Here is a 113,928-nt window from a genome sequence, read left to right as displayed (position 1 = left end):
GGCCTTCGGCTGCGCGATCGGCACGAACAACATCCCCTTTGCCAGCGTGCGCGCTTCCGGCTTCCAGTCGCCTTCCAGGGTCAGTCGCTGGCGCGATTCGAGCGAGCCGGCGCCGAAGGTCGCTTTGTCGGCGCGGAAGGTCTCGACGTCCGCCCTGGCTTCCTTGTCCAGTGTGCGGTAGCTGATGCCGTGCTGTTTCAGTTTGGCCGCCACCATCGCCGCGTGCGCCGCCGGCACGATGTAGCCAGCCTTCGGCGCGGTCAGCGACAGGTCAGGCACGATGTCGTCGCGCAGCGGTACGGTCCAGATCTGCGGCTTGGTCTCGTCGTAGCGCGTCATCAGGATGCCCGAGACATCCGATGGGGTGCGCGTGTACGCGTAGCCGCGGAAGTCGATCATGCGAACCTTGTCGCTCGCCTTGTAGGTCATGGGGACAGTGCTGCCGCCGAGGCTCGCAGCGCGCGCGTCCGCTTCATGCGCAGCCTTTTGCCACACCTTGCCGTGCTGCGCTACCTGCGCCAGCACCGACACCACGGTGTTGCGCGTGACGCGCACGCGGGTCGGGTAATCCTTCCACGAGTGCGTTTCGACCAGCATCGCCAGGCGGTTCCGCAGCGGGAAGTAGCCGGTCGAGAAGCGCGGGTCCGACACGCCATCGACGAAGCCCGACTGCGGGTTGTCAGTCTCCACGAATGACATATAAAACGCATGCGGCATCGAGCCCTGCTTTTCGATATCGGCCAGCACGTTGTCGCGCAGCGCCAGGCCGGCCTTGCGGAACTCGACGTCAGCCGAATGCACCGGCTCGACCTGGATCGACACGTCGTGCTCGAACTTGGCGCCGTTCGTCACGTGCAGGTCAACATAGGCCAGCGGGTCCCATGCGTTCACCAGCGCCAGCATGGCCTGCATCTCCGGCGCGTCAGCCTTGACGTAGTCGCGGTTCAGGTTGAAGTTCTGCGCCGTGGTGCGCCAGCCCATCTCCACCGGGCCGCGCTGGTTGGGGCGGTTCCATTCCTTGAAGCGCTCATGGCCGTCGACGTTGAAGACCGGGACAAACAGCAGCACCTGCTTGTCGAGCGCACCCGGCGCCGCTTTGTTCTCCAACACCTCGCGCAGCGCCAGGAAGCCGGCATCCTTGCCATCGATTTCGCCCGCGTGGATACCACCTTGGACCAGCACCACCGGCAGGCCGCGCTGCTTTGCCGCCTGCGGCGTAAAGGCGCCTGTGCGCGTGACGATCAGCGCCTTCATTGGACGGCCTTCAGGCGTGGTGCCGAAGTCGACGCACTTCACCTGCTTAGGATAGGCGCGCTGGAAGTCTGCGCACAGCTTGATCACTTCGTCGTAGCGGCCGGTACGCTGGAAGCCCGAACGTTCGGAGACAGTCGTCAGGTCAGGCGCGGCGTGGGCAAAGGGAACAGCGGACAGGAGTGCAAGCAGTAACGCAGAACGAATCATCGACAAAGCTCCGGCAGGATTGTAAGCCGGAAATTATAGTCGCGTTTTCGCTGCCAGGTGTTAAGCCAGCGTGTAGTCGATCTCGTAGAAGTGCTGGTTTTCGACAATGCTCAGCGCGAGCTTGCCAGAGATGCCGATAAGTTCGCCGGTGCCGGAGCCGGGGACGATGGTGATCGTCAGGTCATTGGCGCCGTTGTGCATCGTGCCGGCGTGGGCCAGGGCGAAATCGCCTTGCTTGCCGTTGAGGGCGCCCGAGACGTGTTCGATGGCGACGTAGGAGGCTGAACCGGCGGCGGGGTTGCCGGCAGAGAGCATTTCGCCTTGGGCGGTTGCGACGAGTTCGCCGAAGTATTGTTTGTCCATTAGCATGCGGCCGACGCGGGCGCGACCGGGTTCCGGTGGCGCGGGCTTGAGCTGGACTTCGAAGGCGCCTTTGGCTTGCATGGTGGGTCTCCATTTAAATTGTTGGCTGATGCGTATTGTAGGGCGGAAAAGCGAAAGCGCCTCCGCCGAATTTCATGCGTCAACGCGGCGCATGGTAATTCGGCGGAGGCGCTTCGCTTGTCCGCCCTACGTGTAACTCTAACCTACGCTACGCGCGTTATCTCAATCGCCTTGCCGAAGTTTGCCAGCAGCGCTGCTTCCTTCTCCTTGGCCGCCTTCAGGTGACGCTCCTTCACGTGGCCGTAGCCGCGGATGTCTTCAGGGATGCTGGCAATCGCTACCGCTTGCGACAGGTTCGTCGCATTCAGCTTCGGCAGCAGGCCGCCGACCGTATTGCGGTACTCGGTGATCAGGGCGCGTTCCATCTTGCGCTCCGCCGTGTAGCCGAACACGTCGAACATACCGCCACGCAGGCCCTTCAGCTTGGCCAGCAGGCCGAACGCCTTCATCATCCACGGGCCGAACTCCTGCTTGATCAGCTGACCATTACTGTCGTGCTTTGCCAGCAGCGGCGGCGCCAGGTGGAACTTGAGCTGGTAGTCGCCTTCAAACATGCCCGCGATCTTTTCCTTGAACGCGCCGTCGGTGTACAGCCGGGCGACCTCATACTCGTCCTTGTACGCCATCAGCTTGTAGTAGTAGCGCGCAACCGCTTCGGTCAGGCGCGTGCCCTTGCCCAGCTTTTCTTCCTCAGCCCGCACCTGGTCGACGAACGACTTGTACTGCTGCGCGTACGCCACGTCCTGGTAAGCAGTCAGCAGCTCGACGCGGCGGCTGATGATGTCGTCCAGCGTCTGGGTGCGCTTGAACTCGATGACCTTGGCCGGTGTGGTCAGCTTTGTGACCGATGCCAGGTCGTGCGCGGCGCTACGGCCCCAGTTGAAGGCCGACTTGTTGAAGCCCACCGACACGCCGTTCAGTTCAATCGCTTTCAGGATCGACGCTTCCGTCAGCGGCACGCGGCCTTTTTGCCACGCGTAGCCAAGCATGAACATGTTGGTGGCGATCGAGTCTCCCATCAGCGCGGTAGCGATCTGGCCGGCGTCGACGAATTCGACATTCTGCGCGCCGCACGCCTGCAGGATGGCGCCCTTCGAGCCTTCGCCCGGGAACTGCCAGTCAGGGTTCTTCACGAACGCCGCGGTGGTGGCGCCGCTCGAATTGACGGCTGCCCAGGTGCGCCCTTCGCCCATGCGCGACAGGGCATCGCGGCTGGCGGTGACGATCTGGTCGCAGCCGATCACGAGGTCGGCGCTGCCGGTGCCGACGCGGGTCGAGTGCAGGTCGGCCTGGTTGTTCGCCAGGCGTACGTGCGACATGACCGGGCCGCCCTTCTGGGCCAGGCCGCTCTGGTCGAGGACCAGCGCGCCCTTGCCTTCGACGTGGGCCGCCATCGCCAGGATCTGGCCGACCGTCACCACGCCGGTGCCGCCGATACCAGCGACCAGGATGCCGAACGGCGTTTCGACCGAAGGGATTACTGGCGTCGGCAGTACCGGCGGCGCCGCTTCAGTCGTGGCAGCCTTCTTCGGCTTCTTCAGCGCGCCGCCTTCCACCGTCACGAACGACGGGCAGAAACCGGAAACGCACGAGAAATCCTTGTTGCACGATGACTGGTTGATCTGGCGCTTGCGGCCCAGTTCAGTTTCCAGCGGTTCCACCGACAGGCAGTTCGACTTCACCGAGCAATCGCCGCAGCCTTCGCAGACGGCTTCGTTGATGACGGCACGCTTGGCTGGGTCGGGGTATTCGCCTTTTTTCCGGCGGCGGCGCTTCTCGGATGCGCAGGTCTGATCGTAGATCATCGCCGACACGCCCGGCTTGTCGCGCAGTTCGCGCTGCACGTCCATCAGTTCGGAGCGGTGGCGTACGGTGACGCCTGGCGCCCAGTTGTAATCTGCAGGGTACTTTTCCGGTTCGTCGGTAACGACGATGATCGGGGTAACGCCTTCGGCTGCGATCTGGCGGCTGATCATGCCCGGATCGAGTTCGCCGTCATGGTTCTGGCCACCGGTCATCGCGACCGCGTCGTTAAACAGGATCTTGTAGGTGATATTGACCTTGGCCGCCACCGCTGCGCGGATCGCCAGGATCCCCGAGTGGAAGTAGGTACCGTCGCCAAGGTTGGTGAACACGTGCTTTTCGCTGGTAAACGGCGCCTGGCCGACCCAGGTGACGCCTTCGGCGCCCATGTGGGTGAAGGTCGAGGTCTCGCGGTCCATCCACAGCACCATGTAGTGGCAACCGATGCCTGCCAGCGCGCGCGAACCTTCCGGCACCTTGGTCGAGCTGTTGTGCGGGCAACCGGAGCAGAAGTACGGGATGCGGTCGGTTTCCGGGTTGGCCTTGGCCGGGATGTTCTTGAGTACCAGCTCTTTCGCTTCGAGGAAGGCGACTCGTTCCTTGACGCGCTGCTCGACCGGGTGGCCGGCGCTGTAGTGCGAAATACGGCTGGCGATGGCGCGCGCGATTTGCGCCGGGCTCAGTTCGTAGGTCGCCGGCAGCAGCCAGTCACCGTGGCCGGTGTGGTTCTTGTTGTGCCACTCGCCGGTGTCGTCGAACTTGCCCACCACGCGCGGACGTTCGCCGTCCGGCAGGTTGTACAGCTCTTCCTTCAGTGCGTACTCGAGCACCTGGCGCTTTTCTTCGACCACCAGGATCTCGTCCAGGCCGCGCGCGAATTCATGCACGCCTTCCGCTTCGAGCGGCCAGGTCATGCCGATCTTGTACAGGCGGATGCCGATGTCGGCTGCGGCCTGCTCGTCGATGCCCAGGTCGGCCAGCGCCTGGCGCGTGTCCAGGTAGGATTTGCCGGCGGTGATGATGCCGATCTTCGCCTTCGGGCTGTCCCAGATGATCTTGTTGAGTTTATTGGCGCGCGCGTAGGCCAGCGCGGCGTACCACTTGTAGTTGTTCATCCGGACTTCCTGGTCCAGGATGGCGTCCGGCCAGCGGATGTTCAGGCCACCGGCTGGCAGCTCGAAATCGGTTGGGGTGACAATCTGCACGCGGTCAGGGTCAAAGTCGACCACTGCGCCCGACTCGATGATGTCGGTCACGCACTTCATCGACACCCACAGGCCGGTGTAGCGGCTCATGGCCCACGCGTGCAGGCCATAGTCGATGTATTCCTGCACCGACGATGGATACAGAACCGGGATGCCGCATGCGTTCAGGATGTGGTCGGACTGGTGCGCGGTGGACGACGATTTGGCCGCGTGGTCGTCGCCGGCCAAAATCAGCACGCCGCCATTCTTCGAGCTGCCGGCGTTGTTACCGTGCTTGAAAACGTCGCCGCAGCGGTCCACGCCCGGGCCTTTGCCGTACCACATGGCGAACACGCCGTCGTAGTTGGCGTCCTTGTACAGGTTGGTCTGCTGCGTGCCCCACACTGCCGTCGCGGCCAGGTCTTCGTTCATCCCGGGATGGAACTTGACGTGGTGCGCGTCGAGATGCTTCTTGGCCTTCACGGCGGTCATGTCGATGCTGGTCACCGGCGAACCGCGGTAGCCCGTGATGTAGCCAGCCGTGTTCAGGCCAGCCTTCAGGTCACGCGCGCGCTGCATCATCGGCAGGCGGATCAGGGCCTGGGTGCCGGTCATGAAGGCGCGGCCGCGCTCCAGGGTCCATTTGTCGTCGAGCGAAATCTCGTGCGACGGCTGGGGTTCCAGGGCCGAACGGTCTAGTGGTGCATTCATTGCGTGTCTCCGTTATGTGGTGCTTGTGCGGCTTTGGTTTTTAAGCAGCCGTCTTGGCGGTCGAATCGACCAGTACGCCGCGCTTGATCTGATCGAGCTCGATCGACTCGAACAGGGCGCGGAAGTTGCCTTCGCCGAAGCCCTGGTCGCCCTTGCGCTGGATGATCTCGAAGAAGATCGGACCGATCACGGTCTGGGTGAAGATCTGCAGCAGCAGTTCGCGTTCGGTCTCGTTGCTGTGGCCATCGATGAGGATGCGCAGGCGGCGCAGCTCTTCGAGGTTCTCGCCGTGGTTCGGCAAGCGGCGGTTGATCAGCTCGTAGTAGGTTTCGATCGTGTCCTGGAACACGATGCCGGTGTCGCGCATGCCCTGTACCGAGCCGTAGACGTCATCGGTGCCCAGCGCGATGTGCTGGATGCCTTCGCCGTGGTACTGGTCGAGGTATTCGGCGATCTGCGACTTGTCATCCGACGACTCGTTGATCGGGATGCGGATTTTGCCGCATGGCGAAGTCATCGCCTTCGACTTCAGGCCGGTCAGCTTGCCTTCGATGTCGAAGTAGCGCACTTCGCGGAAGTTGAACAGCTGCTCGTAGAACTCGGCCCACTCCTTCATGCGGCCGCGGTGCACATTGTGGGTCAGGTGGTCGATGTAGGTCAGGCCATGGCCGACCGGATTGGCGACCGCGCCAGGGATGGCGACGAAGTCCACGTCATAGATGCTGATGTCGCCAATGGCGTTGGCGGGCACGCCTTCGGCGGCGCCCTTGCCGCGCCAGCGGTCGACGAAGTAGATCAGCGAATCGCCCACGCCCTTGATGGCGGGGATGTTCAGCTCCATCGGGCCGGTCTTGTTATCGAAACCCCAGGCGCCCAGTTCGAGCGCGCGGCGGTAGGCGAAGGCGGCGTCCTTGACGCGGATCGCGATCGCGCAGACCGATGGACCGTGCTTGCGCGCGAAGCGCTGCGCGAACGAGTCCTTCTCGGCGTTGATGATGAAGTTGATGTCCCCCTGGCGGTACAGGGTGACGTCCTTGTGGCGGTGGCGGGCGATGGCGGTAAAGCCCATCTGCTCGAACAGCGCGCCGAGTGCTTTCGGGTCCGGAGCTGCGTACTCAACGAACTCGAAACCATCGGTACCCATCGGGTTTTCCCAAGGCGTAAATTGCATGTTTGTCTCCTGGCGATTTAGGCGACAAGTATAGTCCGGCACCCCCGGCATAAAATTTCAATCACTATCCCCGCCCGGCCGTTTTGCGCAATAATATTGCGTACGAATGCGCAAAGCGGAGGATTTATGTCAAAAATTGAGCTGGATAAAACAGATCGCAAAATTCTTGCAATTTTGCAAGCCGACGGTCGCCTGTCGAACCAGGACGTCGCCGACCAGGTCAGCCTGTCGCCGTCGCCATGCCTTCGGCGCATCAAGCGGCTGGAAGAAACCGGGGTGATCCGCCAGTACGTGGCGCTGCTCGACCCGGCCAAGATCGGGCTGGGGCTGCTCGCCTACGTCAACGTGCGGCTTGAAAAGCACAGCGAGGTCGCCGCCAACGCGGCCGGGGCGCGCAGGCCGACCGGTTCGCCGCATGCCGACTTCGCCCAATCGGTGGAGCACTGGCCCGAAGTGGTGGCGTGCTATGCGATGACGGGCGAGATGGACTACCTGCTGCGGGTGCACGTCGAGGACATGGACCACTTCTCGCGATTCATGATGAAGACGCTGCTGTCACACCCGGCGGTCGCCGACGTCAAATCAAGCTTCGCGCTGCAGCGGATCAAGGACACGACCGCGCTGCCGATTGTCTGATGACAGTGGCAGGATTTAACGTCGTTCCTGCGAAAGCAGGAACCTACAGACGTATGATCCCAGGTGCTATGGGTCCGTGCCTTCGCAGGGACGACGTCGGTTCTTGTAGTTACTTCTTAGGGCTGAACCATTTCGCCGCCGCGCGGGCGTTGGCCTTCCAGGTGTAATCGATCGTCGCGAACTGCTCTTCCAGCGCTTCCTGCAGCATGCTGGCGGGGTTTGCCGGCAGCAGCCGCAGGTAGGCGTCGGCCTCGCCGTACTCGCGCTCGATCTCCATGCCGGCCTTGCGCGCAATGCGCATCATCACCTGGTTCGATGACAGGCAGTGCATGTACAGCGTGTCGACGTCCTGGTTGCGGCAGTGGATCGCGGCGCGTTCGAACAGCTTCGAGCCGATTCCCAGGCCACGCGCGGATTTCGACACCGATACGCCAAACTCGGCGACCTGTTCCTTCGTCGTCACGATCTTGCCGGGAGATTTTTCTTTCGGGGCGAACGCCAGGTGCCCCACCGCGACGAGCTTGAAGACGCGGTTGTAGACGCCGTAGACCATGTCGCGCTCGAAGTCGATCCTGGCGACGTAGGCTTCCACCAGCTCGTCCGGCAGCGCGGTGCCGAAGCGTAGCAGCCGGTCGCTGTTGTCGAGGGCGAGGAAGTGCCTGAGCATGCGCCGGCGGTCGCGCTCGCGCAGCTCCTTGACCATCACCGTGCGCTTGCGCTTTTTGTGCGCGTCGACGGTGCCAGCGCCGGCCTCGCTGGCGGCGCCGCTGTCACGGTTTAACGGATTCTTGAACAGGCTGCCCATCGCATTCCCCTGGCTCGACAATTATTGTGCACCGCACCAATTGCGCCATTGTAGCCCAAATTGGCACTGCGTTTGCAGAGCCCGTACTCTAACCCGCCGTGGCGCGGCCGTCATTAACGCGCGCGATGCTGCGCGGGTCCGGGCAGGAATCCCACTGGGCTTTGGGACTGAGCGCCCAGCGCGATTTGCCGCCTTGCTTGGCGACGTACATGGCCTGGTCCGCCTCGGCCAAGAGCGCGTCGGCCGCGCCTTCCACGCCCCAGTCGCCGCAGGTGGCGCTGATGCCGATGCTGGCTGAGATCTCGACCGGATGCCCGCCCGCTTCCTTGATGCCGCGGATGGCGTCGAGCGCCAGCTGGGCGACGCGTTCTGCCCCTTCGCGCCCGCTGACTTCCTCCAGCAGGATGACGAATTCGTCGCCGCCGAGGCGCGCCAGCACGTCCTCCTTGCGCAGCCATGCCTGGACACGTTCGGCGACCGCCTTCAGCACAAGGTCGCCGGTGGCGTGGCCGTAGGTGTCGTTGACCGCCTTGAAGCCGTCCAGGTCAATGAACATCACCACCACGATGGTGCCGCGCCGCGTGGCGCGCACCAGCGCGTGATCGAGCAAGCGGGTAAGCTGGGCGTAGTTCACCAGGCCAGTCAGGCCGTCGTGCAGCGCCAGTTGCTGCAGCTGCGCGGACTGGGCTTCCAGTTCCGCGGTGCGCTGGGCGACCCGCTGCTCCAGCGTTTCGTTTGCCGCCTGCAGGCTGCGGTTGACCACGCCGATGATGGTGTAGCTGCGCAGCAGCCGCCGTGCCACGTAAATCAGCAGCAGCAGCAGGATGCCCGAGTAGATGGCCAGGAAGGTGCGGAAACGCTGCTTCTCGATCAGCCCCTGGTCGAAAGCCTTGTCGAACAGGCGCCCGAGCCGGTCGAGCGCGGCGGGCGTGCCCAGCGCGGCGATGCGGGTTTCCAGCTGGTTTTCAAGCGCCCGGTTACGCAGGATGACGCGCGCATGGGCGACGATGGTTTCGGCCGATTCGCGCACCGCCGGCGAGAACGCATTCTTGTGCTGCATGGTCAGCGCGATGTCTTTTTCAATCCGGCGCGCCAGCGCGTCGTCGGGTGCGAGGTTGTAGCGCAGGACGTCGGTGAGCAGCCCGTTGAGCGCGGCGTCCAGCGCCAGCACAGTCGGTGCAGGCACCGTGGCGCCGCCGATGCCGGTCACGTCGCTTTTCAGCTCGGTGACGGCAGGCGGAAAATAGATCAACGATTTGCGCAGTTCGGCGTTCTGGGCCTTGAACTGCTCGACCAGCGCGGTTTTTTCGTGCAGCGCGCGCGCGACTTCGCCGTAGGCGTGTTCAGCTTCCGGGCCGCGCGCCATCGGCAGGGCGGCCGTTACCTGCGCCTGCAGCTCGCGCATGCGCGGGAGCGGCGCGGCCAGCGAGGCGTAGTCGGTGTCGAGTCCGATGTGCGAGCGCAGGATATTCACGGTCCACTCGGCGTCGAGCTTTTCGAGTTCGCGCAGGTTCAGCATCACCTGGTTTTGCGCTTCGATGTCGGCGGCCTGGGTACGGTTGTACAGGTAGCCGAGAATGGCAGTCAGCGCGGTCAACAGCGCCGCGGCCGCAAGACGGCGCCGCGAAATTCCCAGCATTGGTTCCTCCGTCCCTGTTGCGGTAACTCGAGCTCAGAGAATATCAGGATTACATGCCACGCTCCGCGCGACTTTGTAAGCATTAGTTTCCGTGCGGCAAACGCAACGCTGCCCGGACGGCCGCTACCCGGCTCGCATGCACCGCCTGCGCAATCCGCTGCTTCTGTTCGGCGTAGCGCAGCGCCACCGCGCCAGCGTCCACGGCGCGTGCAGCATCCAGCGCGCGCAGCAGGTGCGCCGCCTGCGGGAACGGCTTGTCGCGGAAGCTGGCCTCGGCATTGCCGCGCCCGCGGAAATCGCATTCGGACGCGCGCAGCATCTGTTCAAACCGCTGCGGCTTGCGGAACGCATCGCAGCGTTCGAACAAGGTCACCAGCGTATTCGGGCGCAGGATCCCGGCGCGCGACACATTGCCATGCTCGCGCGCGGTCATCAATGCCAGTTCGCGGCAGTCGTTGGGCACCTTCAGGCGCCGGCACAGCTGGTCGATCAGCTTGAGGCCCAGGCCTTCGTGGCCGTGGTGGCTGGGCCATGCTTCCGGCGGCGTGACGCCTTTGCCAAGGTCGTGCATCAGCGCGGCGAAGCGCACTTCGAGCTCGTAGCCCGCGTCGGCAGCGTAGTCGACCACCATCATCATGTGCACGCCGGTGTCGACTTCGGGATGGTGCAGCGGCGGCTGCGGCACGCCCCACAGCTTGTCCAGCTCGGGCATGATGCGCGCCAGTGCGCCGCAGTCGCGCAGCACCTCCAGCATGCGCGACGGCTTTTGCTCCATCAGGCCGCGCGACACCTCCTGCCACACGCGTTCAGGCACCAGCGCATCGACCTCGCCCTCCTCGACCATCTTGCGCATCAGCGCATTGGTTTCAGGCGCAACGCAAAACTGCGGGAAGCGGGCGGCGAAGCGCGCCACGCGCAGGATGCGCACCGGGTCTTCGCCAAACGCAGTGGACACGTGGCGAAATACCTTGTTGCGGATGTCTTCCTGGCCGCCGAACGGATCGGTCAGCGTGCCGTCGGCGGAACGCGCGATCGCATTGATGGTCAGGTCGCGCCGCACCAGGTCGTCCTCCAGCGTGACGTCCGGCGAGGTGTGGAACACGAAGCCGCGGTAACCCGGCGCGGTTTTGCGCTCGGTGCGCGCCAGCGCGTACTCTTCCTGTGTGTCGGGATGCAGGAAGACCGGGAAGTCCTTGCCGACCGGGCGGAAGCCTTTGGCCACCATCGCCTCCGGCGTGGCGCCCACGACGACCCAGTCGCGGTCCTTGACCGCAAGCCCCAGCAGCTCGTCGCGCACGGCGCCGCCGACGATATAGGTTTTCATCGCGATTACTTCGGCAGTTCCTGGTCGTGCTTGTCGGCGGTTTCAGTTTCAGCCAGCGCTTCGCTGATCCAGCGCGCTACCGCAGGATGCGCGGCGACGCGGTCGCAGTAGGCCTGGAGCGCCGGCGCGAGCGACACACCGTAGGTACGGAAACGCATCACCACCGGCGCGTAGAACGCGTCGGCAATCGAGAACTCGCCGAACAGGAACTGGTGATGGCCGAAGCGCGACAGGCACTCTTCCCAGATCTCGCAGATGCGGCCGATATCGCCCTGCGAGCCTGGTGTGCGGCCGCGGCCCGGCAGGCTGGCGCGGATGTTCATCGGCATCGCCGTGCGCAGGTCGGAGAAGCCCGAGTGCATTTCGGCGCTGACGGCGCGGGCCATTGCGCGTGCGGCCACGTCCTGCGGCCACATGTGCTTTTCCTGGAACTGCTCGGCGAGGTATTCGCAGATCGCCAGGCTGTCCCAGATCGTGATCTCGCCGGCGACCAGCACCGGCACGCGGCCAGCGGCCGAATATTCGGCAATGCGGGCGGCGGTGTCCGGCTTGTCGAGCAGGACGCGCACTTCGGTGAACGGGATGCCGAACGCCGTCATCGCCACCCACGGACGCATCGACCACGACGAGTAGTTCTTGTTACCGATGACGAGGGTGAGGCCGGCCTTGCGGGCGTCGTCAAGGGTTTGCGAAAGGGTCGGGTCGAGTTCAGTCGTTTGCATGTGCGTGGGTCTGTGGGTGGTTAAAGGAAGTTCTCAGCGTCCGGCGCGGGCGCGAAACTGGTCGTACGGCTCCGATGGCGACAGGTAGTGCGGCGCCACCGCTTCGATGGCCGTGAGCTTGATGCCGAGGTTCGCCGCTGTCAAGGACTGGATCGCCGGGTCGACCACGTTATCGACCTTCATCGAGTCGAGGTTGTCGCGGGTGATCAAAGGCGTACCGGGCAGCATTTCGAAGATCATCGCCTGCAGCCGCGCCAGTGCGTCGGGCAGGCGGATAATCGGGCGCGGGTGCTGCGAGTAGCGGCCAGCCATGCGCACCAGTTCAATCAGCGGATAGATGGTCGGGCCGCCCAGCTCATACACCAGGTGGCGCGATTTGGGGTCGGCCAGCGCGTGCACGTAGGCGCTGGCCACGTCGCCCACGTACACCGGCTGGAAGTCGGTGTCGGCGCAGGCCAGCGGGATCACCGGCAAGTGCTTCTGCAGGCGCGCGAACATGTTGAGGAAGTTGTCTCCCGGGCCGAATACCACCGACGGGCGGAAGATGGTGGCGGCTACTTCGGGCTCGGCGCGCGCGGCCATTTCGCCGGCGGCCTTGGAACGCTGGTACATCGACGGGCCATCCGAATCGGCGCCCAGAGCGCTCATGTGCAGGTAGCGCTTGACGCCCATCTCGGCGCAGGCGCCCACGATCCGGCGCGGCAGTTCGACGTGGGCGTGGGCAAACTCGGGGCCGTACGGATTGCCGCGCCGCGAGTGCAGCACGCCGACCAGGTTGATCGCGGCGTCGCGCCCGGCCAGCAGGCGGCGCAAGGTGGCGTCGTCGCCGATGTCGGCTTCGACCACTTCAACGCGCGGCAGGAAAGTGAGATGCCGCGCGCGCTCGGCGCGCCGGGTGGGGACGATGGTGCGCACGCCCTCTTCCGACAAGCGCGCCACCAGATGGCTGCCGATAAAGCCGGAGCCGCCGAACACTACTACTGCCATGTCTTCCATGTCTGCCATGAGTCCGCCCGGTTGGGGAGGCTCGGTCACCGTCATATGTGAGACCGTCGTTCCCGCGAAAGCGGGAATCCATACAACGGTCGCACAGCGATGCATGGGTTCCCGCATTCGCGGGAACGACGCTGAACGGTGGCTCGCCTCTGGTTATGCCACAGTGCTTGAACTATGGTCAAGAATACCACTTTGGCAAAATCACGGCAGGGTATCGCCCGCTTTCCCTGGTGGCATGACGTTGCCGAGGCGCGCTTTCAGCGACTGCGGCTTGTTCTCGAACAGCGCCGCGTAGTTGGTCGCGTTGGCCATCACGTTCTTGACGTAGATGCGTGTTTCGGTAAACGGGATCGATTCGGCGAAGACCGCGCCCTCCATCGGCTCCGACAAATTGGCGCGCCAGCGGCGCGGCCGGCTCGGGCCTGCGTTGTAGGCGGCGGTGGCCACCGGCTGCGATCCGCCCGCCCCCTGCAGCACCATGTTCATGTAGTTCGCGCCCAGTACGATGTTGGTGCGCAGGTCGGTCAGCTTGCCCTTGACGTATTCGCCAAGGCCGATCTTGCGCGCCACGTAGTCGCCGGTTCCCGGCATCACCTGCATCAGGCCGGACGCGCCCACGCTGGAACGCGCATCGAGGATGAAGCGCGACTCCTGGCGGATCAGGCCATACACCCAGGCCTTGTCGAGGCCAAGGTCCTGCGTGGTCGGGGCCAGGATGTCGTGGTGCGGGGCCGGGAAGCGCTGGGTATAGTCGAACATGGTGCGGGTGCGCTCGGACGTGTTGACCATGCGGTCGAGGATGTCGTGGCGGCGCGCGAAATCGGCGGCGGCAAGCAGCTCGCGCTCGCTGAACTTGCGCAGCTCCCAGTTCCACTCGCGCGCGCCTTCGGCGCGCAGGCGCAGGTTAAAGAAGCGCAGCGCGCGCTGTAGTCCCTGGTTGCCTTCGATGGCCGTGATTTCGGCGGCGGTAAGCGGCGCCGGAGCCGGCGGCACGGCGATTTTCTGGCCCAGCTCTTCGAGCGCCAGCTGGCCGTAGAAGTGGTTGCGGTCGGCGATGCGCTGGTACATCGCCAGCGCTTCCGGATTCTGCGCGCCATTGGCGGTGGCCTGCATCGCGCGCGCCAGCCAGTAGGTCCAGGTTGGGTCGCTGCGCAGGCGCTCGGGCATCGCATGGATGGTGTCGGCCACCGTTTTCCAGTCCTGCCGGCGCAGCGCGATGCGGGTCTTCCACTGGAACTGCTCGTTGGTCAACGGCGCTGCGGCGGCCTTTTGCCAATAGATATAAGCATCCGGGTCGAGCGCAAGCGACGCCGCGTGCGCGATCCCGGCCCAGCCGATTGCCAGTTCGGTACGGTCAAACCTGGGCGCGTTTTTTTCGAGCGCCACGACCGCCAGGTTCAGGGTGGTGCGGGCCAGGCGCGACACGGCGACAAGGTAAATGGCCCGATCGGCGCGGGTGTCGCCGACGCCGCGCGCCATCGCCAGCGCCGGCATGTCCACTGCCTGCGCGGCGCGCGTGTCGGATGCGCCAAGCAGCAGCGCGGTGCGGCGCGACGGCCCCGTGGCGTCCATCTCGCCGGCGAGGCGCAGCTGGAACAGCAGGTCGTCGGCGCTGAACTGGCCCGACTGCGCCAGCCCGGAAATCAGCGCGGCGCAGGCGTCGCCGTAGGCTGGCGGCTGGAGCAGCAACAGGCGCGCATCGGCGGCCACGTTCTCGCCTTTGGCCAGGCGCGAGAGCAGCGCATAGCATTTGAGCTGGAGGTCGTCGCCCGAGACTACCAGCGGCAGCTGCTGGTCAAAATTGTTCCAGTCGCGCGCGCGGCCAAGTTCAAGCAGCCAGTCGATGCGCATGCGCTCGGCGATGGCGCTGCCGTTGTGGCGCGTGAGGAAACCGAGCACTTCTGCGGGCGATGCGGTGCGCAGCTGCGGTTTCAGACGATAATATTCAACGTAGGGTGCGAACTCATGGTTCGGCAGGCGCGACGCGTAAGCGGTGGCCTTGGCGGCGTCGCCCTGGCGGGCGGCCTCGCGCAGCAGCATGAAGATGTCCTCGTCGGCGCGCGCAATTGCGGCTCCCTCAGTCGACTGGGCGACAGCTGAAGTCAGGCAGGAAGCGGCAAGCAAGGCGCCGGCGAATAATTTCGGTAGGTATGTCAATACTCAACTCTCAACGAAACTTCAGTGAACACATGACCGGCGAATCAAGAATACCACGCGATAGCAACGCCTTGCCACCCTGCACGACCGGGGAAACAACAGTCATTTCACCTGGTGACAAGGCGGCCTTGCGCAAGGCGCTGATGGCGGCGCGGCGCGCGCTCGACCCGCTGCAAAAACAGCATTGGGATGCTCAAATCTGCGCCAACGTACTGGCGTGGTGGGACACCGAAAAGCCCGGCGACATCGGGGTGTACTGGCCGCTGGCGGGCGAGCCTGACCTGCGTCCGGCGTATGTCGAACTGGCGCGCGCCGGCGTGCGGCTGGCGCTGCCGGTGGTGCATGAAAAAGACGCACCGCTTGGATTTGCCCACTGGGAGCCTGGGGAAGAGATGGCGCGCGACCGCATGGGCGTCGCGGTGCCGCAACTGCTGCGGCCCGTGGCGCGCCCGCACACCTTGATGATTCCGTGCCTGGGATTTAACCAGCACGGCTACCGCCTGGGCTACGGGGGCGGCTATTACGACCGCACGCTGGCGCCGCATCCGCGCCCCCTCACCCTGGGCATCGCCTACGCGCTGGCCGCGGCCTGTTTCGCTGACGACCCGCACGATGTCGCGCTCGACCTGATCATTACCGAGCAGGCTTAACGGCTGGCGATACGCTCCCACAGCGCGGTGGTGGCCGCCGCCTGGTTCATGCTGTAGAAGTGCAGCCCGGGCGCGCCGCCTTTGAGCAGGCGCTCGCACATCTGGCTGACCACGTCGAGGCCGAAGGCCTTGATCGAGGCGCTGTCGTCGCCGAAGCTGGCCAGCTTGAGCCGCACCCAGCGCGGGATCTCGGCGCCGCACATCTCCGAAAAGCGCATCAGCTGGGTGTAATTGGTGATCGGCATGATGCCCGCCACCACCGGTACATCGATACCCAGTTTGCGCGTCTCGTCCATGAAGGCGAAGTAAGCGTCGGCGTTGTAAAAATACTGGGTGATTGCAGCGTTCGCGCCGGCCTTGACCTTGCGCGCGAAGTTCTGCAGGTCGTCCTGCGGCGAGCGCGCTTGCGGATGCACTTCCGGATAGGCCGCCACTTCGATGTGGAACCAGTCGCCCGTTTCGGCGCGGATGAATTCGACCAGCTCATTGGCGTAGCGGAACTCGCCGGCGCCGCCGTAACCGCTTGGCAGGTCGCCGCGCAATGCCACCACGCGGTCGATGCCGTTGTCCTTGAATTGCTGGAGGATGGCGCGGATCGATTCGCGGCTGCCGCCGACACAGGACAGGTGGGGCGCGGCCACGTAGCCGGCCTGTTTGATTTCGAGCACGGTATCGAGCGTGCCCTGCTGGGTGCTGCCGCCGGCGCCGAAGGTCACCGAAAAATACTTCGGATTCAGCAGCGCGAGTTTTTCGCGCACGGCGCGCAGCTTCTCAGCGCCTTCCGCCGTTTTCGGCGGGAAGAATTCGATACTGAAATTATGCGTTTCCATTGTTTTTGAGGAGTAAGGTAGACAGCGCCCATGAGATGACGCTGTACAGGATCGCAGCCAGGAAAGCCGACCAGAACCCTTCGACATGGAAACCTTCAACGAAGTGCGCCACACCCCAGAACAACAATGCGTTAATGACGAGCAGGAACAGTCCGAGCGACAGGAAAGTCACAGGCAAGGTCAGCAGCACCAGCACCGGGCGCACCAGGGTGTTCACCAGCCCCAGCACGAGGGCGGCGACCAGCGCCGCGCCAACGTTGGTTACCGTTACGGAGCTCATCAGGAAAGGCAGCGCGAACAGGGCTGCAGCATTGATCAACCAGGTCAACAATAGGCGCATGGGAAGGTCCGGGGCAAGCCCCGCTCATCGAAAAGTTAAGGAACGTCAACTGTACAACAACCCGGCCCCGCGGTGGCGAGGCCGGGCGCCAGCGCTTAGTAGCGGTAGTGCTCAGGCTTGTACGGGCCTTCCTTGCGGACGTTGATGTACGCGGCCTGCTCTTCGGTCAGCTCGGTCAGCTGGGCGTTGAGCTTTTTGAGCTGCAGGCGCGCTACCTTCTCGTCGAGGTGCTTCGGCAGCACGTACACGCCGACCGGGTAGTTGGCGGTGTTGGCGTACAGTTCGATCTGGGCGATGGTCTGGTTCGCAAACGACGAGCTCATCACGTACGACGGGTGGCCGGTACCGCAGCCGAGGTTCACCAGGCGGCCTTCGGCCAGCAGGATGATGCGCTTGCCCGACGGGAAGATCACATGGTCGACCTGCGGTTTGATGTTTTCCCACTGATACTTCTTCAGTGCGGCGACATCAATCTCGTTGTCGAAGTGGCCGATGTTGCAGACGATGGCCTGGTCTTTCATGGCCAGCATGTGCTTCTCGGTCAGGATGTGATAGTTGCCGGTGCAGGTGACGAAGATGTCGCCATGCTCAGCTGCGTAATCCATCGTCACGACGCGGTAGCCTTCCATCGCCGCCTGAAGTGCGCAGATCGGATCGATTTCGGTGACCCATACCTGGGCCGACAGCGCGCGCATGGCTTGGGCCGAGCCCTTGCCGACGTCGCCGTAGCCGGCGATAACGGCGACTTTACCGGCGATCATCACGTCGGTGGCGCGCTTGATACCGTCGACCAGCGACTCGCGGCAGCCGTACAGGTTGTCGAACTTCGACTTGGTGACCGAGTCGTTGACGTTAATTGCAGGGAAGGCCAGCTTGCCGTCCTTGTGCATCTGGTACAGGCGGTGCACGCCGGTAGTGGTCTCTTCGGTCACGCCGAGGATGTGCGGCAGGCGCTTCGAGTACCAGTGGGCGTCGACGGCCAGGTGCTGCTTGATCGAGTTGAACAGGCAGATTTCTTCTTCCGAACCCGGGTTGTCCAGCACCGAGATGTCCGCTTCAGCGCGCGCGCCGAGGTGCAGCAGCAGGGTGGCGTCGCCGCCGTCGTCGAGGATCATGTTCGAGTAGACCGGGCCCGATGCATCGGCTGGCCATTCGAAGATGCGGTGGGTGTAATCCCAGTACTCGTCCAGGGTTTCGCCCTTGATGGCGAACACAGGGGTGCCGGCGGCAGCGATGGCGGCGGCGGCGTGGTCCTGGGTCGAGTAGATGTTGCACGATGCCCAACGGACCTTGGCGCCCAGCGCTTCCAGCGTCTGGATCAGTACGGCGGTCTGGATGGTCATGTGCAGCGAACCGGTGATGCGTGCGCCCTTGAGCGGCTGGGCGGCGGCGAATTCCTCACGGATTGCCATCAGGCCAGGCATTTCGGTTTCAGCGATCTTGATTTCCTTGTCGCCCCAGGCGGCCAGGGAGATGTCGGCGATGTGGTAGTCCTGCGAATCTTTGAGTACGGCGTTCATCACGCCCTCCTTTCAGTTAGAAAAAAGTAACGTGAGCGCAGTTTGAAGACTCCGAGCCTGGCGAAATAATTTCGTCGCAACGCTCCTCGGATGGCGAAGTTTAACAGCTTTCGGGTGGGCTTGCCCAGCGGCGGGGCCGGTCTCCCTGCGCACTTGTGGAGATGCCGCAACCACTTCAGCGTCATGCTGCGGTGAACAAGCCGGAAGCCAGGCCTTCGAAGTATGGCAATACACACAGGTAAAATAGCGTCATCGCCCCTGGCAGAATCGACAACCGCCTCCTCCAGTTCAACATGCACATCCGCCCCTGCGCCGCAGGCGAAGAGATTGCTCTTCGCGCAATCTTCAAATCATCCGTACACGGCCTGGCCCGCCGCAACTACACCGCAGCTCAAATTCAAGCGTGGGCGCCCCGCGAGGAGAGCGCCGAGCTTTGCGAACAGTGGATACGCCGCATACAGGTGAACCAGCCCTGGGTGGCTGAAGTGAACGGTCAGCTGGCGGCGTTCGCGGACGTGCAGCCGTCCGGCTATATCGACCATTTTTTCGTTGCTGCGGAGTTTGCTGGCCAGGGCGTCGGAAACGCGTTGATGCGCCATCTGCATGAGATTGCGCGTTGCGCCGGAATTGACACTTTGTTTTCTCATGTCAGTCTCACGGCGCAGCCGTTTTTCCGGCGCCACGGGTTTCACGTTGAAAAAGAACAGCGGGTAATGATCCGAGGCGTCGAGCTTGAAAATGCCGTCATGCGCAAAGCGATGACGGCAATAACCGGCGGGTCGGCAGGGGAGCTGCCTTGAACGACAGCCTGCACTCCATCGCGGTCGACTATCCAAAAAAAACGGGGCTTTCGCCCCGTTTTTATTACGCTGACCGATTTCGTCCAGATCAGAGACCCGCTTCAGCGCGCAGCAGTGCGGCCTTGTCGGTACGCTCCCAGGTGAACTCCGGCTCTTCGCGGCCGAAGTGGCCGTAGGCGGCGCTCTTCTGGTAAATCGGGCGCAGCAGGTCGAGCATCTGGACGATGCCCTTCGGGCGCAGGTCGAAGTGTTCCATCACCAGTGCGGCGATCTTCTCGTCGGAGATCACGCCGGTGCCTTCGGTGTACACGGTGATGTTGATCGGACGCGCCACGCCGATCGCGTAGCTGACCTGCACCTGGCACTGGCGCGCCAGGCCCGCTGCCACCACGTTCTTGGCGACATAGCGCGCAGCGTAGGCTGCCGAACGGTCGACCTTGGACGGGTCCTTGCCCGAGAACGCGCCACCGCCGTGCGGCGCCGCGCCGCCGTAGGTGTCGACGATGATCTTGCGGCCGGTCAGGCCGCAGTCGCCCTGCGGGCCGCCGATGACGAAGCGGCCGGTCGGGTTGACCAGGTAGCGGGTGCCGTTCAGCCATTCGGTCGGCAGCACTTTCTTGATGATTTCCTCGATCACCGCTTCTTCGATCTGCGAGTGCGACACTTCCGGGGCGTGCTGTGTCGACAGAACAACCGTGTCGACCGCGACCGGGCGGCCGTTGACGTAACGCAGCGTGACCTGGGACTTCGCATCCGGACGCAGCCATGGCAGGCGGCCGTCCTTGCGCAGTTGCGACTGGCGCTCGACCAGGCGGTGCGCGTAGTGGATTGCCGCTGGCATCAGTTCCGCGGTTTCGTCGCAGGCGTAGCCGAACATCAGGCCCTGGTCGCCCGCGCCCTGGTCGAGGTCGATACCGGCGCCTTCGTCAACGCCCTGGGCGATGTCCGGCGACTGCTTGTCGTAGGCGACCAGCACGGCGCAACCCTTGTAGTCGATGCCGTATTCGGTGTTGTCGTAGCCGATGCGCTTGATGGTCTCACGCGCAACTTGAATATAATCCACGTTTGCGTGGGTGGTGATCTCACCTGCCAGCACCACGAGACCGGTGTTGCAGAGGGTTTCGGCGGCCACGCGCGCTTTTGGATCCTGCTCGAGGATCGCGTCAAGGATGGCGTCGGAAATCTGGTCCGCGACTTTGTCGGGATGGCCTTCCGAAACGGATTCGGAGGTGAAAAGGTAGTCGTTAGACATGGAGGAAGCTCCTGATACTGTTGAACATGTCGCAGTACCAATTGTTCCTGCGACGCTTTAGCGACATTTATATTCCGCTTCGCAAGTTGTCTATTAACTCGGCGGATCCAGCTTAAAGTGGTATTTTACGCTGCTTGCGATTTTTTGGCTTGAGCAACTAGCCGTTCTTGAACTTCGATCAATATTTCATGCTTGTTTCCCTATTCCGCCTGTTGTCTGCCCTCCCCTTGCCGGTCCTGCATTTCCTTGGGGCAGCTCTGGGTTGGCTTGTTTATTTGTTATCGCCGTCGTATCGCCGCCGCTTGCGCGGCAACCTCGACGCTGCCGGTTTCGGCAGCCACCTGTACCACGCCATTGCCGAGTCCGGCAAAGCCATTGTCGAGCTGCCGTTTGTCTGGTGCGCGAAGCCGGAACGGGTGGCGGCCCACGTCACTGAAGAGAATTATGACTATGTCGCGTCGGTCCTGGACAGTGGCCGCGGCATCGTTTTCCTGACCCCGCACCTGGGCTGTTTTGAAATTACCGCCCAGCAGATCGCGCTGCGCACCAAGCTCACCGTGATGTACCGGCCGCCCAAAAAAGCGGCGCTCAAACCGCTGATCGAAGGCGCCCGCGCGCGCCACAACCTGCATCTCGCGCCGGCCAACATGTCGGGCGTGCGCATCCTGGCCAAGTGCCTGAAACGCGGCGAGCCGATCGGCATCCTGCCCGACCAGGTCCCGCAAGAAGGCGAAGGCGTCTGGGCGCCCTTCTTCGGCCGCACTGCATACACGATGACCCTGCCCGCCAAGCTGGCCAGGATGGGCACCCCGGAAGTGATCCTGACCTACGCCGAGCGTCGCCCCGGCGGCCGCGGTTATATCGTGCGCTTCGTGCCGTTTACCGGCTCGCTGGAAGGCAGCATCGCCGACCAGGCCCGCGCCATCAACCAGGCCATGGAGCAGCTGATCGCGCGCTGCCCTGCGCAGTATTTCTGGAGCTACAACCGCTACAAGCAGCCCGAAGGCATACCGGCGCCGGATGCGCAGGTGGCTGCATGAGGTTGTTGCTGGGTTTGATGTGGCTGCTGCACTGGCTGCCGCTGCCGATTCTCGGACGCATCGGCAAAGCCGTGGGCTCGCTGCTGTTCATGGTGCTGCGCAAGCGCCGCCATATCACCCTGACCAATTTGCGCCTGGCGATGCCGGAACTGTCGGAGCAGCAGCGCGTTGCCCTGGCGCGCCAGCATTTCCAGGCGTATTCGCGCAGCATCTGGGAGCGCGCCATCCTGTGGTGGGCGCCGGAGGCGCGCCTGCGCCGGCTGATCAGGGTCGAGCCGCGGGTTCCGCTCGAACAGATCCAGGCCGGTCCGACCATTTTGCTGTGCCCGCACTTCGTGTGCCTCGACGTGGCCGGCGTGGCGGTGATGCTGGAAACCAGCTTGTGCTCAATTTATGTGCAGCAGAAGAACAAGGCCTTCGACGACGTGCTGCGCGCGGGACGCTCGCGCTTCCGCCCGGTTAAGCTGTTTTCGCGCAAGGAAGGCGTCAAGCCGATCATTCGCGCCATGCGCGACCACCTGCCGTACTTTATGCTGCCGGATATGGATTTTGGCGAAAAGGATTCCGCGTTTGTCGATTTCTTCGGCACCCCGGCGGCCACCCTGACCGCGCCTGGACGCATCGCAGCGAGCACCGGCGCCGCCGTGATTCCCGTGGTGGCGACCTTCCTGCCCGGTTACCAGGGCTGGAAGGTGACCTTCTACCCGGCGTGGGAGAACTATCCCGGCGACGACATGGTGACGGCGGCGCGCCGCATGAACGCGTTTATCGAAGAGCGCGTGCGCGAAGCCCCGGCCGAGTATTTCTGGACCCACAAGCGCTACAAGACCCGGCCGGAAGGCGAAGTGTCGCCGTACGCCCCGGTCGCTTAGCCCTTTATACTGACTCCCATGAAACTCAAATTCACCAAAATGCACGGCGCGGGCAACGACTTCATCGTGATCGATGCGACCGCCGCGCCGATTGAACTCTCTCCCGCCCAGTGGCAGCGGCTGGCCGACCGCCGCTTTGGCATCGGCGCCGACCAGATCCTGGTTGTCCAGCAGCCGGCCACCGAGGGTTGCGATTTCAAATACCGCATCTTCAACAATGACGGCAGCGAAGTGGAACAGTGCGGCAATGGCGCGCGCGCCTTCGTCAAGTTCGTCACCGAAAAAGGCCTGACCAGCAAGAGCAGCATCCGGGTCGAGACCATGAAGGGCATCATTGCGCCGCGCCTGGAAGCCGACGGCAGCATCACGGTGGACATGGGCGCGCCGCGCCTTGACCCCGCCGAGGTGCCGTTCGACGCGGCCGGCCTGGCCGGCTGGGCGGAGGGCGACGATACGACCTGGCCGCTGCCGGTCAAAACCGGCGGCAGCAGCAAGACCGTGTTTATTTCCGTCGTTTCGATGGGCAATCCGCATGCGGTGCAGGTGGTCGACAATGTCGATACCGCGCCGGTCGCGGAAACCGGCCCCTTGATCGAACATCACCCGCGCTTCCCGGCGCGCGTGAATGCAGGTTTCATGCAAGTGGTCGAGCGTCACCACATCCGGCTGCGCGTCCATGAACGCGGCGCCGGCGAAACCCTGGCCTGCGGTACCGGCGCCTGCGCCGCGGTCGTCGCGGGCATCCGCCGCGGGCTGCTCGATTCACCGGTGCGGGTCAGCGCCCGCGGTGGCGAGTTGTCGATCGCATGGGCAGGCCCGGGCCAGCCTGTGTTCCTGTCAGGCCCGGCGGTGACAGTGTTCGAGGGCGAAGTCGAGGTCTAGCGGGGGCGGCGCTCATGCCGCCATCTCGAACGATTCCACGTCAGTGTCCAGGCAGGCTCCCGGCGCCGCCGTTTTCAGGCGGTACAGGCGCTGCCGGTAATTCCCTTCCGGTCCACCCGGCCCGCCATCGATTCCTTCGAATACCTTGATGATCCGGTCGAGCGCTTCGCGTTCGCGCGCCGTTTCCACCATCACCAGCCGGCGTTTGCTGCGACCGTAGCTGCTGCGGATATCGATCACCAGGCAGTGGCCGCGGTCGGCCCGTGCCACATCGAGCAGCAGGGCTTCGGCACGGCTGAGGCCAAACAGCGCAGCCAGCTCCAGCCGCGCCGCCAGCAACGGGTGGCTGCCGGACAAGGCCTGCCGCCCGGGCAGCCGGCCCGGCTCGCGCGGGGCGATCTTGTCCAGCGCTGCTCTTGCTTCGGCGCAGCCTTGCGCCGAAGCCTTTTGCAGCCAGTACACAGCGCGCACATCGTTGCTTTCGTTTTCGCGGCGCGCGCGCCATGCGTTGTTGCCGCATTCAAGCTGGGCGGCGCGGTAACCCATGCCCGCCGCCCGTTCCAGGTAACGCTGGGCCATGCCTACGTTGCGCTGGGAGAACTCGGGCTTGATGTAGATGCGCGACAGGGCGTACCAGGCCTCGGCCAGACCCTGTTCGCCCGCCAGCGCCAGCCAGCGGGTCGCCTTGCGGAAGTTGGCTGAGCCGGAACCCGGCGGCATGCGCCTGCCGTCCAGGCGCATGCGCGCCCACCACAGTCCCATCGCCAGCTGGGCGTCGCGGTCGTTCTCGGCGGCGGCAAGCTCCCAGAACAACCTGATCTCGCCTGCGCCAGCCGCGTACCCGCCGTGCTCGCCATCGAGCAGCTGCGCGCAGCGCGACAGCAGCAGCACGTCGGCTGGGGCCAGCCGCGCGCGCAGGCGGCCGGGTTCGGCGCTCGCGGCCACCAGCGCCCACGCCTGCGGCAAGGCAAGCGTGAGGTAGGCTGGCCAATCGCGCGCCTGCCAGGCGGCGTCGATCAGGGGCAGGCTGGAGGGCGGGGCGGCCACCACCACGGGCCGGCTCGCAGCGGCTGCAAGCGCTGGCTGGGCGCCGCCCCCGACCCGGGCGCGGCGCTGCTGCGACAGCAGTTCGGCGGCGTCGGCAAAGCCGGCGGCGGCCGCCGATTCGAGCGCGCGCAGCGCCTTGGCGCGCACCTCGGGCCTGGGATCGTGGTCGGCCAGCACCAGTTGCGCGAACACCATGCCGGCCCGTACCACGCCAGCGTCGTGCGCGCGCTCATACCAGGGCGCCAGCGGACGCTGGCTCTGGCTGGCCAGTTCGATCGGGATGTGCGCGCCAATCAGCTCGCAGGCCTCGCGGCATTGCTGCTGCGCGGCGCGGTCGAGCCAGTGCAGCGCCGTCGGCAAGCTTTTCGGCAGGCCGGCGCTGCCGAACAGGTAGCGCTTGCCCAACTCAAGCTGGGCCGCCGCGTTGCCGCCGCGCGCACCCCGGATGATTCCCAGTTCTTCGCGATTTGCCATCGGTGACGCTTCAAGATTTGATGGGAGAAACAGTGTCGATATTGCCACCACTGCACTGATCGCGCGGCACTCCTGCCACAGCCGGCGCGAGCAGGCAAGTCTATGTCAGCAAAGTGCCAAAAATAGACAAAACAGCATCTCCTTTGATGTTGCGCAAACCCTCGATTGCATGAAACTTACGCGGTGCTTACAGGGGAAAACCCCTATGACGGCTTGTCATAGTCGCTGCGTTTCAAAAATACAACAGAGCCGCAATTTATTGCCGACAAATTAAAACTAGACCCCATAATTAACTGGAACAACAATATTTACGAAGCAGTGCCGCCTGATCAATGACGATTTTCCGGACACCTGCCCATCTATCCAAGCGCATTACTTTTCTGAGGACAGCTACATGAAAAAATCACTTTTGGCCCTGGCCGTTTTAGGTTCGCTCGCCGGCGTGGCACAAGCTCAATCAGCGGTTCAAATCTACGGCACCGTCGATGCAGGCTTCATCAAGCGCACCGACCAGTCGATGGCAATCGGCAAGCGCGCGAACAATACGCTGGGGTTCAAGGGTACTGAAGAGCTGGGCAATGGCCTGAAAGCACTCTTCCAACTTGAAATTCGTTACGAACCAGACGTCGGCACGATCGAGCAGGGCGGCGGCGGGGTCCAGCGTCCGCTGTTCCAGGGCCAGAGCCGCGTCGGCCTGCAGGGCGGCTTCGGTATGGTCCGCATCGGCCGTGGCCTGACCGCGTTCCAGGAGACCAGCACCCAGTTCGAGCCATTCCACGGCGTTCCTAGCCCAGCCGGCTTCCAGACCGACCTGACCGTCGCCGGCTACACCTCCGACCCGCTCGGCATGGTCGGCAACTCGACCAACCGTTTCTCGAACGCGCTGTTCTACAACTCGCCTGAAGTCGGCGGTTTCCAGATCAACACCACGATCGCCACCAAAGAAGGCAACCAGAGCGCAGCGATCATCGGCCGCGGCACCGCGGCAGCACCGCAGTACGCAGCCGGCGCAGAAGCGTCGACCAACCCGTTCTCGGTGTCGGCAACCTACAAGAATGGTCCGGTGGCGATGATGCTGGCAGCCGAGCGCAACGCAATCGAATCGGAACTGTGGTCGATCGCAGGTTCGGTGATGGCGACCCCGGTCCTGAAACTGATGGCGTCGTACACCGCGCAAGACCAGGAGCACACCCGCCTGGTGAACCCGGAGACCGATTCGTGGGTCGTGGGCGCGAACTACACCATGGGCCCGGGCAAAGTGCTGATCGGTTACGGCCAGAAGACGCCGGACGGCATTGCCAAGACCAAGCAGTTCTCGATCGGCTACGAGTACAGCCTGTCGAAGCGCACTTACCTGTACTTCGATGCATCGAACAAGAAGGCCGGCATCAGCCCGACCGCTACCTCGAGCATCAAGCACTACGCAGTGGGCGTGAACCACGCATTCTGATGAACCCAGCCGGCGGGGCGCGAGCCCTGCCAGCCGGAGACGGGGGCGAAGCCAGGGGAAACCCTGCTTCGCCCTCGGCGCATTTGCGTCGCCTATCAGCCACAAATTCCACTGTGTCTTTTTCGCAACCCGTATAATCCGGCCGAGCTCGCTTTCTGTACAAGAATGTTGAACGATGGCATATTGGATCAAACGAATTTAGTACGCGCGTTCGTTTTACTAAATTATCCTCTTGGAGACGCAATGAAAACAAAATTTATCGCTGGTGTAATCGCTACCTGTTTCGCAGCACCTGTCATGGCACAGTCCAGCATTCAGATCTACGGTGTTGCCGACGCTGGCATCACGAAGACCAAGGGAGAGTCGGCACGTATCTTCAGTGGCGGTGCTGACGGTTCGCGCATCGGCTTCAAAGGTACCGAAGACATCGGCGGTGGATACAAGGCGATCTTCAACCTGGAAGCGCGTGTCGAACTCGACACCGGCACCCAGACCCCGACCCTGATCACCGACAACCCGGGCCTGTATCTGACCAAGGGCATGACCGCGCTGCCACCGGCGCTGCTGGCAGGCATCCGTAACGCCATCCAGCCAAAAGGCGGCCCTGCAGTGAACCCTGAAAAGGCGCTGTTCGACCGTACCGCGATGGTTGGCCTGATCACCCCGGTTGGCGCAGTCCTGCTGGGCCGCATGTACACCCCTGGCTACGAAGTGTTCGCGGCAGCTGACGCGTTCGAAACCGGCACCGCCGGCACCTGGGGCGGCATCACCGGCGGCGCTGCCGGCTTCACCGCGCTGGGCGCGGACATCCGCTCGCAGAAATCGGTCCAGTACCGTATCGCGACCCCGGGCGGCCTGGGCGGTTCGATCATGTACGGCGGCAAGCAGTCCGGTTACCTCGGCCGCTACAACAAGTTCCAGGGCATCGCCGTGACCTACAAGGCCAACGGCTTTGACGTCGGCGTCGGCCACAACCGCGGCTACGACTGGATGGACCGCAAGAGCCTGGTGACCACCACCGTCGGCGGCTCGTTCACCACCGGCGCGTTCAAGTTCTTCGCTGGCTGGCACGACCAGGAAAACAACAACTCGGCCCTGCTGCGCGACTACATCGGCGCATGGGACACCAGCATCGCCCCAACCCTGGCGCCACTGGGTGCACCAACCGCGGCCGCACTGCGTAACGTGTTCGTGACCAACATCACCCGCAACAGCCAGGTCGATGCAACCAGCTACCAGCTGGGCGCGCACTACAAGATGGGCGCCGGCCGCATCATGGCATCGGCAGCACGCCAGAACGACCACACCGCGTCCAACAGCGATGCCACCCTGCTGGCGCTGGGCTACGACCACAACCTGTCGAAGCGCACCGACGTGTACACCGTGGTCGCCAAGATCAAGAACCAGAACGATGGCCAGTACACGCCAGGCGTGTCCGGTTCGCCGGGCGGCTTCACCAAGGTGCCAGGCGACGACAGCCACACCTTCCAGGTTGGCATCCGTCACCGCTTCTGATTTTCAGGCGGCACCACGAAAAAGACGTCTTCGGACGTCTTTTTTTTATTGCCGAAATGTTTTCACTGTCCGGGCGCGGCAGTCGGTTAGAATTGCGTCTCCCCTCGAACACATGACATCAATGACCGCTTTACTGGACTCCGCAGCCGTCGCCGAATTCCTGGCTGACAATCCCCACTTCTTCGAAGAACATACCGGCCTGCTCGCCAAGGTAAAACTGTCGAGCCCGCTGACGGGCAAGACGGTGTCCCTGCAGGAGCGCCAGATGGAAGTGATGCGCGACAAGTACAAAACGCTGGAACTGAGCATGTCCCAGCTGGTCCGCACCGCCCAGGAAAACGCCGCCATCGCCAACCGTTTCCACGGCTGGACCGCGGACTTGCTGCGTGCGCGCAACAACGGCGACCTGCCGCGCGTGCTGGTCGATGGCCTGAAAGAACACTTCGGCGTGCCGCAAGCGACCTTGCGCCTCTGGGACCTGGCTGCCCAGCATCAGGGCAGCTGGTTTGCCGAAGGCGTGTCGGACGACGCCCGCATCTTCGCCAACAGCCTGCTGGCGCCTTACTGCGGCAGCAACCACGATTTTGAAGCGGTGCGCTGGCTGGACGACGCGGCATCGGTGCAATCGACCGTGATCCTGCCGCTGCGCAGCAGCGCGGGCGCCTTTGGCCTCCTGATCATGGGTTCGCCCGACCCGGAACGCTTCACCTCGGTGATGGCGACCGACTTCCTCACCCACATTGGCGACATCGCCAGCGCGGCGCTGGAAGCCCTGCGCGCCTGAACTCATGGACACGGCCGGCAAGCTTGAAGCGGTGGAACAGTACCTGCTCGAACTTGCCACCCAGCGCCAGCTGTCCCCGCACACCATCCTCGCCTACCGGCGCGACCTGGCCGAGCTTGCCGCGCTGACCGGCGCAGCGGGCTGGGACACGGTGGTGCATGCTGACATCCGCCGCCTGGCCTCCAAACTGCATGCGCAAGACCTGAACCCGCGCTCGATCGCGCGCCGGCTGTCGTGCTGGCGCGGTTTCTTCGGCTGGCTGGCGCGCAGCACGCAGCTGGCGGCCAACCCGGTCGACGGCGTGCGCCCGCCCAAGCGCGCGCGCTCCCTGCCCAAGGCGCTGTCGGTGGACGATGCGGTGCACCTTGTTTCGACGCCGTCCCACGCGCACAGCAATCCCGAACCTGCCGACCTGTGCAACCGCGCGATGTTCGAGCTGATGTATTCGAGCGGCCTGCGGGTGTCGGAACTGGCTGGACTGGACGTGGCTTACCGCAAGGCCGATCCCTCGGCGGGCGCTGCCGCGTCGCTCGGCTGGATCGACCTCGACGCGAAGGAAGTGGTGGTGACCGGCAAGGGCGGCAAGATGCGCAAGGTGCCGGCCGGGGGCCACGCGATCGAGGCGCTGGCGGCATGGCTGGCGGTGCGCCCTTCCCCATCGGACGGCAGCGCGGCACTGTTCGTGTCGGTGCGCGGCGCCCGCATCTCGCCGCGCGTGATCCAGACCCGCCTCAAGCAGCACGCGCTGCGCGTGGGCACCACCGTCAACGTCCATCCGCACGTGCTGCGCCACTCGTTCGCCTCGCATGTGCTGCAGTCGTCGGGCGACCTGCGCGCGGTGCAGGAAATGCTCGGCCACGCCAGCATCACGTCGACGCAGGTGTATACAGCGCTCGATTTCCAGCACCTCGCCGCGGCCTACGACAAAGCCCACCCGCGCGCAAAATCCAAGTAACTGGGCAGCCTCGGCATGATCCGCATCAAGCCAAAACGCGGTTTTTGGAAGCAAATCGGGAAATCCGGCATAATCCCTCGCTTACCTGCCGCCCTGGCGGCCGCATTATCATCACGAACGACAAAACAACATGGCATTGATTCCTAGCACCATCCTGACCGGCTTCCTGGGCGCAGGCAAAACCACCCTGCTCAACCGCATCCTGCAAGAGGACCACGGCTTGCGCATTGCCGTCATCGAGAATGAGTTCGGCCAGGAAAACATCGACAACGAGATCCTGGTGCAAGACAGCAGCGAGCAGATCGTCGAGATGAACAACGGCTGCATCTGCTGCACCGTGCGCGGCGACCTGATCGTGGCGCTGACGAAGCTGGCGCAAAAGCGCGACGCAGGCGAAATCCAGTTCGACCGCGTGGTCATTGAAACGACCGGCCTTGCCAACCCGGGCCCGGTGGCCCAGACCTTCTTTGTCGACGAGGAAGTCGGCGCCCACTACCTGCTCGATGCGGTGGTCACCGTGGTCGACGCGCGCCACGCGATGACCCAGCTCGACGAGCACGAGGAAGCCCAGCGCCAGGTGGGCTTCGCCGACAAGATCCTGATTTCCAAGACCGACCTGGTCGACGCCGCCCAGCTGGCCGAGCTGAAGACCCGGCTCAAGCGCATCAACCCGCGCGCGCCGATGAACCAGTCGGACTTCGGACGCGCCCCGCTGGCCGAGGTGCTCGACATCCGCGGCTTCAACCTGAACGACAAGCTCGAACTCGATCCGGGTTTCCTGACCGCGGACGAGGCCAGCGACCACGGCCACCACCACGCGCACGACCACGACGGCGAGCACGAGCATGTACATACGGAAGCCTGCGACCACAGCAACGACCACCACCACAGCCACCACAGCGACGACATCGCCGCCTTCGTGTTCAAGAGTACGCGCCCGTTCGACCCGGCCCGCCTCGATGAATTCCTGGGCAGCCTGGTCAACGTGTTCGGCCCGCGCATGCTGCGCTACAAGGGTGTGCTGCTGATGGAAGGCGCCGACCGCAAGGTGGTGTTCCAGGGCGTGCACCAGATCATGGGCAGCGATATCGGCGGCAAATGGGGTGAAGACGAGGAACGTGGCAGCAAAATGGTCTTTATTGGCAAAAATTTACCAAAAGACGTGTTTATCCGCGGATTGGAACAATGTTTGGTATAAACTATCCCGGTTTCCGATATGCATTGGATGGTTCCTGCGCCTGACGACTAAAGGGGTGGCATCATGAAAAGTAGCGATACGAAACCGGCCATCAAGGCCACCGAAACGGCGCTAGCCGTCCCGGCACCGGCAAGCGGAAAAGCGAAACCGGCGGCCACGGCCAAGCCGGCCTCGCGCGCCACTGCAGCGGGAAGCAAGATCAAAAGTGCAGCAACTGCGAAGGCAGGCAGTAAAGTGACGGGCGGACAGCCGGCCGTCAAGGCAAGCGACCCGGCAGCAGAAGATGCTGTTGGGTTAGCTGATAAAATGAAAACCTCTGTCGTATCGAAGGTAAGTGAAGTCATGACTAAAACAACTAAATCGACCCCAGCCGTGAACACAGAAGCCCGCGTCCTGTCCGAAGAAGAAATCCGGGCAATGGGCGAGAAGGACTACATGAACGCGGACCAGTTGGCGTTTTTCAAGGCACGCTTGCAGCAACTTGAAAAAGACCTGTTGAAGAACGCCGGCGAAACCACCGAGCACCTGCGCGAAACCGTCCTGGTGCCAGACCCGGCCGACCGCGCCACGATCGAAGAAGAACATGCGCTCGAACTGCGCACCCGCGACCGTGAGCGCAAGCTGCTCAAGAAAGTGCAGCAGTCGATTGCCTCGATCGACGCCGGCGAATACGGCTGGTGCGAAGAGACTGGCGAGCCGATCGGCATCCCGCGCCTGATCGCCCGCCCGACCGCCACCCTGTCGCTCGAAGCGCAGCAGCGCCGCGAGCTGAAGCAGAAGCTGTACGGCGACTGATCGCGCCGTTTCCCGCAAAAAAGCATGCGCCTCACGCCGCATGCTTTTTTGCTTTCAGGGCGAGGCGTGGCGATCAAGCGCGCCCGTCCGTGCTACCGTAGTTGACGCAGCGTGAAACGACGTAACAGGACATGACGTGGGTATTTTCTCCAGGTTCAAACGCAAGAACGACGACAGCGACAGCCTTGTGCCGCCGCCAGAGACACGCCTGCGCGTGGGTGAACCCTCGCGCCTGCCGCAAGAGACCGAAGCCGAGCGCGCCCGCCTGCGCGAGATTGCGCGCGCAACAGCCGCCAAGATCGATGCCATCGAGTCGGCCATGGCCAACGATATTTTCAACACGCCGGAACCGGCCTGGGGCAGCGGACCGCGCCGGCCGCTGACCAGCTTCCAGCAAGAACAAGGCCCCGGCACCCTGCCGATGCTCGAGCTGCCCACCACCGAGCTGCTGGGCGACGACGTGCTGCCCGACGCGCCGGTCGAAGCCCAGGCCGCCCCGGTAGTCGAGGAAAGCGCCATCCTGTACGCCAACGGGCAGGCCGTGGCCGCCGAACATATGCTGCGCGACAGCCTGGGGGACGCCGGCCAGCATGACCGCAGCGTGTGGTGGATGCTGTTCGACCTGTACCAGGCCGGCGACCGCCCGCTCGACTTCGACAACCTGGCGATCGACTACGCCAGCCGTTTCGAGACCTCGCCGCCGGCATGGAATCCACTGCTGCCGGCTGCCGCCGCCGCCGGCCAGCCCTACGCCGGCGTCACGCCGACGGAAGTACTGGAAGGCACGCTCGACGCCCATGTCGCGCCGAAGCTGGAGCGCCTGGCCCAGCTGGCTGCGCCCGGCAAGCTCTTGCGGCTTGAACTTGGCCGCATCACGCAACTGGCGCCGGAAGGCTGCGACCTGCTGGCGCGCACGCTCACCGGGCTGCATGCGCGCGGCAGCGAGCTGGTGGTGGCCGGTGCGGCCGAGCTGGCGGCGCTGGCGCGGCAAAGCACGATTATCGGCGAGCGCGAAAGCAGCCCGGCGCCGTGGCTGCTGCTGCTCGCCCTGCTCCAATTGCTGAACCGCGAAAAGGACTTCGAAGAAACCGCGATGGATTACTGCGTCACTTTCGAGGTCTCGCCGCCCTCGTTCGAGGCGCCCGGCAAGGTAGCGACCGCTACCAGCGGGCCGGTCAGTGGCGAACGGTTTATGTTGCCGCCAGTTATTGAAGGCGATACGGCTAACTTGTTTCAAGCGATCGACGGCTACGCGCAGGAGAGCGAGGTGGTGCTGCTCGACTGCTCAAGGCTGGCACGGGTCGAGTATGGCGCCGCCGTGGCGCTGCAGGCGCGCCTGCGGGCGCTCGCGGGCAGCGGCAAGAAGATTGAGATGCGCGATGTGAATCACCTGGTGGCGGCGCTGTTCAAACTGCTTGGCTACGCCGGGGTTGCGCGCCTGTTCCCCCACAAATACTGATCCCGTCGTTCCCGCGAATGCGGGAACCCATAGGAAGCAAGCTCAGCATGGGTTCCCGCCTTCGCGGGAACGACGTATCGAGTGCGGGCGGCAACCGGCCAACCCGTCATCGTCATATCTTGCAATTTGCCCGAGCATCCCCACTTCTTGTGGGCTAGATAACTCAGAGGCTGACATGGAACAATTTCACGGCACCACCATTTTGTGCGTACGGCGCGGCAGGCAAGTGGCCCTCGGCGGCGATGGTCAGGTGACTCTCGGCAACATCATCATGAAGGGCACTGCCCGCAAGGTGCGCAAGCTGTACCAGGGCAAGGTCCTGTGCGGCTTCGCCGGCGGCACCGCCGACGCTTTCACCCTGCTTGACCGCTTCGAAGGCAAGCTCGAAAAACACCAGGGACATTTGCTGCGCGCTTCGGTCGAACTGGCCAAGGACTGGCGCACCGACCGCATCCTGCGCCGCCTGGAGGCGATGCTGCTGGTCGCCGACGCCGAATCGACCCTGGTCATCACCGGCAACGGCGACGTGCTCGAGCCCGAGGACGGCGTGGGCGCGATCGGCTCGGGCGGCAGCTACGCCCAGTCCGCGGCCAAGGCGCTGCAGGAAAACACCGACTTGTCGCCTGCCGAGATCGTGCACAAGTCGCTGACCATCGCCGGCCAGCTGTGCATCTACACTAATTTGAACCACATTGTGGAAACCCTGGACTAAGCATCGTGCCTAACTCAATCATGAACATGACTCCCCCCGAAATCGTCTCGGAACTGGACAAGCACGTGGTCGGCCAGGGCAAGGCCAAGCGCGCGGTTGCCATCGCGCTGCGCAACCGCTGGCGCCGCCAGCAGGTCGAGGAGCCGCTGCGCCACGAGATCACGCCGAAAAACATCCTGATGATCGGCCCTACCGGCGTCGGCAAGACCGAAATCGCCCGCCGCCTGGCGCGCCTGGCCGATGCGCCCTTCATCAAGATCGAAGCGACCAAGTTCACCGAGGTGGGCTATGTCGGCCGCGACGTCGACACCATCATCCGCGACCTGATCGACATCGGCGTCAAGCAGACCCGCGCCAGCGAAATGAAAAAAGTGCGCCAGCGCGCCGAGGACGCCGCGGAAGACCGCATCCTCGACATCCTGGTGCCGCCGCCGCGCGACTTCGGTTTCAACGCCGGCACCGCCAGTACCGAGCCGAAGGAAGGCGACAACACGCGCCAGACCTTCCGCAAGCGCCTGCGCGAAGGATCGCTGAACGACCGCGAGATCGAGGTCGAGGTGGCTGAGGCCGCGCCGCAGATGGAAATCATGGCGCCGCCGGGCATGGAAGAAATGACCGAGCAGATCAAGTCGATGTTCTCGGGCATGGGTGCGGCGCGCAAGAAGCCGCGCAAGGTGAAGATCGCCGAAGCGATGAAGCTGCTGGCCGAGGAAGAAGCGGCCAAGCTGGTCAACGACGACGAAATGAAACAGAAGGCGATTGCCAACGTCGAGCAGAACGGCATCGTGTTCCTCGACGAGATCGACAAGATCGCCTCGCGTTCGGAAACGGGCGGCGCCGATGTCTCGCGCGCCGGCGTGCAGCGCGACCTGCTGCCGCTGGTCGAAGGCACCACCGTCAACACCAAGTACGGCATGATCCGCACCGACCACATCCTGTTCATCGCCTCGGGCGCCTTCCACCTTGCCAAGCCGTCGGACCTGATCCCCGAGCTGCAGGGCCGCTTCCCGATCCGGGTCGAGCTTGAGTCGCTGTCGATCGCCGATTTCGAGTGCATCCTGACCAGTACCGACGCCTGCCTCACCACGCAGTACGAAGCGCTGCTGGCCACCGAAGGCGTGAAGATCGATTTCGCGCCGGACGGCATTACCCGGCTGGCCGAGATCGCGTACTCGGTCAACGAACGCACCGAGAACATCGGCGCGCGCCGCCTGTACACGGTGATGGAGAAGCTGTTGGAGGAGATTTCCTTCACCGCCAGCGAAAGCAGCGGCCAGGTGCTGACCATCGACGCGGGCTATGTCAACGCGCGCCTGGACAAGCTGGCCGACAACGAAGACTTGTCGCGCTACGTTCTTTAATCGTTAAGGCAAGGGAGGCGGGGAATGGCGAACAAGGCACTGGCGACGCGGCAGAAGATGCGGCTGCGGATAGAGCCATCGCAAGCGTTCGGCAAGCCCCGCAACCCGCTCGCGGCGCTGGCAAAGCAGCGTTCGGCGGGCGCCCACGTCAAGAGCAAGTCCGCGCAGCGCCAGGCTGAAAAACGCGCGCTCGAAAAGGCGAAGCTGAAACCGGACGACGAGTAAGATCCCGGTCGTTGCCGCGCAAGCGGGAACCCATGCACGTCAATTTATTGCGACACCGGCGCCGGCCCCGGCATGCCGACATTGCGCGTCGCCGGCGGCATCTGCACTGGCGGCGCAGGCGGCGGAGGAACGGCGGCGCCCTCGACCGGCCGCGCCATTGGCACTGGCGGCGGCGGCTCCCCTTCCGGCCCCTGCGGCGGCTCATTCTGTTCTTGCTGTTCCTGCTGCAGTTCCTGCTGCTGTTCCGGCGTCAGCTGGGACTGCGGCAGCGGGCGTGGCTGCGGCGTTGCGGGCGCCGGCGCGGGGGTTGGCATCGGCTGCTGCTGCGGCATCGGCTGTCCCTGCTGCGGATAGGCCGGCGGCGCCGGCGCATCCATCGGCAGCGGCGCGGCCATGTCGGCCGGCGGCTTGACGTCGACCGCCAGCTCGATCCGCTTCAGCACGCCGCCTTCCGACAGCATCACGTAACGCGGATGCACTTCCTTCACCACGACGCCGGCCGACAGCTCTTTCCCGACCGGGAAGGCCTTGGCTGGCTGTCCATCCGCCACCAGGATGGCCACGCTGTTGCGGCCCGCCGCAACCACCCCGGTCAGCTGGTAGTTGGTCGCCACCGCGGCCATGGCCTGGCCGCCAAACAGCGTCGCGGCGGCGTCCACCGCCGGCGCCGGCAGGTCGGCAACCGGCGCGGCGGCCAGCGGACGCTGTTCAGGCTTGTACAGCTGCAGGACCCAGTATGCGACCGAGGCCGACAGGGCCACCAGGGCCAGCAGGGTTAAAAGTAAAGGCATGCGCTTCATCGGGTTCCTTCGTTACCGCACCAGCTGGTTGATTTCAATAATCGGCATCAGCACCGCGAGCACGATCAGCAGCACCACAATACCCATCGCGACGATCAGGAGCGGCTCCAGCAAGCCCGCGATGGTCAGCGTCCGCCGCTCGACGTCGGCCTGCTGCGACAGCGCCGCCCGGTCCAGCATGGCCGGCAGTTCGCCGGTAATCTCGCCCGCGCGGATCATGTGGATCAGCATGGGCGGAAAGTGCTTCTGCGCCGACAGCGCCCGCGCCAGGCTGACGCCCTCGCGCACGCTGGCGCTGGCCTGCTCGACCAGCTCCTTCATGGCCACGTTCGACAGCGTGTCGCGGCTGGTGTCGAGCGCATGCAGGATCGGCACGCCCGATCCGGTGGTGATGGCCAGGGTGCTGGCAAAGCGCGCGGTGTTCAGGCTGCGCTCGAACTTGCCGTAGATCGGCGCGGTCAGCAGCCAGGTATGCCAGCGCCGCTTCAGGTCGGCGTTCTGCAGCGCCCGCCGCCACATGAAGAAGGCGCCGATCATCGCCACAGCGACATAGATCCCGTAACCGCGCACAAAGTTCGATACGCCCAGCATCATCACGGTCAGCAGCGGCAGTTTTTGCTTGGTGTTGGCGAACACCGAGACGATCTGCGGCACCACATAAGTCAGCAGGAAGATGACGATCGCGAACGCCAGCACGGTAACGATGGCCGGGTACAGGAAGGCCAGCCGTACCTTCTGCACCAGCGCGTTGCGGCGCTCGATGTAGTCGGCCAGGCGCGACAGCACGCGCGCCAGGTGGCCGATCTGCTCGCCCGACGCGACCAGCGCGCGGTAGATTTCGGCGAAGTCGCGCGGGTGGCGCGACAGCGCGTCGGAGAACGGCGCGCCGCCCATCACTTCGGCGCGGATCGAGGCGATCAGGTCGCGCACATACGGACGTTCGGCCTGCTCCAGCAGGGCGGTGAAGGCCTGCTCCAGCGGCAGGCCCGCTTCCAGCAGGCTGGCCAGCTGGCGGGTGAACAGCGCCAGCTCGACCTGGGTCAGCTTTTCGCCGATGCCGCGGCTCTTGGCCACGCCGCTCGCGTCCAGCTGGGCGGCGATGGCTTCGACATTGAGCGGCGTCAGTCCCTGCAGCCGCAGGTCGGCGCGCGCCGAGCGCGGGCTGTCGGCGTTGACCACGCCCTTCCTGGTGGCGCCGGCGTCGTCGACGGCTTCGTAACGGAATGCTGGCATCGTGGTCGGCCTAGTCCTTGGTCACGCGCAGCAGTTCGGCCTGGGTCGTGGTGCCGTCGCGCAGCCAGCGTTCGCCGTCCTCGCGCATGGTCTTCATGCCCGAGCGCTGCGCGGCAGTGCGGATGTCCGCTTCCGAGGCGCGGTTGTGGATCTGCGCGCGGATTTCATCGTTCGTTTGCAGCAGCTCGTACACGCCGACCCGGCCGTGGTAGCCGGTGTGGCCGCATTTGTCGCAGCCCACCGCCTTGTAGAACTGGCCGTCCGGGACCTTGCAGTGCACGCACAGCTTGCGCACCAGGCGCTGCGCCATCACGCCCAGCAGCGACGACGACAGCAGGAACGGCTCGATGCCCATGTCCAGCAAGCGGGTGACTGCGGCGGCCGAATCGTTGGTGTGCAGGGTCGCCAGCACCAGGTGGCCGGTCAGCGATGCCTGCACCGCGATCTGCGCCGTTTCCAGGTCGCGGATCTCGCCGATCATGATCACGTCCGGGTCCTGGCGCAGGATGGCGCGCAGGGCCTTGGCGAAGCTCATGTCGATGCGGGCGTTGACCTGGGTCTGGCCGACGCCGATCAGGTCGTACTCGATCGGGTCTTCGACGGTCAGGATATTGGTGGTGCTCGCGTTCAGGCGCGACAGCGCCGCGTACAGCGTGGTGGTCTTGCCGGAACCGGTCGGGCCGGTCACCAGCACGATGCCGTGCGGCTGCTTGATCAGGGTGTCGAACTGCGGCAGCAGGGCCGGGCTCATGCCCAGGTGCGACAGGTCGAGGCGGCCGGCTTCCTTGTCCAGCAAGCGCAGCACGGCGCGTTCGCCATGGCCGGTCGGCAGGGTCGAGACCCGCACGTCGACCGGCTTGCCGCCCACGCGCAAGGTGATGCGGCCGTCCTGCGGCAGGCGTTTTTCGGCGATGTCGAGCTGCGCCATGATCTTGATACGCGAGATCAGCGAGGCGTGGATGCCCTTGCGCGGACGGACGATGTCGCGCAGCGCGCCGTCGATGCGAAAGCGCACCACCGAGGTCTGTTCGAACGGCTCGATGTGGATATCGGACGCGCCTTCGCGCAGCGACTGCGTCAGGAGCGCATTGATCATCCGGATGACAGGCGCATCGTCGGACGACTCCAGCAGGTCTTCGATGGCCGGCACGTCCTGCAGCAGCTTGGTCAGGTCGAGGTCGGCGTCGAATTCGTCGGCCACCTGCGAGGCGTCGCCGCCGGCGCTGGCGTACGCGCCGGCGATCGCCGCTTCCAGTTCGGCGCGCGGCATCGAACGCAGCGCGATGCGGCCGAAGCGGCGCGACACCTCGGCGATGGCCGCCGGCGCGGTTGCGCCGGACACCCAGACTTCGACCGGGTTGCCGTTATCGCCATCCGTACGCGCGAGCACGCCGAAGTCGCGGGCAAAAGCGTAAGGCAAAAGATTGTTCATCTCAGTTCTCTATTTCTGTACAGGGCGGTACTTGGCCGCATCCGGCTCGGCTGGCGCAGGGGTGCTGCGCGGCTGCACCGGCACCAGCGCCGCAGGCGGGCGCACCGGCACCGGCGCCATCGCGCCGCCCAGCGGCGGCTGGCCGTTGACCAGCGGCGGCAGCACCGGCGTGCCGTAGTCAGGCAGTACCACCGAGCCGGTTTCCGGCTGCGAGCGCACGCCTGCCGAACGCATGAAATCGTAGCGGTCGGTGGCGATGCTGTTGCTGTCCTCTTTGCTGCGCACGATCACCGGGCGCAGGAAGATCATCAGGTTGGTCTTGGTACGCTGGCGGCTGCGGTACTTGAACAGGTTGCCCAGCACCGGGATGTCGCCCAGGCCGCGCACCTTTTCTTCGCTGTCGCTGGTGTCGTCCTTGATCAGGCCGCCGAGCACGATGATCTGGCCGTCGTCGGCGATCACATTGTTCTCGATGACGCGGATGTTGGTCGTCACGCCGGAAGTGGCGGCAAGGCTGGTCGGGTCCACGTTCGAATTCTCGCTGTAGATCGCCATCTTGATGGTACCGCCTTCGGAAATCTGCGGGCGCACTTTGAGCGTGATGCCGACGTCGCGGCGGTCGATGGTCTGGAACGGGTTGCTGGCGGTGCCGCTGGCCGGCGTGGTGAACTGGCCGCTGATGATTGGTACGTTCTGGCCGACCTTGATGGTCGACAGTTCGTTGTCGAGCGTGAGCATGTTCGGCGTCGACAGGATGTTGGCGTTGCCGTCGGTTTCAAGCGCGTGCGCCAGTGCGCCCAGACCCAGCTGGCCATTGATCTGCTTGAACAGGCCGATGGTCAGGCCTTTGGCGCTCGGCAGCACCGGCGGGTTGGCCAGTGCGCCGGCGGCGATCGTGCCGATGTTATTGGCGCCGCTGGTGAAGCCTTGCAGGCCGCCCACGCGGTAGCTGCTGTTCTCGTTGCCCGACAGGCCCAGCCACTGGACGCCGAATTCAGCGGCCTTGGCCGAGTTGACCTCGACGATCAGCGATTCGATGTAGACCTGGGCGCGGCGCACGTCGAGCATATCGATCACGGCGCGCAGGTTGCGGTAGACCGCGTCGGGCGCGGTGATGATCAGGGTGTTGGTCGACGCGTCGGCCTGGATGAAGCCGGCGCCGCCGCCGCCGGTGGCTTCGCCCAGCTGCTGGCCCGGCGACTGCGCGCCCAGGGTGCTGACCTGGCCGCCCATCATGCCGCCTTGCTGGCCTTGCTGTCCTCCCAGCCCGCCGGCCATGCCGCCGCCGCTCGGAATGCTGCCGCCGGCCGTGCCCTGGCCCGGCTGCGCCGCCGCCGAGACGTCGCCCGACACCACCGCGCGCAGGGTCTGCGCCAGCTTGGTGGCGTCGGCATTCTTCAGGTAGACCACATGGACGTTACCGGCCTGCGAAGTGGGCGCGTCCAGCTTGGAGATCAGCGAACGGGCCAGGCGCGCCCGCGCTTCCGACGGCGCGCGCAGGATCAGCGAATTGGTGCGCGGGTCGGCCACCACCGACACGCGGCCGGAGTCGCCGCCAGGGCCGGGTTCCATCAGCTTGTTGACCATCGCCGCCATGTCGCTGGCGATGCCGTTGCGGACCGGGATCACGTCGACGCCAGCCGCCACCGGCGCGTCGAGCGCGGCGATGATCTTGGACAGGCGCCGCAGGTTGTCGGCGTAGTCGGTGATCACCAGGCTGTTGTTGCCCGGGTTGGCCATGATCGAATTGTTCGGCGAGATCAAGGGGCGCAGCACCGCGGTCAGGTTGGCCGCCGACTCGTAGTTAAGGTAGTAGATCTGGGTGGCGATCTGGTCGCCGCGGGCGCGCGAGCCGCGCACGCCGACCTGGGTCGGCGAGGCCTGCAGCTTGGCTTCCGCTTCCGGCACCACCTTGGCAAAGCCGTCGGCGGTGACGACCGCGTAGCCTTGCAGGCGCAGCGCGGAAGTCAGCAGCGCGAAGGCCTGCGACTTGGAGATCGATTTTTCCGACACCAGGGTCAGGGTGCCCTTCACGCGCGGGTCGATGACGAAGGTCATGCCGGTGTAGTGGCCCACCGCCTTGATCACCGATTCGATGTCGGCCCCGACGAAGTTGAGCGCGGCCTGGTCCTCGGTTTGCGCCCACGCGGGGCCGGCGCTGGTGAGCACCGTGCAGCACAGCAGGGCGCCGGCGGCGATGCGGCGCAGAGCCGGGAATTGGTTGGTGCTGCCTGATATTGTTTTCATCATTTGAACTCTAACGCGATTATTTTCTTGCCGCCCACCATACGTCGTTGGCCCAGCAAGTTCAGGAGGTTGCCCAGCGTGTCTTCATACCCGGGCCCGGCTTCTGCCTGGCCGGAAAACTGCAGGCGCCCGTTGTTCAGGGCCCCCGTTCCGGACAACAGCAGCGCGCCGCGCACCGTTCTCAAATTCAATTGCGCCTGCTGGCCACGCCAGTCGAACGCCAGTTCATAACTGCCCAGCGGCTTGATGGGCGACATGCGCGAACCCATATCCTGCATCGACAGCAAGGTGCGGCCATTGACGGACACGGCATTTCCAGCGCGGGCCAGCGCCAAGGTGGTCCACGACAACTGCATCACCCCGCTTGGCGCCAGCGTGTTCAGCGGCGCGCCCAGCCCGGCCAGGCCGGCGGCCGGCAGGCGGATCGCCGCAGGGCTCACCTGCCACTCCGACCAGCTGCCGGTGACCAGCACCGGCTGCGTCAGGGCCTGCGGGTTTTCCAGTTCCAGCTCGACCCGCCCGAACAGCACCATCTTGGACAGGCGCCACGAAAAACGTCCCGGCAACAGCGGGGTCACCGAGCCGCCTTCGCCCGGGGCGCCGCCGATGAATGCCGAGCCGCGCCAAAGAGTACCTTGGGCATCCCCCAGAGTCAAACGTGCACCGGTCTGCTTCTCGACGATCGGCCCCAGCCAGGTCGCCGGGAAAAACAGCAGCACGGTCAAGCCGACCGCGAGGGCGACTGCACCCAGCCATAACGCGGCCCGTTTCATCGGGCCGATGCCCCGGTACCCTGGTGCAATGTCAGGCTGGCATCGACCTGGCCCGGCGCGCCCAGCGCCGTCACCGTCATGTCCTGCACCGCGATCCGGTTTTCGCGCCGCTGGGCATCGAGCCACATGACCAGGTTGGCGAACGATACGTTACTCACCTGCAATTTTGCGAATTCGCCCGTCATCGTCAGCGACTGCGGGTTGATGCTGCGGGTGGCCAGGCTGGCGGTCAGCGCCTCGCGCGTCATCGGCGTTGGCTGCGGCACCGGGCGCGCGGCCAGCTGGCTCGCTTCCAGCGCCAGCGACTGAAGCTCGGCGGCCTGCTGGCGCAGCTCGGGCAGTTTCTGGCGCAGCTCGGCGCGGCCGGTCAGGGCGGGATCGATGAAGATCATGTACACCAGGGTGGCCAGCACGACGGCGCCGCCGACGGTCAGGTACTTGCGTTCCTTCTCGGTGCGCGCGAGCCAGTAGACGGCCAGGCGCTCCTTCAGCTGGCCGATTGATTGCGAGGCCTTCATGATTGTGCTCCAGTGCTGCGGATCTGCCAGACGCCGGCAGCCGTTTCGGTCAGGGACAGGCCGCGCGCGGCGAGCGCGCTTTTCACCTGGTTGGCCAGGGCCGGGTCATTCGCTTCCGGCTTGAGCCGGACGTTGAGCGCGCTCTCGCGGAACTCCAGCGAGCCGATCGCCGCCTCGCGCCCGGCGCCGCGCATGGCTTCGCCGAAGGCGGCGGCCAGGTAGACGAACTCGTTGGCACTGACTTCGCCCTGGGCCGCTTTGGCCGTCGCGATGTTCTTGCGCATCTGCGCGGCCGGGTCGAGGATCACGGTTTCGTTCGGGTAGGCGGCGCGGAAGGTCGTGATCATCGACTGCTGCAGCGCCTCGGCTTCGCGCTTCATGCGCAGCCATTCGACGTTCAGCCCGGCGACGTTGACCACGAAGGCCAGCAGCGCCAGCGCGATCGGCCAGCGCCAGCGCTTCCAGTCGGCGGCGCGGGCGCCTGCCGCACCGAGACCGGGAACCAGGTCAAGGCTGGTGGTGTGGGAACCGTCGACCCAGTTGGTCCAGTTGTCGGCCGCCAGCGTGACGCCGGGGCCGGCTTCGGCCGCGATGGCCTGGTATTCGCCGAGTTGCGCGGGTGGAATGTACAGGGTCAGCGGCGCGTCGCCGGCGAGCGAACGCGCCGTTTGCAGCGCCACCAGCGGCTCGGCGCCAGTCATGTCGAGGCCGAGGCCCTGGAACTGGCCCATGCGCAAGGTGATTTCGCCGCCGCGGATGGCGCCAGAGACGGTGCCAGGCTCCAGCGGCAGGCACAGCTGTGCAGGCAGGGCCGAGACGCCATGGGCGCCTTGCGCCAGCAGCATCTTGACGATGGGTTCGAGCCAGGAGCGCTGGACCACGGCCACGGTGCGGGTGCCGTCGGGGGCCGACACCGGCGCGGGCATCAGCACGAGGTCGGATGGATCGCCCAGCACCTGTTCTTCCACCAGCCCGGGCAGCGCAGCCCTGAGGCGCGCGCTCGACAGCGGTGGCACTTTTACCTGGAGCAAGGTGACGTCGGAAGCGGCCAGCATGACCACCACCTTGCGGCTGGACGCCACCACGTCGGCCATGTTGCGCAAGGCGCCCTCGCCCTGCTGCGCGATGGTGCCGCTGTCGGCGACCAGCGCATACTGGGCCAGGGCATGCTCGCCCTCTCCGCGGGCGGGATGCCGGATATATAAAGTACTCAAACCGTCTCGCTTTCGTTTTAGTTTTGGCGAATGGTTAACACTGTTGTTGAAGCCGCCTGGCGTTCGACCAACGCTTCGGAATCCAGGTTCGCGCGATCAAGACGTATCCTGCTCTGCACTAAGAAAAACTCGCTGCCGACCGTGAGCGACGCGGGATCGAGCGGAACCTTGCCATTCAACCGCGCCGTAAATCCTGCCATGTCGCGAAAATACGCCTGCCTCCGGCTTTCCACCAGCGCCTGCGCTTCCGCCAGCGTAAAGTTGCCGATTACAGCTGCCAGCACCTCGGGCGGCGCGGTGTTGACATTGAGCCCGTGCTTGTTCGCGGTTCCAGTCGTAAACGGCAGCACAATGACGAAATCGCGCAGCTTGGCAATTATCTCCGGCGTGTAGCCCGGAATGACCAGTAAATCCTCCACCCGCTTGATCGCCACCGGCAGCGACTTTGCCGGCGGCGTCGTTTGCCCCGGTATCGGCAACGGCGGCTCCGTACTGGCGAAGTAATCGGCGGTGCGCTTGGCCAGGGCCGGGTCTATCTGCAATACGCGTAACAAATTCGCATAAATACCTTGATGATCCAGGTTCGGCTTCGGCCCGTCCGCTAAATGCCTCAGATTGTAACGCGAGCTTGCATCGATGACCCGTCCGGAAAGCGTTGCATCAAAAACTTCCCCCTCCACCCGCTCACGTTCGATGTACTGGTCCAGCCGGGTTTCCGCCAGCGGCGTGTTCCAGACATCGTTCAGCGTGGTGACGCCACTCGCGCTCTGCTGGCCGGCGGTCTGCAACACCAGCCGCGCCCAGTCGAGCGCGCCGCGCAGGATCCACTTGGTTTGCAGCTGGAGCCGCTGGTTTTCCATCGAACGCACCTGCACCTGCTGTTGCCAGAACAGGCTTGCGACAATGCTAACTGCGAGCGTACACAAGAGCAAGGCGGTAATGACGGCCACGCCGCGCTGTTTGTCCAGCCTCATCACATGCCTCCCAGCAGGAAGGCTTTGGTCATCGGAATCTGCTGCCCCTGCACCTGCAACGCCACCCGCAGCCCGGATGCCGGCAGCGGCGTCCAGCCTTGCGGCCGCGGCGCGCCGGCCATGCGCCACATATTGTTTTCCCAGGTCTCCACCTGCATCGACTGCACGCCGGACTGCAGGATCACCGGCGGGGTCGTGTCCGCATTGCTGAGGGCGGCCTGCCAGAACATGTCGAGCTGGACCAGGTCGCGCGTGCCGGCGGACTCGCGCCGCATCAGCACGCCGTTAACGATGCGATAGGAAATCACTTGCAGCTGGGACGGCGCGTTTTCGCTGTGCCAGTTGCGCACCAGGGTCATGCCGCCGGCGTCCGCCGCCAGGTTCGGGCGTCCCTGCATTTCAGCCGACGGGACGATGTGTTCGCCATCGCTCTGCATCTGCGCAAAGGCCAGCTGCATGCCGCGCGTCGTCTCCATCTGGTCGGTCAGCGCGACGCGGGCGCGCACGATGCCGTCGAGGCCGCGCCAGCCGAGCACGGCGACAATGGCCAGGATGCTGATGGCGACCAGCAGTTCGATCAGGGTGAAACCGGCGGTGCGCTTCATCGTTCCCTCAACACCAGCTGCACCAGCTTGATGATGCGGCGCTCCGGATTGGCCGAGTCGAACACGCTGACCTCGACCCTGCGCAGGCGCGGATTCGGGCTGGCCAGCACTTCCTCCTGGCAGACCAGGCGCAGGTCGCCCTGCGGGCACTCGAAGGTTTCCTTGCCGATTTCGGGGAAGTTGTTCGACAGGCGCACCTGCACCAGCCGGTTCTCGGCCGACCAGGTTGCCATCATCGCCGCGCGCAGGCCTGAACTGTTCTGGGCCAGGCTGCCGACTGCGCGCAGCGACGCGCCCAGCGCGGTGCCGACGATCACCAGCGCCACCAGCACTTCAAGCAAGGTGAAGCCGCGCGGACGCTGTGGGAGGCGATGGTTGCTCATGATTACTCGACCACGAAATGGCCAACGCCATCAGCGTGCACCGCCACCCGGTCTTCGCCGCTGATGAGGGTCAGCACAAACGGCCGGTCGACCGGCTCGCGGCCAAAGGTAATGCGCAGGCCGGTATTGATGGCGCCCGCGGTCTGGACCGGCGGATCGAGGCGCAAGGTGATGGGTGCGTTCTTGAACGTGCGTTCGCGCAGCAGGTCATCGTTGATGACCTGGTCCCAGCTGGTTTCATTGCGCACCAGGAAGCGGTAGCGCTCGCTGTTGGCTTCGAAGGCGATCAGCCGGTTGCGCACGATGGCTTCATCGCGCGCCAACTGGAGCAGCAGCGCAATGCGCTGCGCCTCTTTTTGCAGGTCCTGGCGCGGGCTCGGCATCGCGTTCAGGGAAACGAGGCCGAGCGTAATACCGATGATGACCATGACGACCATCACCTCCACCAGCGTAAAGCCGCGTGCGCCCCGGGCGCGCTGCATAAGCGTCAACCTGTTTGCTTAGTTATCCCACGATCCGACGTCGGCGTCCTCACCGGTTCCGCCAGGCTGGCCATCGGCGCCATAGGAGAACAGGTCGACTTCGCCTTTGACGCCGGGCGACAGGTACTGATAAGGGTTGCCCCAAGGATCCTTCGGCAGCTTTTCAACATAGCCGCCGGCCTTCCAGCCATTGGACGACGGGCCGGTGGTCGGCTTTTCGATCAGCGACTTCAGGCCCTGCTCGGTGGTCGGGTAGCGCTGGTTGTCGAGCTTGTACAGCTTCAGCGCCTGCATCAGGGTCGCGATATCGACCTTGGCGGCGGTCACGCGCGACTCGCCGGTACGGCCCATCAGCTTAGGCACGACCAGCGCGCCGAGGATGCCGATGATAACCACAACCACCATGATTTCCACCAGGGTGAAGCCGCGCGCGAGGCCGCGGCGGCGCGGACGGTTTGGAGCTTTATGCATTTGGTTCAGGTCTCAGAGTGATTGCAACGAAAGATGAGTATAAGACGGTTTTGCCCCCGCCACCACATGGCGGGGGCATATTGTAGGCACGGCGGTCAAATGACGCCCACTCTTTTGGTCAATGGCGGTGGCGCGCCGTTCCGGCGGCCCGGTGCAAGGCCCCCTCATTGCCGCCCGCCGCGATATTAGACGAAACCGGCGGAAGTGCGCGCAACGCAGGCGCATCTTTCACGAACGGCATGATTCCCAGCTCCCTGTCGATTTCGGTCGGGTAGATCACATGGCCACGCGTGATCACGGCGGCCACCTTGCGGATGTCCTCGATGTTTTTGGTCGGGTCGCCGTCCACCAGCACCAGGTCGGCCAGCTTGCCCGGCTCGATCGAACCGCGCTCGTGGCTGGTGCGGGTAAATTTGGCGCCATTGCGGGTAGCGACCTGGATCACCTGCGCCGGGGTGAGGCCGGCCTTGACCAGCATCGCCAGTTCCGACTGCAAGGTGAAGCCGGCCATCTCGTCGGTGCCGGCGACGATCGGCACGCCCGCGCGGTACAGGATGCCGACGAAGTCGACCATCTTGGCGTAGGACTTCTCATAGCGCTTCAGGGTCGCATCGTCGGCGATCTTCATCGTACCGACATGGAAGCCGCGCTTGACATCGGGCGGCATGTGGTCGGCGATGGCCACGAAAGGCTCGTTCAGGTCGCCGTCGCGCTGCTTCATGAAGGCAAAAGTGGCGAGGGTCGGGTCGACCACGACCTGCCTGGCCTTGAGCCGGGCGACGAAATTCTTGACGGCTGGCGAGTTGAAGTCGAGGCCGGCCACCTTTTCCGATGGCAGGATGAAGCGCTCGAGGGTACGGGTTTCGGTCTGCGGCGTGGCGAGGAAGTTCAGCATCACCTGGTTGATGTGCTGGATCTCGTCGTAACCCGCGTCCAGCGCCTCATGCGCGCGCAGGCCGGCCGGGATGTGGCCGCCGACACGCATGCCGCGGCTGTGGGCGTAGGCGACCGTCTCCTTCAGGATCGCCTTCGGGAAGGAGTTGTAGATCTTCAGCTGCGGATAGCCGTGCTCGGCGTACCAGTCGATGGCGTTCTTGGCAGCGGGCAAGTCCTTGACGACAAAGCCGCCGTTGGACGAATACGGGCTCTCGCCTTCGAGGAAGCCGGCTGGCACGATCTGCGGGCCGAGCAGCATGCCGTTGGCGGTCTCGTCGATGATCTGCTGGACCTGGGCGTTGTCGTTACCCATGTCGCGCACCGAGGTGACGCCGGCGGCCAGGTTCAGGCCGCCTTCCCAGCGGCCCACGTGGCCGTGCATGTCGAACAGGCCCGGCAGCATGATGCGTCCGGCCGCGTCGATATCGTTGACCGCGCCGCGCACTGGCGAGCCGGCTGGCAGGACAGCGGTGATGCGCCCGCGCAGCACGTACACATCGGACGGCGCGCCCACGGTCGCCTTGGCGCTGTCGAACACGCGCGCGTTGCGCACCACGGTCAGCCCCTTGAGCGGGTGCTGCAGGCGTGCCGCCAGGTCGACCAGCATTTTGCTTTCAGACAGTTTCTGGCGTGCGGCGAGGGTCTTGCCGACTTCGCTCCAGCCCTGCTCCGTCATCGTCAAATAACCGGGGATCACGACCGCGAACAGGCGCGGCTTGGCGCCGGTGGTGGCCCAGAAGAACTGGGGCGACATGCCGATGCCGGTCTGGGCCAGCAGCTGCACCTTCTGCGTCTTGCCGCCCGCGCTGACCTCCACCTCATCGAGCTTGCGGTGCGACAGCGTTCCCGACGGCAGCAGCGGCATGCTGGCGCCCGGGCGGGCGGCCAGTGCGGTGATCGCCACCGACGCCACCTCGAAGGAGCTGTTCAGCGGAACGTACAGCGCTGCGCCGTTGACGGCCTTGCTGCCCTTCTCGGAAGTCGAGCGCCAACTGGCCTGGTCGCCGTTGCGTTCGAACTGCTCATCGACGACCGCGCCATAGGTCGAGTTGCCTTTGACCGAATACTGCGCGATGGTGCCATCCTGCGCGACCCGGAACTGCTCTGTCAGCTCAGGGCCGCGGCCATTGTCCTTGAAGATGTAGCGCACCCGGGTCGTGCCATCGTCGTCGCGCTCGACGACCTGTTCGCCGGCGCGCTTGCCATTCTCAACATGGATGTCATAGCGCGTGGTGGTGGTAGCCGCGTGGGCCGAGACGCCGAAAGCGGCGGCGACGGCAAGGGCGAGGATGCGATTCATGCTGTGAGTCTCCATCAGTTATGTTTATTGGTATTAATTGTGCCCTAAAACAATTGCCAAATTCGGGGTCAGACCACCGGTTTTTTGGAATATTCCAAAAAACCGGTGGTCTGACCCCGAATTTGGCAAGTTTTGGCGAGGGAAAGGGCGGCCGTTAGCCGCAGACGGCGCAGGCGGGGTTTTTGCCGACCTGGATGCTGGTCCATTCCATCGCGCGGCCGTCCAGCAGCAGCAAGCGGCCAGCCAGCGAGGTGCCGATGCCCGTCACCAGCTTGAGCGCTTCGGCCGCCTGCATCGCGCCAACTACCCCGACCAGCGGGGCGAACACGCCCATCGTGCTGCAGGCGACGTCTTCGAAATTCTGGTCCTGCGGGAACAGGCAGGAGTAGCATGGCGAACCATCGCTACGCGGGTCGTACACGCTGACCTGGCCGTCGAAGCGGATCACCGCGCCCGAGACCAGGGGCACCTTCGCGGCGAAGCAGGCGCGGTTGACGGCGTGGCGCGTCTTGAAGTTGTCGGTGCAGTCGAGCACTACCGTGGCGCCGCGCACCAGCTCGGCAAGCCGCTCGTCGCCGACGCGCTCGCAGATCGCGCTGACTTCGATATCGGGATTGATTTGCAGCAGCGCGTCGCGGCCGGACTGGGCTTTCTTCTGGCCCACCCGCGCCGTCGTGTGCATCACCTGGCGCTGCAGGTTGGTGAGGTCGACGTCGTCGTCATCGACCAGCATGATGTGGCCGACCCCGGCCGAGGCCAGGTACATCGCCGCTGGCGACCCCAGCCCGCCCGCGCCGATGACCAGGATGTTGGCCTCGAGTATGCGCTCCTGCCCTTCGATACCGATCTCGTCGAGCATGATGTGGCGCGAGTAGCGCAGCAGCTGGTCGTCGTTCATGCCGCCGTCACTTGCGCTCGCCCTTGATGTCGGCTGGCCTGGTGTCCGGCTTGGCCAGCGCCTTCGGCTCGGGTTTGTCGGGGCGCGGTTCGGCCGATGACAGCTTGACCGGCAAGCCTTTGAAACGGTTCAGCGCCTGTTGCAGCTGGAAGTCGTCCTTGCTGCCGAAATCGAGCGGCTTGCGCTTGCGTGCGGCAGCCGCCCGCGTGGCGTGTTCGGCGTCGATGGCGTCCAGGGTTTTGACGGGCGGCGCGGCTTCCTTCGCATCCTTCACGCTGCCATTGGCCAGGTGTTTGACCAGGTCGGACTCGCGCACCCGCAGGCTGTTCAGGCCGTCGCCGTCCGCCGTTTCGTCCACCATCACGTCGGGAATGATGCCCTTGGCCTGGATGGCGCGCCCGTTGGGCGTGAAGTAGCGCGCGGTGGTCAGCTTGACCGCCGTGTCGGGCGAGAGCTGGCGCAGCGTTTGCACCGAGCCCTTGCCGAAGGTCTGGGTGCCGAGAATGGTGGCGCGCTTGTAGTCCTGCAGTGCGCCGGCGACGATTTCGGACGCCGAGGCCGAGCCGCCGTTGACCAGCACGATCATCGGCACGGTCTTGAGCGCAGCGGGCAACCTGGCCAGCGGGTCGCCCGACGCGCGTGAATAAAATTCGCGCCGGCCATAGAACTCCTGGTTCGAGCCGGGCAGCTGGCCGGCGGTCGAGACGATTTTTTTGTCGCCCGGCAGGAAGGCGGCGGAGACGCCGATTGCCCCCGGCAGCAAGCCGCCGGGGTCGTTGCGCAGGTCCAGCACCAGCCCCTTGATCCTGGGGTCCTGCGCGTACAGCGCATTGACCTGCTTGACCAGGTCGGGAAGGGTGTTTTCCTGGAACTGGCTGATGCGCAGCCATGCGTAACCCGGCTCGACCATTTTGGCCTTGACGCTTTGCACGCGGATTTCCTCGCGCGTCAGCGGCAGCACCCATGGCTGGTCGTCGCCCTTGCGCGCGATCGTCAGCACCACTTTGCTTTTCGGTTCGCCGCGCATGCGCTTGATCGCGTCGTCGAGCGACATGCCCTTGACGGGCACATTGTCGATGCGGGTGATGACGTCGCCCGCCTTGATGCCGGCGCGGAAGGCCGGCGAGTCTTCCATCGGGGTAATGATCTTGACGTAGCCGTCTTCCATCGCCACTTCGATGCCGAGCCCGACGAAGCGGCCCTGCATGCTTTCCTGCATTTCGCGATACGATTTCTTGTCGAGGTAGGCCGAATGCGGGTCGAGCGAGGCGACCATGCCGGTGATCGCCTGCGACAGCAGCTTCTTGTCTTCGACCGGCTCGACGTAGTCCGTCTTGATCAGGCCGTAGACATCGGCGAGCTGGCGCAGTTCATCGAGCGGCAGCGGCTGCAGGTCGCCGCCGCGCTGCGCCAGCGCGGTGACCTGCAGCGACGCCGCAAAGCCTGCAACCACGCCAAACCCGATCAGACCGATACTCTTAGCTTTCATTGCGTTCCCCGCCTGCGCGGCTTGCGGCCGCTAGAAATTGACCCAGCCCGCAGGGTTGAATGCCTTGCCCCGGTGCCGGAGCTCAAAGTATAGCCCCGATTCTTCAATACCACCGGTGTTGCCCGCGGCGGCGATCTGGTCGCCCCCGCGCACGGCGTCGCCGACCCGTTTGAGCAGCGACTGGTTATTGCCGTAGATCGACAGGTACTGGCTGCCATGGTCGACGATGATCAGGTTGCCGAAGCCGCGCAGCCAGCTGGCGAACACGACGCGGCCGGCGGCCACGGCGCGCACGTCGCTGCCTTCGGGCGCCTTGATGAACACGCCCTTCCAGCTCGGGCCGCTGCCACGCTTGGCGCCGAAGCTGGCGGTCACCGCGCCGCTGACCGGCGCGCGCAGCTTGCCTTTCAGGCTGGCAAACGCGCCTTCCGGCGCGGCGGGAGCCAGCGCGATGTTTTCCGGCTTTTCTTCGTCAGGGTCAGGCTTGTCCTCCACCGGCGCCTGGGCGACCTTCGGTTCGTCGGGTTCGGGCTTGACTGGCGCCGGCTTGCTGCCCGGCCTGGCCGCTTCGCGCGCGAGCCGCTCGCGTTCCGCCTGCGCCTTGGCCAATGCCGCCGCGCGCGCTTCGGCCCTGGCCTTGGCGCGTGCGGCAGCGAGCGCTTCGCGGCGGCGTTTTTCAGCGGCGGCCGCTTCGGCCTGCTGCTGGATCAGCGCCGACAGGCGGTCCACCAGCCCGCTCATGCGCTGCTCGTCGCGTTCCAGGTTGCCGATCTGCTTGCGCTGGTCCGCCAGCCTGGTCGACAGGTTGCCGAGCAGGGCTTTGCGGTGCAGCTTTTCCTTTTCCAGCTTGGCCTTCTGCTGGTTTTCCTCAAGCGCGATCTCTTCCAGTTCGTCCTTGGCGTTCTGGACTTCGAGCTGGTTCTGCTCGACCGTCGCCAGGTTGCTGCGCAGCGAGGCGATCAGGCGCGCCTGCGACTTCGACACGTAAGCCATCAGCTGCAGGTCGCGGCTGATGCGGTTCGGGTTCTCGCCGGACAGCAGCAGCTTGACCCGGTCTTCGTTGCCGGCCACGTACTGCTCGCGCAGCAGCCTGGACAGCTGGTTCTTTTGTTTGGCGATGGTGGCGGCCAGGCGTTCCTGGGCGCCATCGAGCTCTTGCAGCTTGCGGTTGGTCTGCTGCTGTTCCTCGGCCAGTTCGCGCAGCGAGCGGTTGGCGTCGGAAATGGCTTCCTCGGACGCGGCCAGCTCGTCGGCGGCATGCTCGCGCTCGCTTTCGGTGCGCACGACGTCGCGCTTGAGCGTGGCCAGCTTCTTCTGGATGCCGGCGCGGGTCGCCTCAGCCGCAGCCTTTTGCTTGCTGCGGTTGGTGGGCTGCTTGGGGGCCGCCTGCAGGCTTGCCGCGACGGCCAGCAAGGCGGCCGTGGCGACCGCCCTGCGGTAAAACATCTGAGCAAATAACAAGACTTACCTGGCCTTCCCTTGATTGGCCACGGCGGCCACGGCAGCGGCGATCGCCTCCTGGTCACCCAGGTAGTAGTGGCGGATCGGCTTCAGGTCGGCGTCCAGTTCGTACACCAGCGGCTGGCCGTTCGGGATGTTCAGGCCAACGATGTCTTCGTCGCTGATGCCGTCGAGCATCTTGATCAGGGCGCGCAGGCTGTTGCCGTGGGCCGAGATCAGGATGTTCTTGCCGGCGCGGATGGCAGGCGCAATTTCTTCGTCCCAGGCCGGCATCACGCGGGCGACGGTGTCCTTCAGGCATTCGGTCAGGGGAATGCTTTCCTTCGGCACGTTGGCGTAGCGCGGGTCGTTGAACGAGTTGCGCGGGTCGGCCGATTCGAGCGCCGGCGGCGGGGTGTCGTAGCTGCGGCGCCATACCAGCACCTGGGCGTCGCCGTACTTGGCGGCGGTCTCGGCCTTGTCGAGGCCCTGCAGGGCGCCGTAGTGGCGTTCGTTCAGGCGCCAGTCGTTCTTGATTGGCAGCCACATCATGTCCATTTCGTCGAGCGTCAGCCACAGCGTGCGGATCGCGCGCTTGAGCACCGAGGTGTAGGCCAGGTCGAAGCTGAAACCGGCTTCCTTGAGCACGGCGCCGGCGCTGCGCGCTTCGCGGATGCCCTTCTCGGTCAGGTCGACGTCGGTCCAGCCGGTGAAACGGTTATCGAGGTTCCAGGTGGACTCGCCGTGGCGCATGAAGACGATTTTATACATAGATATTCTTTAAAGAGTGGGAAATGGGGGGGCATATTCAATCAGTTCCAGCTTCTATTTTATAATGCTCGGATTGACTTAAACCATTGGAACACCTGTGAAATTCATTCTTGACCATATTTTTCTCGTTTCCATCGCCGCCGCATCGGGCCTGGCACTGCTGTTGCCGGCCCTGCAGCCGCGCGGCAAGCGCGCCTCGATTCTCGAAGCGACCCAGATGATCAACCGCGCCAAGACGACCATCCTGGACGTGCGCACCCCTGATGAATTTGCCGCAGGGCATTTGCGCGACGCGAAAAACATTCCACTGGCAGACTTGGGTGCGCGAATCGGCGAACTGGACAAGCAAAAGACCAAAGCCGTCGTCGTTGTGTGCCAGCAAGGTGCGCGCGCCGACAAGGCCGTCAGGATGCTCCAGAAGGCCGGATTCGACGACGTGGTCAGCCTCGATGGCGGCCTCACCGCATGGACGGCAGCTGGCCTGCCGACCGTCAAATAAACAGCCATCTCTGAACAAGGAGGGAAACCCAATGACAGCCCGTGTCGTGCTCTACCATACCGCAATGTGCCCGTACTGCGTGCGCGCCGAGCGCCTGCTCGAAGCCAAAGGCGTCACCAACATCGAAAAGATCCGCGTCGACCTCGACCCGGACCAGCGCACCATCATGATGGAAAAGACCGGCCGCCGTTCCGTGCCGCAAATCTACGTGGGCGAAACCCACGTCGGCGGCTTCGACGACCTGTATGCGCTCGACCAGGCTGGACGCCTCGATCCGCTGCTGGCCGGCGCCTGATCCGCGCATTCCCAGTCCTGCATCAAACAGCGCGGCGGTAAAACTATTACAAGCTAATCGGTTTTGATACAATTGCCGTCGCGTTTACTTTCAGCACAACCGGAACGGCGACTGCCGTTCTTTTTTCATCTCACGAAAGCGTTCCATGTCTGACGAAAACCTGCAACCTGTATTCCAAATCCAACGCGTCTACCTGAAAGACATGTCGCTGGAACAGCCGAATTCCCCCGCCATCTTCCTCGAACAGGAAGCGCCATCGATCGAAGTATCGCTGGACGTGGCAGCCGAATCCATCGCCGACGGCATCTACGAGTCGACCGTGACGATCACCGTGACCGCCAAGGTCAAGGACAAAGTTGCGTTCCTGGTTGAAGGCAAGCAAGCCGGTATCTTCGAAGCGCGCAACATCCCGGAAGACCAGATGGATCCACTGCTGGGAATCGGTTGCCCGAACATCGTCTACCCTTACCTGCGTGGCAACATCGCCGACATCATCACCCGTGCCGGCTTCCCACCAGTTCACCTCGCGGAAATCAACTTCGAAGTGTTCTACCAGCAGCGCCGCCAGGCACTGGCTGAAGCAGCAGCAGCCGCACCAGCGGCCGGCGCAGCTAACTAAGCAAGTAAGCAGCAAGCAAGTCCGGGGAAGGCGGCCTGTGCCCGCGCGCTGCGCGGCCAAGGCGCAGGCTGCCGCCCTCTCCCAACTACCGGCGAAGGCCAGCATGACGATCTCCCGTTTCATCGCAAGCGCAGTTCTGTTGCTGTCATCGGCACAGCTGCACGCGTTCGAATTCAAGACGGTTGCACCGAATGCGGTCATCCTCTACGACGCACCGTCGACCAAGGGCGGCAAGTTGTTTGTCGCGCCGCGCGGCATGCCGGTCCAGGTCGTCCTTACCTATGGCGACTGGGTCAAGGTGCGCGACGCCAGCGGCGACATGGCCTGGCTCGAACAGCGCTCGCTCAGCGCCAAACGCAACGTGGTCGTGCGCAATCCTAACGCGCGGGTGCGTGCCGCGGCGGACGACGCCGCGCCACTCGTGATGACGGCCGATAAAGGCGTCATCCTCGAACTCGTCGACCCCCAGCCGTCGAGCTGGATCCGCGTGCGCCACCGCGACGGTATTTCCGGCTATATCAGAATGGCCGACGTCTGGGGCATCTAGCCCCACCCACCCCCATCGGCTTCATGCAAAACTCAATCACACCTGCCCGCAACATCACCATCCTTGGCGCCGGCGCCTGGGGCACCGCCGTTGCCATCGCGCTGGCTGCGCGCCACGACGTACTGCTGTGGGCACGCAACCCGGCGATGGTCGAGGCGACCCGCGCCGCCGGTGAAAACACCGGATACCTGCCTGGCTTCCCGCTGCCGGCGGGGCTCAAGGTCACCGCCGACCTGGCCGCCGCGCTCGACCATGTCAGCGGAACCGGCGCCGGCGAAGCGCCGCTGTTGATCGCCGCCTGCCCGGTGGCAGGGCTGCGCCCGCTGCTGGAGCAGCTCAAGCCCTATCCGATTCCCAACATTGTCTGGCTGTGCAAGGGCTTTGAATACGGCACCGGCTTGCTGCCCCACCAGGTGATGCAGCAAGTGCTGGGCGAGCGCGTTCCCGGCGCCGCCTTGTCGGGCCCGTCGTTTGCGCAGGAAGTGGCGCGCGGCCTGCCGTGCGCCCTGACGGTGGCGTCCGAATCAGGCGAGCTGCGCGACCGGGTGGTGTCGATCGTGCACGGCGGCAGCATCCGCGTGTATTCCTGCGATGACCTGGTGGGCGTGGAAGTCGGCGGCGCGGTCAAGAACGTGCTGGCGATCGCCACCGGGGTTGCCGACGGCCTGGGGCTGGGGCTGAACGCCCGCGCCGCGCTGATCACGCGCGGGCTGGCGGAGATTACGCGCCTTGGCGTGGCGCTCGGCGGCCGGGCGTCGACCTTCATGGGACTGACGGGGATGGGCGACCTGATCCTTACCTGCACCGGCGACCTGTCGCGCAACCGCCGGGTCGGCCTGGCGCTGGCGCAAGGCAAGGCCCTGGACACCATCGTGGCGGAACTGGGACATGTGGCGGAAGGCGTGCCTTGCGCCAAGGCAGTGCGCGAACTGGCAAAGAAGATGGGCGTGGATATGCCCATCACCAATGCGGTGGCGGGCATCTTGTTTGACGGCGGTACGCCGCTCGATACCCTGGCGCAGCTGCTGGCGCGCGATCCGCGCGGCGAGATCGCCTGAATATCGGACGGCGGATCAGGGCGCAGCGCGCATCCGCCGATTGGGCGTCAACGCGACGCCAGCACGCGGATGCGCGCGGCGCGCTCATCCGCCCTACCTGATGGCGGTGCAATTAGGGATTGAATACTTTCGATTCCGTCGACCCGTTCTTCAGCAAAATCGTCAGCAAGGCCACCGAATCGACATTCGCCTGCACCGCATGCGGCACCCCACCCAGCAAGAACACCATCTCGCCCGGCTTGAGCACGGTATTGCCTCCGTGTGCCTTGCAGACGATTTCGCCTTCCAGGCATTGCAGCGTGATTTCACCCTCGACCATGTGCTCGGGCATCGCGCGCTCTTTCGGCAGCACCAGCCTGATCAATTCCATGTTGTCGGTCTTGGCCAGCGCCACCGAGGTGAAATAGGCAATGTCGTCATCGCCCCGCTGCAGCGGAATGCGCTCGCCCGAGGCGGCGTGTTGTAAAGCCATGTTTGCTCCTGTCAGTCCGTTTCCGTTGCAAGCTCCACGCTGCGCAGCCAGTGCACGAGCGGGGAGGCATCCTTGAATCCGCGTGCCAGCTGGGGCACCAGCTTGCCAGGTGCGTTCAGCTCCAGCTTCACCTCCGTCCACAGGAAAAAGCTCTTCAGCTTCAGGTAGTCGACGTGCGGGTGCGCCGGGTCGAAGCCTTTCGGCGGGCGTTGCAGCTTGTCTTCTTCCAGCAGGTCGCGGTAGGTGGCGCGCAGTTGTTTATTCTTCAGCAATTTGGCAAAACCTGTCGCATCGTTGACCACGTTTTCGCGGATGGCGCGCAGGCGGTCCGGCGGCGGCAGGTATTCGCCCACGCCGAAGCCCAGGGTGCCGTCGCCATCGATCTGGAAGTAGTAGGTCGAGCCGCCGCCGGCGCTGGGCCGGCGCTTGTCGTTGGGCGTGATGCCGGCCGAGAAACGGGTTTTGTACGGGCTGCGGTCGTTCGAGAAGCGGATGTCGCGGTTGATCCGGAACATCGCTTTCTTCGGGTTGCAGTCGGCCACGAGCGGGTCGAACTTGCCCAGCTCGCGTATCAGCTCGGTGACGACATCGAGGAATTCCGCGCGCAAGATGTCGTAGCGCGGCTTGTTCATGATGAACCAGGGACGGTTGTTGTTTTCGCTCAGTTCGGTAAGGAATTGCGTCAGGTCGCGCAGGTGCATCGTCGGTCCGGAAAAGATAAAAGAGGGATTATTGCGCACGCGGGCGTTGGCCGACCGTCACGTTCACGGTCGCTTCGCGGTCCTTGCGCATCACCGTCATTTTAGCCTTCTGTCCGGGAGCGAGCTGGGCAATCATGTTCAACATGTCGGCCGTCGTCGCCACCGGCTTGCCTTCCACGCCCAGCAAGATGTCGCCAGGCTTGATACCGGCCCGGTCGGCGGGCCCGCCCCGTACGACGCCGGCGATGATGGCGCCGCTGTCGCGCGCGAGGCCGAAGCTGGCGGCCAGTTCGGGGGTGATGTCCTGCGATTCGATGCCGATCCAGCCGCGCACCACCTGGCCGGTCTTGATGATCGATTCCATCACGTCCTTGGCGGTGCTCACGGGAATGGCGAAGCCGATGCCGACCGATCCGCCGGTCTGCGAGTAAATCGCCGTGTTAATGCCGAGCAGGTTGCCGTTGGTGTCGACCAGCGCCCCGCCCGAGTTGCCAAAGTTGATCGCGGCGTCGGTCTGGATGAAGTTTTCGAACTGGTTGATGTTCAGGTTGTTGCGTCCCACGGCAGAGACGATGCCCATCGTCACTGTCTGCCCTACCCCGAACGGGTTGCCGATCGCCAGCACCACGTCGCCGACCTTGGCTTGCTCGGCGTGTCCGAGCACCATCACCGGCAGGTCGTCGGCCTCGATGCGGATGACCGCCAGGTCGGTTTCAGGGTCGGTGCCGACGAGGCGCGCGGCAGCCTTGCGGCCGTCGGCCAGCACCACCTGGATTTCGTCGGCCGCTTCGATGACGTGGTTATTGGTCAGGATATAGCCGTCAGGACTGACGATGACCCCTGAGCCCAGGCTGCTCGCCGGCTCATCTTCAGGCAGGCGGTCGCCGAAGAAGCGCCGGAAGAACGGGTCGCGCATTAAGGGGTGGTTCTGGCGCAGCGCCTTGGTGGTCAGGATGTTGACCACCGCCGGCATCGCCCGTTCCGCCGCCTTGCGGTAGCTGCCCGATGCCGGCATGGCCGGCGCCTGCAGCACCGACGCTGTGTCGGCAACTGTCTGCACCCGCGTGCCAATGCCGCTGCGCCCGATCCAGTCCGGACGCATGGTGGCCACCACGAAATACACGGCCAGCGCGACCGTGACAGCCTGTGCAAACAACAACCAGATTCGACGCATCGGATACCGCCTCTTTGCCGGTTAGATAGTGGTGCGGGCCGATGGTTTCAGGGAATCGCGAATCTCGCGCAGCAGCAGGACTTCTTCGACTTCTGCCGCGGTGGCAGCCGGCTCGGGAGCGCGCAGCCGGTTCATCATGCGGATCATCTGGAAGATGATGAACGCGAGAATGACGAAGTTCAGCAGCACCGTGAGGAAGTTACCGTAAGCGATGACCGCGCCGAGCTTCTTGGCTTCAGCCAGGGTCAGGTCCATGCTCTGGCCGTTCAGGGGCAGGTAGTAATTGGCAAAATCGAGGCCGCCGATCAGCCGGCCGATCGGCGGCATGATGATGTCCTGCACCAGCGAGTCGACAATTTTCGCGAATGCGCTGCCGATGATCACGCCAACTGCCAGGTCGACCACATTCCCCTTCATTGCAAACAGCTTGAACTCGCTCATCATCGACATTTTTTAGCTCCCTGGAATGTGAAAATTCACATGTCGATAATACATCGCCCGGTCCGGCTGTGAAATAGCTGCCAAGGAGGTCAGCAGGCGTTTTACGTGAAAATGCGGGATTTCTGTCTATATTTGCAGTCAAAACGGCGCTAACCGAGCCTGTCGACCCGTCGAGCGCGCTTTTTTTCTTCAATTCGCCTGCCGCTTCCCTTATAATTTAAGGTTGCTAGAAGTTCCAAGTAGCTTTTTATAAGATTCGAATTTTGACTGATTGGGGTTGGTATGAGTAACGAAAAGCAGGTCGATCCGGGCCGACGCGGCGTGCTCGTCGCTACGTGCGCGGCGGGCGGTGTTGTCGGTTTAGCCACGGCGGGAGCCTTGGTAAGCACATTCCAGCCGTCGGAACGTGCGAAAGCCGCCGGTGCGCCGGTAGAGGTAGACGTGGCCGGCATGCAGCCTGGCGAAATGCAAACCGTGGAATGGCGCGGCAAGCCGGTCTGGATCCTGAAGCGCTCGCCAGAAATGGTCGCGTCGCTGAAGAAGACCGAAGGCGAACTGGCGGACCCGAACTCGGAACGCACCCCGGACGCACTGACCCCTGAGTACGCACGCAACCAGCACCGCTCGATCCAGCCAGAAATCCTGGTTGCTGTCGGCATCTGCTCGCATCTGGGCTGCTCGCCAACCTCCAAGTTCACCGAAGGCCCACAGCCTAGCCTGCCGGACAACTGGGCGGGCGGTTTCATCTGCCCATGCCACGGTTCGACCTTCGACCTGGCCGGCCGCGTGTTCAAGAACAAGCCTGCACCGGACAACCTGGAAGTACCGCGCCACATGTTCGTCGGCGACAAGCTGATCATCGGTAAAGACGCGAAAGGCGACGCATAATCATGGCTTTTAAAGAGACGAAATTCCCTGCCGATGCACCAGCGGCTGAAAAAGCACTGGGCTGGGTGGATGACCGCTTCCCGCTGACCAAGCTGTGGAACGACCAGTGGGGCAAGTACTACGCTCCGAAAAACTTCAACTTCTGGTACATCTTCGGCTCGCTGGCCATGCTGGTGCTGGTGCTGCAGATCGTCACCGGTATCTTCCTGACGATGCACTACAAGCCTGACGCCAACCTGGCCTTCGGCTCGGTCGAGTACATCATGCGCGAAGTGCCGTGGGGCTGGCTGGTGCGCTACATGCACTCGACCGGCGCGTCGGCGTTCTTCATCATCGTCTACCTGCACATGACCCGCGGCCTGCTGTACGGTTCGTACCGCAAGCCACGTGAACTGGTCTGGCTGTTCGGCTTCGCGATCTTCCTGATGCTGATGGCGGAAGCCTTCTTCGGCTACCTGCTGCCATGGGGCCAGATGTCGTACTGGGGCGCACAAGTGATTGTCAACCTGTTCGGCGCCATCCCGCTGATCGGCCCTGACCTGTCGCTGTGGATCCGCGGCGACTACGTTGTTTCCGATGCTACCCTGAACCGCTTCTTCGCCTTCCACGTGATCGCGATCCCGCTGGTCCTGCTGGGCCTGGTTGCTGCCCACCTGATCGCGCTGCACGAAGTTGGCTCGAACAATCCTGATGGTATCGAAATCAAGGAAAACCTGGGTCCTGACGGCCATCCGGTCGACGGCATTCCATCGCACCCTTACTACACCGTGCATGACCTGTTCGGCGTGTCGGTGTTCCTGACGATCTTCAGCGCGGTCGTGTTCTTCGCGCCTGAGATGGGCGGTTACTTCCTCGAGTACAACAACTTCATCCCGGCTGACTCGCTGAAGACCCCGGCGCACATCGCACCGACCTGGTACTTCACCCCGTTCTACTCGGTACTGCGCGCAACGACCGCCGACTTCATGTACGTGCTGATGGCCGCCGTGGCTGCTTACGTCGTGTTTATCTGGCTCAAATCGCGCCTGTCGTTCAAGACCAAGGCCATCATCGCCGTGGTTGCGCTGGTCGCGATCATCGGCATGCTGCCAGCGGTGCTGGACGCGAAGTTCTGGGGTGTTGTCCTGTTCGGTTCGTCGGTGATGATCATCGCGGCACTGCCGTGGCTGGACCACTCGCCGGTCAAATCGATCCGCTACCGTCCTGACTGGCACAAGTATGTGTACATCGTGTTTGGTATCTCGTTCGTGATCCTGGGCTACCTCGGTACCCAGCTGCCGACCGATATCTTCACGCTGATCTCGCAAGTGTGCACGCTGCTGTACTTCAGCTTCTTCCTGCTGATGCCATGGTGGAGCTCGATGGGCACGTTCAAGAAAGTGCCTGCTCGTGTGACGTTCCACCCGCATTAATTGACGACATCACAGAAAGCGCAAAGGACATTACATGATTTTTTCTAAGAAACTGATCGCTATCCTGGCATTGCTGCCAGGCCTGGCACTGGCAGCCTCGGGCGGCCATCCGCTCGACAAGGCGCCGGAGCGCGCCAGCCTGACGTCGCTGCAGAATGGCGCCAAGCTGTTCGTCAACTACTGCCTGAACTGCCACTCGGCCTCGTCGATGCGCTACAACCGCCTGCGCGACCTCGGCCTGACCGAAGAGCAGATCAAGGCCAACCTGCTGTTCTCGCAGGACAAGGTCGGCGCCCTGATGACGACGGCCCTGCGCCCGGAAGATGCGAAAGCATGGTTCGGCGTGGTGCCGCCTGACCTGTCGGTGATCGCGCGTGCAAAAGCATCGCCGGCCGGCACCGGCAGCGACTACCTCTACACCTACCTGCGCACCTTCTACAAGGACGACACCCGTCCGACTGGCTGGAACAACATGGTGGTGCCGAACGTTGCCATGCCACACGTCATGTGGCAGCAGCAAGGCGTGCGCACCGTCAAGATGGTTGATGAGAAAGATCCGCATGATCCAAGCAAGACCGTGCACAAATTCGCCGGTTTTGAGCAGGTGACCCCGGGTTCGATGAGCGCGACCGAGTTCGACGCCGCGACCGCCGACCTGGTGGCTTACCTGGGCTGGATGGCCGAACCTGCACAGAACACCCGCAAGCGCCTCGGCGTCTGGGTCCTGCTGTTCATGTCGACCTTCGCCCTGCTGGCATGGCTGCTGTCCAAGTCGTACTGGAAAGAAGTTAAGTAAGTCGTTCATTGCCCGCAGTTTTGCGGGCAATCATTTTCCGGGGTGATCCGCTAGTCGTTTCACCCCTTTGTTTCTAAGGAACTATAAACATGATGGTTCTCTACTCGGGCACGACCTGCCCATTCTCGCAACGCTGCCGCCTGGTCCTGTTTGAAAAAGGCATGGATTTTGAAGTGCGCGATGTCGACCTGTTCAACAAGCCGGAAGATATTTCGACGATGAACCCGTACGGCCAGGTGCCTATCCTGGTTGAACGCGAACTGATCCTGTACGAATCGAACATCATCAACGAATACATCGACGAGCGCTTCCCGCATCCGCAGCTGATGCCGGCCGACCCGCTGATGCGCGCACGCGCACGTCTGATGCTGTTCAACTTCGAAAAAGAACTGTTCGTCCACGTGCACGTGCTGGAAAGCGAGCGCGCCAAGGCCAACGACAAGAGCCACGACAAGGCCCGCGCAGAAATCCGCGACCGCCTGACCACGCTCGCGCCGCTGTTCCTGAAGAACAAGTACATGCTGGGCGACGAGTTCTCGATGCTCGACGTGGCGATCGCACCGCTGCTGTGGCGCCTCGACCACTACGGCATCGAACTGTCGAAGACCGCAGCGCCGCTGATGAAGTATGCCGAGCGCATCTTCTCGCGCCCTGCCTACATCGAAGCGCTGACCCCGTCCGAAAAGGTCATGCGCCGTTAATTGCAGCACCCGCTACACGCCAGCTCGCGCCGCCTCGCGGCGAATCGCAGTACACTGGCGTGTAGCGTCAAGTATCCTTTCCCACACCACATGTCTGAAATCTCAACCAAGCCCTACATGCTGCGCGCCATCTACGAATGGTGCACCGATAGCGGCTTCACGCCCTACCTCGCCGTCAAGGTTGACGCCGCCACCACGGTGCCGATGGAATACGTCAAGAAGGGCGAGATCGTGCTGAACATCAGTTACGGCGCGACTTCGGGCCTGAAAATGGACAACGAGGCGATCCAGTTCCGCGCGCGTTTTGGCGGGGTATCGCGCGAGATCTATGTGCCGGTCCAGAATGTGCTGGCCATTTACGCCAACGAAAATGGCCAGGGCATGGCGTTTGAAGTGACTGCCACCGCGGCTGAAGCGCGCACGCCGGCCGCCAGCGCGCCGGCAGCCGAGCCAGCGCCCTCGCCCGCATCGGCCAGCCCAGGATTGTCGGCGGTGCCAAGCGCGGCGCCGGAAATGGCAGCGTCGGAGCTGTCGCAAAATCCAGACGACAACACCGACCCGCCCAAAAAAGGCGGCCGCCCAACCCTTACCCGGATCAAATAGGCTATAATCTGCGCCGAGTAAAAGTTTCGCCGGCTTAGCTCATTTGGTAGAGCAGTTGATTTGTAATCATCAGGTGGCCAGTTCGAAACCGGCAGCCGGCACCACTAATATCAAGCACTTAGCCCAGCCCTCACCGGCTGGGCTTTTTGTTTTCGGCACCATCTGGCGCCAAGCCTGTTCCCACAGGAGATCGCAGGCGGCCATAACGGCGCTGGCGGCACAGCAGCCTCTGCAAACAATAATTCTTGACCTGCTGAGCTGGTTGGTGGCCAGTCGATGTTGTTTGCGCGACAGTGGGGAACTTCCTACATTTGATCGGCCAGTTGTCCGATTCATTGTGCCTCACCCCACGCGCATGATTCCTGTCGTTGACGCACGGGTTGCGCCGTCATTGGGGGGCGAAACATGAATACAAAGGACAAGAAGCAAGGCGGCAAGCAGCCGCGCAGTATCGGGAAGGGAAAAACCATTCCGGTCGCCGAAGGCAGCGAGCAATCGATGACGCCAGGCGGGGGCCCTCGTCGGGGCAACGAGCAGTCTGGCAGGAACACCGGCGTTGAGACCGGCAACCCGGATTCGCAGCAAGGCGGGTTTGGCGGCTCAGAGGCCGGCGAACGCGGCGGCGCCGCGTCCCAACAGTCGGGCTGGAGTTCACGCCAACAAGGCGCGCGGATGCACGCACGTGGCGAGGAGGCGCGGCAAGGTGAGCCTCAGCAATCGGGCTACGGCGGCGCGGAGCAGGACCAGCACGCTGGCTCGCAGGAGTCGCCGACCGGGCCACCGGGATCGCGCCAGGGGGAACGGAGTCTGAGCAGTAACGACCGCCAGCGCTGATTAACAATGCCTCATCCGTGCAAACGGTTGGGGCATTTTCTTTGAATGCTTATTTCCGGGCTTTCCTTGCAGCCTTTACGCCATCGAGCCAGTCCTGCGCGCCACGCTTGAAGGCAGCGTCAATGTCTTCCTGCGGCAGGGAATAAACCGTCGCCCACGCGGCACGGCCATCGGCGGTGTTGGTGGGGAAGTCTTCACGCTTGATTGGCCAGTTGTACTTCCTGATCAAGGCCCGGATGACGGTGGCGAGAGAGGCCTTCCGATAGGCGAAGATGCTTTCGAAGCCGGTCATGTCCTCCGACGAGAGCAGGACGGCGAGCACATGGGCGCGGATGCTGGTCGGTCCTTTGGGATACTTGGGGATATTTGTCATCGGCTGGCTGTGCGCTTTCGGCTGTGGGAGGCCGCATCTTAACGCCAGAGTGTGGTGACGGGGAAATCGTCGTGCCGTCTGCGCGCCCACGCGTTCGGTCGGTGCCGGCATTCGGCGGATGACGCTTCGCTCTTCCGCCCTACTCCCGCAATGGTCCGCACATGCGTCGCGCGCAATCAGCAAAAGTGCGCATTTGCGCACTTCACTCCGTCAAAAGTGCATTTCATCGCAATCAGGTAGTTGACCGGTGGCCCCCTGTCTATAGTTCACTCAACGCAACGAACTAAACACACAGGAGCCTCAAATGAACATCGCAAAAAACATGGAAGCCATCTTCCTCACCGCCACCGCCATCGCACTTGCATCGGTCACCACCTTCGCAACGGCCTCCACCGCGGTTAAACGCATCGATCCGCCAGCCGTCACGCAGGCTGCCGCTGACACGACCATGACCGTCGTCACCATCACCGGCAAGCGCCTGACCGCGGCCGAAAAAGCAGCATTGGGCGACTGAGCCTGCATTCACAAACGCAAGGAGATAACGCATATGAACAAATTCCTCGGCATGGCGCTTACCGCTGCAGCCCTTTCCCTTCCAGCCACGTCGGCAATTGCCGATGAGATGGTCAGCGAAACCCGCGCGGTCGACGCGCGCATCGTCAAGGTCAAGCTCGATGGCGTGATCAACCTGCGTGTAAAACAAGGCGCGACGCCTTCGCTGACTTTATACGGCGAGAAGCGCCACCTGGCCAAAGTGAAGACCGATCAGCACGGCGAGACGCTGCGCATCGACAATGATGAAGGCTCTTGGAAATTCACTAATGAAAAGCACGAGGTGCGAGTCGAACTGACCTTGCCGAACCTGAACGAATTTACGTCCGAGGGCGTGGGCACCACCGAGGTGAGCGGCTTCAGCGGCGACAAGATCACCCTGGCACTGGACGGCGCCGGGTCGGTAAAAGTGAACAGCAACTACAAGAACATCAACTCACGCCTCGGCGGCGTCGGCAGCATGACCTTGAACGCAGCTTCCAGCGACCTGGTCGACCTGAACATGCGCGGCGCGGGCAGCATCACCATCAACGGCAACAGCCGCATGCTGCGCGCCAAACTGGGCGGCGTAGGCAGCCTTGATGCCAAAGGCCTGCAGTCGGACAGCGTCGACCTCGACATGACCGGCCTCGGCGGTGCAACTGTCTACGCCAAGAACGCCGCCAACCTGCGTCTGAGCGGATTGGGTTCGGCCACCGTGTACGGCAACCCGGCGAGCCGCAATGCAACGTCGCGCGGCCTGGGCAGCGTGGCGTGGAAATAATCGGGTAGCCGCAAGCGCAAAAGCCGCCTTAACGAAGGCGGCTTTTTGTTTTTTGTCACCTATCTTTTTATTGCGATGTCGTTTTTGACGGACTTGACACCCGCGATGTCGCGCACCAGCCGTTCCGCCTTTTGAACGTGTTCGGGCGCCGCGACGAAGCCGCTCAGCTGCACCGTTCCCTTGAATGTATCGACCTGGATTTCAGTGGCCTTTAGCTCCGGGTCGGCTACCAGCGCGCCCTTTACCTTGGCTGTGATCATCGCGTCATCGATATATTGACCGGTGCCTGCCCGCTTTTCGGTCGGCGCGCAGCCAACCAGGGCGACGATCATCAGGGCGGACAAGAAGGCGGTAAAGCGGCGTGCGAGTGTCATGGCTATGCTCCAGGTTTGAGGGTTTGGTCTTCCTCATTGTGGCGCGAGCCGCCCGGGCGCGTTTGATGTTCGACAAACGTGGCAGGCAGCTCTTTTGCAACGGGCTTGAGCGCAAAATCGCGGCCGGCAATATCGCGACCGATCACCAGTCGCATGTTGGCCGGCTTGACGCCGCCTGCTTCCACCACGGCTGCGTTGCCGAAGCGCTCGGCCAGCCGCTCCGCGGCCTCACGGAATGCCGGATGGTATTCGATCCTGGTCTGGCGCACGTCGAACGGACGCTGGTTGGACAGGCGCACGACGCGCAGGCTGCCAGGATCCATTTTCGTCGACAAGGCCTTCGCCATGCCGGTCACTCCATTGCCGTTACGGATCTCGAGCAGCGCTTTTTGCTGGGTCGCGATCGCCGGCAGGACCGCCAGCTGTTCCAATGGAACGGGCGCTGGCAGCGGTGCGGGAGCCTCTGCTGCGCGCGATCCCGTGGGGGCCGGAACCCGGTGCAGTTCGAACATGCCATTCGCCAGTTGGCGCACTTCGGTCGTCGCCCATGCCTCTTCCTGGCGCGCGCTTGCCTTGACCGCCTTTTCGATGGCCGGCGCGACGGCGCGCTGCGCCAGCGCGTAGTCGGCCTTGAAGTCGTGCTCGCGCAACGCCTCTGCCTGCTTGTACATCAGCTGGGCGCGTTCGGGCTGGCCCAGTTTCTCAAGGGCGCTGCCCAGGTGGTTCCAGGCGCGGTAGTTAAGCGGGTCGAGCAGGCAGGCTTTCTCCAGCGCCGACAGGGCATGGTCATATTCGCCGCTCAGGAAGTGTGCGTAGCCGAGATTACTGAACAAGAAGGCGGTCTCCGGTCCCGCCTTACCATCGGCCTCGCGCGTCAGCTGCTGCCAGATCGGGATCGCCTTGGCGAACTCGCCCTGCTCCGCATACAGCGTCGCCAGGCCGTTGCGTGCGTTGACGTGACGCGGATCGGCCTTCAGCGCGGCCATGTAAGACGCTGTCGCGGCCTCGAAGCGGCGCGCCATGTGCAGGCTGCGTCCGAGTACGTAGGCCTCGTTGGCGGCGGCCGATGCCTGCGCGGGTTGCACCGCCGGCGTTGGACGCTGACCAAGATCGGCGCACGCGGCAAACACGAACGCGCCGGCGCATACGGTGGTCAAGCGCTTCAGTTTCGTTTTCATCGCATTCTCCTTCGGGACTTTATTGACCTGCCCCGGTCATCCTCGGCAGGGTGCGGGCAATCTGGATTCCAGCAGGTCCGATCAGGACCATCAGCAAGGTGGGGAAAATAAAGAAGATCAGCGGGAACAGCAGCTTCAGGCCGATCTTGGCTGCGGTTTCTTCGGCGGCCATGCGCCGCTTGGTGCGCAGGTTGTCCGAGTGGACGCGCAGCGCGTCGCCCATGCTGGTGCCAAAGCGCTCGGACTGGATCAGCATCGCGACCAGGGTGTCGACGTCTTCCACGCCGCTGCGCAGCGCGAAATTGCGCAGCGCCTTCTCCTTCGTGAAGCCAGCCCGCATCTCCATCAGCACCAGTTGCAGCTCCTGCGCCAGGGTGACGCTCTTGATGTGGATCTCGCCCGCGACCTTGATCAGCGCGCGCTCCAGGCTCAGGCCCGCCTCGACGCAGACCGTCAGCAGGTCCAGCGCGTCCGGGATGGTTTCGAATATCTCGCGCTGGCGGCGTGACGCGATGTGGCGCAGGATCACATTCGGCAGGTAGTAGCCGACCGCGGCCACTACCAGCAGGACCATCAGCAGCCGCTGGCCGGGCATCGGCGTTCCCGAGATCGCCAGCATCAGCGCGACCGCGCCGGGAAACAAGAGCGCCAGCACCGACTTCGATGCGAAGTACAGGGTTGCCGCGGCGGGATTGCGCCAGCCCGCGTTCATGAACCGCGTGCGCAGGCTCGATTTCTCCCATCCTTCTTCGGGCAGCGACAGGCGCGAAAAGGGCTGCGCCACTTTGGCCGCCTTCTCGACCCAGCCGCCGGTCTCCAGCGCGCTCGGCTCGGTCTTGCCCATGAAATTATCAAGCCGGATGCGCAAGTACCCGGGCGAGAAGATGAACATGGCGAGCAGCGCGAGGCCGCAGACGATGCCGAAGACAATGGTCAGGAATATGATTTGCGGGCCGGTCATGTGCTTCCCCTTAAATGCGGATGTGGATCACGCGGCGCAGCCACAAGACCCCGATCAAGATCATTCCGGCGCCGTACCAGAGCAGCTTGACGCCTGTGGGGTCGGTCCACAGCAGGCTGATATATTTCGGGCTCGTTGCCGACATCAGGACGATGACGACGAACGGCAGCAGGCCCAGGATCCAGGCAGACATCCGGCCCTCGGCCGACAGCACCCTCACCTGTGCGACGAGCTTGAGCCGCTCGCGGATGATATGGCTGATGTTGTGCAGGATTTCAGCCAGGTTGCCGCCCGACTCGCGCTGGATCAGCACCGCGATGACGAGATAGCGCAGGTCGGTCAGCGGGATGCGGTCGGCCAGGTTGTGCAGCGCTTCGTTGAGAGGAACGCCGTAGTTGATCTCTTCGTGCGCAGCGCGGAACTCGCCGCACAGCGGTTCCGGAAGCTCGGAACCGACCATCTGCAGCACGTTGGTGAACGAGTGCCCGGAGCGCAGCGCACGCGCAATAAAGTCCGCGGCTTCGGGGAGCTGCTGCTCGATCTTGATCAGCCGCTGCCGGCGCGCGCGCCGCAGCATCCCGTACGGAATGGCCGTCAGCAGCGCGATGATGATCAGCTTGGCCAGCACCGGCACCGCCCATACCTGCCCAATCACCAGCCCGGACAGCATCATGGCTGCCGATGCGACGATGAACTGCGATACAGACCAGCGCACGCCAGCCTGCAGGATCAGCCGGTCGATAGCATTCGCGATACGCATCTTGTGCAGCAGCCTGTCGATGCCGTCGTTCTTGCTGTAGCGGCGCTGCTTCAGGATCGACACCTCGCCATTACCGCCTTCGGCGCCTCCCGACATCAGCCGCAGCCGGCGCGAAATGCGCTGTGCCTCGCCGCCGTGGGTGCTGTTCCACCACAGGTAGCATCCTTCCACCAGAAGGATCACTGCGGCAAACAGCAGTACCGCGAAACCGTAATAGATTGCATCCATGTCGGCTCCCGCGGGTTATTCGTAGACGCGCGATGGATCGAACGCGGCGTCGGGGACCGGCGCGCCGAACATGCGCAGGCGCTCGGCAAATCGCGGCCGCACCCCGGTTGCACAGAACTGCCCCAGCACCTTGCCATCGGGCGCGACACCGGTCTGCTCGAAGCGGAAGATCTCCTGCATTGCCAGGATGTCGCCCTCCATGCCGGTGATCTCCTGCATGCTGACCAGCTTGCGCGCGCCGTCGGTCAGGCGCGTCACTTGCAGCACCACCGTGACCGCCGAACAGATCTGCTGCCGCACCGCCCGCGGCGTCAGCGTAACGCCGGCCATGCCGACCATGTTTTCGAGCCGCGACAGCGCATCGCGCGGGGTGTTCGAGTGGATCGTGGCGAGCGATCCTTCGTGGCCGGTGTTCATCGCCTGCAGCATGTCGAGCGCCTCGGCGCCGCGGACCTCGCCGAGGATGATGCGGTCAGGGCGCATGCGCAGCGCGTTGCGCACCAGCGCCCGCTGCGTCACCTCGCCTTTGCCTTCGATGTTGGGCGGCCGCGTTTCCAGGCGCACCACGTGGGGCTGGCGCAGCTGCAGCTCGGCCGCGTCTTCAATCGTCACAATGCGCTCGTTGGCGGGAATGAAACCTGAGATCAGGTTCAGCAGCGTGGTCTTGCCGCTGCCGGTCCCGCCGGAGATCAGGATGTTGATCTTCGCCTGGCCAAGCGATTCAAGCACCTGCACCATCGGCGGCGTCAGGCTTTTGTAATCGAGCAGGTTCTGCACCGACAGCGGCGTGGTCGAAAAGCGGCGGATCGACAGGATCGGGCCGTCCACCGCAAGCGGCGGAATGATGGCGTTCACGCGCGAACCGTCAGGCAGCCGCGCATCGACCATCGGGCTCGACTCATCGACGCGCCTGCCCACGCGCGACACGATCTTCTCGATGATCTTCATGAGGTGAGCGTTGTCGTGGAAGGTCACCTCGGTCAGCTCCAGCCTGCCGCGCCGCTCGATGTACACCCTGGAATGGGTGTTCACCAGGATGTCCGAGATGGTGGGATCGTTCAGTAGCGGCTCGAGCGGGCCGAAGCCGAGCATTTCGTGCTGGATGTCTAGCACGAGGTTATGGCGCTCGTTCTGGTTCAGGACAATCCGCTCTTCCTCGATGATGCGCTGGATTAGCAGCGCCAGCTCATGCTTGAACTGCTCGGTGGTCAGCCGTTTCAGGCGCTCCAGGTCGATCCGGTCGAGGATCATCTGGTGCATTGTCTTCTTCAAATCCTGATAGGCGTGATTGGCCGGCTCGGCCGCCAGCGGCGCGGAAAGTGTCTTGGCTTCGTCGGATGATGACAGGCGTTCGCGCAGGGTCATAACAGTCTCCGTGATATCAGGCGTCGGTGTCGGCGCGGCCGAACAGGCGGTCGAACAGGCCTTTGTTGACTTCAGGGGCACGCCGCGCCGTGACCAGCTCGACCAGGTCGGCGAGGCTGCGCGCCACCGCGCTGGAACGCGACAGCTCCAGCACCGGCACGCCCTGGTTCACCGAATCGGTCGCCGCGGCGTAGTCGTTCGGGATGGTGTGCATCACATCGGCGCCAAGTGCGTTCTGCAGGTCCTGCAGGCGCAGCTTGCCGCCCTTCTCGTAGCGGTTGACGATCAGGCGGGTCTGGTCGACCGGGTAGCCGAGCGAGCGGAAGATGTCGAGCAGGCGGCGGCCATCGCGGATGTCGGGCAGCGCCAGCTGCAGCACCGGGTGGATGGCATCCGCGTTGTCGAGGGCGCGCAGTGAAATGGCGTCGATCTGGCGGCCGACGTCGAGCACGATGTAGTCGTAGTGCTGGCGCGCGACGCGCAGGATGGTGTCCATGTGTTCCGGCTTCAGGTCGACCGCGTGGGTCGGATCATCGGCCGCCGCCAGGATGCCGAAGCCAGGGGTGACGTGCACCAGGCACGAGTTCAGGAAAGGGCCGTCAATGCGGGCGATCTGGCTGCAGACGTCCGACAGCGTCATGGCCGGCTTCTGGTCGGAGACGTACAGCGTGGCGTCGCCGAACTGGCCATGCAAATCGATCAGCAGCACCTTTTTCTCTCCAAGCGTGGCCAGTGCGTAGCCGAAATTGGTCGAGATGAAGGTGGCGCCGCTGCCGCCTTTGCAGGAGATGAAGGCCAGCACCTTCCCGTCGCGCATGTCGGTGACGCCAGTGGTCGCTGCGACACGGTCCATCGCTTCGTGGAAGGCCCGGTGCACCAGCGGCAGCTGCAGCACTTCGCGCACGCCGGCGCGCATCGCGCGGATCAGGAGGTCCTGGTGATGTTCGCGCGTGAGCAGCATGAAGCAGGAGGACTGGTAATGCTTGGCCAGGCGCTCGAGCAGGTCGCCTTCCTGGATGTCGGGGTCGGTCGCGTCGATGATGACAACGGCGGGATTGTCGGGCATCAGGCGGTCGAGCGCCTCGCGCAGGCTGGCGCGGCTGGCCACCAGGCTGATGGGCGGCACGCGCGCCGTCCCCTGGGTCGCGATTTCCGCGTGCAGATCACTGTCGCGGGTGATGATCAACGCTTTCATGTCACTCCTCTGCTCAATATCGCGCGCCGGCTACGGGCATGTACTGGTGACGCTGGGCGTGCGGCCCAGCGACCCAACCGGCGAAATGGTGGTAAACCTGGGGAACGATAGCGAGCCGGGAACAAAATTCTCCAGCCCGCTCATGGTTGTATAGGGGACCTGCGAGCAGCTGCCCGGGCCGTCGAGGCACACGCGTACACGAACGAAGCGGATACAGCTCGGGCCGTTCGGGTTGGCCGTGCAGTTGACCAGGTTCTCGGTGGGGCACAGCGGCAGGGCGGTAACCGGCGTTGCGCCATCGGCCTGCAGGTAGTCGATCTCAAGCTTCTCGATGGTGACATCACCCGCCAGCGGGAGCCTGTTCGTGTCGAACATCGCGTGGCGCCGGATCGCTTGTTTCGCTGCATCGTCGAAGTCTGCCACGGCGGCGGCCCGGGCGGCCCTGCGCGTCACTTCGGTCATCGTGTTCCACAGGTAGAGCGCGCGCGCCAGCTCGAACATCGCAAACAGGTAGGTGAAAAAGAACACCGCGACCCCGGCGAATTCCACGGCCGTGGCGCCGCGCTGGGCTTTAAGCGGCAGGAAGTGGGGACGGATGGCTGGCATGGTCTGCGTCAGTTCTGAAAAGTGGCGCTGGAAGACGTGGTAATGGTCCAGCTCGCGCCCGACTCGTCCGACAGCCAGCGCCCGGTGTCCTGCCAGAACCCGTCAAAAAGTATGAACAAAGCGATGACCTGAACGTCAGTTACCGGTACCGAGGACGCGCATACCCCGCCGTTGTTACAGCGAACCTCAACCGAAAGTTCTTCAGGGGGCGTGATTCCCGCCTCGGATATCGCGGCGATCACCATGTTTTCCGCCCTGCCCTTGGCAGCCGCCATTCCCGCTGAAGTCATCAGTTCGATGCGAGGCATCGCGGCCATATGGTTGGCGGCGTCCTGCGTTGCCTGCTTGAGCACGTTGTAGTGGTAAAACACGCGTGCAAACAAAAACAGCACGGGCAGGAGGAAAGATGACAGGACCAGTATCAAGGCCAGTTCGATCAGGGCGATCCCGCCTTGCCGAGCCGGCCCGCGCCTGGAGAAGTTTGCGTTCATTTGTATAATCCCACGGTTGCGCCCAGTTGGTTATCCGCCACCAGCCCGCCGAATTCGCCGTGCACCGAAGGCGGTGTTCCAGCGTCGGCCTGCGACCCCATGAAAAAGCGCCCGATCGCCAGGACCCGGGCGGTGCTGCCCGATACCGGGCATTCCAACAAGGGAATGTTCAACACCCGCCGTTGCGCCATGCCCGTTACCGGCGGATTGGCGCGATGTGGCGCAACGTGCGCGTTGTATGGGCTTGCCAGCGCATCGTCGTAGGAGGCCTGGAGGGGTACGCCTGACCCGACCGGGTACAAGTAGGGCCAATCGGCCAGCAGGAATGGCGCGCCGACGCCGTCCGGCGCGCCAGCGTCATACTGAACCGCCTTCGAGAACGCCCATAGCGGGCCGTAGTGCGTCCTGGTGATGCCGACGATCGCTGCGGACTGATCCGCTATCGTCAGCTTGGCGCCGCCAATCTCACGCGGCTCGGCACTGCCATTGATGGTGCCGCTGGAATTCATCCACCAGCCAAAATACCAGGCGTTAAATGCCTTGATGTTGCGGTCAGGTGGTGCCGGCACCCGGTTGCAGGTGGAACCGGTGTAGTTGGAAAAGCGCGAGTTAAGCTCGGCCGTGAGAGTGGCCGGGAAAGGATTGCCCACATACAATCTGGATCCGGCACGCAGGTTGCTTGCCGCGATCGAGCCGCTGCACACGAACGGCCGAACCACCGCCAGCGACCGGTGACCCAGCTCCTCGGGCTGGTTGGGAAAATCCAGTGGATTGACCAGGTAGCTGACGGCGCTTGTCCCGTTCGGGTTCATGTTCAGCAGGTTGTAGCTGACCCCGCGGCGAAATCCATAATGCAGCAGCTCCTGCACCACGCTTCCCCCCTTGTCGACATCACGTGTCGACACCCGGGTATTCGTGATCGCGCATACCGCCAGCGGCGTGACCTGGATGCTGGTGCGCCCTGCAATCGCGCGCGCTGCCATACTCATCGTTTCCCTCGCGCCACCGAGGAATTGCGCAAATACCACGTCCACCCGGGCATGTTCGTCGCCCAGCGCGCGGGTATCGACCTTGGCGTAATACAGGTTGGCGGCGTTGGCGGCATTGACCGAGCCGGCGGGCAACCAGTCTGCGTCCGGCTTGTCGGGCGAGTCACTGAAGCGCAGCGCATCGTCGACCCACACCACGGCCCGGCCGAAGCTGTACTTCTGGCGCTGGGCAGTGGTACGGGCTTGCGTCTTGGCGGCCTCGATGCCGGCCATCGTGCCATCAAGCGCGCGCGCCGCCGCCACCGCGGCTGCATCGGCGACGCTTTGCATCTCGGTGCGGCGAGTGTAGGCAAACGACAGGTCGATCGCCAATCCGACGAAGCCAATGATCGGAATCAGCACACTGACGTATATCGTCGAGACCGACCCGCGCTGGCGGTAGCCTGGCCGACCGGTGATGCGCGCGGTTTTCATTTTGAAGCGCTGCCGATCATCATGGGCGTCGGCGGGGAAGCCGGCTCCTGCGCGCCTTCGCCGCTCTCGTACTTCTTCTGTGCCGCCATCGCGGCGCGGCCATCGACGCCGACAACGGGGTTGCTGTTGCGCACGGCGGCCGGATTGATGACCTGGGCCGCGAAGGTGCTGCGCACCGAGTTGCCGAAGGTGCTGTCCCAGCGCGGGGTGGTCTCCGCGCAGGCGGCAAGGGTGGCGGCAAGCGCCAGCAGCGACAAGCTGCGCGAAATGCTGAGTCGGGTATCCATGGCGCCTCCTATTTAAGTTCGAACCCGCGCGCGGCGTCGGCCGACGGCGCCGCTGCCTGGACCGCTGGTGTGGCGTCGGTTTCCGGCATCCGGCCCTCCATCTTCCCGCCGAGCAGGAACTCGGCGCGGCCGGCCGGCATCAGCTTGTCGGTCGGCAGGGTGAAGTCGGGCGGCAGGGGCTTGACCAGATGGGCCGTGACCACGAAGACCAGCTCGGTGCGGTCCTGCTGGTAGTCGGTGCTGCGGAACAGGGCCCCCAGCACGGGCACTTCACCGATCGCCGGCAAGCCCTTGAGGTTGTTGACCAGGTTGTTCTTGATCAGGCCGCCGATGGCGAAGCTCTGGCCGTCATACAGCTGGACGGTGGTGCTGGCGCGGCGCGTCGTGATCAGCGGCAGGATCGATCCGCCGGTGAAGCCGGCCGCGCTGATGCCGATGCCTTCACGCGAAATCTCCGATACTTCCGGCGAAACGCGCAGGTTGATGCGGCCACCCGACAAGACCGTCGGGGTGAAGCGCAGGCCGACGCCGAATTCCTTTTCTTCCAGGGTGATCCGGTTGTTCTCCTGGGCGACCGGGATGAAAATCTTGCCGCCGGCGAGAAAACTGCCTTCCTGTCCGCTGATCGCCATCACGGTCGGCTCGGCCAGGATGCGCACCAGGCCGTCCTGTTTGTGCGCTTCGAGGGTCAGCTGGTTGCCGTTGGTCTTGCGCGCGTCGAGCAAGCCGCGCGCGGTGCCGGTCAGGAAGTTCGACAGCAAGGTGGTGGCCCAGCTGCCGTGGTTGAACTTCAGGGTGGTACCCGCTTCCAGCCGTTCCAGCAGGGTCTTCGACACCTCGGCGATCTTCACTTCGAGCATCACTTGCTGGGGTGCGCTGACCGACAGCATGTTAACAATCCGTGGACCCAAGCCCGCGCTGGCGGCGGCTGAAGGCGTCGGCGCCGCATCCTTGTCGTCGCTCTTCTGCGCCAGCGGGCGCTGGGCGCGCCGCACGAAGGCCTGCGCCAGGTCGTTGGCGCGCGCCACGGCGGCGCCATCGGACACGTCGCCGGTCAGGATCAGCGAATCGGCGGCGGCTTGCACCCGGATGTTTTTTTCCTCCGGCATGACGCTGGCCAGGGTCGCCTGCAGCGCCGTCGGGTCCATCGACACCGTGATGTCGATCACGCTGCAGGAGCCGCCCTTGCCCTGGATAATCATGTTGGTGGTGCCGATATCGACCCCGACCAAGTACAAGGTATCGGGCGCCACCAGCATCGACTGCACGATGCCCGGGTTGCCGACGCTGCGGTGCATGACCGGTTCGGGCAAGCGCATCAGGTTGGATTTGCCGACCTGCAGCGCCATGCTGCCCGGACGCGCCGCTTCGCCGCTGCAGCGCGGCGCCGTCTCGGCGCGTGGCGCTTGTCCTTTTGCTGCGGCGGCAGGCTGGGCCGCCGCGGCTGCGCCGTGCGCCAGCGCCAGCATGACGGCCATTGCGCCCAGCCGCATTGCGCACGTGGTGTGCTGCCCGATGCCTTTGTCCATATCGCTCATCCCGAAAAAGTCTTGAGTAAGGAAAAAATCCGTCGTCTCAGCTTCAGAAGCATTCCTGCGCGGCTCGCCCGCCGATGATCACCGATACGCAGTCGCGCTTGACCGGCGCCGCCACTGTCAGCACGCGCGGTTTGGCCGGGGCCGGCCGCCTGGCCGGCTGGGCGGGCCTGGCCTGCGCCAGCACGGGCAAGGCGGCAAGGTCATCGAGCAGGGTGCGTTTGGTGGCGCCAGGGGTAGCCGGCGACTTGGGGTCGATCTGGTTGCGCAGGGCGAGCGACAAGGTGCCCACGCTGCGCGCCAGGTCCAGGTGTTCGGCCTCTTGCGGCGTGACTTCCAGGGTGACGGCGTTGACGACGCGCGGCTTGGTGTCGTCGCGGCTGACTTCCTGGGCGACGGCCAGCACCAAAATGCGTTCGAGGACGATTTTCGAGACATGCAACGCCGCGCTGCGGGCGTTGCGCTCGGCCTCGCTGGGGTCGCGCTCGAGATGCACGATGACATCGACATAGTTGCCTGGCAGGGCAAAGCCGGCCACGCCGATCACGTCGTTCACGCGTACCGTGATGGCGCGCTTGCCTTCGGTAATCATGGCCGACAGGCCGCCCACCGTTCCCGGCGGCGCCAGTTTGTCCTCGCTGAGCACTTCGCCGCGCATCACATTGCTTTTGAGGACGCGGTCGGCCAGTTTGGAAAAGTCGGTGAAGGCATCCTTCGGCAGGTTCTTGATGCTGATTTCTTCCAGCTTCAGCAGTTCGGGCAGCAGTTTCTGGCCGCGGCCGACATCGGCGACCGCCACCACGACCCGCTGGGAGCTGTTGGCCGACTGCTTGGCCAGCCAGAGCGAGGCCAGCACCACGGCGGCGATCCCGAACAGGACCGCAATCGCCATCATTATGATCGCGCGCTTGTTTTTCATCAGATTCTCTCGAGCAAGGGATCGGAGCCGTAGGCGTTATACGGGGCGGGTGGCAAAGAAGGTGATGCGAAGCCATTGACGCAGCCGGCAAACATGCTCACCCAGGCCTGTTCCAGGGTAGCGATGGTCAGCCGCGGCGCGATGCCGGAGAAACTGGCGAAGTCGCAGATCCTTCCCAGCAATTCGCGCGGGTAGCTGGCCAGCAAGGGCCGGCCGGTGGGACCGTGCAGGCGGGTCAGCAAGTGTTCGGCCACCGCATCGTCGTGGGTGATGCGCAGCAGGCGGCACTGGTGGCGGAACAGCGCGCGGTAATTCTGTTCGGTCAGCGCGCCAATCTGGATCTTGTAGCCGACCCGGCGCATCGACGCGTCGTCGAGCAGGCGCTGCGGTGCGTAATTGGTGACGAACACCAGGGTGGCGTCGAACGGCACCCCGATCTTGTGGCCGCCGTCCGCGGTCAGCTGGTCGATGCCGGCCTCGAGCGGCGTGGTCCAGCGGTTCAGCAGGTCCGCCGGCGCGACCCTCTGGCGGCCGAGGTCGTCGACGACCAGCATGCCGCCGTTGGCCATGAAATGCGGCGGTGCCTGGTAGACGCCGTTGGCGCTGTCGAAGCGCAGGTCCAGCATTTCCTGGCTCAGTTCGGCGCCGACCTGAACCACCGGACGCTGGCACAGCGACCAGCGCGCATCGACGCTGCGCTGGTTCTCGCCCTGGCGCGCGGCCAGCGAAGGCGCCAGGTGCACCAGCGGATCGTAAAACTGGATGATGTCCTGGTCGACCAGGAGCGCATGCGGCACCGCGACCAGGCCCTGCTGGAGCTGGCCGAGCTTGCGCGCGAGGGTGCTCTTGCCGCTGCCGGACGGGCCGTACAGCAGCAGCGAGCGGCTCGACTGCAGCGAGGCGCCGAGCTGTTCGCACACGGCGACGTCGAGGTGGTCATCGGCGAAGGCGGCGGCCATCTCGGCGGCGCCGATGCGGCGCGCATCGGCCTGGCGGGTCGACTGGCGCAAGCAAACCTCGCGGTAAGCCTGCAAGGTCACCGGCGCCGGGCCGGCATAGCGGCAGCGCGCGAAGTACTCGGCGGCGCGCTGTTTGCCGGCCGCCGTCAGGTGGTATTGCAGGTCAAGGTCGGTATCGCCGCCCCACCCCGCTTCGGCCATCTGCTCGGCCACCATGGCGTCGAGCACTTCTCGCATGACGCCGATCGACAGGCGAAGCTTGCCGGCGAGCACAGGCAGCGGGATCTTGGCACCGGGATACATGGCTTTCGCCGCCAGTTCCACCAGCATCGACAGCTCCAGCCCGGTCTCGCGCACGGTTTTCGGCTGCGGCGGAAGCGTGGCCACCGGTTCTCCGGCCGGGCCAGGCTGTCCTCGCGCGGCGTCAGCGGTTCTCGCTGCAGTCTGTTCGGCTTCGATCATCGTTCTCCCCTTCTCTGCACCAGCGCATTTCCGAAAGTCACAATTGATTCTATCGAGCACGGAAAGTGGTCGCTTGACCGAAAGCAAGGAAAGGCATGGGACGAACTCAGCCGTGGCGAATCCACAGCATCAGGCAGGTGGCGGCGGCGATCGCGACGCCATAAGGCATGCCGCCGACACTGGCGCGCGAGGGTGGTTCGGGCGCGTATGGCATACCCGCCAGGCGCATGTACAGGGGGCGCAGCAACGCCCGCATATTGTCCAGGAAATCGCGCCAGCGGCGCTGATGCAGCACCATGGCCAGCGCCATCACGCCACCGGCGCAGAAGGTAGCCAGTGCAATTTCCAGCGCCAGGGCCGGACCGGTGAAGGCGCCGACCATGGCCATCAGCTTGACGTCGCCGGCGGCCATGCCGCGCAGCAGGTAAAGGGGTAGGAAGACCAGCAGGCCGGCCGCGCAACCCGCCAGGCCGACAGAGATAAAGTGAAAGGGGGTGGCGGAAAGCAGGTGGAGTACGCCGGCGCTGAACAGTCCGCACAGGACCAGCCGGTTGGGAATCTTGCGCGCCGCCAGGTCGTGCAGGCAGGCGCTCAGTACCAGCGCAATCAGGAACCCATCAAGATACAGTGTGTTGACCATGGCAGACTCGCTGGCAGGTGGAGAACGCTTTCCGGGCCGGGCCCTGCCCGGAAAGCTGATTACCGATTAAGGACCAACGGTCATCTTGCCGGCAATGTAATCGAACGCATTCTCTAACCCGCCTGCGACAACTCCGACGCCGGCCACGAGTGCGGTGGCAATCAGCGCCGCAATCATGCCGTACTCGATGGCGGTGACGCCATCTTCGTCATTCACGAACTGTTTCAGTGCAGTGGAAAGGGTGTTCATGACAGACTCCTTGTGAGTGAATAAAAACACATGCCCTGGCGCGGCGGAGCGCGGTAACTTGCTCTCCTTTTGCTGCTGGATTTCATTTCGTGCGCCATTGAGTTCACTATACATTTTGATTCCACCCGGCAAGTTGACTGTGCGCAAGTTTTCCGCACGGCATTTTTATCCCGTGTTTTTGTTTGCGATTTTCGTGGTGTCGGGAGCGGCGGCCTTGCCAGGCCGGTGTGGCATCGATCGGATTAAATTTCTCTACGGCTATCCGCAAGCTCAGGCATGACGGTAGAATCGGCCATGGCGTTGATCCGGGGTCGCACTCGACAGTTGCCCAAAATGCAAAAAACTATTATGCTGCGCGATTGTTCTTTGGAATTGCCCCGTGCTTGGCTTCTCGGTGCGCCTTAGCAAATTCGTCGGCGGGCGTGGTTCCTGGGCTATGCGTGGTTGCTTGATTACACTTCTGAGAACGACATGGATTCCCTTCTGAGACACATGGTGGACATGACCGGCCACCGCGATCACACGATGCTCGACATCTCGGTGATCTCGGCAGTGCAGGAACTGGCCGGCGCGCTGCAGACGCGCGTGCTGACCATCACCACCGTCCGGGCCCAGAAGTTCGTGCGCGCGCGCGCCGTCATTGGCGCCGGCGCCCCGGCCCGCATGGTCGAGCCAGTCGACAACAGCAGCCCTGGCGAACCGATCGTCAACTTCCCCGAACTGGCGGCCTGCCTGGCCGGCCACGAAACGAGCACCGAAGTGGCGCGCGCCGATGGCATGCGCACCCTGTGGCTGCCGATCTGGATGGGCGACAAGGCCGACACCTGCCTCGAAATCACCCATCACGAGCCGTACAACACCGATACGATCCACGTCATCAGCGGCATCGTCAGCGTCTACCGCAATTTCCAGAACCTGCTTGACTACAGCGAACGCGATTCGCTCACCGGCCTGCTCAACCGCAAGACCTTCGACGACCAGCTTGCCAAGATGCTGCTCACTTCGTGCGAGCAGGAAGCGCTGCCGCCGCTGCCGGGCCAGCCGGAACGGCGCCAGCATTCAGACCAGGAAAAGCAGTGGCTGGCGGTGGTCGACGTCGACCATTTCAAGCTGGTCAACGACAAGTTCGGCCACCTGTACGGCGACGAAGTGCTGATCCTGATCGCCAACCTGCTGCAGTCATCGTTCCGTTCGCAGGACCGCGTGTTCCGCTTCGGCGGCGAGGAATTTGTCGTGCTGCTGCGCTCGACCACGCTGGAGAACGCCCAGAAGATCATCGACCGCTTCCGCACCAATGTTGAATCGCACGACTTCCCCCAGGTCGGCCGGGTGACGGTGAGCGTGGGGTTTGTCAGCATCAGCGCATACGAGTCGCCGGTCATCATCCTCGGGCGCGCCGACCAGGCGCTGTACTACGCCAAGAGCCATGGCCGCAACCAGGCCTGCCATTACGACCAGCTGGTATCGGGCGGCTTGCTGCACGCGGTGCCGACCAACGACACCGCCGAGTTCTTCTAAACCATCCAGGCGGCGGCTAGGCCGCCAGCGCCATGAAGCGCGCCGGGTCCACCTGCCATTTTTCCGGCGATTCGTGGCGCACGATCTTGTCGCCGCCGCCAAAACCCAGCCCGCGCGACAGGTCGACCGTCTCCGGCTTGATGTAGGAGTCGCGCTTGGTGTGGAAGAACACGTTCACCTTGGGGGCCAGCAGGTTGGTCTCATGCGCCTCGACCACCACGCCCAGCCGTCCCGACTCCAGCAGCACCATCGTGCCGACCGGATAAATGCCGACGCAACGCATGAATTCCTGCACGAACTGCGGGTTGAAGTGGAACTTGCTCCACTCGTACAGCTTGCGCAGCGCGTCGGCCGCCGCCATGCCCTTGTGGTAGCAGCGGTCGGCAGTAATCGCATCGTACACGTCGACAATCGCTGCCATCTGGGCCAGCTGGCTGATGCCCTCGCCTGCCTGCCTGCCCGGATAGCCGCTGCCATCGTAGCGTTCGTGGTGGTGCAAGGTAATGTCGAGCGGAATCGGGCCGATTCCCTGCGACTGCTTCAGGATGTCGTAGCCGTCCTGCGGGTGCTTGCGGATGATCGCAAACTCTTCCTCGGTCAGGCGGCCCGGCTTGTTCAAAATTTCGTCCGGCACCAGCGCCTTGCCGGTGTCATGCACCAGCCCGCCAAGACCGGCCTGGTAGGTGGTCGTCGCGTCGAGTCCGCGCGCGCGGCAGAACGCCACCAGCAAGGTGCACACGCTCACCGAGTGCAGGAAGGTGTAGTCGTCCTTGGTCTTGATCCGCAACAGGCCGAGCAGCGCGCCCGGGTTGCGCAGGATGGAGGCGGTAATGTCCTCAACCACCGATCCGACCCGGTCGATTTCAATCGCCTTGCCCAGCCGCGCGTCTTGCATCACCGTACGCACCAGCCCTGCGGCCTGGTGGCGGATCAGGGTCGCGCGCTTGAGTTCCTCCGCCATCGTCGTGCGCGCAGGCAGCACGGGCTTTTCAGCAAGCCCAACGATCTCCGCCTCGGTGCGGATGCGGGTTTCCTCGACGGTTGGCGCGTGGTCCACGTCGAGCCCGCGCGAGCAGTCGATCACCACATCGTGAATGCCGGCGTCGACGATCTTGCGAATCTCTTCCTCGGTCTTGAGCAGTAGCCGGTTGCGCACGAACGGATGGGTCATCCAGTCGCAGCTGAGGTTGTGGATGTACATGCCCACCTTGAGCTGGGATGCATCGATGTTTTTAAGCATAGGATGGGTTGCTGTGTTTTAATCTGCGCGGGACCGGGAACCCGGCATCAAACCAGTATAGCGTCTTCCTTCCCTCAAAGCATTTCTTTTTATCACTATTATTTGTATCAACGCAACTTTTTGATCGTTAAGCAACATGGAATTACGTCAGCTCCGCTATTTTGTCGCGATCGTCGACCATGGCTCCCTGTCGCGCGCGGCGCTGGTGCTGCACGTAGCGCAACCTGCGCTGACCCAGCAGTTGCGGCAGCTGGAAGACGAACTGGGCGCGCAGCTGCTGCACCGCTCGGCCCAGGGCGTGCTGTGCACCGACGCCGGCAAAGTCTTCTATGAACACGCCCAGGCCATCCTGAAACAGGTGGCAGACGCCCGCTCGGCCGTGGTCCAGTCGACCACCCGGCCCTCCGGCAGCGTCACGCTGGGCCTGCCGCACAGTATTTCCGGCGCCCTCGCCCTGCCGCTGCTGATGGCAACCCGCGCCAGCTACCCTGAGATCACCTTGCAGCTCACCGAAGAACTGTCGGGCAGCCTGCTCGAGCAGCTCAAGTCCGGGCGCATCAACCTTGCCGTGCTGTTCGACGACGGCCAGCTGGGCGCCTTCACCAGCACCCCGCTGATCGACGAAGACCTGATGTTCATTTGCCGCTCCGGCTCGGTATTCGACCCGGGAGGCGCCAGCGTGGCGTTCGCCGACGCCCTGACGCAGACCCTGATCCTGCCCGCCCAGCAGCAAGGGGTGCGCCCGCGCATCGAGAACGCCGCCCGCGCCGCCGGCCTCGCGCTGGCGAACGTCATCGAAATCAATTCCATCGCCATCCTCAAATCCGCCCTGCTGGCCGATATGGGCGCAACCCTGCTGCCAGCCGCGCCCCTTCAAGACCAGATCGACAGCGGCGCGCTGGTCGCGCGCCCGCTGAGCGATCCGGCGCTGTCGCGCAGCGTCACCCTGTGCGCCTCCAAAAACATCCCCCTGACCAACGCTGCCGCTGCGGTCGGCAAGCTGGTCCACCAGGTCGCGCGCGACCTCTGCGACAGCGGCGGATGGCGCGGTGCGCGGGTTCAGCCGCACAAATAATAGGCAGCGAACAGCTGCCATCATTATTTCTTATACCCCCATCCCAAAAGCCTATTTCCCCTATGGCCAGTAAGGCCATACACTCGCGCCCAGAATAGTCGCGTGCAGCGACGCCCACCCCGGCCGTGACCGGCGCCTACCCGGCGCCACCCGCTGCCGGGCGCCACCGAATTACCATTTTGGAGCTTCACATGCCTGATACGATCATGCCTGCCGGCCAGCAGGACGCGCCTTCGCGCCTGACCACGGTCACCCTCGACGACAAGTACACCGCAACCACCGGCAACATCTTCCTGTCGGGCATCCAGGCGCTGGTGCGCCTGCCGATGATGCAGCGTGTGCGCGATGCCGCCGAAGGACTGAACACGGCGGGCTTCGTCTCCGGCTACCGTGGCTCGCCGCTGGGCGGCCTGGATGAAAACCTGTGGAAGGCCAAGAAGCACCTCGAAGCCCACCACGTGCAGTTCGTCCCTGGCGTCAATGAAGACCTGGCCGCGACCGCGGTGTGGGGCTCGCAGCAGGTCGACCTGATCGGCCCGGCCAGGTACGACGGCGTGTTCGCCATGTGGTACGGCAAAGGCCCGGGCGTAGACCGCTGCGGCGACGTCTTCAAGCACATGAACCATGCGGGCACCTCGAAGCACGGCGGCGTGCTGCTGGTGGCCGGCGACGACCACGGCGCCTACTCGTCGACCCTGCCGCACCAGTCCGACCACCTGTTCTCCGCGTCGATGATCCCGGTCCTGTATCCATGCAATGTGCAGGAATACCTCGACCTGGGCATCCACGGCTGGGCGATGTCGCGCTTCTCCGGCTGCACGGTCGCCTTCAAGGCGCTGGCCGATACCGTTGAATCGTCGGCCTCGATCGACGCCGACCCGTTCCGCGTCACGGTCAAGATCCCGCAAGACTTCCAGATGCCCGAAGGCGGCCTGAATGCACGCCTGTCCAGCATCCCGCTGGGCCAGCAGGCGCGCAACCAGGAAGCGCTGATGCAGGACTATAAGATCTACGCCGCGCTGGCCTATGCGCGCGAGAACAAGCTCAATCACACCACCATCGACAGCCCGAACGCCAAGCTGGGCATCATCGCCTCCGGCAAGTCCTACCTCGACGTGCTGGAAGCGCTGGAAGACCTGGGCATCGACGAAAAGATGGCGCAGGACGTCGGCCTGCGCCTGTTCAAGGTCGCCATGCCATGGCCGCTGGAGCCGGACAGCGTGCGCGAATTCGCGCAGGGCCTGGACGAGATCCTGGTCGTTGAAGAAAAGCGCCAGATCGTCGAATACCAGCTCAAGGAACAGCTGTACAACTGGCGCGACGACGTGCGCCCGCGCGTGATCGGCAAGTTCGATGAAAAAGGCGAATGGGTTGCGCCGCGCGGCGAATGGCTGCTGACGTCGAAAGCCGACTTCTCGGTATCGCAAGTGGCGCGCGTGATCGCCTCGCGCGTGTCGCGCCTGATCAGCGACGAGAAAACCTGTGACCTGATCCGCGCCCGCCTTGCCTTCCTCGACGCCAAGGACGCGGTCCTCAAGAAGGCCAACAACACCCCGTTCCGCCCGGCGTTCTACTGCTCCGGCTGCCCGCACAACACCTCGACCAAGGTCCCGGAAGGCAGCCTGGCGCTGGCCGGCATCGGCTGCCACGTGATGGCCACCTCGATCTACCCGGAGATGAACAAGCTGACCACCCACATGGGCGGCGAAGGCGCGCCGTGGATCGGCCAGGCCGCGTTCTCGAAGATCCCGCACGTATTCCAGAACCTGGGCGACGGCACCTACTTCCACTCGGGTTACCTGGCGATCCGCGCGGCGGTTGCGGCGAACGTCAACATCACCTACAAGATCCTGTACAACGACGCGGTCGCGATGACCGGCGGCCAGCCCGTCGACGGCACCACCTCGGTGCCTTTGATCGCCCAGCAGATGGCTGCCGAAGGCATCAAGCGCATCGCGCTGGTGACCGAAGACCTGTCGCGCTACGCCGACCGCTCGAGCCTGCCGGCCATCGTCACCCTGCACGACCGCAAGGAGATGGACGCGATCCAGCGCGAACTGCGCGACGTGGCGGGGGTCTCGGTCATCATCTACGACCAGACCTGCGCCGCCGAAAAGCGCCGCCGCCGCAAGAAGGGCCAGTTCCCTGACCCTGCCAAGCGCGTCGTCATCAACGAAGCCGTCTGCGAAGGCTGCGGCGACTGCGGCGTGCAGTCGAACTGCGTGTCGATCCTGCCGAAGGAAACCGAATTTGGCCGCAAGCGCACCATCGACCAGTCTTCCTGCAACAAGGACTTCTCGTGCACCAAGGGCTTCTGCCCGAGCTTCGTCACGGTCGAAGGCGGCACCCTCAAGAAATCGAAAACCGGCGTCGCGAAGAAGAACGAAGACGACGGTTTCGGCGCACTGCCGCTGCCAACGCTGCCATCGGTCGAGCAGCCGTACAACATCCTGATCAACGGTATCGGCGGCACCGGCGTGATTACCGTCGGCGCGTTGATGGGCATGGCCGCCCACCTGGAAAGCAAGGGCGCATCGGTGCTGGACATGACCGGCATGTCGCAGAAAAACGGCTCGGTCACCTCGCACGTCAAGATCGCCAAGACCCCGGCACACCTGCGCTCGCAGCGTATCGCCACCGGCGAAGCGGACCTGATCCTCGGCTGCGACATGCTGACCGCCGGCGCGCAGGACGCGATTTCAAAGATGCGTCCGGGCCGCACCATGGCCGTCATCAACCTGCACGAACAGCCGCCTGGCACCTTCGCGCAGAACGCCGACTGGCAGTACCCGACCGACCAGGTGCGCGCGCTGATCAACGAATCGGTGGGCGCGCCGGCGAATGACGCGGCCGACTTCATCGACGCGACCAAGCTCGCTACCGCGCTGATGGGCGACTCGATCGCCGCCAACCTGTTCATGCTCGGTTACGCATGGCAGAAGGGCCGCATTCCTTTGACCGAAGCTTCGCTGCTGCGCGCGATTGAACTCAATGGCGTTGCCGCAGAATCGAACAAGCGCAGCTTCCTGTGGGGCCGCCGCGCCGCCGTCGACCTGAAGAAGGTCGAGCGCATCGCCACGCCGACGCAGTCGATCGTCGTACAGATGCCCCAGAGCCTCGAGAACGTCATCAAGAAGCGCGTCGAGTTCCTGACCGGTTACCAGGACAGCGGCTATGCAGCGCAGTACGAGCAGCTGGTCGCGAAAGTGCGCGCCGCCGAAACGGCTGCGGGCCTGGGCAACAAGCTGTCGACCGCGGTCGCCAAGTACTACTTCAAGCTGATGGCCTACAAGGACGAATACGAAGTCGCGCGCCTGTACACCGATGGCCGCTTTGTCGAGCAGCTGAAGACCCAGTTCGAAGGCGACTTCTCGCTCAAGTTCCACCTCGCTCCGCCGCTGCTGGCCAAGAAGGACGGCAAGGGCCACCTGGTGAAGGCGCAGTTCGGCTCGTGGATGTGGAGCGCGTTCAAGCTGCTGGCCAAATTCAAGGGCCTGCGCGGTGGCGCGTTCGATATCTTTGGCTACACTGAAGAACGCAAGATGGAACGCGCGCTGATTGTGGAATACCGTGAGATGATTGAAAGCCTGGTCCGGGGCCTGAACGCCGACAACCACGCTAATGCAGTTGCTCTGGCGAACCTGCCGGAGCAGATCCGCGGCTTCGGGCACGTGAAGGAAGCGAATGTTGCGACTTTCCGTACCGAGAAGGCGCGTTTGCTGGCTGGCAAGACGACCGCAAAAGCAGCGTAAAGAGTCACGTTTCACGTAGGGCGGGTAAGGGAGGCGCACCCGCCGTTTTCGCGTCAGAATTCGGCGGATGCGCTCCGCTTATCCGCCCTACGAAGCAAATTCACCATCCGTACCCGCGCCCGGCGCTTGACGTTAACGTAAACGTCATATACCGTACCAGAACGATATCGCAAGGAACATCATGAACGACCTGACCCCTGCCGCCAAACTCCACCTGCCAGAGCATCCAAAGCTGGCCAACAAAGTGCGCTTCGTGACGGCGGCTTCGCTGTTCGACGGCCACGACGCATCGATCAACATCATGCGCCGCATCCTCCAGTCGAACGGCGTCGAGGTGGTCCACCTTGGCCACAACCGCTCGGTCGACGAGGTCGTCACCGCCGCATTGGCCGAAGACGTGCAGGGCATCGCCATCTCCAGCTACCAGGGTGGCCACGTCGAATACTTCAAGTACATGATCGACCTGCTCAAGCAGCGCGGCGGCGCCCACATCAAGGTGTTCGGCGGCGGCGGCGGCGTGATCGTCCCGTCTGAAATCGCCGAGCTGCACGCCTACGGCGTCACCCGCATCTTCAGCCCGGAAGACGGCCAGCGCATGGGCCTGGTGGGCATGATCCAGTCGATGGTGCACGCTTGCGACATCGACCTGTCGACCTACTCGCCTACTTCGCTGGCGCCGCTGCAAACCGGCGAGATGGCCGAGCGCCACCGCCCGCTGGCCCAGCTGATCACCGCTCTCGAAAACGGCAAGGCCGCCGACACGCTGCGCACCGACTTGCACAAGGCGGCCGAAGGCCTGCGCGTGCCGACCCTGGGCATCACCGGCACCGGCGGCGCCGGCAAATCGTCGCTGACCGATGAACTGATCCGCCGCATCCGCATGGACCAGGGCGATTCGCTGAACATCGCCGTGATCTCGATCGACCCGTCGCGCCGCAAGTCCGGCGGCGCGCTGCTGGGCGACCGCATCCGCATGAACGCGATCAACCCGTGGAACGGCCAGGCGCGCGTGTTCATGCGCTCACTCGCGACCCGCGAAGCCGGCTCCGAAATCTCGCACGCGCTGCCCGACGTGATCGCAGCGTGCAAAGTCGCCGGCTTCGACCTGGTGATCGTCGAGACCTCCGGCATCGGCCAGGGCGACGCCGCCATCGTGCCGCACGTCGACGTGTCGATGTACGTGATGACGCCGGAATTCGGCGCCGCCTCGCAGCTCGAAAAAATCGACATGCTCGATTTCGCCGACCTTATCGCCATCAACAAATTCGACCGCAAGGGCGCGCTCGACGCGCTGCGCGACGTCGCCAAGCAGTACCAGCGCAACCGCGAAATGTGGAGCAAGAGCCCGGACGAGATGCCGGTTTACGGCACCCAGGCGTCGCGCTTCAACGACGACGGCGTCACCGCGCTGTACCAGGGCCTGCTGCCGAAGCTGGGCGAATTCGGCCTGCCGGTCAAGCCGGGCAAGCTGCCGCAGCTGTCGCTGCGCCACTCCAGCGGCAAGAACGTCATCGTGCCGCCGGCCCGCGCGCGCTACCTCGCTGAAATCTCGGACACCGTTCGCGGCTACCACAAGAACACCGCAAAGCAGGTCAGGCTGGCGCGCGAACGCCAGCAGCTGATGGAGACCAAGCGCATGCTGGCCGCCGCCGGCAAAGGCGCCGACTTCGACGACCTGATCACCGAGCGCGATCAAGCACTTGATGCGCCTGCCAAGAAGCTGCTGGCGATGTGGCCTGACATGCAGGCCGCCTATTCGGGCGACGACTACGTGGTCAAGATCCGCGACAAGGAAATCCGCACCCAACTGGTCCAGCACACGCTGTCGGGCACCGTGATCCGCAAGGTCGCACTGCCGAAGTTCGAAGACCACGGCGAAGTGCTGCGCTTCCTGATGCTGGAAAACGTGCCTGGCTCTTTCCCGTACACCGCAGGCGTGTTTGCGTTCAAGCGCGAAGGCGAAGACCCGACCCGCATGTTCGCCGGCGAAGGCGATGCATTCCGCACCAACCGCCGCTTCAAGCTGGTCTCGACCGGCATGGACGCCAAGCGCCTGTCGACCGCGTTCGACTCCGTGACCCTGTATGGGGCCGACCCTGCGATCCGCCCTGACATCTACGGCAAAGTCGGCAACTCGGGCGTGTCGATTGCGACCCTCGACGACATGAAGGTGCTGTACGACGGCTTCAACCTGTGCAGCCCGTCGACCAGCGTGTCGATGACCATCAACGGCCCTGCCCCGACCATCCTGGCGATGTTCATGAATACGGCGATCGACCAGCAGATGGACAAGTTCTTCACCGAGAACAAGCGCCACCCGACCGACGACGAAGCAGCCAAGATCCGCGAGTGGGTACTGGCCAACGTGCGCGGCACGGTGCAGGCCGACATCCTGAAGGAAGACCAGGGCCAGAACACCTGCATCTTCTCGACCGAGTTTTCGCTGAAGGTGATGGGCGACATCCAGGAGTACTTCGTACACCACCAGGTGCGCAACTTCTACTCGGTGTCGATCTCCGGTTACCACATCGCCGAAGCAGGCGCGAACCCGATTTCGCAGCTGGCGTTCACCCTGTCGAACGGCTTCACCTTTGTTGAAGCCTATCTTGCGCGCGGCATGCACATCGACGACTTCGCCCCGAACCTGTCGTTCTTCTTCAGTAACGGCATGGACCCTGAGTACACGGTGCTGGGCCGCGTGGCGCGCCGCATCTGGGCGATCACGATGCGCGACAAGTACGGCGCGAACGACCGCAGCCAGAAGCTCAAGTACCACATCCAGACTTCGGGCCGCTCGCTGCACGCGCAGGAAATCGACTTCAACGACATCCGCACCACGCTGCAGGCGCTGATCGCGATCTACGATAACTGCAACAGCCTGCACACCAATGCGTACGACGAAGCGATCACCACGCCGACCGACGAATCGGTACGCCGCGCGCTGGCGATCCAGCTGATCATCAACCGCGAATGGGGCCTGGCCAAGAACGAGAACCCGAACCAGGGCTCGTTCATCATCGACGAACTGACCGACATGGTCGAAGAAGCGGTGCTGCAGGAGTTCGAACGCATCGCCGAACGTGGCGGCGTGCTTGGCGCGATGGAAACCGGCTACCAGCGCGGCAAGATCCAGGAAGAGTCGATGCTGTACGAGCACAAGAAGCATGACGGCTCGCTGCCTATCATCGGCGTGAACACCTTCCGCAATCCGAAGCAGGCCGAAACGCCGGCCACCATTGAGCTGGCGCGTTCGACGGACGATGAAAAGCAGTCGCAGCTGACCCGCCTCGAGGAGTTCCACCAGCGCCACGCGCTTGAGGCGCCGAAGGCACTGGAGGCGCTGCAGCAGGCGGCCATCGACAACGCCAACGTGTTCGAGAAGTTGATGGATGCGGTGCGCGTTTGCTCACTGGGCCAGATCACCACCGCGCTGTTCGAAGTGGGTGGCCAGTACCGCCGTAATATGTAATACCACCACGTCGTTCCCGCGACCGCGGGAACCCATACCGAGCCTGTATATTGCTTGCGTATGGGTTACCGCGGGGCCGCCTAGGCTTTCGCGGGAACGACGGCTCGGCTGGCGCGCTCATACAGCCCGCGGAACAGCTTCTCAAACGCCCCCTTGCGGCGCTCAGTAACAAACCCCGTCAGATACGTCACCACGCCTACTGCGCACAGCATCAGCGCCACGTCTGCGACGTTCGCCGGATTGTGCGGATAGAAGCTCTTCCACGCCATCAGCACCAGGAAATGCACCAGGTACAGGGTGAACGTGTAGCCGGCCAGTGCCCGCACCGGCCGGTGCAGCGCGCGCAGCCACGCGAAGCGCAGGCTCCGGGCGCAGGCGAAATTGACCAGCACCAGCGCGCATACCACGTAATCGGCCAGGTAGCGGTCGGCGCTGACCAGGCGCAAGCCCGGGAACGGCCAGATCGCGCTGCCCAGCGCGCGCAGGTACACGTCGGCGTCGACCAGCTTGAACGCGCAGAGCGCGGCAAGCGACACCAGCCAGCCAGCGCTCGCCCATCCAGGCGATACGGAATGCGACTTCGACCACTCGTACAGCCACACTCCGCTTAGCCAGATCGGCAGCAGCATCCACAGCTTGAACCCGACCAGCAGCAGCACGCAAGCCAGCAGGATCAATCGCCTGGCTCCCGTCAGGTAGTAGGCAATCCCAAATAGGACGTAGTACCAGACCTCGTAGCCGAGTGACCAGTAGGGAAGCAGCCAGGGGGGCGACTCGGCCAGGTTCCAGAATTCACCAGCAAACAGCAGGTGGAACGGGAAATAAACATACGCCTTCGCGACCTGGTAGGCCGTCTTGACGGCGACGTCAGAGAAATTAAGCACCAGCGCGACAATCGCAAACGCCGCCACCAGCACGGGTAGTGCAGCCGAATATATCCGTGCGCAGCGGGCCACCACGTAGTCCTGCAGGCTGGCGTGCTTCTGGTCGACCGAATACTTGATGACGAAGCCGGAGAGCACGAAGAATACGATCACAGCCTCGCGCCCCAGGTCCGGCACATACGGTGCCAGCCGGTCGTCGATCAGCCGCAGCATCAGCAGGTGTGCAACGGCCACCATCGCCGCCGCGGCAAAGCGCACGGCGTCGAGGTACAGAGAGAAACCTGCCGGCAGGTCGGTGCGCTTAGTTTGCACTCACATCCCTTATCCGAACCGCACGGCGTAGATCGGCGGCAGCGTGGTGGAAACCGTGGTCCAGCTGTCGCCTGCATCGCTGGTCGCCCATAGTCCGCCGCTGGTAGAGCCCATCAGCAGGCTGGCGCCATCGTCGTCGACCGCCAGGCCGTGGCGGTAGACCAGGTCATAGCAATGCTGTTGCGGCAGGCCGTTGCGCAAGACGGTAAAGCTGTTGCCGCCGTCGGAGGTGCGCGTGACCGACATCGCAGCGGCCACCGGCACGCGGCGCTGGTCCGCCTCGGCTGGCGCGAACCATGCGGTATTGGCGTCGCGCGGGTGGGCCGCGACGGCGAAGCCAAAGTTAGACACGGGTACGTTGGTGATCTCGGTCCAGCGCTGGCCGCCGTTCTCCGAGCGCCACATGCCGTTGTGGTGCTGGCACCATAAAACGTCAGGGCTGCCGTCGGAGCGCATGATGCGGTGAGGGTCCTGCACCGCTTCGTTTTCGTTCATCTCGGGCGGCATGTAATCGGCGCGCATGCCGGTCGACGACACCGTCCAGCTCTCGCCGCCATCCAACGTGCGCCACGCGCCGCCGCACGACACGCCGACCAGCATATGCTTGCTGTTGCGCGGATCGACGCTGATGCTGTGGATACCGGGTACGTCATAGCCGCCGCCAAACCAGTTGCTGCGCTCCGGGACATCCCATAGCGAGCGCACCAGCTGCCATGAGTTGCCCCGGTCACTCGACTTGAACAGGCCGCCCGGCAAGGTGCCGGCCCACAGCACGCCCGGCTCGTCCGCCCCGCCCGCCTCCAGTGACCAGATCAGCTTGTTCTTCCACTCGACCGTGTCGGTGCTGTCTTCCGGCTTGGGCGGATAGGCCGGCGCCGCGATTTCGGTCCAGGCGTCGCTGCCGGCGTCCTTGCGGTGCAGCTTGACGCCGAAGTGGCCGAGGTTCAACGCCGCGTAGACGGCGCCGTCGCGCGGGTCGGCCAGTGCAATCGACACCGGCTCGCCCAGGAAATGGACGGGGCCGATTTCCCAGCCGGCCCCGCTGCGGTGCAGTTCGAACAGGCCCTTGCGGGTCGAGAGTAACGCGCGTTCACTCATGTCAGCCTCCGGAAAGTGCTTGCAGGACGTAGACTTTGCTGTCGGGCTGCAGCGGGTCGTCCAGGCCGATGCGGTCGGCGCTGCGGCGGCCGTCGATGAAGATCACGACGTTTTCGCGCAGGTGGCCCTGGTCGTCCAGTACATAGCCTCGCAGCAGGGGATTGTGTTCAAATGCGCCCTCAAGCGCCGCGCGCAGCCGGGTCGCGCCGGTCTCGACTTCGGGCACGTCGATAAACCGGGCTAGCTGCTGGGTAAAGACAAGTCGCGCCATGGCATCGTGAAGAGCAAGGGTCGTGCGGAAAGTCCGATTGTAGCGCCAGTTACTTGCACTGTCGCCATCTTTTACGCGGCCGCTTGTCCTAGAATGGGGACATGCCAACCAGTGGAGTGAAGCATGCCGATCAAACCTGAAGAACTTGCAGCGCTGATGCTTGAAGTCGAAAAGGAAGATCCGATCGACTTTGCCGACCTGCCCTTCGACGATGCCGAACTACGCCAGCTGGTAGCCTCGCACCTGTGTGAGATGGCCGCCGCCATGGAGAAGTTCAGCACCGAAGACAAACTGCTGACATTGCTCGCGGTATCGGCCAAGCTGGTGCTGGAAAACCTGGTGCTCAACGTGCAGCTGTTGCGGCGCCACGGGCTGCCGGTCAGCGACAGCGTCGAGGGGCTGCTCAGCCGGCTGCGCAAGCCGGACTGAGGTCCCTTTTACATGCCGCGCGCGCCGCGAGCCTTTGAAATCAGCTCGCGCGCGTGCTCAAAGATTTCCGGCTGGGCGCTGGCGCAGGCCGCACGCTCGCGCGCGATGCGCTCCCTGTTGTCAAGGGCGGTCGACCGGTCCAGCGCGAATCCGAAGTTCTCGGCAGCGCTTGCGCCTGCAACGCGCGACAGCATGATGTCGCCGAGCGCCGGCTTGAAGTGCCCTGCTTCCCAATACCACTGGGTCTTGGCCTTCTTGTCGCCTTTGGCCGGAATCGCTTCGCACTGATAGCTGGAGAATCCGCTGAAGTCCCACAAGGTGAGGCGCACGCCGGGATTCGCAGCCCGCAGCTTCTCTACCTCGCTCACCAGCAAAGCCTTCCACTCGGCGAACGTGCCCGCCAGGCCGGCCTCCTCGAACATCGCCAGGATCTGCGCATGGTAAGGGTAGATCACCAGGTGCATGTCGGCCTGGTCGCGCACCCCGTGGGCCAGGATGGCGCGCAGGTTATCGATGTTGGGGGAGCTGCCTGTCTCGCTGTTGACCAGCCCGCGCGGCACGCGGACGAAGCGCTTGGCGTTTTCGACCGCGCGCTGCTGGAAGATCGAATAGTAGCCGTCGTCGCGCGCGAACTTGTTGTACTCGCGTAGCGGGTTGAAGCCGCGGGCGGTAATCGACTGCGGGTCGGAGACGCGCTGCAGGCGCAGGGTCTTGAGCGAATCGGACAGCGAATCCATCGAGAACAAAGCGTCGGCCTGCCACGCGAAGTCGTCGAACGGGCCTTTTACCTTTGGCTCGCGCACCGGCAAAGGCTTTGACGGATCGAGCAGGAAGTCGAGGAATTCGACGCCAACGACAAGGCGCTTCGGCTTGACGCCTGCCGCCTGCAGCTGTTCGAGCTGTTCGCGCCCGGTGCCAAGGCTGGTGCCGGCAAGCGCCAGGTTGAACGCGGAGGCGCCCAGTGCGCCGTGCTCCGGGTTCAGCCCGAGTTCGGCCCGCGAATTACCAAGGATGAAGGTATCAGCCTGGTGTTTAAGCGCGCCATGCATCTTGATCTGGTTCTGGTAGCGCGTCGGCAGCGGCTTGACCTGGTTGACACCGGCCATTTCGGTCATGCCGTACAAGCGGTACGGGTCGATCACCGCGACCAGCGCCGCCGATGCGATCACGCCGGCGGCTACGATGATCCCGCCCACGGTGAGGAAGCGTTTGAAATCCCTTTCAGTCGTCATTCTTTGCCTCTAAAACTGAAAGTATAAAAATTCTGCCGGCCGGCTCAGCGACAGCAGGCTGCCGACCGTGACCAGGCCGATCGCGCAGGCCCACGCCGCGGTCGGCCGCCACGTCAGCACGCGCGCCAGCGGGCCGGCCGAAATGCGGTTGCTGACGAAGTCGAGCGCCGGATCGAAGTTGGCCATGATCTGCTGTGTATTCGGGAACACGAAGGCGATCAGCGCGCCGATGACCACCCAGCTCCAGGTCTCGACGAAGCGCGTGCCGCCCCCGAGGTAGAAGCTGACGCCAAGCTGTTCGAACAGCGCGCGCAGGCTGCCCAGCTGGCTGCCGATCGAGTCGGGCAGCGCCACGCCATACAGGCCCGCCATCGCCTGCACGATGGTATTGGCGCGGCCGACGTCGGTGGCGCGGAAGTAGACCCATGCGAAACAGACCGCGGCGAACGTGATAACGATGCTGAACAGCTTCCAGGCGCGTGCGTCGCGCGGGAAGCGCAGCCGTTCGGCCAGCGCGGCCCATGCGTGGTTGACCATCAGGTAGGCGCCATGCAGGAAGCCCCAGATGACGAAGTTCCAGCCGGCGCCGTGCCACAAGCCGCCCAGCACCATGGTCGTCATCAGGTTGGCGTAGCGGCGCACCGCCCCGTGGCGGTTGCCGCCCAGCGCGATGTACAGGTAGTCGCGCAGGAAGCGCGACAGGGTCATGTGCCAGCGGCGCCAGAAGTCGATGATGTTGGTCGCCTTGTAAGGCGAATTGAAGTTCAGCGGCAGGCGGATGCCGAAGATGCGCGACAGGCCGATGGCCATGTCGGAGTAGCCCGAAAAATCGAAGTACAGCTGGAAGGCATAGGCCAGCACCCCGCCCCACGCCACCAGCAGGGTGGGCGATTCGCCCTGGTCGAAGAAGAAGTTCGCGTGCGGCGCCAGATTGTCGGCGACGAGCACTTTCTTGGCCAGGCCGATGGCGAAGATCGCCAGGCCGACCGCGATGTTGGACGCCGACAGCCGGTAGGTCTGCGGATCGTCGAACTGCGGCATCATCTCCTTGTGATGCAGGACCGGCCCCGCGATCAGGTGCGGGAAGTAGGTCACGAACAGCAGGTAATGCACCGGGCGGTATTCCTTGACCTTGCCCTGGTAGGTGTCGACAAGGTAGGCGATCTGGGTAAAGGTAAAGAACGAGATACCGACCGGCAGGATCACATGCAGCGCCGGGAACTCGGTCTGCGCCACCGCGTTGACGCTAAGGATGAAGAAATCGGCGTACTTGAAATAGGCCAGCAGCGCCAGGTCGGCAACCACCCCGAGGATCAGCCATTTCTTGCGCACGCTGCCGGTCGAGTGGCCGATGCGCCAGCCAATCACGTAATTGAAGACGATGGACGCCAGCAGCAGCGGAATGTACGACAGGCTCCACCAGCCGTAGAAAAACAAGGACGCCAGCGCCAGCCAGCCGGCAGCCATCACATGGCTTTTCCGCGCAAGCAGGAAGAAGCCGATGGCGGTGATCGGCAGGTACAGGAGCAGGAAACTGAAGGAATTGAAAAGCATCGTTCTGTGGCAGGCTGAATCTGGAACAAGGAAAGCCGAACAGTGGCCGACCGCCCCAAGAATTAACTATTTAACATTAGTTAACTGTCGCGTACTCTATCAGACTCTTGCGGAAAAGAATATTTAATTTGCCCAACTGTGCGCACCTCTTGCACTATGGAATGAGCGCTTTTCGCAGGCGAAAAAAAACCCGGCGCGGGGCCGGGTTTTTGTTGCTGGAAGCACACGTTGCGTGCTTCCGGGTGAGGACTGCTTATCGCGGAACGATGGCGAACTGCGGGCCCTTCGAGTAGTTCGGCTTGACCGTACGGGCCATGAACTTGGACCAGGCGGTCTTGCCGTCGAGGCCAGGAACGTTGGCCGAGTAGGCCAGCGCAGGCTGCATGTTCGACGGGTAGCCAGTGGTGACGCCGGAGTAGCCAGGCATCTCGCCGATCTTCACGCCGAATGCTGCCGCCATTGCCGCCGAGTTACATTCCATCGCATTGACTTCAGCGGTGTGGGTGCCCTTGTACACTTCGGCGAACGTTTTGTAGAACGGACCGGTGGTGGTGTCGCGGACCTTCATCGAATAGGCCGCGCCATCCAGCCAGCAGCTGCCTGGGGCGGTCATGCGGTCAACCGGGAACTTTGCCTTGTAAGCCAGCAGTGGAGTCGCCTTGGTGAAGCCCATTTCCGAAGCGTAACCGATTGCCGACGTGAAGAAGTCGTCCATCCACGGGCCGATACCGAGGCCGCTCTTGTACGTCACCGCATAGCCGTTGGTGATGATGCCCAGCGAATTCGCATACACGCCAACGCCGTTCGTGTAATTTTCGTTGAACCAGTCCAGGTTGGTGCCCATGAAGTACTCGAAATGCGCCTTCAGCGGGTCGGTGTCTGGCGAGATCCAGGCCGCTTGCGCCAGGGTGCGCAGCGTCCAGGCCTGGCCACGTACCTGGTCAGGCTTCACCAGGCCCTTGCCGTGTTCACGGTAGCTTGGGTTGCTGACGAAGGTGTTGTACATCGCCCAGAACTGCAGCTCTTCCAGGTAGTAGTAGTCACCCGACACGATGTACGGCACGAAGGCGAACGACGGCTGGTGCGAGGTATCCGGGGTGTTCTTTACCGTGCACAGGGTTTTCGGGCATGACGGGAATGCTTCCAGCTGGCCGGTGGCCTTGTTCAGCGTGCCCGCGGTACCGCCCAGGATCGTCAGGTAAGGATAGTCGACCAGGCTGATCGGACGGTCGGTTGCCTTGTTACGGTAGTGGATCGGCCAGCTGCCGGCCAGGTCTGCGGTACCCATGGTGACATGCTTGGCGCGCTTGTCCTGGCTCATCAGGTAAGTCACGGTCCAGCCTGGCAAGATACCGATGTCCTGGCGGCCGCCCGCCGCGCCCATGCCGAACAGCGCCAGGCCCACGCCCATTGGCTCGGTGCGGGTGCCGGTGTAGGTCGTCATGTAGGACGTGAATACCGAGTCAGGGTACACGATGGTCTGGTCGTAGTTCGGCACTGCGCGGGTCTGCATCATGTACGCGCCGTTGTGCTTGACGTGTACCTGCGGCTCGCCGCCCCACCAGGCCAGCTTGCGCCAGCGCGCGTGGTGGTAGTGGTTCAGGTCGGTCTTGGTATAGACGGTCTGGCCGCCCACCACGAGCTGGGTGTTGTACAGGAAGTTCTGCGGCGACGGTTCGTGCGCCCAATTGTTCTCGATGGTGAAATCGACACGGGTCTTCTTCGAGCCGGTGTACGAACGGATCGCGATACGCGCGGTCAGGTGCGGGTGCGAGCTGCCGTCGGCCGCCTTCAGCGGCGACATGACATGCCACTCGTTGACAATCGGGCCGGCCAGCCAGTTGGTGAACTTGCCGTCCTTGAGCAGGGTATCGGCCGACACGCTGTATGCCTTGCCTGCCAGGGTGAGGTGGGCCGAGGCGGTAAAGCCCGACGACAGCAGCGCCGATGGGGTGGCGCCGGTGCTGGCGGCGTAAGGCGAGGCGGTCACCAGCTGCATGACTTGCGGCGTGCCGGCAACCAGCGACGGCAGCACGGCGGAAATGACGGCGTGGCGAACCGAGCCATCGGCATGCTTGGCCTTGACGTCGAGCTGCAGCGGCACCATGGTGCCATTGGCCAGCTTGCCCGACAGGGTCGAGGTCATCGGCACGGCGCCTTGTACAAAGACCTGGCCGAAGGTAACCGGGGCGCCGGTCTGGGTGCCGCTGCCGGTGCTTTCGAACCGGACGTCGGTAACGACCGTACCGGTCGTCGTGGTCGGGCTGGTCGGGGTCAGGGTGGTCGGGGTCAGCAGCATGCCGGAGCGCGAGCCTTGCTTGGCGCTTTCGGTCGATGCCGACGCGGTCACGGCGCGGTCGGCCGACGGGACCGGGGCGGCGTCGGTGGCTGGCGCCGACGTCTGGACGGCGGCGGCGGTGACGGCCGGCGCGCTTTGCGCAGGCTGGGTTGGGTCCAGGTCGGATCCACCGCCGCAAGCGCTCAATGAGGCCAGGCTAACTAGTGCAATCAGCATCCGGGAAGGTTGGTTCGTATAAGTGTTTCGCATGATCTATTCCTGCAAAAGGGGTTCAAGGCGGTGAATTCCGATACCTTGAAGATTACCTTACGGGAATAGATGCTGTACGGAAAAAATCAAAAAAATTCGAAATTTAGGACCGAATGCAACATAAAATTAACGAGAAAACCATGAATATTATTCGGCGGAAAACTGTATTTACCATCGAATTGCTATGTTAATCACGGAAATGACTTTATGGAAACAAACGGCCTTTCGCAGTCGCTTACACGTGGGACGGCTGCGTTGAAGGATACACCACTTAAGAGTCTGCTAAGGGGTTTTGGGCTGCGCAATGTAAAAAAGATTATGAACGTCTGGGCGGCGACGCCTGCGACGGGGCCGCAGCATGAAAAAAGGCACCGGCGCCCGGTGCGGGGCGGCGGTGCCTGGTGCGACTCAGGACCCGTGTTTATGGGCGGTAGCCGTATACATTACTGCCGGTGAACCGGCGGCTCAGCAAGACCACGGCATTGTGCGCCGTCGACCACTCCGCTGCCAGGTCGTACAGGGCAGGCTTATCCAGGCCGGTCAGCACGTGGCCGGTGGCCGTGACGGTCTTCGCTTCCGGATCGAGGATCATCGCTTGCATCGTACTGCCTTGTACCGGGAAAATAACGATCAGGCCATTCGGCATCATCACCGACGCCATGTTGGTCACGTTGTAACCCGCAAGCGCAGGGAACTCCGACACCAGGTGCTTAGTGCTGCCCGCGATATTGGCGAGCGGATGGCGCGAATACAGCGTGGTGTTGCCTGCGCCGCCAACCCGGTAAGCAATACTGTTGTTGACGAACATGAACGAATGTTGCTGACCGTTGCTCTTGCCCGACACGTTGGTGAGGCGGTAGGTGCCGTTATTGCTCAGGCTGGCCCAGAACGAACCGTCGCCACTAAACCAGCCGTGCACCGGATCGTGCGCGAGCGGGAAGGCGTAGTAAGGCGAACCGACCATCTTGGCTGAATCGCCAAAGGTCGATGCGCGCCAGGCGCCCGTCACCACGTTGTAATACCAGACCGGCGGTACGCGGTTGGCAGTCGTCTGCGAAGGGTTCTCGAAGACTTTCGGCGCCATCAGGGCGTGGTCGTCCGCATCGTACATCACCTCGAATTCGTCGGTGCCTGGCACCATCCGCATGCGGCGGTAGGTGTGCATTGCCCATGGGCGGATCTTTTCCGCGCTCGACCAGTAGACGCCGTTCGCATCCATGCGGTAACCCGAGACCGGGTCCGCATCGTAGTGCTTGACGAACTTGCCGTCGCTTGCGCGCCAGCCGTACACGGCGTTATCCATATTGGTGACGTGCGTCTCGGCGCCGAAAATCCACATGGTCTGGCGGGCTTCGTCCCAGGCGGTGCCGGCGTGGGCCGATTTACGATAGATCGAGTTGTCTGGGGTACCTACAACCTCTTGCGGCGCAATCGTGAGCAACTCGAATCCCTTGCCGGTCCAATTGGACATCAGCTTCCTGACGTCGCCGCCCTGGCGGAACGGGGTCTTCGCTTCTGCAACACCGCTACCCGTGCCAGGCTGGGTCGGCGTTGGTGTTGGCGTTGGTGTTGGCGTCGGCGTTGGCGTTGGCGTTGGCGTTGGCGTTGGCGTTGGCGTTGGCGTGCCCGGCGCGGGTTCAGTCGGCGCTGGCGCTGGTGCTGGTGCTGGTGCTGGTGCTGGCGTGCCCGGCGCCGGGGCTGGTGCTGGCGCTGGATCGGTAGGGGCCGGAGCCGGAGCCGGAGCTGGAGCAGGTGCAGGTGCAGGTGCAGGTGCAGGTGCCGGCGCCGGTGCAGGTGCAGGTGCAGGTGCAGGTGCAGGTGCAGGTGCAGGTGCAGGTGCCGGTGCAGGCTGTGCCGGTGCCGGCGTTGGTTGGGCGCTGGCCCCGGTGTCAGACCCGCCACCGCCGCCGCACGAGGCTAGTAGCATGACGGCGATCAGTGACAAGGCGCTTCGTTGTGTTGTTTTCATATTAGTCGCTCTAAAAGACGGTTGTGCGGCGTTACAGCCCCGCGGAAAACTCCCACCTGGGTTCCGCTCGAAAAAATAGTATCATTTCATTATCAATTTTCTGTTGCGCACGATTGCAAAACTCAAACTTTTTTGTCAGAAAGATCGGTAAGGGTTGTCGCGACAATATCGATTTCATCGGCATGGGGCCACGGCCGCCGCAGGAGAGCGCCTGCCGGGCACACACGTAAAAAAAGCACCGGCGCCCGAGGGCGGCAGTGCTTTTCATGCGCAGCTTGCGCAGGGATCAGGGGCGGTACGCGTAGACCCGGTTGAGCGCGAACCGCCGCGAAAGAAGGATGACCGCGTTGTGGGCCGATGACCATTCAGCCGCCAGTTCGTACAAGGTCGGCTTTTCCATCCCAGTAAAGAAGTGGCCGGTTTGCGTCACCGTATTAGCCACCGGATCGAGAATCATGGCGTGCGTCTCGGTGGACTTGGTCGGGAAGATGACAATCCGCCCATCCGGCATCATCGTCGATGCCATGTTCGTCACCGTATATCCGGTCAATTCAGGGTAGGCGGAAACCAGGAATTTCTTGCTTTGCGAGATATCGCCCAACGGATGACTCGAGTACAGGGTCGTGTTAGCGTTGCCGCCTACTCGATAGGCAATGGAATCTTTAACAAACATATACGAATGGTATTGGCCATTGCTTTTGCCTGATACGCTCACGGTACTGTAGGTCCCGTTCAGGCTCAGGCGCTGCCAAGTCGAACCGTCTCCGGTGAACCAGCCGTGGACAGGGTCATAGCCGACCGGATAAATATACGAGGCCTTTACCATCTTTACCGAACTGCCAATCGTGTTGTGGCGCCATTGGCCGGTCACCACGTTGTAGTACCAGATCGCCGGAGCGCGGTTTGCCGTGGTATGCGCAGAGTTTTCAAATACCGTTGGGGTAAAGCTGGCGTGCTCGTACGGGTCGTACATCACTTCGAATTCACTGGTGCCAGGCACCATCCGCATCCGCCGATAGGTGTGCATTGCCCAGGGCCTGACTTTCTCTGCGCTCGACCAGTAGATGCCAGCTGCGTCCATGCGGTAGCCAGAGCTCGGATCGGCATCGTAGTGCTTGACGAACAAGCCGTCGCTGGCGCGCCATCCATACACCGCGTTGTCCATTGCCGTGTTATGGGTCTCAGCACCGAATATCCACATGGTCTTGCGCGCTTCGTCCCATGCGCTACCGGCGTGGGAAGATTGGGTATGGACCCGCGTGTATAGCGTGCCTGGGGTCGATGGAGCGGTAGTCAGGAGTTGGAAGCCTTTGCCAGTCCAGTTGCCAATCAAGGCGTGGACTGTACCGCCAGTGCGCAGCGGCGTTTTCGCTGCGAGGACGCCGTCCGTGGTTGGCGGGGGCGGATTGGTGGTGCCGGGCGTCGTGGTGCCGGGATCGACGACCGCGCCGCCGCCGCCCGGCGCTGTCCCCGGTACGGGTGCCGGGTCGGAGGGCGCTGGCGCTGGTGCTGGTGCAGGTGCAGGTGCCGGTGCCGGTGCCGGGGCCGGGGCCGGGGCCGGGGCCGGGGCTGGTGCAGGGGACGATGGGGACGCGCCCGGGCCCGGACTGGACCCGCCCCCGCAGGCGACCAATAACAATGCCGCCACAACCGGGACTGAACGACGGAAAGTGCTTCGCATTTTTGTTTTCTCGATCTGGTAGTTTTGGAAGGACAAGGCGACTATTGGTATGTAATTGACTGTCGCTAATCAATGATAACATTCATGCATTGTTAAATAGAAATTATTTGGCCGATTAAGCGCATCCTGCCCAGGCGTAAAAAAAGCACCGGCGCCCGGAGGCGGCGGTGCTGCGAGCGCTTCAGCGCGACAATCAGGGGCGGTAAGCGTACACGCGGCTGGCGCTAAACCTGCGCGACAGCAGAATGACTGCGTTGTGCGACGGCGACCACTCGGCGGCTAGCTCATACAGTGTCGGCTTATCCATACCGGTAAAGAAGTGGCCAGTCGTCATCAGTGTGTTGGTGGCCGGATCGAGGATCATCGCATGCGTTTCGCTCCCCTTGGTCGGGAAGATGACGATGCGCCCGTCCGACATCATTGCCGACGCCATATTGTTTACCGTGTAACCGGCCAACTGTGGGAAATCCGCCACATAGAACTTCTTGCTCAGGGTGATGTTGCTCAGCGGGTGACGGGAATACAGGGTCGTGCTGGAGTTGCCGCCCACGCGGTACGCAACGCCGTCCTTGACGAACATATACGAGTGGTACTGGCCATTGCTCTTGCCCGATACGCTGACGGTGCTGTACACCCCGGTTGGGCTCAGGCGCTTCCAGGTCGAACCGTCGCCTGTGAACCACCCATGGACGGGATCAAATCCAACCGGATAGGTATAGGACGCACGCACCAGCTTGGTGGAACTGCCGAAGCTGCGGTGGCGCCAGGTGCCGGTGACCACGTTGTAATACCACATCGCGGGAGCGCGGTTTGCCGTCGTATGCGCAGGATTTTCGTACACCAGCGGCGTCATGTAGGCGTGCTCATGCGGGTCGTACACCACCTCGAACTCGTCGGTTCCCGGCACCATCCGCATGCGCCGGTAGGTATGCATCGCCCATGGACGGATCTTCGCCGCGCTCGACCAGTAGATGCCCTGCGCGTCCATGCGATAGCCGCTGCTCGGGTCGGCGTCGTAGTGCTTGACGAACAAGCCGTCGCTGGCGCGCCACCCGTACACGGCGTTGTCCATCGCGTATTTGTGCGTTTCAGCGCCGAAAATCCACATGGTCTGGCGCGCGTCGTCCCAGACGCTGCCGGCGTGCGACGACTTGCCGTGCACCGGCGCGGGCGGTGCGGTCGACAGCAGGCGGAAGCCCTTGCCGGTCCAGTTGGCAAGCAAGTTGTGGACCGTGCCGCCGGTGCGCAGCGGCGTCTTGGCCGGCGCAACCGTTTCGGCAGCCAGCGACGCGCCCCCGCCCGAAGCGGTCGTGGCCTGTTGCGGCGCCGCGCTCATGTCCGCCGCTGGTGCTGGTGCTGGTGCTGGCGCGGCGTCGGCGACCGGCGCCGGCGCGGTCGCCGCGCGCACCGCACTGGCCTGGGCCATGGTGTCCGATCCCGATTCGCCTCCGCACGATGCTAATAGAATTGCCGCCACGAGGGGTAATGCGCTTTGTGTGGTTCTGTTCATGGTGTTGGCCCTGGGAAGATGGTTAGGCGCGTGGCCCGCAAGACCCTCATCATAGTGGAGTCCGCTTGCGCGGATGATAGCATTTTTATATCAAACGCCACGCCAAAATAGAGTGAAGAAACCACCACTAAAAATTTCTTCGAGGAAAAGAAAAATGGCGCCAAAAGTGTTGCGCACGATTGCGCGTACAAAACAATTTACATTTGGAAATGCTAAAATTATATGAACTTGGCATGGCGTCCAAGGCATTTCCATCCCTTCCAGGAACGAGTTGCCGAGCCAGCCGAAGCGGCAGCCAGTAGCGCTGTTGCGCGGACCACACGACCATATTGGCGTAAAAAATAGCGCTTCAGACCGCCTGCGCCACTGTGGAAAGTGCAAATTTAATATTACTTCTGATTATGCGTTGTTTCTTTGTGACAAAATTGCTTGCTGTTTTTGTTGAGGCCGCATAGCGCTTGTGTTACAGTAGAAATTATCATAATTGCAAAACTTAATCTCGGAACGGAATTCGATCATGAAAGCAGATGACGTCATCGCAGTAGTTGGACTTGGTTATGTCGGGCTGCCACTGGCAGTTGAGTTCGGGAAGAAAAGTGCGACTGTCGGGTTCGATCTTTCGGAAAGCAAGATCGAAAGCTACCGCAAGCACATCGACCCGACCGGCGAACTGGCCACGGAAGACCTGAAAGCGGCGCGCCACCTGACGGTCAGCACCGATCCGGCCGTCCTCAAGGACGCGGACTATATTGTGGTGGCTGTCCCGACCCCGGTCGACATCGCCCACAACCCGGACTTCACCCCGCTCGCCGGCGCCAGCAAGACTGTCGGCCAGAACATGAAGAAAGGCGCCATCGTCATCTTCGAATCGACCGTGTACCCGGGCGCTACCGAAGAAGTTTGCATTCCTATCCTGGAAAAGCATTCGGGCCTGAAGTGGAAGGAAGACTTCCACGTCGGCTTCTCGCCAGAGCGCATCAACCCGGGCGACAAGGAACACACCCTGACGACGATCCTGAAAGTGGTCTCCGGCGACGACGCCGAGACGCTCGAGAGCATCGCCAAGCTGTATGAGTCGGTGATCACCGCCGGCGTCTACCGCGCCTCCAGCATCAAGGTCGCCGAAGCGGCAAAAGTCATCGAAAACACCCAGCGCGACCTGAACATCGCCCTGATGAACGAACTGGCGATCATCTTCGACAAGATCGGCATCGACACGCTGGAAGTGCTCAAGGCTGCCGGCACCAAGTGGAACTTCCTGCCGTTCCGCCCGGGCCTGGTGGGCGGCCACTGCATCGGCGTCGATCCTTACTACCTGACCCACAAGGCCGAGATGATCGGCTACCACCCGCAGGTGATCCTGGCGGGCCGCCGCATCAACGACGGCATGGCCAAGTTTGTCGCGGAAAAGACCGTCAAGTCGATGATCGCCGCCGGCTTCCACGTCAAGGGTTCGAAGGTCAACGTCATCGGCCTGACCTTCAAGGAAAACTGCCCTGACCTGCGCAACTCGAAAGTCGCCGACATCGTCTACGAACTGAAGTCCTACGGCTGCGATGTGCACGTCTACGACCCGGTGGCCGACGCCGACGAAGCGATGCACGAATATGGCATCAAGCTGGAAAAGTGGGAAGACCTGCCGCGCGCGGACGCCGTTGTCGCCGCGGTCGGCCACAAGGAACTGCTGGCCCGTCCGCTGGGCGACCTGCAGGACAAGCTGAATGAAAACGGCTGCTTCATCGATGTGAAATCGCAGTTCGACAAAAAGGCGCTGGCCGAAGCAGGCTACAGCGTCTGGCGCCTGTAATTCGCATCCCTTGTTTGTTTAACGAGACTGCCGGCCGCGAGCTGGCAGCAATCGTCTGCTCTACGCACGGTTTCATCACGAAAGAATCACATTGTGAACAGGTTTAACGACGTTCAAGCACAATTGCGCGAGACCCGCTACCACTGGCTGGTAACCGGCGCTGCCGGTTTCATCGGCTCGAACCTGGTAGAGGCCCTGCTCAAGCTGGGCCAGCGCGTCACTGGCCTCGACAATTTCGCCACCGGCCACCAGCACAACCTCGACCAGGTGCGCGAACTGGTGGGCGCAGAGGCGTGGGCAAATTTCAGCTTCATCGAAGGCGACATCCGCAAGGGCGCCGATTGCGCGCGCGCCTGTGCTGGCGTCGACTACGTGCTGCACCAGGCCGCGCTCGGCTCGGTGTCGCGCTCGATCGACGACCCGGTCGCGACCAACGAAACCAATGTCACCGGCTTCCTGAACATGCTGGTTGCCGCCCGCGACGCCAAGGTAAAGCGCTTTGTGTACGCCGCTTCCAGCTCGACTTACGGCGACCACCCGGCGCTGCCGAAAGTGGAGTCGACCATCGGCAACCCGCTGTCGCCTTACGCCGTGACCAAATATGTCAACGAGCTGTACGCGGACGTCTTCGCGCGCACCTACGGCACCGAAGCGATCGGCCTGCGCTACTTCAATGTATTCGGCCCGCGCCAGGACCCGCACGGCGCCTACGCCGCGGTGATCCCGCAATGGGTGGCGGCGCTGATCGAGGGCCGTACGCTGCGCATCAACGGCGACGGCGAAACCAGCCGCGACTTCTGCTATATCGACAATGTCATCCAGGCCAACCTGCTGGCGGCGACTTCCGGCAGCGAAGCGGCCAACCAGGTATATAACGTGGCGCTCAATGAGCGCACCAGCCTGAACCAGCTGCACGAGATGATGCGCGCCATCCTCGTCGGCCAGTTCCCGCACCTGGAAAACCACAAGCCCGAATACGTTGGATTCCGCGCCGGCGATGTGCGCCACTCGCAGGCCGACATTACCAAGGCCGCGACCATGCTGGGCTTCGCGCCGACCCACCGGATCGGCGAAGGCCTGCAGCAGGCCATGGCCTGGTACGTACGCAACCTGGCGCAAACAAAGTAAACCGTTTTTTTGGACGGCGTCCCGGCCACGCCGTCGTCCGTTACCAGTAAAAGCAAGAGAAATTCTGGAGGATAAAGTGCTAAAAATCTCAAATCACTACGTGTCGAAGATCGTCTTCTTCCTGCTGTTCGTCGAAGTGCTGGTGCTCGTCGGCGCCGCCTACGCGGGCGCGGCGGTGCGCTTCCTCGGCCTCGAGGAAGGCGGCGCTGTACCTGGCATTGACCATTTCTTCACCTCGGCGCTGGCGTTTGCCGCCGCCATCATCTTCTCGATGAGCGCGATGGGCATGTACCAGCTGAACTTCTCGGAAGGCCTGCGCAACCCGTTCTTCAACAAGCTGATGCCGTCGTTCGCGATCGGCTTCGTCATCCTGACCCTGCTGTTCTACGTCGCCCCGGAAATCCAGATCGGCCGCGGCCTGTTGCTGGTGGTGTTCCTGATCGCCGGCGTCGGCATCCTGGCCGCCCGCACCATCTTCTTCAAGACTTCCGAACTGCGCTTCCTCGAGTCGCGCATCCTGTTCCTCGGCAGCGGCGCGCTGGCCAAGGAATGCAGCGAACTGGCCATGCGCGACACCAGCTATCACAAGTACGACATCGCCGGCTTCATCCCGATGCCGCAGGAAGACGCGCTGGTCCCGGCCGACCGCCTGATGACCATCCGCGAAGGCCATTCGCTGGCCTGGGTGGCTGCCGCCAACAACGTCAAGGAAATCGTGGTCTCGGTCGAGAACCGCCGCTCCGGCTTCCCGATCCAGGAACTGCTCGACTGCAAACTGCAGGGCATCAAGGTCACCGACGCGGCCACCTTCTTCGAACGCGAAACCTGCCAGATCCGGGTCGATTCGCTGCAGCCTAGCTGGCTGGTGTTCGGCGGCGGCTTCGACCAGAGCTTTGTGCGCTCCTTCATGAAGCGCTCGTTCGACCTGATCTGCTCCGGCGCGATCCTGCTGGCGACCTTCCCGATCATGCTCATTACCGCGCTGCTGATTTATATCGAAGACCGCGCGCCGATCTTCTACCAGCAGGAACGGGTCGGCAAGGACGGCAATACCTTCAACGTCCTGAAGTTCCGCAGTATGCGCAACGACGCGGAAAAAGGCGGCAAGCCGCAATGGGCCGCCCAGAACGATCCGCGCGTCACCCGCGTCGGCAACTTCATCCGCAAGACCCGCATCGACGAACTGCCGCAGATCCTCAACGTGTTCAAGGGCGAGATGTCGTTTGTCGGCCCGCGTCCGGAACGGCCCTACTTCGTCGAACAGCTGGCCGAGGTGGTTCCCTACTACAATGTCCGCCACAGCATCAAGCCAGGCATCACCGGCTGGGCACAGGTTCGCTACGGCTACGGCTCTTCCGCTGAAGATGCGTTGCAAAAATTGCAGTACGACCTGTATTATGTGAAAAACAATAGTTTGTTCCTCGACATCCTGATCCTGATCGATACGCTCAAGGTCGTCCTGTTCCGCAGCGGCCGTTAAACAGGAACTGGCGAGGCAGTCGACCACTTTTCCAGAAAGCCAATGCTTACAATGGCTGTTGAGATGGACGGTTCACGTTGACCAGCATCGCTACCTTTAGTTACGCAGTGTGCGCCGCGGCGTTCGCGCTGCTGGCCTTCCTCCTGCTGACGCGCTGGCGCGCCCGGCCGCAGAGCCGGGTCTTGGCCGCGGCCTGCCTGCTGTCCGCGCTGTGGGGCGTCACCGTCGCCCTGCAGGCCGCCGGCTACCCCGAACTGGCGAAATGGGCCAACACCCTTGGCATCCTGCGCAGCGCAGGCTGGTCGGCGGTGCTGGTTCTGCTGATCGGCAACTACCGCAAGGAAGGCAGCCGCCTGCCCCTTGGCCTGTCACCGGCGCTGGTCATCATCAGCGCCGCCTACCTGGTGTTCGCCGCCGGCACCGCCGCCGCCATCTGGGACATCAATTCGATCATCGAAGGCGGCTTCATGCCGAGCGTCGCCGCGCGCGTCGGCATCGCCGTGCTGGGCATGCTGCTGGTCGAACAGCTGTACCGCAACAAGCCGGTGCAGGAACGCTGGGCGATCAAGTTTGCCTGCCTGGGCATCGGCGGCATCTTCGCCTACGACTTCTACCTGTACAGCGACACCATGCTGTTCCGCCAGATTAATCCCGACATCTGGGCCGCGCGTGGGATCGTCAACGCGCTGACCGTGCCGCTGCTGGCCATTTCGATCGCCCGCAGCGCCTCATGGTCGATCGACCTGGCGGTGTCGCGCCGCGTGATGTTCCATTCGGCCGCCCTGTTCGGCTCCGCCATCTACCTGCTGGCGATGGGATCGGCCGGCTACTACCTGCGCTATTTCGGCGGCAGCTGGGGCACGGTGATGCAGGTGTCCTTCCTGTTCGGCGCCCTGGTCCTGCTGGTCGGGATCCTGTTCTCGGGCACCTTCCGCGCCTGGCTGAAGGTATTCATCTCCAAGCACTTCTACAGCTACAACTACGACTACCGCGAAGAGTGGCTGCGCTTTACCCGCACCCTGTCGGAACACGGACCGGGCCTGGGCGAGCGCGCCATCCAGGCGGTGGCCGCGCTGGTCGAAAGCCCGGGCGGCGCGCTGTGGCTGCGCCGCGAAGGCGGGGCCTGCGTGCCGGCCGCCAGCTGGCACGTGCCGATGCCGCAGGACGCCGAACCGGCCGACTCCCCGTTCAGCGTCTTCCTTGAAGAGCGCGAATGGGTATTCGACCTCGATGAATACGACGACAGCCCGGACAAGTACGACAGCGTGGCCCTGCCCGCGTGGCTGCGCGGCTTCCCGCGCGGCTGGCTGGTGGTGCCGCTGATCCTGCAGGGTAAGCTGTTCGGCTTCGTGGTGCTGCAGCAGCCGCGCAGCAAGATCACCCTGAACTGGGAGGTGATCGACCTGCTCAAGATCGCCGGCAGCCAGGCCGCCAGCTACCTGGCCCAGGAAGACGCGGCCAACGCGCTGATGGTGGCGCGCCAGTTCGAGTCGTTCAACCGCATGTCGACTTTTGTCGTGCACGACCTGAAAAACCTGGTCTCGCAGCTGTCGCTGCTGACCTCCAACGCCGAGAAGCATAAGGACAACCCCGAGTTCCAGCGCGACATGCTCGAAACGCTGGACTTCTCGGTGCAGAAAATGCGCCTGCTGCTGCAAAAGCTGGGCCGCAGCGCAGCGCCGGAGCACCCGTCGCCGCTGCAGCTGGACCAGGTGCTGCGCCAGGCGGTGGCCGGCAAGGCGGCTTTCGAACCGCGCCCGCAGCTCGACATCCAGGACGCCGGCCTGCGCGTGGTGGCGGACCGCGAGCGCCTCGAGCGCGTCGTCGGCCACCTGATCCAGAACGCGATCGAAGCGACCGCCAGGGATGGCAAGGTCGCGATCCGGGTCGAGCGCCATGGCGACGCGGCGCAGGTGTCGATCAGCGACACCGGCGAAGGCATGAGCGAAGAATTCATCCGCGAGCGCCTGTTCAAGCCGTTCGAGTCGACCAAGTCGGCCGGCATGGGCATTGGCGTGTTCGAAAGCCGCGAATACATTTCCGAACTTGGCGGCAAGCTTGAAGTGACAAGCAGCCAGCCGGGCGGAACCACTTTCAAGATTTTGCTGCCGCTGTTGCGCGTACAAGCGGCAAGCATCGATATCGCCGCGTAAGGCAAGAGGATTGTTGTGACTCAGACTAAGCAAAAACTGTTAATTATCGAAGACGACCCGGGCCTGCAAAAGCAGCTGCGCTGGAGTTTCGACGCCTATGACGTCGTGGTGGCCGGCGACCGCGAAAGCGCGCTGGCGCAGATCCGCCGCCATGAACCGGCGGTAGTGACGATGGACCTGGGCCTGCCGCCCGACCCGGACGGCGCCACCGAAGGCCTGGCCACCTTGCAGCAGATCCTGGCGCTGGCGCCGGAGACGCGCGTCATCGTCCTGACCGGCAACCAGGACCACGCCAACGCCGTCAAGGCAATCGCGATGGGCGCCTACGACTTCCACCAGAAGCCGTGCGACCAGGAGGTGCTCGGCCTGGTGCTGCAGCGCGCCTTCTTCCTGCACGCGCTGCAGCAGGAAAACCGCCGCATGCAGCAATCGCAGGCCGATTCGCCCACAGCGGGCATCATCACGCGCGACGCCGGCATGATGAAAGTCTGCCGCAACCTGGAAAAAGTCGCCCCGACCTCGGCTTCGGTAATGGTGCTGGGCGAGAGCGGCACCGGCAAGGAAGTGCTGGCGCGCGCGCTGCACAACCTGTCGCCGCGCGCAAACAACCGCTTCATGGCGATCAACTGCGCCGCGATTCCCGAGAACCTGCTCGAGAGCGAACTGTTTGGCTACGAAAAAGGCGCCTTCACGGGCGCGGCCAAGCAGACCAAGGGCAAGGTCGAACTGGCGCACGGCGGTACCTTCTTCCTCGATGAGGTGGGCGACCTGCCGATGTCGCTGCAGGCCAAGCTGCTGCGCTTCCTGCAAGAGCGCGTGATCGAGCGGGTCGGCGGCCACGAAGAGATTCCAGTCGACGTGCGCATCGTCTGCGCAACCCACCAGAACCTGAAGGAACTGGCCACCACCGGCCGCTTCCGCGAAGACTTGTACTACCGCCTCTCTGAAATCGTCGTCACCATCCCGCCATTGCGCGCGCGCGTTGGCGACGCCGCCCTGCTGGCGCACCACTTCAAGAACAAGTTCAGCGCATCGGAATCGCGCAGCGGGCTGCACTTCAGCAGCGAAGCGATGGACGCGATCGAAAGCTACCAGTGGCCGGGCAATGTGCGCGAGATGGAAAACTGCATCAAGCGCGCGGTGATCATGGCCGACGGCCCGCACATCATGGCCGACGACCTGGGCCTGTCGGGTGCGGCGCTGCCGGAAGAACCGCTGAACCTGCGCCAGGTGCGCGACGAGGCCGAGCACAAGGCCATCGTCAAGGCGCTTGCCCGGGTCGATGGCAACATCGTCAAGGCCTCGGAACTGCTCGGCATCAGCCGCCCTACCATGTACGACCTGATGAGCCGCCACGGGGTCAAGACCGGTGCGTAAGCGCCGGACCCTGGCGATCCTGGCACTGGTGGCGCTGGCCGGCGCGGGCGCCGCGGCGGCAGGCACGCTGTGGTTCCTCGACAGCCGCGGCATTACGCCGCGCGCGCTGGCCCCGTATGTCGCCAAGCGCAGCTCGGGCCATAACGAGGCGATCGAACAAACCGGCCAATGGATGCAGCGCACCCTGTTGTCGCTGGACCGCGGCAGCCCGTACGCCGGCAACGGCGACCTGTTGAAGCTGCGCCCGGGTGGTGTTGTGCCAATCGCGCCGCCGGCCGCCACGCGCGCGGTATCCGTGACGACAGCTGACGGCCTGCGTGGCGCGATGGCTGGCGCGCTGCCGGGCGACGTCATCACGCTGGCGCCGGGCGAATACACCTTCATGCGCGGGGAACTGGCTGCCCGGCGCCCCGGCGCCGCAGGCAGCCCGATCGTCGTGCGCGCCGACAGCGCCGGGACCGTTACCATCGGGATGGGCATTGCCGAAGGTTTCAAGGTCACGGCGCCGCACTGGACGTTCGAGAACCTGACGATCCGCGGCGTCTGCAAACACCAGCTGTTTTGCGAACATGCCTTCCACGTCGTCGGTGACGCCGACCATTTCACGGCGCGCAACAACACCGTGATCGATTTCAACTCGCACTTCAAAATTAACGCGCGCCGCGGCCAGTTCCCCGATCACGGCGCCATTATCGGCAACACGGTTACCAACACGACGATCCGCGACACCAGCACGGCAGTCACCCTGGTCGACCTGGTCTCGGGCAGCGACTGGGTCATCCGCGGCAATGTGATCACCGACTTTATCAAAGGCGGCAGCGACCGTATCAGCTACGGCGTCTTCGCCAAGGGCGCGGGCGCGCGCAATATCCTCGAACAGAACATCGTCATCTGCGAGCATCTGCTGCGCGCACCGGGCCAGCGCGTCGGCATGTCGCTCGGTGGCGGCGGCACTGGCAAGCAGTACTGCCGCGACGGGCGCTGCATCACCGAACAGGAGGACAGCGTCCTCCGCGCCAACCTGATCGCCTCATGCTCCGACGACGGCATTTACCTCAACAGCGCGGCGCGCAGCACAGTCAGCCACAACACCGTGCTTGATACGGGCGGCATTGTGGTGCGTTTCGCGGAAAGCAGCGCGGACATCGAGGGTAACCTGGTGGACAGCGCGATCCGCAGCCGCGACGGCGGCGTGGTGCGCGCGAAGGACAACTTTGACACCAGTATCACTGCCCTGTATGCCGGCCGCCATCCGGTGCGCGCGCTGTTTAGCGGTGCGTCGGTGGCCGACCTGGCCTGGGACGGCGAGGCGCCACGGCGCAAGGAGCAGCCGGCCAGCCCTGTACCCGACCTGTGCGGGGCGCAGCGGCCTGCGCGGCCAAGCTACGGCGCGTTCGAATCGCTGGCGGCCTGCAAGCGCTAGGCCGTCACCAGGCGTCGAGCCAGTTCGCAGTGTGTTGTGCAACCTGGTCGCGCCAGCTGCGCCGTGAAAACGTATGGTCGGCGTCTGGCAGCGTTTGCCGGCTGACCTGGGGGCGCGCCAGCAGCGATTTCCAGTCGCTGGACGACTTTTCCATCTCGAGGAATTCCTGCGCGGTCAGGTCGACGCCGCTGGTAAGCAGCAGTACCTTTCCCCTGAACTGCGCGAGCCCCTCGCGCATCCGTTCGCGCAGTGGCGCCTTGCATTCACTGGTGGGGACTGGCGCGGCCGTTGCCGCACCAAGCAGGCGCGCGAACGAGGCCAGCGCCTTGCCGGGATTGAAGCGCCCTTCGATAATCTTTTTCCAGAATGCCGGCTCCAGCAGGCGGCGCCGGTAGTAGTGCTTCAGCGTGGTTTTTGCGATGCCGTCGCTGCTGCGTG

Annotated in this window: 104 protein-coding genes, 1 tRNA gene and 1 riboswitch (2 of these 106 running past the window's edge); of the genes, 41 read left to right on the top strand and 64 right to left on the bottom strand. The window is 63.8% G+C overall.

What is annotated here, in order from left to right; genetic code table 11:
* The 4 genes from LMJ30_RS07270 to hppD form a co-directional block, all read right to left on the bottom strand.
* A protein-coding gene (locus LMJ30_RS07270) for a M14 family metallopeptidase (protein WP_229431670.1) crosses the window boundary here: on the bottom strand, positions 1-1,461 show its 5' portion. It extends 297 nt beyond the left edge of the window; the window shows 1,461 of its 1,758 coding nt (coding positions 1-1,461); its start codon is at positions 1,459-1,461; the stop codon falls past the left edge of the window.
* Between the two features lie 60 nt (positions 1,462-1,521).
* The gene (locus LMJ30_RS07265; protein WP_229431669.1) at positions 1,522-1,905 is read right to left on the bottom strand and encodes a DUF3224 domain-containing protein; all 384 of its coding nucleotides are present in this window, start codon (positions 1,903-1,905) and stop codon (positions 1,522-1,524) included.
* A gap of 143 nt (positions 1,906-2,048) precedes the next feature.
* A complete protein-coding gene (locus LMJ30_RS07260) occupies positions 2,049-5,603 on the bottom strand; it encodes an indolepyruvate ferredoxin oxidoreductase family protein (protein WP_229431668.1) in 3,555 nt (1,184 codons plus the stop codon).
* 40 nt (positions 5,604-5,643) lie between these two features.
* Complete coding sequence (gene hppD, locus LMJ30_RS07255; RefSeq protein ID WP_229431667.1) at positions 5,644-6,774, bottom strand: 4-hydroxyphenylpyruvate dioxygenase; 1,131 nt, start codon at positions 6,772-6,774, stop codon at positions 5,644-5,646.
* Between the two features lie 126 nt (positions 6,775-6,900).
* On the opposite strand from hppD, the gene LMJ30_RS07250 reads away from it, so the two are divergent.
* Positions 6,901-7,410 (top strand): Lrp/AsnC family transcriptional regulator, encoded by a 510-nt coding sequence (locus tag LMJ30_RS07250; RefSeq protein WP_169463959.1) that lies wholly within the window; start codon positions 6,901-6,903, stop codon positions 7,408-7,410.
* A gap of 109 nt (positions 7,411-7,519) precedes the next feature.
* On the opposite strand, the gene LMJ30_RS07245 is transcribed toward LMJ30_RS07250, so the two are convergent.
* The 6 genes from LMJ30_RS07245 to LMJ30_RS07220 form a co-directional block, all read right to left on the bottom strand.
* Positions 7,520-8,215 carry a GNAT family N-acetyltransferase gene (locus LMJ30_RS07245; RefSeq protein WP_229431666.1) on the bottom strand — a complete coding sequence of 232 codons (696 nt, stop codon included), beginning with the start codon at positions 8,213-8,215 and terminating at the stop codon, positions 7,520-7,522.
* Between the two features lie 88 nt (positions 8,216-8,303).
* Positions 8,304-9,854: a DAHL domain-containing protein gene (locus LMJ30_RS07240; RefSeq protein WP_229431665.1), complete on the bottom strand. Its 1,551-nt coding sequence runs from the start codon at positions 9,852-9,854 to the stop codon at positions 8,304-8,306.
* Positions 9,855-9,936: 82 nt separating this feature from the next.
* The gene (locus LMJ30_RS07235; protein WP_229431664.1) at positions 9,937-11,178 is read right to left on the bottom strand and encodes a multifunctional CCA addition/repair protein; all 1,242 of its coding nucleotides are present in this window, start codon (positions 11,176-11,178) and stop codon (positions 9,937-9,939) included.
* A 5-nt stretch (positions 11,179-11,183) separates the two neighbouring features.
* Positions 11,184-11,900: a glutathione S-transferase family protein gene (locus LMJ30_RS07230; protein WP_229431663.1), complete on the bottom strand. Its 717-nt coding sequence runs from the start codon at positions 11,898-11,900 to the stop codon at positions 11,184-11,186.
* 33 nt (positions 11,901-11,933) lie between these two features.
* On the bottom strand, positions 11,934-12,896 hold the full coding sequence (locus LMJ30_RS07225; RefSeq protein WP_229431692.1) for a complex I NDUFA9 subunit family protein: 963 nt from the start codon (positions 12,894-12,896) through the stop codon (positions 11,934-11,936).
* 201 nt (positions 12,897-13,097) lie between these two features.
* Positions 13,098-15,053, bottom strand: coding sequence for a lytic transglycosylase domain-containing protein (locus tag LMJ30_RS07220; protein ID WP_229431662.1), 1,956 nt, complete (start codon positions 15,051-15,053; stop codon positions 13,098-13,100).
* A 128-nt stretch (positions 15,054-15,181) separates the two neighbouring features.
* Between LMJ30_RS07220 and LMJ30_RS07215 the strand changes: the two genes are divergently transcribed.
* Positions 15,182-15,703 carry a 5-formyltetrahydrofolate cyclo-ligase gene (locus tag LMJ30_RS07215; protein WP_229431661.1) on the top strand — a complete coding sequence of 174 codons (522 nt, stop codon included), beginning with the start codon at positions 15,182-15,184 and terminating at the stop codon, positions 15,701-15,703.
* Here the strand turns inward: LMJ30_RS07215 and metF are convergent.
* The 3 genes from metF to ahcY form a co-directional block, all read right to left on the bottom strand.
* Positions 15,700-16,533, bottom strand: a complete 834-nt coding sequence (metF, locus tag LMJ30_RS07210) for a methylenetetrahydrofolate reductase [NAD(P)H] (RefSeq protein WP_229431660.1) — start codon at positions 16,531-16,533, stop codon at positions 15,700-15,702. The genes LMJ30_RS07215 and metF overlap by 4 nt on opposite strands.
* The gene (locus LMJ30_RS07205; RefSeq protein ID WP_229431659.1) at positions 16,520-16,873 is read right to left on the bottom strand and encodes a phage holin family protein; all 354 of its coding nucleotides are present in this window, start codon (positions 16,871-16,873) and stop codon (positions 16,520-16,522) included. The genes metF and LMJ30_RS07205 overlap by 14 nt, the downstream gene beginning before the upstream one ends.
* A 95-nt stretch (positions 16,874-16,968) precedes the next feature.
* Positions 16,969-18,393 carry an adenosylhomocysteinase gene (ahcY, locus tag LMJ30_RS07200; protein ID WP_229431658.1) on the bottom strand — a complete coding sequence of 475 codons (1,425 nt, stop codon included), beginning with the start codon at positions 18,391-18,393 and terminating at the stop codon, positions 16,969-16,971.
* Between the two features lie 26 nt (positions 18,394-18,419).
* Positions 18,420-18,487: riboswitch (S-adenosyl-L-homocysteine riboswitch) on the bottom strand.
* 199 nt (positions 18,488-18,686) lie between these two features.
* Between ahcY and LMJ30_RS07195 the strand changes: the two genes are divergently transcribed.
* A complete protein-coding gene (locus LMJ30_RS07195) occupies positions 18,687-19,193 on the top strand; it encodes a GNAT family N-acetyltransferase (protein ID WP_229431657.1) in 507 nt (168 codons plus the stop codon).
* 88 nt (positions 19,194-19,281) lie between these two features.
* On the opposite strand, the gene metK is transcribed toward LMJ30_RS07195, so the two are convergent.
* Positions 19,282-20,445, bottom strand: coding sequence for a methionine adenosyltransferase (gene metK, locus LMJ30_RS07190; protein ID WP_229431656.1), 1,164 nt, complete (start codon positions 20,443-20,445; stop codon positions 19,282-19,284).
* 188 nt (positions 20,446-20,633) lie between these two features.
* Between metK and LMJ30_RS07185 the strand changes: the two genes are divergently transcribed.
* From LMJ30_RS07185 to dapF, 3 genes are read left to right on the top strand one after another with little or no spacing between them, the layout of a single operon-like run.
* On the top strand, positions 20,634-21,485 hold the full coding sequence (locus LMJ30_RS07185) for a lysophospholipid acyltransferase family protein (protein ID WP_229431655.1): 852 nt from the start codon (positions 20,634-20,636) through the stop codon (positions 21,483-21,485).
* A complete protein-coding gene (locus LMJ30_RS07180) occupies positions 21,482-22,357 on the top strand; it encodes a lysophospholipid acyltransferase family protein (protein WP_229431654.1) in 876 nt (291 codons plus the stop codon). The genes LMJ30_RS07185 and LMJ30_RS07180 overlap by 4 nt, the downstream gene beginning before the upstream one ends.
* A gap of 18 nt (positions 22,358-22,375) precedes the next feature.
* Positions 22,376-23,239, top strand: a complete 864-nt coding sequence (gene dapF, locus LMJ30_RS07175) for a diaminopimelate epimerase (protein WP_229431653.1) — start codon at positions 22,376-22,378, stop codon at positions 23,237-23,239.
* 12 nt (positions 23,240-23,251) lie between these two features.
* Here the strand turns inward: dapF and LMJ30_RS07170 are convergent, their stop codons facing one another.
* Positions 23,252-24,760, bottom strand: a complete 1,509-nt coding sequence (locus LMJ30_RS07170; protein WP_229431652.1) for a hypothetical protein — start codon at positions 24,758-24,760, stop codon at positions 23,252-23,254.
* A gap of 394 nt (positions 24,761-25,154) precedes the next feature.
* Here LMJ30_RS07170 and LMJ30_RS07165 point away from each other — a divergent pair, with 394 nt between their 5' ends.
* The 5 genes from LMJ30_RS07165 to LMJ30_RS07145 all read left to right on the top strand — a co-directional run bounded on the left by LMJ30_RS07165 (position 25,155) and on the right by LMJ30_RS07145 (position 30,662).
* On the top strand, positions 25,155-26,210 hold the full coding sequence (locus LMJ30_RS07165; RefSeq protein WP_229431651.1) for a porin: 1,056 nt from the start codon (positions 25,155-25,157) through the stop codon (positions 26,208-26,210).
* A gap of 243 nt (positions 26,211-26,453) precedes the next feature.
* Positions 26,454-27,725 carry a porin gene (locus tag LMJ30_RS07160; protein WP_267869579.1) on the top strand — a complete coding sequence of 424 codons (1,272 nt, stop codon included), beginning with the start codon at positions 26,454-26,456 and terminating at the stop codon, positions 27,723-27,725.
* A 121-nt stretch (positions 27,726-27,846) separates the two neighbouring features.
* Positions 27,847-28,509 (top strand): DUF484 family protein, encoded by a 663-nt coding sequence (locus LMJ30_RS07155; protein ID WP_229431649.1) that lies wholly within the window; start codon positions 27,847-27,849, stop codon positions 28,507-28,509.
* A gap of 4 nt (positions 28,510-28,513) precedes the next feature.
* Positions 28,514-29,464 (top strand): tyrosine recombinase XerC, encoded by a 951-nt coding sequence (locus LMJ30_RS07150; protein ID WP_229431648.1) that lies wholly within the window; start codon positions 28,514-28,516, stop codon positions 29,462-29,464.
* 130 nt (positions 29,465-29,594) lie between these two features.
* Positions 29,595-30,662 (top strand): CobW family GTP-binding protein, encoded by a 1,068-nt coding sequence (locus LMJ30_RS07145; RefSeq protein ID WP_229431647.1) that lies wholly within the window; start codon positions 29,595-29,597, stop codon positions 30,660-30,662.
* 47 nt (positions 30,663-30,709) lie between these two features.
* Here the strand turns inward: LMJ30_RS07145 and LMJ30_RS07140 are convergent, their stop codons facing one another.
* Positions 30,710-31,006, bottom strand: a complete 297-nt coding sequence (locus tag LMJ30_RS07140; protein ID WP_229431646.1) for a hypothetical protein — start codon at positions 31,004-31,006, stop codon at positions 30,710-30,712.
* Between LMJ30_RS07140 and dksA the strand changes: the two genes are divergently transcribed.
* The 5 genes from dksA to LMJ30_RS07115 all read left to right on the top strand — a co-directional run bounded on the left by dksA (position 31,005) and on the right by LMJ30_RS07115 (position 35,214).
* Positions 31,005-31,457: an RNA polymerase-binding protein DksA gene (gene dksA, locus LMJ30_RS07135; RefSeq protein WP_229431645.1), complete on the top strand. Its 453-nt coding sequence runs from the start codon at positions 31,005-31,007 to the stop codon at positions 31,455-31,457. The two genes, LMJ30_RS07140 and dksA, sit on opposite strands and share 2 nt — an antisense overlap.
* 136 nt (positions 31,458-31,593) lie before the next feature.
* On the top strand, positions 31,594-32,916 hold the full coding sequence (locus LMJ30_RS07130) for an STAS domain-containing protein (RefSeq protein WP_229431644.1): 1,323 nt from the start codon (positions 31,594-31,596) through the stop codon (positions 32,914-32,916).
* 175 nt (positions 32,917-33,091) lie between these two features.
* Positions 33,092-33,628 carry an ATP-dependent protease subunit HslV gene (hslV, locus tag LMJ30_RS07125; RefSeq protein WP_229431643.1) on the top strand — a complete coding sequence of 179 codons (537 nt, stop codon included), beginning with the start codon at positions 33,092-33,094 and terminating at the stop codon, positions 33,626-33,628.
* 20 nt (positions 33,629-33,648) lie between these two features.
* Entirely contained in the window at positions 33,649-34,989 is a 1,341-nt protein-coding gene (gene hslU, locus LMJ30_RS07120) for an ATP-dependent protease ATPase subunit HslU (protein WP_229431642.1), read from the top strand.
* Positions 34,990-35,013: 24 nt separating this feature from the next.
* Positions 35,014-35,214, top strand: a complete 201-nt coding sequence (locus LMJ30_RS07115; RefSeq protein WP_229431641.1) for a hypothetical protein — start codon at positions 35,014-35,016, stop codon at positions 35,212-35,214.
* Positions 35,215-35,258: 44 nt separating this feature from the next.
* Here LMJ30_RS07115 and LMJ30_RS07110 read toward each other — a convergent pair whose 3' ends face one another.
* From LMJ30_RS07110 to gpmA, 17 genes are all read right to left on the bottom strand, one after another.
* Positions 35,259-36,005 (bottom strand): type II secretion system protein N, encoded by a 747-nt coding sequence (locus tag LMJ30_RS07110; protein ID WP_229431640.1) that lies wholly within the window; start codon positions 36,003-36,005, stop codon positions 35,259-35,261.
* A 21-nt stretch (positions 36,006-36,026) separates the two neighbouring features.
* Positions 36,027-37,247, bottom strand: a complete 1,221-nt coding sequence (gspF, locus tag LMJ30_RS07105) for a type II secretion system inner membrane protein GspF (protein WP_229431639.1) — start codon at positions 37,245-37,247, stop codon at positions 36,027-36,029.
* Positions 37,248-37,257: 10 nt separating this feature from the next.
* Positions 37,258-38,679, bottom strand: a complete 1,422-nt coding sequence (gene gspE, locus LMJ30_RS07100; RefSeq protein ID WP_229431638.1) for a type II secretion system ATPase GspE — start codon at positions 38,677-38,679, stop codon at positions 37,258-37,260.
* Between the two features lie 9 nt (positions 38,680-38,688).
* Positions 38,689-40,926 carry a type II secretion system secretin GspD gene (gspD, locus tag LMJ30_RS07095; RefSeq protein ID WP_229431691.1) on the bottom strand — a complete coding sequence of 746 codons (2,238 nt, stop codon included), beginning with the start codon at positions 40,924-40,926 and terminating at the stop codon, positions 38,689-38,691.
* Positions 40,926-41,699: a type II secretion system protein N gene (gspN, locus tag LMJ30_RS07090; RefSeq protein ID WP_229431637.1), complete on the bottom strand. Its 774-nt coding sequence runs from the start codon at positions 41,697-41,699 to the stop codon at positions 40,926-40,928. The genes gspD and gspN overlap by 1 nt, the downstream gene beginning before the upstream one ends.
* Positions 41,696-42,217: a type II secretion system protein M gene (locus tag LMJ30_RS07085; RefSeq protein WP_229431636.1), complete on the bottom strand. Its 522-nt coding sequence runs from the start codon at positions 42,215-42,217 to the stop codon at positions 41,696-41,698. The genes gspN and LMJ30_RS07085 overlap by 4 nt, the downstream gene beginning before the upstream one ends.
* Positions 42,214-43,431, bottom strand: a complete 1,218-nt coding sequence (gene gspL, locus LMJ30_RS07080; protein ID WP_229431635.1) for a type II secretion system protein GspL — start codon at positions 43,429-43,431, stop codon at positions 42,214-42,216. Before gspL ends, LMJ30_RS07085 begins: the two co-directional genes overlap by 4 nt.
* Before the next feature lie 17 nt (positions 43,432-43,448).
* Positions 43,449-44,405: a type II secretion system minor pseudopilin GspK gene (gene gspK / locus LMJ30_RS07075; protein WP_229431634.1), complete on the bottom strand. Its 957-nt coding sequence runs from the start codon at positions 44,403-44,405 to the stop codon at positions 43,449-43,451.
* On the bottom strand, positions 44,405-45,010 hold the full coding sequence (locus tag LMJ30_RS07070) for a PulJ/GspJ family protein (protein WP_229431633.1): 606 nt from the start codon (positions 45,008-45,010) through the stop codon (positions 44,405-44,407). Before LMJ30_RS07070 ends, gspK begins: the two co-directional genes overlap by 1 nt.
* A complete protein-coding gene (gene gspI / locus LMJ30_RS07065) occupies positions 45,007-45,393 on the bottom strand; it encodes a type II secretion system minor pseudopilin GspI (protein WP_229431632.1) in 387 nt (128 codons plus the stop codon). Before gspI ends, LMJ30_RS07070 begins: the two co-directional genes overlap by 4 nt.
* Before the next feature lie 2 nt (positions 45,394-45,395).
* On the bottom strand, positions 45,396-45,875 hold the full coding sequence (locus LMJ30_RS07060) for a GspH/FimT family pseudopilin (protein ID WP_229431631.1): 480 nt from the start codon (positions 45,873-45,875) through the stop codon (positions 45,396-45,398).
* An 18-nt stretch (positions 45,876-45,893) separates the two neighbouring features.
* Positions 45,894-46,346, bottom strand: a complete 453-nt coding sequence (gene gspG / locus LMJ30_RS07055) for a type II secretion system major pseudopilin GspG (RefSeq protein WP_229431630.1) — start codon at positions 46,344-46,346, stop codon at positions 45,894-45,896.
* Positions 46,347-46,464: 118 nt separating this feature from the next.
* A complete protein-coding gene (locus LMJ30_RS07050) occupies positions 46,465-48,582 on the bottom strand; it encodes an amidohydrolase family protein (protein WP_229431629.1) in 2,118 nt (705 codons plus the stop codon).
* Between the two features lie 154 nt (positions 48,583-48,736).
* The gene (locus LMJ30_RS07045) at positions 48,737-49,480 is read right to left on the bottom strand and encodes a HesA/MoeB/ThiF family protein (RefSeq protein WP_229431628.1); all 744 of its coding nucleotides are present in this window, start codon (positions 49,478-49,480) and stop codon (positions 48,737-48,739) included.
* A gap of 7 nt (positions 49,481-49,487) precedes the next feature.
* Complete coding sequence (locus LMJ30_RS07040; RefSeq protein WP_229431627.1) at positions 49,488-50,969, bottom strand: S41 family peptidase; 1,482 nt, start codon at positions 50,967-50,969, stop codon at positions 49,488-49,490.
* 30 nt (positions 50,970-50,999) lie between these two features.
* Positions 51,000-52,415: a murein hydrolase activator EnvC family protein gene (locus LMJ30_RS07035; RefSeq protein WP_229431690.1), complete on the bottom strand. Its 1,416-nt coding sequence runs from the start codon at positions 52,413-52,415 to the stop codon at positions 51,000-51,002.
* An 18-nt stretch (positions 52,416-52,433) separates the two neighbouring features.
* On the bottom strand, positions 52,434-53,180 hold the full coding sequence (gpmA, locus tag LMJ30_RS07030; protein WP_229431626.1) for a 2,3-diphosphoglycerate-dependent phosphoglycerate mutase: 747 nt from the start codon (positions 53,178-53,180) through the stop codon (positions 52,434-52,436).
* 97 nt (positions 53,181-53,277) lie between these two features.
* Between gpmA and LMJ30_RS07025 the strand changes: the two genes are divergently transcribed.
* From LMJ30_RS07025 to LMJ30_RS07005, 5 genes are all read left to right on the top strand, one after another.
* Positions 53,278-53,679, top strand: coding sequence for a rhodanese-like domain-containing protein (locus LMJ30_RS07025; RefSeq protein ID WP_229431625.1), 402 nt, complete (start codon positions 53,278-53,280; stop codon positions 53,677-53,679).
* Positions 53,680-53,710: 31 nt separating this feature from the next.
* A complete protein-coding gene (grxC, locus tag LMJ30_RS07020; protein WP_229431624.1) occupies positions 53,711-53,974 on the top strand; it encodes a glutaredoxin 3 in 264 nt (87 codons plus the stop codon).
* 145 nt (positions 53,975-54,119) lie between these two features.
* Positions 54,120-54,593, top strand: coding sequence for a protein-export chaperone SecB (secB, locus tag LMJ30_RS07015; RefSeq protein ID WP_229431623.1), 474 nt, complete (start codon positions 54,120-54,122; stop codon positions 54,591-54,593).
* Between the two features lie 103 nt (positions 54,594-54,696).
* Complete coding sequence (locus tag LMJ30_RS07010; protein WP_229431622.1) at positions 54,697-55,140, top strand: SH3 domain-containing protein; 444 nt, start codon at positions 54,697-54,699, stop codon at positions 55,138-55,140.
* A 23-nt stretch (positions 55,141-55,163) separates the two neighbouring features.
* Positions 55,164-56,198, top strand: a complete 1,035-nt coding sequence (locus tag LMJ30_RS07005) for an NAD(P)H-dependent glycerol-3-phosphate dehydrogenase (RefSeq protein ID WP_229431621.1) — start codon at positions 55,164-55,166, stop codon at positions 56,196-56,198.
* A 112-nt stretch (positions 56,199-56,310) separates the two neighbouring features.
* Here the strand turns inward: LMJ30_RS07005 and LMJ30_RS07000 are convergent, their stop codons facing one another.
* Genes LMJ30_RS07000 through mscL form a run of 4 tightly spaced genes read right to left on the bottom strand, consistent with a single transcriptional unit; the run spans position 56,311 to position 58,995 of the window.
* On the bottom strand, positions 56,311-56,670 hold the full coding sequence (locus LMJ30_RS07000; protein ID WP_229431620.1) for a cupin domain-containing protein: 360 nt from the start codon (positions 56,668-56,670) through the stop codon (positions 56,311-56,313).
* Positions 56,671-56,681: 11 nt separating this feature from the next.
* The gene (locus LMJ30_RS06995; protein WP_229431619.1) at positions 56,682-57,371 is read right to left on the bottom strand and encodes a DUF2461 domain-containing protein; all 690 of its coding nucleotides are present in this window, start codon (positions 57,369-57,371) and stop codon (positions 56,682-56,684) included.
* 28 nt (positions 57,372-57,399) lie between these two features.
* Positions 57,400-58,545 (bottom strand): Do family serine endopeptidase, encoded by a 1,146-nt coding sequence (locus tag LMJ30_RS06990; RefSeq protein ID WP_229431618.1) that lies wholly within the window; start codon positions 58,543-58,545, stop codon positions 57,400-57,402.
* Between the two features lie 21 nt (positions 58,546-58,566).
* Positions 58,567-58,995: a large conductance mechanosensitive channel protein MscL gene (mscL, locus tag LMJ30_RS06985; protein WP_307729231.1), complete on the bottom strand. Its 429-nt coding sequence runs from the start codon at positions 58,993-58,995 to the stop codon at positions 58,567-58,569.
* A 273-nt stretch (positions 58,996-59,268) separates the two neighbouring features.
* On the opposite strand from mscL, the gene petA reads away from it, so the two are divergent.
* The 7 genes from petA (at position 59,269) to LMJ30_RS06950 (ending at position 64,220) form a co-directional block, all read left to right on the top strand.
* Positions 59,269-59,874: a ubiquinol-cytochrome c reductase iron-sulfur subunit gene (gene petA / locus LMJ30_RS06980; protein ID WP_229431617.1), complete on the top strand. Its 606-nt coding sequence runs from the start codon at positions 59,269-59,271 to the stop codon at positions 59,872-59,874.
* Positions 59,874-61,286, top strand: a complete 1,413-nt coding sequence (locus tag LMJ30_RS06975) for a cytochrome b (protein WP_229431688.1) — start codon at positions 59,874-59,876, stop codon at positions 61,284-61,286. Before petA ends, LMJ30_RS06975 begins: the two co-directional genes overlap by 1 nt.
* Positions 61,287-61,320: 34 nt before the next feature.
* Positions 61,321-62,082: a cytochrome c1 gene (locus LMJ30_RS06970; protein ID WP_229431616.1), complete on the top strand. Its 762-nt coding sequence runs from the start codon at positions 61,321-61,323 to the stop codon at positions 62,080-62,082.
* A gap of 89 nt (positions 62,083-62,171) precedes the next feature.
* Positions 62,172-62,783: a glutathione S-transferase N-terminal domain-containing protein gene (locus LMJ30_RS06965; RefSeq protein WP_131424820.1), complete on the top strand. Its 612-nt coding sequence runs from the start codon at positions 62,172-62,174 to the stop codon at positions 62,781-62,783.
* Between the two features lie 90 nt (positions 62,784-62,873).
* The gene (locus tag LMJ30_RS06960) at positions 62,874-63,386 is read left to right on the top strand and encodes a ClpXP protease specificity-enhancing factor (RefSeq protein WP_229431615.1); all 513 of its coding nucleotides are present in this window, start codon (positions 62,874-62,876) and stop codon (positions 63,384-63,386) included.
* 28 nt (positions 63,387-63,414) lie between these two features.
* Positions 63,415-63,490: transfer RNA gene (locus LMJ30_RS06955), tRNA-Thr, on the top strand.
* Positions 63,491-63,791: 301 nt separating this feature from the next.
* Complete coding sequence (locus LMJ30_RS06950; protein WP_229431614.1) at positions 63,792-64,220, top strand: hypothetical protein; 429 nt, start codon at positions 63,792-63,794, stop codon at positions 64,218-64,220.
* A 49-nt stretch (positions 64,221-64,269) separates the two neighbouring features.
* On the opposite strand, the gene LMJ30_RS06945 is transcribed toward LMJ30_RS06950, so the two are convergent.
* A complete protein-coding gene (locus LMJ30_RS06945; RefSeq protein WP_229431613.1) occupies positions 64,270-64,593 on the bottom strand; it encodes a hypothetical protein in 324 nt (107 codons plus the stop codon).
* A gap of 304 nt (positions 64,594-64,897) precedes the next feature.
* On the opposite strand from LMJ30_RS06945, the gene LMJ30_RS06940 reads away from it, so the two are divergent.
* Together LMJ30_RS06940 and LMJ30_RS06935 are read left to right on the top strand one after the other, a co-directional pair.
* Complete coding sequence (locus tag LMJ30_RS06940; RefSeq protein ID WP_229431612.1) at positions 64,898-65,107, top strand: hypothetical protein; 210 nt, start codon at positions 64,898-64,900, stop codon at positions 65,105-65,107.
* Between the two features lie 33 nt (positions 65,108-65,140).
* Positions 65,141-65,908, top strand: coding sequence for a GIN domain-containing protein (locus LMJ30_RS06935; RefSeq protein ID WP_229431611.1), 768 nt, complete (start codon positions 65,141-65,143; stop codon positions 65,906-65,908).
* Between the two features lie 59 nt (positions 65,909-65,967).
* Here LMJ30_RS06935 and LMJ30_RS06930 read toward each other — a convergent pair whose 3' ends face one another.
* The 15 genes from LMJ30_RS06930 to LMJ30_RS21755 form a co-directional block, all read right to left on the bottom strand.
* On the bottom strand, positions 65,968-66,282 hold the full coding sequence (locus LMJ30_RS06930; protein ID WP_229431610.1) for a BON domain-containing protein: 315 nt from the start codon (positions 66,280-66,282) through the stop codon (positions 65,968-65,970).
* Between the two features lie 2 nt (positions 66,283-66,284).
* A complete protein-coding gene (locus LMJ30_RS06925) occupies positions 66,285-67,460 on the bottom strand; it encodes a LytR C-terminal domain-containing protein (protein WP_229431609.1) in 1,176 nt (391 codons plus the stop codon).
* A gap of 19 nt (positions 67,461-67,479) precedes the next feature.
* A complete protein-coding gene (locus LMJ30_RS06920) occupies positions 67,480-68,421 on the bottom strand; it encodes a type II secretion system F family protein (RefSeq protein WP_229431608.1) in 942 nt (313 codons plus the stop codon).
* A gap of 10 nt (positions 68,422-68,431) precedes the next feature.
* Entirely contained in the window at positions 68,432-69,409 is a 978-nt protein-coding gene (locus LMJ30_RS06915) for a type II secretion system F family protein (protein WP_229431607.1), read from the bottom strand.
* Positions 69,410-69,424: 15 nt separating this feature from the next.
* Positions 69,425-70,774, bottom strand: coding sequence for a TadA family conjugal transfer-associated ATPase (locus LMJ30_RS06910; protein WP_229431606.1), 1,350 nt, complete (start codon positions 70,772-70,774; stop codon positions 69,425-69,427).
* A gap of 16 nt (positions 70,775-70,790) precedes the next feature.
* Entirely contained in the window at positions 70,791-71,969 is a 1,179-nt protein-coding gene (locus tag LMJ30_RS06905) for a CpaE/TadZ family protein (protein WP_229431605.1), read from the bottom strand.
* Positions 71,970-71,999: 30 nt separating this feature from the next.
* Positions 72,000-72,575: a TadE family protein gene (locus tag LMJ30_RS06900; RefSeq protein WP_229431604.1), complete on the bottom strand. Its 576-nt coding sequence runs from the start codon at positions 72,573-72,575 to the stop codon at positions 72,000-72,002.
* 8 nt (positions 72,576-72,583) lie between these two features.
* On the bottom strand, positions 72,584-73,066 hold the full coding sequence (locus LMJ30_RS06895; RefSeq protein WP_229431603.1) for a TadE family protein: 483 nt from the start codon (positions 73,064-73,066) through the stop codon (positions 72,584-72,586).
* Positions 73,063-74,529 carry a pilus assembly protein TadG-related protein gene (locus tag LMJ30_RS06890; protein ID WP_229431602.1) on the bottom strand — a complete coding sequence of 489 codons (1,467 nt, stop codon included), beginning with the start codon at positions 74,527-74,529 and terminating at the stop codon, positions 73,063-73,065. Before LMJ30_RS06890 ends, LMJ30_RS06895 begins: the two co-directional genes overlap by 4 nt.
* Complete coding sequence (locus LMJ30_RS06885) at positions 74,526-74,816, bottom strand: hypothetical protein (protein WP_229431601.1); 291 nt, start codon at positions 74,814-74,816, stop codon at positions 74,526-74,528. Before LMJ30_RS06885 ends, LMJ30_RS06890 begins: the two co-directional genes overlap by 4 nt.
* Before the next feature lie 8 nt (positions 74,817-74,824).
* Positions 74,825-76,345: a type II and III secretion system protein family protein gene (locus tag LMJ30_RS06880; protein WP_229431687.1), complete on the bottom strand. Its 1,521-nt coding sequence runs from the start codon at positions 76,343-76,345 to the stop codon at positions 74,825-74,827.
* Positions 76,346-76,397: 52 nt separating this feature from the next.
* Positions 76,398-77,270, bottom strand: coding sequence for a Flp pilus assembly protein CpaB (cpaB, locus tag LMJ30_RS06875; protein WP_229431600.1), 873 nt, complete (start codon positions 77,268-77,270; stop codon positions 76,398-76,400).
* Complete coding sequence (locus LMJ30_RS06870) at positions 77,270-78,616, bottom strand: DUF8689 domain-containing protein (RefSeq protein ID WP_229431599.1); 1,347 nt, start codon at positions 78,614-78,616, stop codon at positions 77,270-77,272. The genes cpaB and LMJ30_RS06870 overlap by 1 nt, the downstream gene beginning before the upstream one ends.
* A 181-nt stretch (positions 78,617-78,797) precedes the next feature.
* Positions 78,798-79,331 carry an A24 family peptidase gene (locus LMJ30_RS06865; RefSeq protein WP_229431598.1) on the bottom strand — a complete coding sequence of 178 codons (534 nt, stop codon included), beginning with the start codon at positions 79,329-79,331 and terminating at the stop codon, positions 78,798-78,800.
* A gap of 66 nt (positions 79,332-79,397) precedes the next feature.
* Positions 79,398-79,694 (bottom strand): Flp family type IVb pilin, encoded by a 297-nt coding sequence (locus LMJ30_RS21755; protein ID WP_307729230.1) that lies wholly within the window; start codon positions 79,692-79,694, stop codon positions 79,398-79,400.
* Positions 79,695-80,051: 357 nt separating this feature from the next.
* Between LMJ30_RS21755 and LMJ30_RS06855 the strand changes: the two genes are divergently transcribed.
* Complete coding sequence (locus LMJ30_RS06855) at positions 80,052-81,098, top strand: GGDEF domain-containing protein (protein WP_229431597.1); 1,047 nt, start codon at positions 80,052-80,054, stop codon at positions 81,096-81,098.
* Positions 81,099-81,114: 16 nt separating this feature from the next.
* Here LMJ30_RS06855 and LMJ30_RS06850 read toward each other — a convergent pair whose 3' ends face one another.
* Positions 81,115-82,338 (bottom strand): HD-GYP domain-containing protein, encoded by a 1,224-nt coding sequence (locus LMJ30_RS06850; protein ID WP_229431596.1) that lies wholly within the window; start codon positions 82,336-82,338, stop codon positions 81,115-81,117.
* 136 nt (positions 82,339-82,474) lie between these two features.
* On the opposite strand from LMJ30_RS06850, the gene LMJ30_RS06845 reads away from it, so the two are divergent.
* From LMJ30_RS06845 to icmF, 3 genes are all read left to right on the top strand, one after another.
* Positions 82,475-83,413, top strand: a complete 939-nt coding sequence (locus tag LMJ30_RS06845; protein WP_229431595.1) for a LysR substrate-binding domain-containing protein — start codon at positions 82,475-82,477, stop codon at positions 83,411-83,413.
* Between the two features lie 191 nt (positions 83,414-83,604).
* Positions 83,605-87,165 (top strand): indolepyruvate ferredoxin oxidoreductase family protein, encoded by a 3,561-nt coding sequence (locus LMJ30_RS06840; protein ID WP_229431594.1) that lies wholly within the window; start codon positions 83,605-83,607, stop codon positions 87,163-87,165.
* Between the two features lie 181 nt (positions 87,166-87,346).
* Positions 87,347-90,634, top strand: coding sequence for a fused isobutyryl-CoA mutase/GTPase IcmF (gene icmF, locus LMJ30_RS06835; RefSeq protein WP_229431593.1), 3,288 nt, complete (start codon positions 87,347-87,349; stop codon positions 90,632-90,634).
* Positions 90,635-90,714: 80 nt separating this feature from the next.
* Here icmF and LMJ30_RS06830 read toward each other — a convergent pair whose 3' ends face one another.
* Genes LMJ30_RS06830 through LMJ30_RS06820 form a run of 3 tightly spaced genes read right to left on the bottom strand, consistent with a single transcriptional unit; the run spans position 90,715 to position 93,199 of the window.
* Positions 90,715-91,830, bottom strand: a complete 1,116-nt coding sequence (locus LMJ30_RS06830) for an acyltransferase family protein (protein WP_229431592.1) — start codon at positions 91,828-91,830, stop codon at positions 90,715-90,717.
* Between the two features lie 9 nt (positions 91,831-91,839).
* Positions 91,840-92,928, bottom strand: a complete 1,089-nt coding sequence (locus tag LMJ30_RS06825) for a WD40/YVTN/BNR-like repeat-containing protein (RefSeq protein WP_229431591.1) — start codon at positions 92,926-92,928, stop codon at positions 91,840-91,842.
* A 1-nt stretch (position 92,929) separates the two neighbouring features.
* A complete protein-coding gene (locus LMJ30_RS06820; RefSeq protein WP_229431590.1) occupies positions 92,930-93,199 on the bottom strand; it encodes a MoaD/ThiS family protein in 270 nt (89 codons plus the stop codon).
* Positions 93,200-93,322: 123 nt separating this feature from the next.
* On the opposite strand from LMJ30_RS06820, the gene LMJ30_RS06815 reads away from it, so the two are divergent.
* Positions 93,323-93,628 (top strand): hypothetical protein, encoded by a 306-nt coding sequence (locus LMJ30_RS06815; protein ID WP_229431589.1) that lies wholly within the window; start codon positions 93,323-93,325, stop codon positions 93,626-93,628.
* Positions 93,629-93,636: 8 nt separating this feature from the next.
* Here LMJ30_RS06815 and LMJ30_RS06810 read toward each other — a convergent pair whose 3' ends face one another.
* From LMJ30_RS06810 to LMJ30_RS06785, 6 genes are all read right to left on the bottom strand, one after another.
* Positions 93,637-94,860 (bottom strand): hypothetical protein, encoded by a 1,224-nt coding sequence (locus tag LMJ30_RS06810; protein WP_229431588.1) that lies wholly within the window; start codon positions 94,858-94,860, stop codon positions 93,637-93,639.
* A gap of 9 nt (positions 94,861-94,869) precedes the next feature.
* Positions 94,870-96,414, bottom strand: a complete 1,545-nt coding sequence (locus LMJ30_RS06805) for an MBOAT family O-acyltransferase (protein WP_229431587.1) — start codon at positions 96,412-96,414, stop codon at positions 94,870-94,872.
* A gap of 253 nt (positions 96,415-96,667) precedes the next feature.
* Entirely contained in the window at positions 96,668-98,962 is a 2,295-nt protein-coding gene (locus LMJ30_RS06800) for an RIFT barrel domain-containing protein (protein ID WP_229431586.1), read from the bottom strand.
* A gap of 421 nt (positions 98,963-99,383) precedes the next feature.
* Positions 99,384-100,433 carry a hypothetical protein gene (locus LMJ30_RS06795; protein ID WP_229431585.1) on the bottom strand — a complete coding sequence of 350 codons (1,050 nt, stop codon included), beginning with the start codon at positions 100,431-100,433 and terminating at the stop codon, positions 99,384-99,386.
* A gap of 784 nt (positions 100,434-101,217) precedes the next feature.
* Positions 101,218-102,096: a hypothetical protein gene (locus LMJ30_RS06790; RefSeq protein WP_229431584.1), complete on the bottom strand. Its 879-nt coding sequence runs from the start codon at positions 102,094-102,096 to the stop codon at positions 101,218-101,220.
* 709 nt (positions 102,097-102,805) lie between these two features.
* Positions 102,806-104,038, bottom strand: coding sequence for a hypothetical protein (locus LMJ30_RS06785; protein WP_229431583.1), 1,233 nt, complete (start codon positions 104,036-104,038; stop codon positions 102,806-102,808).
* A gap of 601 nt (positions 104,039-104,639) precedes the next feature.
* Between LMJ30_RS06785 and LMJ30_RS06780 the strand changes: the two genes are divergently transcribed.
* From LMJ30_RS06780 to LMJ30_RS06755, 6 genes are all read left to right on the top strand, one after another.
* Positions 104,640-105,929: a nucleotide sugar dehydrogenase gene (locus LMJ30_RS06780; RefSeq protein ID WP_229431582.1), complete on the top strand. Its 1,290-nt coding sequence runs from the start codon at positions 104,640-104,642 to the stop codon at positions 105,927-105,929.
* Between the two features lie 90 nt (positions 105,930-106,019).
* Positions 106,020-107,057, top strand: coding sequence for an SDR family oxidoreductase (locus LMJ30_RS06775; RefSeq protein ID WP_371872983.1), 1,038 nt, complete (start codon positions 106,020-106,022; stop codon positions 107,055-107,057).
* A 76-nt stretch (positions 107,058-107,133) separates the two neighbouring features.
* Complete coding sequence (locus LMJ30_RS06770) at positions 107,134-108,537, top strand: TIGR03013 family XrtA/PEP-CTERM system glycosyltransferase (protein WP_229431580.1); 1,404 nt, start codon at positions 107,134-107,136, stop codon at positions 108,535-108,537.
* Between the two features lie 77 nt (positions 108,538-108,614).
* Positions 108,615-110,690 carry an XrtA/PEP-CTERM system histidine kinase PrsK gene (gene prsK, locus LMJ30_RS06765; RefSeq protein ID WP_229431579.1) on the top strand — a complete coding sequence of 692 codons (2,076 nt, stop codon included), beginning with the start codon at positions 108,615-108,617 and terminating at the stop codon, positions 110,688-110,690.
* 15 nt (positions 110,691-110,705) lie between these two features.
* Positions 110,706-112,067: a PEP-CTERM-box response regulator transcription factor gene (gene prsR, locus LMJ30_RS06760; RefSeq protein ID WP_229431578.1), complete on the top strand. Its 1,362-nt coding sequence runs from the start codon at positions 110,706-110,708 to the stop codon at positions 112,065-112,067.
* Complete coding sequence (locus LMJ30_RS06755) at positions 112,060-113,490, top strand: right-handed parallel beta-helix repeat-containing protein (RefSeq protein WP_229431577.1); 1,431 nt, start codon at positions 112,060-112,062, stop codon at positions 113,488-113,490. Before prsR ends, LMJ30_RS06755 begins: the two co-directional genes overlap by 8 nt.
* A gap of 4 nt (positions 113,491-113,494) precedes the next feature.
* On the opposite strand, the gene LMJ30_RS06750 is transcribed toward LMJ30_RS06755, so the two are convergent.
* Positions 113,495-113,928 carry the 3' portion of a hydrolase 1, exosortase A system-associated gene (locus tag LMJ30_RS06750; RefSeq protein ID WP_229431576.1) on the bottom strand. It continues 409 nt past the right edge of the window, so 434 of the gene's 843 nt are visible here — the last part of the coding sequence; its start codon lies beyond the right edge, outside the window; it ends in the stop codon at positions 113,495-113,497.

Origin of the sequence: Massilia agrisoli (assembly GCF_020831365.1) — a bacterium.
Taxonomy (GTDB): Bacteria; Pseudomonadota; Gammaproteobacteria; order Burkholderiales; family Burkholderiaceae_D; genus Telluria_A; species Telluria_A agrisoli.
Note: the sequence above shows the minus strand (reverse complement) of the source record. Positions and strands in the feature narration are given on the sequence as shown.

Bases quoted from the DNA above. Each gene is read 5' to 3' on its own strand.
- LMJ30_RS06950 (WP_229431614.1), top strand. From the start codon at position 63,792: ATGAATACAAAGGACAAGAAGCAAGGCGGCAAGCAGCCGCGCAGTATC.
- gspE (WP_229431638.1), bottom strand. From the start codon at position 38,679: ATGAACAATCTTTTGCCTTACGCTTTTGCCCGCGACTTCGGCGTGCTC.
- gspI (WP_229431632.1), bottom strand. From the start codon at position 45,393: ATGAGCAACCATCGCCTCCCACAGCGTCCGCGCGGCTTCACCTTGCTT.
- metK (WP_229431656.1), bottom strand. From the start codon at position 20,445: ATGTCTAACGACTACCTTTTCACCTCCGAATCCGTTTCGGAAGGCCAT.
- LMJ30_RS07225 (WP_229431692.1), bottom strand. From the start codon at position 12,896: ATGGAAGACATGGCAGTAGTAGTGTTCGGCGGCTCCGGCTTTATCGGC.
- mscL (WP_307729231.1), bottom strand. From the start codon at position 58,995: ATGTCGATGATGAGCGAGTTCAAGCTGTTTGCAATGAAGGGGAATGTG.
- LMJ30_RS06930 (WP_229431610.1), bottom strand. From the start codon at position 66,282: ATGACACTCGCACGCCGCTTTACCGCCTTCTTGTCCGCCCTGATGATC.
- LMJ30_RS07035 (WP_229431690.1), bottom strand. From the start codon at position 52,415: ATGTTTTACCGCAGGGCGGTCGCCACGGCCGCCTTGCTGGCCGTCGCG.
- LMJ30_RS06935 (WP_229431611.1), top strand. From the start codon at position 65,141: ATGAACAAATTCCTCGGCATGGCGCTTACCGCTGCAGCCCTTTCCCTT.
- LMJ30_RS07045 (WP_229431628.1), bottom strand. From the start codon at position 49,480: ATGAACGACGACCAGCTGCTGCGCTACTCGCGCCACATCATGCTCGAC.
- LMJ30_RS07180 (WP_229431654.1), top strand. From the start codon at position 21,482: ATGAGGTTGTTGCTGGGTTTGATGTGGCTGCTGCACTGGCTGCCGCTG.
- gspF (WP_229431639.1), bottom strand. From the start codon at position 37,247: ATGCCAGCATTCCGTTACGAAGCCGTCGACGACGCCGGCGCCACCAGG.
- LMJ30_RS07060 (WP_229431631.1), bottom strand. From the start codon at position 45,875: ATGCAGCGCGCCCGGGGCGCACGCGGCTTTACGCTGGTGGAGGTGATG.
- LMJ30_RS07000 (WP_229431620.1), bottom strand. From the start codon at position 56,670: ATGGCTTTACAACACGCCGCCTCGGGCGAGCGCATTCCGCTGCAGCGG.
- cpaB (WP_229431600.1), bottom strand. From the start codon at position 77,270: ATGAAAAACAAGCGCGCGATCATAATGATGGCGATTGCGGTCCTGTTC.
- LMJ30_RS06850 (WP_229431596.1), bottom strand. From the start codon at position 82,338: ATGCTTAAAAACATCGATGCATCCCAGCTCAAGGTGGGCATGTACATC.
- LMJ30_RS06815 (WP_229431589.1), top strand. From the start codon at position 93,323: ATGCCGATCAAACCTGAAGAACTTGCAGCGCTGATGCTTGAAGTCGAA.
- LMJ30_RS06800 (WP_229431586.1), bottom strand. From the start codon at position 98,962: ATGCGAAACACTTATACGAACCAACCTTCCCGGATGCTGATTGCACTA.
- LMJ30_RS07085 (WP_229431636.1), bottom strand. From the start codon at position 42,217: ATGAAGGCCTCGCAATCAATCGGCCAGCTGAAGGAGCGCCTGGCCGTC.
- LMJ30_RS07160 (WP_267869579.1), top strand. From the start codon at position 26,454: ATGAAAACAAAATTTATCGCTGGTGTAATCGCTACCTGTTTCGCAGCA.
- LMJ30_RS07145 (WP_229431647.1), top strand. From the start codon at position 29,595: ATGGCATTGATTCCTAGCACCATCCTGACCGGCTTCCTGGGCGCAGGC.
- LMJ30_RS06820 (WP_229431590.1), bottom strand. From the start codon at position 93,199: ATGGCGCGACTTGTCTTTACCCAGCAGCTAGCCCGGTTTATCGACGTG.
- LMJ30_RS06970 (WP_229431616.1), top strand. From the start codon at position 61,321: ATGATTTTTTCTAAGAAACTGATCGCTATCCTGGCATTGCTGCCAGGC.
- gspD (WP_229431691.1), bottom strand. From the start codon at position 40,926: ATGAAAACAATATCAGGCAGCACCAACCAATTCCCGGCTCTGCGCCGC.
- LMJ30_RS06785 (WP_229431583.1), bottom strand. From the start codon at position 104,038: ATGGCCCAGGCCAGTGCGGTGCGCGCGGCGACCGCGCCGGCGCCGGTC.
- LMJ30_RS07265 (WP_229431669.1), bottom strand. From the start codon at position 1,905: ATGCAAGCCAAAGGCGCCTTCGAAGTCCAGCTCAAGCCCGCGCCACCG.
- LMJ30_RS06990 (WP_229431618.1), bottom strand. From the start codon at position 58,545: ATGCGTCGAATCTGGTTGTTGTTTGCACAGGCTGTCACGGTCGCGCTG.
- LMJ30_RS06910 (WP_229431606.1), bottom strand. From the start codon at position 70,774: ATGACCCTGCGCGAACGCCTGTCATCATCCGACGAAGCCAAGACACTT.
- LMJ30_RS07235 (WP_229431664.1), bottom strand. From the start codon at position 11,178: ATGAAAACCTATATCGTCGGCGGCGCCGTGCGCGACGAGCTGCTGGGG.
- LMJ30_RS07110 (WP_229431640.1), bottom strand. From the start codon at position 36,005: ATGCCTTTACTTTTAACCCTGCTGGCCCTGGTGGCCCTGTCGGCCTCG.
- LMJ30_RS06960 (WP_229431615.1), top strand. From the start codon at position 62,874: ATGTCTGAAATCTCAACCAAGCCCTACATGCTGCGCGCCATCTACGAA.
- LMJ30_RS06885 (WP_229431601.1), bottom strand. From the start codon at position 74,816: ATGGATACCCGACTCAGCATTTCGCGCAGCTTGTCGCTGCTGGCGCTT.
- LMJ30_RS06940 (WP_229431612.1), top strand. From the start codon at position 64,898: ATGAACATCGCAAAAAACATGGAAGCCATCTTCCTCACCGCCACCGCC.
- LMJ30_RS06840 (WP_229431594.1), top strand. From the start codon at position 83,605: ATGCCTGATACGATCATGCCTGCCGGCCAGCAGGACGCGCCTTCGCGC.
- secB (WP_229431623.1), top strand. From the start codon at position 54,120: ATGTCTGACGAAAACCTGCAACCTGTATTCCAAATCCAACGCGTCTAC.
- hppD (WP_229431667.1), bottom strand. From the start codon at position 6,774: ATGCAATTTACGCCTTGGGAAAACCCGATGGGTACCGATGGTTTCGAG.
- LMJ30_RS06810 (WP_229431588.1), bottom strand. From the start codon at position 94,860: ATGACGACTGAAAGGGATTTCAAACGCTTCCTCACCGTGGGCGGGATC.
- LMJ30_RS06895 (WP_229431603.1), bottom strand. From the start codon at position 73,066: ATGAACGCAAACTTCTCCAGGCGCGGGCCGGCTCGGCAAGGCGGGATC.
- LMJ30_RS07140 (WP_229431646.1), bottom strand. From the start codon at position 31,006: ATGACTTCACTTACCTTCGATACGACAGAGGTTTTCATTTTATCAGCT.
- LMJ30_RS07165 (WP_229431651.1), top strand. From the start codon at position 25,155: ATGAAAAAATCACTTTTGGCCCTGGCCGTTTTAGGTTCGCTCGCCGGC.
- LMJ30_RS07070 (WP_229431633.1), bottom strand. From the start codon at position 45,010: ATGAAGCGCACCGCCGGTTTCACCCTGATCGAACTGCTGGTCGCCATC.
- hslU (WP_229431642.1), top strand. From the start codon at position 33,649: ATGAACATGACTCCCCCCGAAATCGTCTCGGAACTGGACAAGCACGTG.
- LMJ30_RS07250 (WP_169463959.1), top strand. From the start codon at position 6,901: ATGTCAAAAATTGAGCTGGATAAAACAGATCGCAAAATTCTTGCAATT.
- LMJ30_RS06900 (WP_229431604.1), bottom strand. From the start codon at position 72,575: ATGCCAGCCATCCGTCCCCACTTCCTGCCGCTTAAAGCCCAGCGCGGC.
- gpmA (WP_229431626.1), bottom strand. From the start codon at position 53,180: ATGTATAAAATCGTCTTCATGCGCCACGGCGAGTCCACCTGGAACCTC.
- LMJ30_RS06965 (WP_131424820.1), top strand. From the start codon at position 62,172: ATGATGGTTCTCTACTCGGGCACGACCTGCCCATTCTCGCAACGCTGC.
- gspK (WP_229431634.1), bottom strand. From the start codon at position 44,405: ATGAGGCTGGACAAACAGCGCGGCGTGGCCGTCATTACCGCCTTGCTC.
- LMJ30_RS07230 (WP_229431663.1), bottom strand. From the start codon at position 11,900: ATGCAAACGACTGAACTCGACCCGACCCTTTCGCAAACCCTTGACGAC.
- dksA (WP_229431645.1), top strand. From the start codon at position 31,005: ATGACTAAAACAACTAAATCGACCCCAGCCGTGAACACAGAAGCCCGC.
- LMJ30_RS06890 (WP_229431602.1), bottom strand. From the start codon at position 74,529: ATGAAAACCGCGCGCATCACCGGTCGGCCAGGCTACCGCCAGCGCGGG.
- LMJ30_RS06825 (WP_229431591.1), bottom strand. From the start codon at position 92,928: ATGAGTGAACGCGCGTTACTCTCGACCCGCAAGGGCCTGTTCGAACTG.
- metF (WP_229431660.1), bottom strand. From the start codon at position 16,533: ATGGAAACGCATAATTTCAGTATCGAATTCTTCCCGCCGAAAACGGCG.
- grxC (WP_229431624.1), top strand. From the start codon at position 53,711: ATGACAGCCCGTGTCGTGCTCTACCATACCGCAATGTGCCCGTACTGC.
- ahcY (WP_229431658.1), bottom strand. From the start codon at position 18,393: ATGAACGCCGTACTCAAAGATTCGCAGGACTACCACATCGCCGACATC.
- dapF (WP_229431653.1), top strand. From the start codon at position 22,376: ATGAAACTCAAATTCACCAAAATGCACGGCGCGGGCAACGACTTCATC.
- LMJ30_RS06845 (WP_229431595.1), top strand. From the start codon at position 82,475: ATGGAATTACGTCAGCTCCGCTATTTTGTCGCGATCGTCGACCATGGC.
- LMJ30_RS06855 (WP_229431597.1), top strand. From the start codon at position 80,052: ATGGATTCCCTTCTGAGACACATGGTGGACATGACCGGCCACCGCGAT.
- LMJ30_RS07170 (WP_229431652.1), bottom strand. From the start codon at position 24,760: ATGGCAAATCGCGAAGAACTGGGAATCATCCGGGGTGCGCGCGGCGGC.
- LMJ30_RS07205 (WP_229431659.1), bottom strand. From the start codon at position 16,873: ATGCGCCTATTGTTGACCTGGTTGATCAATGCTGCAGCCCTGTTCGCG.
- LMJ30_RS06920 (WP_229431608.1), bottom strand. From the start codon at position 68,421: ATGACCGGCCCGCAAATCATATTCCTGACCATTGTCTTCGGCATCGTC.
- LMJ30_RS07010 (WP_229431622.1), top strand. From the start codon at position 54,697: ATGACGATCTCCCGTTTCATCGCAAGCGCAGTTCTGTTGCTGTCATCG.
- LMJ30_RS07195 (WP_229431657.1), top strand. From the start codon at position 18,687: ATGCACATCCGCCCCTGCGCCGCAGGCGAAGAGATTGCTCTTCGCGCA.
- LMJ30_RS07040 (WP_229431627.1), bottom strand. From the start codon at position 50,969: ATGAAAGCTAAGAGTATCGGTCTGATCGGGTTTGGCGTGGTTGCAGGC.
- LMJ30_RS07005 (WP_229431621.1), top strand. From the start codon at position 55,164: ATGCAAAACTCAATCACACCTGCCCGCAACATCACCATCCTTGGCGCC.
- LMJ30_RS07050 (WP_229431629.1), bottom strand. From the start codon at position 48,582: ATGAATCGCATCCTCGCCCTTGCCGTCGCCGCCGCTTTCGGCGTCTCG.
- LMJ30_RS06865 (WP_229431598.1), bottom strand. From the start codon at position 79,331: ATGGTCAACACACTGTATCTTGATGGGTTCCTGATTGCGCTGGTACTG.
- LMJ30_RS06790 (WP_229431584.1), bottom strand. From the start codon at position 102,096: ATGGACAACGCGGTGTATGGATGGCGCGCCAGCGACGGCTTGTTCGTC.
- LMJ30_RS06805 (WP_229431587.1), bottom strand. From the start codon at position 96,414: ATGCTTTTCAATTCCTTCAGTTTCCTGCTCCTGTACCTGCCGATCACC.
- LMJ30_RS21755 (WP_307729230.1), bottom strand. From the start codon at position 79,694: ATGTATAGTGAACTCAATGGCGCACGAAATGAAATCCAGCAGCAAAAG.
- LMJ30_RS07245 (WP_229431666.1), bottom strand. From the start codon at position 8,215: ATGGGCAGCCTGTTCAAGAATCCGTTAAACCGTGACAGCGGCGCCGCC.
- gspN (WP_229431637.1), bottom strand. From the start codon at position 41,699: ATGAAACGGGCCGCGTTATGGCTGGGTGCAGTCGCCCTCGCGGTCGGC.
- icmF (WP_229431593.1), top strand. From the start codon at position 87,347: ATGAACGACCTGACCCCTGCCGCCAAACTCCACCTGCCAGAGCATCCA.
- LMJ30_RS07115 (WP_229431641.1), top strand. From the start codon at position 35,014: ATGGCGAACAAGGCACTGGCGACGCGGCAGAAGATGCGGCTGCGGATA.
- LMJ30_RS06905 (WP_229431605.1), bottom strand. From the start codon at position 71,969: ATGAAAGCGTTGATCATCACCCGCGACAGTGATCTGCACGCGGAAATC.
- gspG (WP_229431630.1), bottom strand. From the start codon at position 46,346: ATGCATAAAGCTCCAAACCGTCCGCGCCGCCGCGGCCTCGCGCGCGGC.
- LMJ30_RS07260 (WP_229431668.1), bottom strand. From the start codon at position 5,603: ATGAATGCACCACTAGACCGTTCGGCCCTGGAACCCCAGCCGTCGCAC.
- LMJ30_RS06945 (WP_229431613.1), bottom strand. From the start codon at position 64,593: ATGACAAATATCCCCAAGTATCCCAAAGGACCGACCAGCATCCGCGCC.
- LMJ30_RS06880 (WP_229431687.1), bottom strand. From the start codon at position 76,345: ATGGACAAAGGCATCGGGCAGCACACCACGTGCGCAATGCGGCTGGGC.
- LMJ30_RS07240 (WP_229431665.1), bottom strand. From the start codon at position 9,854: ATGCTGGGAATTTCGCGGCGCCGTCTTGCGGCCGCGGCGCTGTTGACC.
- LMJ30_RS06925 (WP_229431609.1), bottom strand. From the start codon at position 67,460: ATGAAAACGAAACTGAAGCGCTTGACCACCGTATGCGCCGGCGCGTTC.
- LMJ30_RS06915 (WP_229431607.1), bottom strand. From the start codon at position 69,409: ATGGATGCAATCTATTACGGTTTCGCGGTACTGCTGTTTGCCGCAGTG.
- hslV (WP_229431643.1), top strand. From the start codon at position 33,092: ATGGAACAATTTCACGGCACCACCATTTTGTGCGTACGGCGCGGCAGG.
- LMJ30_RS07185 (WP_229431655.1), top strand. From the start codon at position 20,634: ATGCTTGTTTCCCTATTCCGCCTGTTGTCTGCCCTCCCCTTGCCGGTC.
- LMJ30_RS06795 (WP_229431585.1), bottom strand. From the start codon at position 100,433: ATGTCCAATTGGACCGGCAAGGGATTCGAGTTGCTCACGATTGCGCCG.
- LMJ30_RS07155 (WP_229431649.1), top strand. From the start codon at position 27,847: ATGACCGCTTTACTGGACTCCGCAGCCGTCGCCGAATTCCTGGCTGAC.
- petA (WP_229431617.1), top strand. From the start codon at position 59,269: ATGAGTAACGAAAAGCAGGTCGATCCGGGCCGACGCGGCGTGCTCGTC.
- LMJ30_RS06780 (WP_229431582.1), top strand. From the start codon at position 104,640: ATGAAAGCAGATGACGTCATCGCAGTAGTTGGACTTGGTTATGTCGGG.
- LMJ30_RS07150 (WP_229431648.1), top strand. From the start codon at position 28,514: ATGGACACGGCCGGCAAGCTTGAAGCGGTGGAACAGTACCTGCTCGAA.
- LMJ30_RS06995 (WP_229431619.1), bottom strand. From the start codon at position 57,371: ATGCACCTGCGCGACCTGACGCAATTCCTTACCGAACTGAGCGAAAAC.